This window comes from Micromonospora sp. MP36, assembly GCF_008119785.1.
GTDB lineage: Bacteria > Actinomycetota > Actinomycetes > Mycobacteriales > Micromonosporaceae > Micromonospora.
In genome coordinates this window covers 507,091-621,684 of sequence record NZ_VSFA01000001.1, presented here as the reverse complement: position 1 = coordinate 621,684, position 114,594 = coordinate 507,091, and the positions used below count along the sequence as shown (strand labels likewise).

General features: G+C 73.5%; 100 protein-coding genes and 2 pseudogenes (2 of these 102 cut by a window edge). 41 read left to right on the top strand and 61 right to left on the bottom strand.

The window, feature by feature from the left end; genetic code table 11:
- Positions 1-150, bottom strand: partial view of a VOC family protein gene (locus FXF52_RS02955; RefSeq protein ID WP_148793645.1) — the start only. Its footprint begins 249 nt before the window's first position; 150 of the gene's 399 nt are visible here — the first part of the coding sequence; the start codon lies at positions 148-150; the stop codon falls past the left edge of the window.
- Positions 151-233: 83 nt separating this feature from the next.
- On the opposite strand from FXF52_RS02955, the gene FXF52_RS02950 reads away from it, so the two are divergent.
- The gene (locus FXF52_RS02950; protein ID WP_148793644.1) at positions 234-995 is read left to right on the top strand and encodes a TetR/AcrR family transcriptional regulator; all 762 of its coding nucleotides are present in this window, start codon (positions 234-236) and stop codon (positions 993-995) included.
- A gap of 94 nt (positions 996-1,089) precedes the next feature.
- Here the strand turns inward: FXF52_RS02950 and mdh are convergent, their stop codons facing one another.
- On the bottom strand, positions 1,090-2,040 hold the full coding sequence (mdh, locus tag FXF52_RS02945; protein ID WP_148793643.1) for a malate dehydrogenase: 951 nt from the start codon (positions 2,038-2,040) through the stop codon (positions 1,090-1,092).
- A gap of 100 nt (positions 2,041-2,140) precedes the next feature.
- The gene (locus tag FXF52_RS02940; RefSeq protein WP_148793642.1) at positions 2,141-3,004 is read right to left on the bottom strand and encodes a bifunctional methylenetetrahydrofolate dehydrogenase/methenyltetrahydrofolate cyclohydrolase; all 864 of its coding nucleotides are present in this window, start codon (positions 3,002-3,004) and stop codon (positions 2,141-2,143) included.
- Between the two features lie 312 nt (positions 3,005-3,316).
- Here FXF52_RS02940 and FXF52_RS02935 point away from each other — a divergent pair.
- Positions 3,317-3,682: pseudogene (locus FXF52_RS02935) on the top strand (oligopeptide/dipeptide ABC transporter ATP-binding protein); the annotation flags it as partial.
- Between the two features lie 95 nt (positions 3,683-3,777).
- Here the strand turns inward: FXF52_RS02935 and FXF52_RS41430 are convergent.
- From FXF52_RS41430 to purN, 4 genes are all read right to left on the bottom strand, one after another.
- A complete protein-coding gene (locus FXF52_RS41430; protein WP_187413289.1) occupies positions 3,778-6,411 on the bottom strand; it encodes a glycosyl hydrolase in 2,634 nt (877 codons plus the stop codon).
- Positions 6,412-6,574: 163 nt separating this feature from the next.
- The gene (locus FXF52_RS02925) at positions 6,575-7,048 is read right to left on the bottom strand and encodes a hypothetical protein (protein WP_148793641.1); all 474 of its coding nucleotides are present in this window, start codon (positions 7,046-7,048) and stop codon (positions 6,575-6,577) included.
- Positions 7,049-7,306: 258 nt separating this feature from the next.
- Positions 7,307-8,878, bottom strand: a complete 1,572-nt coding sequence (gene purH, locus FXF52_RS02920; RefSeq protein ID WP_148793640.1) for a bifunctional phosphoribosylaminoimidazolecarboxamide formyltransferase/IMP cyclohydrolase — start codon at positions 8,876-8,878, stop codon at positions 7,307-7,309.
- Positions 8,875-9,495, bottom strand: coding sequence for a phosphoribosylglycinamide formyltransferase (purN, locus tag FXF52_RS02915; protein WP_148793639.1), 621 nt, complete (start codon positions 9,493-9,495; stop codon positions 8,875-8,877). Before purN ends, purH begins: the two co-directional genes overlap by 4 nt.
- 242 nt (positions 9,496-9,737) lie before the next feature.
- Between purN and FXF52_RS02910 the strand changes: the two genes are divergently transcribed.
- Complete coding sequence (locus FXF52_RS02910; RefSeq protein ID WP_148793638.1) at positions 9,738-10,325, top strand: DUF4190 domain-containing protein; 588 nt, start codon at positions 9,738-9,740, stop codon at positions 10,323-10,325.
- Between the two features lie 123 nt (positions 10,326-10,448).
- Here FXF52_RS02910 and FXF52_RS02905 read toward each other — a convergent pair whose 3' ends face one another.
- Positions 10,449-11,801, bottom strand: coding sequence for a DUF6350 family protein (locus tag FXF52_RS02905; protein ID WP_148793637.1), 1,353 nt, complete (start codon positions 11,799-11,801; stop codon positions 10,449-10,451).
- Positions 11,802-11,958: 157 nt separating this feature from the next.
- Between FXF52_RS02905 and FXF52_RS02900 the strand changes: the two genes are divergently transcribed.
- Positions 11,959-12,228 carry a DUF4190 domain-containing protein gene (locus FXF52_RS02900; protein ID WP_148793636.1) on the top strand — a complete coding sequence of 90 codons (270 nt, stop codon included), beginning with the start codon at positions 11,959-11,961 and terminating at the stop codon, positions 12,226-12,228.
- A gap of 58 nt (positions 12,229-12,286) precedes the next feature.
- Here FXF52_RS02900 and sucD read toward each other — a convergent pair whose 3' ends face one another.
- From sucD to FXF52_RS02880, 4 genes are all read right to left on the bottom strand, one after another.
- A complete protein-coding gene (gene sucD / locus FXF52_RS02895; protein WP_148793635.1) occupies positions 12,287-13,174 on the bottom strand; it encodes a succinate--CoA ligase subunit alpha in 888 nt (295 codons plus the stop codon).
- A 2-nt stretch (positions 13,175-13,176) separates the two neighbouring features.
- Positions 13,177-14,355, bottom strand: coding sequence for an ADP-forming succinate--CoA ligase subunit beta (gene sucC, locus FXF52_RS02890; RefSeq protein ID WP_148793634.1), 1,179 nt, complete (start codon positions 14,353-14,355; stop codon positions 13,177-13,179).
- A gap of 181 nt (positions 14,356-14,536) precedes the next feature.
- Positions 14,537-15,433: a hypothetical protein gene (locus FXF52_RS02885; protein ID WP_148793633.1), complete on the bottom strand. Its 897-nt coding sequence runs from the start codon at positions 15,431-15,433 to the stop codon at positions 14,537-14,539.
- Between the two features lie 458 nt (positions 15,434-15,891).
- On the bottom strand, positions 15,892-16,296 hold the full coding sequence (locus tag FXF52_RS02880) for a cobalamin B12-binding domain-containing protein (protein WP_148793632.1): 405 nt from the start codon (positions 16,294-16,296) through the stop codon (positions 15,892-15,894).
- 476 nt (positions 16,297-16,772) lie between these two features.
- Between FXF52_RS02880 and FXF52_RS02875 the strand changes: the two genes are divergently transcribed.
- Positions 16,773-17,486 carry a M23 family metallopeptidase gene (locus FXF52_RS02875; RefSeq protein WP_148793631.1) on the top strand — a complete coding sequence of 238 codons (714 nt, stop codon included), beginning with the start codon at positions 16,773-16,775 and terminating at the stop codon, positions 17,484-17,486.
- Between the two features lie 252 nt (positions 17,487-17,738).
- Positions 17,739-18,530 (top strand): M23 family metallopeptidase, encoded by a 792-nt coding sequence (locus FXF52_RS02870; RefSeq protein WP_148793630.1) that lies wholly within the window; start codon positions 17,739-17,741, stop codon positions 18,528-18,530.
- Positions 18,531-18,585: 55 nt separating this feature from the next.
- Here the strand turns inward: FXF52_RS02870 and pcrA are convergent, their stop codons facing one another.
- Positions 18,586-20,988, bottom strand: coding sequence for a DNA helicase PcrA (gene pcrA / locus FXF52_RS02865; protein ID WP_148793629.1), 2,403 nt, complete (start codon positions 20,986-20,988; stop codon positions 18,586-18,588).
- Positions 20,989-21,288: 300 nt separating this feature from the next.
- Between pcrA and FXF52_RS02860 the strand changes: the two genes are divergently transcribed.
- A complete protein-coding gene (locus FXF52_RS02860; protein WP_148793628.1) occupies positions 21,289-21,642 on the top strand; it encodes a chorismate mutase in 354 nt (117 codons plus the stop codon).
- A gap of 65 nt (positions 21,643-21,707) precedes the next feature.
- On the opposite strand, the gene FXF52_RS02855 is transcribed toward FXF52_RS02860, so the two are convergent.
- The 5 genes from FXF52_RS02855 to FXF52_RS02835 form a co-directional block, all read right to left on the bottom strand.
- The gene (locus tag FXF52_RS02855) at positions 21,708-22,724 is read right to left on the bottom strand and encodes an ABC transporter ATP-binding protein (RefSeq protein WP_148793627.1); all 1,017 of its coding nucleotides are present in this window, start codon (positions 22,722-22,724) and stop codon (positions 21,708-21,710) included.
- Complete coding sequence (locus FXF52_RS02850) at positions 22,717-23,745, bottom strand: ABC transporter ATP-binding protein (protein WP_148793721.1); 1,029 nt, start codon at positions 23,743-23,745, stop codon at positions 22,717-22,719. The genes FXF52_RS02855 and FXF52_RS02850 overlap by 8 nt, the downstream gene beginning before the upstream one ends.
- 26 nt (positions 23,746-23,771) lie before the next feature.
- Positions 23,772-24,746: an ABC transporter permease gene (locus FXF52_RS02845; protein ID WP_148793626.1), complete on the bottom strand. Its 975-nt coding sequence runs from the start codon at positions 24,744-24,746 to the stop codon at positions 23,772-23,774.
- Positions 24,739-25,665 (bottom strand): ABC transporter permease, encoded by a 927-nt coding sequence (locus FXF52_RS02840; RefSeq protein WP_148793625.1) that lies wholly within the window; start codon positions 25,663-25,665, stop codon positions 24,739-24,741. Before FXF52_RS02840 ends, FXF52_RS02845 begins: the two co-directional genes overlap by 8 nt.
- Positions 25,666-25,812: 147 nt before the next feature.
- The gene (locus FXF52_RS02835) at positions 25,813-27,453 is read right to left on the bottom strand and encodes an ABC transporter substrate-binding protein (protein WP_148793624.1); all 1,641 of its coding nucleotides are present in this window, start codon (positions 27,451-27,453) and stop codon (positions 25,813-25,815) included.
- 431 nt (positions 27,454-27,884) lie between these two features.
- Here FXF52_RS02835 and FXF52_RS02830 point away from each other — a divergent pair, with 431 nt between their 5' ends.
- Positions 27,885-28,619 carry a PIG-L deacetylase family protein gene (locus FXF52_RS02830; RefSeq protein ID WP_255471706.1) on the top strand — a complete coding sequence of 245 codons (735 nt, stop codon included), beginning with the start codon at positions 27,885-27,887 and terminating at the stop codon, positions 28,617-28,619.
- A 120-nt stretch (positions 28,620-28,739) separates the two neighbouring features.
- Here the strand turns inward: FXF52_RS02830 and FXF52_RS02825 are convergent, their stop codons facing one another.
- Both FXF52_RS02825 and FXF52_RS02820 read right to left on the bottom strand, forming a co-directional pair.
- Entirely contained in the window at positions 28,740-29,420 is a 681-nt protein-coding gene (locus tag FXF52_RS02825) for a response regulator transcription factor (protein WP_148793623.1), read from the bottom strand.
- Positions 29,421-29,422: 2 nt separating this feature from the next.
- Positions 29,423-30,676 carry an ATP-binding protein gene (locus tag FXF52_RS02820; RefSeq protein ID WP_148793622.1) on the bottom strand — a complete coding sequence of 418 codons (1,254 nt, stop codon included), beginning with the start codon at positions 30,674-30,676 and terminating at the stop codon, positions 29,423-29,425.
- A 165-nt stretch (positions 30,677-30,841) separates the two neighbouring features.
- Between FXF52_RS02820 and FXF52_RS02815 the strand changes: the two genes are divergently transcribed.
- From FXF52_RS02815 to FXF52_RS02805, 3 genes and pseudogenes are all read left to right on the top strand, one after another.
- Positions 30,842-32,662 carry a PspC domain-containing protein gene (locus tag FXF52_RS02815; protein ID WP_148793621.1) on the top strand — a complete coding sequence of 607 codons (1,821 nt, stop codon included), beginning with the start codon at positions 30,842-30,844 and terminating at the stop codon, positions 32,660-32,662.
- Positions 32,659-32,889 (top strand): annotated as a pseudogene (locus tag FXF52_RS02810) (hypothetical protein); the annotation flags it as partial. The gene FXF52_RS02815 and the pseudogene FXF52_RS02810, both read left to right, overlap by 4 nt.
- A gap of 598 nt (positions 32,890-33,487) precedes the next feature.
- Positions 33,488-34,732 carry a phosphatidylserine decarboxylase gene (locus tag FXF52_RS02805; protein WP_148793620.1) on the top strand — a complete coding sequence of 415 codons (1,245 nt, stop codon included), beginning with the start codon at positions 33,488-33,490 and terminating at the stop codon, positions 34,730-34,732.
- 58 nt (positions 34,733-34,790) lie between these two features.
- Here the strand turns inward: FXF52_RS02805 and FXF52_RS02800 are convergent, their stop codons facing one another.
- From FXF52_RS02800 to FXF52_RS02790, 3 genes are all read right to left on the bottom strand, one after another.
- Entirely contained in the window at positions 34,791-35,696 is a 906-nt protein-coding gene (locus tag FXF52_RS02800) for a phosphatidylcholine/phosphatidylserine synthase (RefSeq protein WP_148793619.1), read from the bottom strand.
- A 343-nt stretch (positions 35,697-36,039) separates the two neighbouring features.
- The gene (locus FXF52_RS02795) at positions 36,040-36,954 is read right to left on the bottom strand and encodes an NUDIX hydrolase (protein WP_148793618.1); all 915 of its coding nucleotides are present in this window, start codon (positions 36,952-36,954) and stop codon (positions 36,040-36,042) included.
- Positions 36,955-37,066: 112 nt separating this feature from the next.
- Positions 37,067-38,014, bottom strand: coding sequence for an NUDIX hydrolase (locus FXF52_RS02790; protein ID WP_148793617.1), 948 nt, complete (start codon positions 38,012-38,014; stop codon positions 37,067-37,069).
- Between the two features lie 144 nt (positions 38,015-38,158).
- Here FXF52_RS02790 and FXF52_RS02785 point away from each other — a divergent pair, with 144 nt between their 5' ends.
- The gene (locus FXF52_RS02785; RefSeq protein WP_148793615.1) at positions 38,159-38,596 is read left to right on the top strand and encodes a PspC domain-containing protein; all 438 of its coding nucleotides are present in this window, start codon (positions 38,159-38,161) and stop codon (positions 38,594-38,596) included.
- A 7-nt stretch (positions 38,597-38,603) separates the two neighbouring features.
- Here FXF52_RS02785 and guaA read toward each other — a convergent pair whose 3' ends face one another.
- The gene (gene guaA, locus FXF52_RS02780) at positions 38,604-40,157 is read right to left on the bottom strand and encodes a glutamine-hydrolyzing GMP synthase (RefSeq protein WP_148793614.1); all 1,554 of its coding nucleotides are present in this window, start codon (positions 40,155-40,157) and stop codon (positions 38,604-38,606) included.
- 52 nt (positions 40,158-40,209) lie between these two features.
- Complete coding sequence (locus tag FXF52_RS02775) at positions 40,210-41,943, bottom strand: FAD-dependent oxidoreductase (RefSeq protein WP_148793612.1); 1,734 nt, start codon at positions 41,941-41,943, stop codon at positions 40,210-40,212.
- A gap of 144 nt (positions 41,944-42,087) precedes the next feature.
- Between FXF52_RS02775 and FXF52_RS02770 the strand changes: the two genes are divergently transcribed.
- Positions 42,088-43,215 carry an LCP family protein gene (locus tag FXF52_RS02770; RefSeq protein WP_148793610.1) on the top strand — a complete coding sequence of 376 codons (1,128 nt, stop codon included), beginning with the start codon at positions 42,088-42,090 and terminating at the stop codon, positions 43,213-43,215.
- A 52-nt stretch (positions 43,216-43,267) separates the two neighbouring features.
- Here FXF52_RS02770 and FXF52_RS02765 read toward each other — a convergent pair whose 3' ends face one another.
- The 4 genes from FXF52_RS02765 to guaB all read right to left on the bottom strand — a co-directional run bounded on the left by FXF52_RS02765 (position 43,268) and on the right by guaB (position 48,999).
- Complete coding sequence (locus FXF52_RS02765) at positions 43,268-44,731, bottom strand: M1 family metallopeptidase (protein ID WP_148793608.1); 1,464 nt, start codon at positions 44,729-44,731, stop codon at positions 43,268-43,270.
- A gap of 84 nt (positions 44,732-44,815) precedes the next feature.
- Positions 44,816-46,213 (bottom strand): M1 family metallopeptidase, encoded by a 1,398-nt coding sequence (locus FXF52_RS02760; RefSeq protein WP_148793607.1) that lies wholly within the window; start codon positions 46,211-46,213, stop codon positions 44,816-44,818.
- Between the two features lie 76 nt (positions 46,214-46,289).
- Complete coding sequence (locus FXF52_RS02755; RefSeq protein ID WP_148793605.1) at positions 46,290-47,408, bottom strand: GuaB3 family IMP dehydrogenase-related protein; 1,119 nt, start codon at positions 47,406-47,408, stop codon at positions 46,290-46,292.
- Between the two features lie 28 nt (positions 47,409-47,436).
- Complete coding sequence (gene guaB / locus FXF52_RS02750; RefSeq protein ID WP_148793603.1) at positions 47,437-48,999, bottom strand: IMP dehydrogenase; 1,563 nt, start codon at positions 48,997-48,999, stop codon at positions 47,437-47,439.
- A gap of 197 nt (positions 49,000-49,196) precedes the next feature.
- On the opposite strand from guaB, the gene FXF52_RS02745 reads away from it, so the two are divergent.
- Positions 49,197-49,607 carry a DUF5319 domain-containing protein gene (locus tag FXF52_RS02745; protein WP_148793602.1) on the top strand — a complete coding sequence of 137 codons (411 nt, stop codon included), beginning with the start codon at positions 49,197-49,199 and terminating at the stop codon, positions 49,605-49,607.
- A 16-nt stretch (positions 49,608-49,623) separates the two neighbouring features.
- Here FXF52_RS02745 and FXF52_RS02740 read toward each other — a convergent pair whose 3' ends face one another.
- Entirely contained in the window at positions 49,624-50,439 is an 816-nt protein-coding gene (locus tag FXF52_RS02740; RefSeq protein ID WP_148793600.1) for a response regulator transcription factor, read from the bottom strand.
- Between the two features lie 251 nt (positions 50,440-50,690).
- Between FXF52_RS02740 and FXF52_RS02735 the strand changes: the two genes are divergently transcribed.
- Entirely contained in the window at positions 50,691-51,074 is a 384-nt protein-coding gene (locus FXF52_RS02735; protein ID WP_148793599.1) for a WhiB family transcriptional regulator, read from the top strand.
- 135 nt (positions 51,075-51,209) lie between these two features.
- Here FXF52_RS02735 and FXF52_RS02730 read toward each other — a convergent pair whose 3' ends face one another.
- From FXF52_RS02730 to groES, 3 genes are all read right to left on the bottom strand, one after another.
- Positions 51,210-52,823, bottom strand: coding sequence for a molybdopterin-dependent oxidoreductase (locus tag FXF52_RS02730; protein WP_370517872.1), 1,614 nt, complete (start codon positions 52,821-52,823; stop codon positions 51,210-51,212).
- A 130-nt stretch (positions 52,824-52,953) separates the two neighbouring features.
- Positions 52,954-54,600, bottom strand: a complete 1,647-nt coding sequence (gene groL / locus FXF52_RS02725) for a chaperonin GroEL (RefSeq protein WP_148793596.1) — start codon at positions 54,598-54,600, stop codon at positions 52,954-52,956.
- 70 nt (positions 54,601-54,670) lie between these two features.
- Complete coding sequence (gene groES / locus FXF52_RS02720) at positions 54,671-54,985, bottom strand: co-chaperone GroES (RefSeq protein ID WP_018222648.1); 315 nt, start codon at positions 54,983-54,985, stop codon at positions 54,671-54,673.
- 589 nt (positions 54,986-55,574) lie between these two features.
- Between groES and FXF52_RS02715 the strand changes: the two genes are divergently transcribed.
- The 6 genes from FXF52_RS02715 to FXF52_RS02690 all read left to right on the top strand — a co-directional run bounded on the left by FXF52_RS02715 (position 55,575) and on the right by FXF52_RS02690 (position 62,021).
- Positions 55,575-56,795: a methyltransferase domain-containing protein gene (locus FXF52_RS02715; protein WP_148793595.1), complete on the top strand. Its 1,221-nt coding sequence runs from the start codon at positions 55,575-55,577 to the stop codon at positions 56,793-56,795.
- A 50-nt stretch (positions 56,796-56,845) separates the two neighbouring features.
- Entirely contained in the window at positions 56,846-57,325 is a 480-nt protein-coding gene (ybaK, locus tag FXF52_RS02710) for a Cys-tRNA(Pro) deacylase (protein WP_148793593.1), read from the top strand.
- 215 nt (positions 57,326-57,540) lie between these two features.
- Positions 57,541-58,635 carry a sugar ABC transporter substrate-binding protein gene (locus FXF52_RS02705; RefSeq protein ID WP_148793591.1) on the top strand — a complete coding sequence of 365 codons (1,095 nt, stop codon included), beginning with the start codon at positions 57,541-57,543 and terminating at the stop codon, positions 58,633-58,635.
- A gap of 115 nt (positions 58,636-58,750) precedes the next feature.
- Positions 58,751-59,560 (top strand): ATP-binding cassette domain-containing protein, encoded by an 810-nt coding sequence (locus FXF52_RS02700; protein ID WP_148793590.1) that lies wholly within the window; start codon positions 58,751-58,753, stop codon positions 59,558-59,560.
- Positions 59,557-60,816, top strand: coding sequence for a sugar ABC transporter permease (locus FXF52_RS02695; RefSeq protein WP_148793587.1), 1,260 nt, complete (start codon positions 59,557-59,559; stop codon positions 60,814-60,816). The genes FXF52_RS02700 and FXF52_RS02695 overlap by 4 nt, the downstream gene beginning before the upstream one ends.
- Positions 60,817-60,839: 23 nt before the next feature.
- The gene (locus FXF52_RS02690) at positions 60,840-62,021 is read left to right on the top strand and encodes an ROK family protein (RefSeq protein WP_148793585.1); all 1,182 of its coding nucleotides are present in this window, start codon (positions 60,840-60,842) and stop codon (positions 62,019-62,021) included.
- Positions 62,022-62,026: 5 nt separating this feature from the next.
- Here the strand turns inward: FXF52_RS02690 and FXF52_RS02685 are convergent, their stop codons facing one another.
- The 13 genes from FXF52_RS02685 to FXF52_RS02625 all read right to left on the bottom strand — a co-directional run bounded on the left by FXF52_RS02685 (position 62,027) and on the right by FXF52_RS02625 (position 74,518).
- A complete protein-coding gene (locus FXF52_RS02685) occupies positions 62,027-63,799 on the bottom strand; it encodes an ABC transporter ATP-binding protein (RefSeq protein ID WP_148793583.1) in 1,773 nt (590 codons plus the stop codon).
- Positions 63,796-65,502, bottom strand: coding sequence for an ABC transporter ATP-binding protein (locus tag FXF52_RS02680; protein WP_148793581.1), 1,707 nt, complete (start codon positions 65,500-65,502; stop codon positions 63,796-63,798). The genes FXF52_RS02685 and FXF52_RS02680 overlap by 4 nt, the downstream gene beginning before the upstream one ends.
- A 66-nt stretch (positions 65,503-65,568) precedes the next feature.
- Positions 65,569-65,823, bottom strand: coding sequence for a hypothetical protein (locus tag FXF52_RS02675; RefSeq protein ID WP_148793579.1), 255 nt, complete (start codon positions 65,821-65,823; stop codon positions 65,569-65,571).
- Positions 65,824-65,838: 15 nt separating this feature from the next.
- Positions 65,839-66,885 carry a tRNA (adenosine(37)-N6)-threonylcarbamoyltransferase complex transferase subunit TsaD gene (gene tsaD / locus FXF52_RS02670; protein WP_148793577.1) on the bottom strand — a complete coding sequence of 349 codons (1,047 nt, stop codon included), beginning with the start codon at positions 66,883-66,885 and terminating at the stop codon, positions 65,839-65,841.
- Between the two features lie 6 nt (positions 66,886-66,891).
- Entirely contained in the window at positions 66,892-67,344 is a 453-nt protein-coding gene (rimI, locus tag FXF52_RS02665; RefSeq protein ID WP_148793575.1) for a ribosomal protein S18-alanine N-acetyltransferase, read from the bottom strand.
- A complete protein-coding gene (tsaB, locus tag FXF52_RS02660; RefSeq protein WP_148793573.1) occupies positions 67,341-68,018 on the bottom strand; it encodes a tRNA (adenosine(37)-N6)-threonylcarbamoyltransferase complex dimerization subunit type 1 TsaB in 678 nt (225 codons plus the stop codon). The genes rimI and tsaB overlap by 4 nt, the downstream gene beginning before the upstream one ends.
- An 85-nt stretch (positions 68,019-68,103) precedes the next feature.
- On the bottom strand, positions 68,104-68,955 hold the full coding sequence (locus FXF52_RS02655) for a maleylpyruvate isomerase N-terminal domain-containing protein (RefSeq protein WP_255471704.1): 852 nt from the start codon (positions 68,953-68,955) through the stop codon (positions 68,104-68,106).
- Between the two features lie 118 nt (positions 68,956-69,073).
- Positions 69,074-69,775: a uracil-DNA glycosylase gene (gene ung / locus FXF52_RS02650; protein ID WP_148793569.1), complete on the bottom strand. Its 702-nt coding sequence runs from the start codon at positions 69,773-69,775 to the stop codon at positions 69,074-69,076.
- A gap of 60 nt (positions 69,776-69,835) precedes the next feature.
- A complete protein-coding gene (gene tsaE / locus FXF52_RS02645; protein WP_148793567.1) occupies positions 69,836-70,318 on the bottom strand; it encodes a tRNA (adenosine(37)-N6)-threonylcarbamoyltransferase complex ATPase subunit type 1 TsaE in 483 nt (160 codons plus the stop codon).
- A complete protein-coding gene (locus FXF52_RS02640) occupies positions 70,315-71,406 on the bottom strand; it encodes an alpha/beta fold hydrolase (protein ID WP_148793565.1) in 1,092 nt (363 codons plus the stop codon). The genes tsaE and FXF52_RS02640 overlap by 4 nt, the downstream gene beginning before the upstream one ends.
- Positions 71,403-72,521: an alanine racemase gene (gene alr, locus FXF52_RS02635; protein ID WP_148793563.1), complete on the bottom strand. Its 1,119-nt coding sequence runs from the start codon at positions 72,519-72,521 to the stop codon at positions 71,403-71,405. Before alr ends, FXF52_RS02640 begins: the two co-directional genes overlap by 4 nt.
- 102 nt (positions 72,522-72,623) lie before the next feature.
- Entirely contained in the window at positions 72,624-74,093 is a 1,470-nt protein-coding gene (locus tag FXF52_RS02630; protein ID WP_148793561.1) for an NAD(P)H-hydrate dehydratase, read from the bottom strand.
- Between the two features lie 56 nt (positions 74,094-74,149).
- Positions 74,150-74,518, bottom strand: coding sequence for a holo-ACP synthase (locus FXF52_RS02625; RefSeq protein ID WP_148793559.1), 369 nt, complete (start codon positions 74,516-74,518; stop codon positions 74,150-74,152).
- 209 nt (positions 74,519-74,727) lie between these two features.
- On the opposite strand from FXF52_RS02625, the gene FXF52_RS02620 reads away from it, so the two are divergent.
- The gene (locus FXF52_RS02620; protein ID WP_148793557.1) at positions 74,728-75,024 is read left to right on the top strand and encodes a type VII secretion target; all 297 of its coding nucleotides are present in this window, start codon (positions 74,728-74,730) and stop codon (positions 75,022-75,024) included.
- Complete coding sequence (locus FXF52_RS02615) at positions 75,021-76,631, top strand: alpha/beta hydrolase (RefSeq protein ID WP_148793555.1); 1,611 nt, start codon at positions 75,021-75,023, stop codon at positions 76,629-76,631. The genes FXF52_RS02620 and FXF52_RS02615 overlap by 4 nt, the downstream gene beginning before the upstream one ends.
- A 64-nt stretch (positions 76,632-76,695) precedes the next feature.
- Here FXF52_RS02615 and glmS read toward each other — a convergent pair whose 3' ends face one another.
- Positions 76,696-78,609, bottom strand: coding sequence for a glutamine--fructose-6-phosphate transaminase (isomerizing) (gene glmS / locus FXF52_RS02610; protein WP_148793553.1), 1,914 nt, complete (start codon positions 78,607-78,609; stop codon positions 76,696-76,698).
- Positions 78,610-78,925: 316 nt separating this feature from the next.
- Here glmS and FXF52_RS02605 point away from each other — a divergent pair, with 316 nt between their 5' ends.
- Genes FXF52_RS02605 through FXF52_RS02595 form a run of 3 tightly spaced genes read left to right on the top strand, consistent with a single transcriptional unit; the run spans position 78,926 to position 82,236 of the window.
- A complete protein-coding gene (locus FXF52_RS02605) occupies positions 78,926-79,867 on the top strand; it encodes an MmpS family transport accessory protein (protein ID WP_148793552.1) in 942 nt (313 codons plus the stop codon).
- Between the two features lie 57 nt (positions 79,868-79,924).
- On the top strand, positions 79,925-81,130 hold the full coding sequence (locus tag FXF52_RS02600) for a pyridoxal phosphate-dependent aminotransferase (protein WP_148793550.1): 1,206 nt from the start codon (positions 79,925-79,927) through the stop codon (positions 81,128-81,130).
- On the top strand, positions 81,127-82,236 hold the full coding sequence (locus FXF52_RS02595; protein WP_148793548.1) for a low specificity L-threonine aldolase: 1,110 nt from the start codon (positions 81,127-81,129) through the stop codon (positions 82,234-82,236). The genes FXF52_RS02600 and FXF52_RS02595 overlap by 4 nt, the downstream gene beginning before the upstream one ends.
- Positions 82,237-82,493: 257 nt before the next feature.
- On the opposite strand, the gene glmM is transcribed toward FXF52_RS02595, so the two are convergent.
- The 6 genes from glmM to FXF52_RS02565 form a co-directional block, all read right to left on the bottom strand.
- Positions 82,494-83,849 (bottom strand): phosphoglucosamine mutase, encoded by a 1,356-nt coding sequence (gene glmM, locus FXF52_RS02590; protein ID WP_148793546.1) that lies wholly within the window; start codon positions 83,847-83,849, stop codon positions 82,494-82,496.
- 115 nt (positions 83,850-83,964) lie between these two features.
- The gene (gene rpsI / locus FXF52_RS02585; RefSeq protein ID WP_030501567.1) at positions 83,965-84,429 is read right to left on the bottom strand and encodes a 30S ribosomal protein S9; all 465 of its coding nucleotides are present in this window, start codon (positions 84,427-84,429) and stop codon (positions 83,965-83,967) included.
- A gap of 20 nt (positions 84,430-84,449) precedes the next feature.
- Positions 84,450-84,893, bottom strand: a complete 444-nt coding sequence (rplM, locus tag FXF52_RS02580; RefSeq protein ID WP_148793545.1) for a 50S ribosomal protein L13 — start codon at positions 84,891-84,893, stop codon at positions 84,450-84,452.
- Positions 84,894-85,084: 191 nt separating this feature from the next.
- On the bottom strand, positions 85,085-86,458 hold the full coding sequence (locus tag FXF52_RS02575; RefSeq protein ID WP_255471702.1) for an MFS transporter: 1,374 nt from the start codon (positions 86,456-86,458) through the stop codon (positions 85,085-85,087).
- A 123-nt stretch (positions 86,459-86,581) separates the two neighbouring features.
- Positions 86,582-86,875, bottom strand: coding sequence for a type II toxin-antitoxin system PemK/MazF family toxin (locus tag FXF52_RS02570; RefSeq protein WP_148793543.1), 294 nt, complete (start codon positions 86,873-86,875; stop codon positions 86,582-86,584).
- Positions 86,865-87,125: a DUF6364 family protein gene (locus tag FXF52_RS02565; RefSeq protein ID WP_187413288.1), complete on the bottom strand. Its 261-nt coding sequence runs from the start codon at positions 87,123-87,125 to the stop codon at positions 86,865-86,867. The genes FXF52_RS02570 and FXF52_RS02565 overlap by 11 nt, the downstream gene beginning before the upstream one ends.
- 221 nt (positions 87,126-87,346) lie before the next feature.
- On the opposite strand from FXF52_RS02565, the gene FXF52_RS02560 reads away from it, so the two are divergent.
- The 5 genes from FXF52_RS02560 to FXF52_RS02540 are packed head-to-tail and all read left to right on the top strand — an operon-like array spanning position 87,347 to position 90,552.
- Positions 87,347-87,691: a YbaB/EbfC family nucleoid-associated protein gene (locus FXF52_RS02560; protein ID WP_187413287.1), complete on the top strand. Its 345-nt coding sequence runs from the start codon at positions 87,347-87,349 to the stop codon at positions 87,689-87,691.
- Positions 87,688-88,092, top strand: coding sequence for a YbaB/EbfC family nucleoid-associated protein (locus tag FXF52_RS02555; protein WP_148793537.1), 405 nt, complete (start codon positions 87,688-87,690; stop codon positions 88,090-88,092). Before FXF52_RS02560 ends, FXF52_RS02555 begins: the two co-directional genes overlap by 4 nt.
- Before the next feature lie 21 nt (positions 88,093-88,113).
- The gene (locus FXF52_RS02550) at positions 88,114-88,455 is read left to right on the top strand and encodes a hypothetical protein (protein WP_148793535.1); all 342 of its coding nucleotides are present in this window, start codon (positions 88,114-88,116) and stop codon (positions 88,453-88,455) included.
- Positions 88,456-88,492: 37 nt separating this feature from the next.
- On the top strand, positions 88,493-89,497 hold the full coding sequence (locus FXF52_RS41425) for a hypothetical protein (RefSeq protein ID WP_187413286.1): 1,005 nt from the start codon (positions 88,493-88,495) through the stop codon (positions 89,495-89,497).
- Positions 89,494-90,552 (top strand): hypothetical protein, encoded by a 1,059-nt coding sequence (locus FXF52_RS02540; RefSeq protein WP_148793533.1) that lies wholly within the window; start codon positions 89,494-89,496, stop codon positions 90,550-90,552. The genes FXF52_RS41425 and FXF52_RS02540 overlap by 4 nt, the downstream gene beginning before the upstream one ends.
- A gap of 3 nt (positions 90,553-90,555) precedes the next feature.
- On the opposite strand, the gene FXF52_RS02535 is transcribed toward FXF52_RS02540, so the two are convergent.
- Complete coding sequence (locus FXF52_RS02535) at positions 90,556-91,251, bottom strand: class I SAM-dependent methyltransferase (protein WP_148793531.1); 696 nt, start codon at positions 91,249-91,251, stop codon at positions 90,556-90,558.
- Between the two features lie 146 nt (positions 91,252-91,397).
- Between FXF52_RS02535 and FXF52_RS02530 the strand changes: the two genes are divergently transcribed.
- The 5 genes from FXF52_RS02530 to FXF52_RS02510 all read left to right on the top strand — a co-directional run bounded on the left by FXF52_RS02530 (position 91,398) and on the right by FXF52_RS02510 (position 99,171).
- Positions 91,398-93,557, top strand: coding sequence for a molybdopterin oxidoreductase family protein (locus tag FXF52_RS02530; protein WP_148793529.1), 2,160 nt, complete (start codon positions 91,398-91,400; stop codon positions 93,555-93,557).
- Positions 93,554-95,005: an FAD-dependent oxidoreductase gene (locus tag FXF52_RS02525; RefSeq protein ID WP_148793527.1), complete on the top strand. Its 1,452-nt coding sequence runs from the start codon at positions 93,554-93,556 to the stop codon at positions 95,003-95,005. The genes FXF52_RS02530 and FXF52_RS02525 overlap by 4 nt, the downstream gene beginning before the upstream one ends.
- A 202-nt stretch (positions 95,006-95,207) precedes the next feature.
- Positions 95,208-97,739: a nitrite reductase large subunit NirB gene (nirB, locus tag FXF52_RS02520; protein WP_148793718.1), complete on the top strand. Its 2,532-nt coding sequence runs from the start codon at positions 95,208-95,210 to the stop codon at positions 97,737-97,739.
- A complete protein-coding gene (nirD, locus tag FXF52_RS02515; protein ID WP_148793524.1) occupies positions 97,736-98,083 on the top strand; it encodes a nitrite reductase small subunit NirD in 348 nt (115 codons plus the stop codon). The genes nirB and nirD overlap by 4 nt, the downstream gene beginning before the upstream one ends.
- Positions 98,083-99,171 (top strand): uroporphyrinogen-III synthase, encoded by a 1,089-nt coding sequence (locus FXF52_RS02510; protein WP_148793522.1) that lies wholly within the window; start codon positions 98,083-98,085, stop codon positions 99,169-99,171. The genes nirD and FXF52_RS02510 overlap by 1 nt, the downstream gene beginning before the upstream one ends.
- Positions 99,172-99,278: 107 nt before the next feature.
- Here the strand turns inward: FXF52_RS02510 and FXF52_RS02505 are convergent, their stop codons facing one another.
- The 4 genes from FXF52_RS02505 to FXF52_RS02490 form a co-directional block, all read right to left on the bottom strand.
- Positions 99,279-99,902: an ATP/GTP-binding protein gene (locus FXF52_RS02505; RefSeq protein WP_148793521.1), complete on the bottom strand. Its 624-nt coding sequence runs from the start codon at positions 99,900-99,902 to the stop codon at positions 99,279-99,281.
- A complete protein-coding gene (locus FXF52_RS02500) occupies positions 99,883-100,245 on the bottom strand; it encodes a DUF742 domain-containing protein (protein ID WP_073834894.1) in 363 nt (120 codons plus the stop codon). The genes FXF52_RS02505 and FXF52_RS02500 overlap by 20 nt, the downstream gene beginning before the upstream one ends.
- A gap of 66 nt (positions 100,246-100,311) precedes the next feature.
- Entirely contained in the window at positions 100,312-100,719 is a 408-nt protein-coding gene (locus FXF52_RS02495) for a roadblock/LC7 domain-containing protein (RefSeq protein WP_073834895.1), read from the bottom strand.
- Positions 100,716-103,754: a sensor histidine kinase gene (locus FXF52_RS02490; RefSeq protein WP_148793519.1), complete on the bottom strand. Its 3,039-nt coding sequence runs from the start codon at positions 103,752-103,754 to the stop codon at positions 100,716-100,718. The genes FXF52_RS02495 and FXF52_RS02490 overlap by 4 nt, the downstream gene beginning before the upstream one ends.
- 447 nt (positions 103,755-104,201) lie before the next feature.
- Here FXF52_RS02490 and FXF52_RS02485 point away from each other — a divergent pair, with 447 nt between their 5' ends.
- A complete protein-coding gene (locus tag FXF52_RS02485) occupies positions 104,202-105,380 on the top strand; it encodes an ABC transporter substrate-binding protein (RefSeq protein WP_148793517.1) in 1,179 nt (392 codons plus the stop codon).
- A 189-nt stretch (positions 105,381-105,569) separates the two neighbouring features.
- Here the strand turns inward: FXF52_RS02485 and FXF52_RS02480 are convergent, their stop codons facing one another.
- Both FXF52_RS02480 and FXF52_RS02475 read right to left on the bottom strand, forming a co-directional pair.
- Positions 105,570-106,409, bottom strand: a complete 840-nt coding sequence (locus tag FXF52_RS02480) for an ABC transporter permease (protein WP_370517871.1) — start codon at positions 106,407-106,409, stop codon at positions 105,570-105,572.
- Between the two features lie 109 nt (positions 106,410-106,518).
- On the bottom strand, positions 106,519-107,550 hold the full coding sequence (locus FXF52_RS02475; RefSeq protein ID WP_148793513.1) for an ABC transporter substrate-binding protein: 1,032 nt from the start codon (positions 107,548-107,550) through the stop codon (positions 106,519-106,521).
- A gap of 285 nt (positions 107,551-107,835) precedes the next feature.
- On the opposite strand from FXF52_RS02475, the gene FXF52_RS02470 reads away from it, so the two are divergent.
- From FXF52_RS02470 to FXF52_RS42825, 4 genes are all read left to right on the top strand, one after another.
- Complete coding sequence (locus FXF52_RS02470; RefSeq protein ID WP_148793511.1) at positions 107,836-108,639, top strand: ABC transporter ATP-binding protein; 804 nt, start codon at positions 107,836-107,838, stop codon at positions 108,637-108,639.
- Between the two features lie 2 nt (positions 108,640-108,641).
- A complete protein-coding gene (locus FXF52_RS02465) occupies positions 108,642-109,592 on the top strand; it encodes an LLM class F420-dependent oxidoreductase (RefSeq protein ID WP_148793509.1) in 951 nt (316 codons plus the stop codon).
- Positions 109,589-109,897, top strand: coding sequence for a cupin (locus tag FXF52_RS02460; protein ID WP_148793507.1), 309 nt, complete (start codon positions 109,589-109,591; stop codon positions 109,895-109,897). The genes FXF52_RS02465 and FXF52_RS02460 overlap by 4 nt, the downstream gene beginning before the upstream one ends.
- A 73-nt stretch (positions 109,898-109,970) precedes the next feature.
- Positions 109,971-113,648, top strand: a complete 3,678-nt coding sequence (locus FXF52_RS42825) for a hypothetical protein (RefSeq protein WP_255471700.1) — start codon at positions 109,971-109,973, stop codon at positions 113,646-113,648.
- 46 nt (positions 113,649-113,694) lie between these two features.
- Here the strand turns inward: FXF52_RS42825 and thiC are convergent, their stop codons facing one another.
- Positions 113,695-114,594: the 3' portion of a phosphomethylpyrimidine synthase ThiC gene (gene thiC / locus FXF52_RS02450; protein WP_148793505.1), read on the bottom strand. The gene runs 693 nt beyond the window's last position; 900 of the gene's 1,593 nt are visible here — the last part of the coding sequence; its start codon lies beyond the right edge, outside the window; it ends in the stop codon at positions 113,695-113,697.

Genomic DNA, 114,594 nt, shown 5'->3' with positions numbered 1-114,594 from the left:
GATCAGGTTGACGCCGACCCCCTCGCGGGCCAGCGAGACGAACCCGTCGGCCGCCATTTCCTGCCGGAAACCGAAGTGCTGCTGGACGAAGGCGGCCGAGGCCGCCACGTCGTCGACGTTGAGCGAGATGGCCGAGGCGGTGATCTGCACGTGGTCTCCCTGAAGTCGGGGGAATTACTCCGTACATTGTACAACGTACTGCGTACGGGGTTTTCGCCTGAGAGGATCGAGAGGTGCCCAACCACCGCAGCGGAGCCGGCGATCCGGCCCGCACCCTGCGACTGCTCTGGCGGCAACCCGACGAGACCCCGCGCCGGGGCCCCCGCCAGGGCTACTCGCTGGACGACATCGTCACGGCCGCGATCGAGCTGGCGGACACCGACGGGCTGGACGCGGTGACCATGCGGGCGGTCGCCCAGGCCGTCGGTGTCGCGCCGATGACCCTCTACACGTACGTGCCCGGCAAGGCCGAGTTGCTCGACCTGATGTTGGATGCGAGCTACGCCCGGATGCCCCGGCCGGACCGCTCCGGCGAACCGTGGCGGGCCCGGGTGGCGGCGCTCGCCGAGGACAACCGCAAGCTGTTCGCCGCCCACCCCTGGGCCGCCGAGGTCGGCACCGGGCGGCCGCCGCTGGGTCCGGGGCTGATGGCCAAGTACGAATACGAGCTGCGCGCCTTCGACGGCACCGGCCTGGACGACGTGCAGCGGGACGCGGCGTTGACGTACGTCCTCGACTTCGTCCGGGCCGCAGCCCGCGCGGCGGCCGAGGCACGGCTCGCCAGACGGGAGAGCGCGTGGAGCGATGAACAGTGGTGGGCGGCGAACGCCCCGCTGCTCGCCCGGGTGCTCGATGCGCAGCGGTACCCGACCGCCGTCCGGGTCGGCGCCGCCGCCGGGGCCGCGCAGAACGCCGCCTACAGCCCGGAGCAGGCGTACGAGTTCGGCCTGGCCCGGGTCCTCGACGGCCTGGGCGTCCTGGTCGACGGCGCCTGACCCGGTTCCGGCGCGGGCCGGGCCGACCGATCCCCGGACGGGACGCGAAAGCGCCCCGCGACCGGCGGTCGCGGGGCGCTTCGGGCAGCCAGGATCACATGTTGGCGACGTCGGACTGCTTGGCGCGGACCGCCTCGGCGGCCTCCTTCAGGCTGGCCAACTCGTCGGCGTCCAGCTTGGTCTCGACGACCCGCCGGACGCCGTCCCGGCCGATCTCGGCCTCGACGCCGAGGTAGACGCCGGAGATGCCGTACTGGCCGTCGACCCAGGCGCAGACCGGCATGACCTCGCCGGAGTCCTCCGCGACGGCCTTGGCCATCCGGGCGGCGGCGGCCGACGGGGCGTAGTAGGCGGAGCCGGTCTTCAGCAGCGCGACCACCTCGGCGCCGCCGTTGCGGGTCTTGACGACCAGGTCCTCGATCTGCTCGGCCGGCATGACGTCACGCAGCGGCTTGCCGTCCACCGTGCTCTGCGACGGGACCGGCACCATGGTGTCGCCGTGCGAGCCGAGGGTCAGCGTCTTCACCGACTTCACCGGTACGCTCAGCGCCTCGGCCACGAAGTTGGTGAACCGGGCGCTGTCCAGCATGCCGGCCTGGCCGAGCACGCGGTTCTTGGGGAACTGGGTGGCCTTCTGGGCCAGCGCGGTCATCTCGTCGAGCGGGTTGGAGACGACGATGACGACGGCGTTCGGGGCGTACTTGGCGACGTTCTCGGCCACCTGGCGGACGATCTTGGCGTTGGTCTCCAGCAGGTCCATCCGGCTCATGCCCGGCTTGCGGGGCAGGCCGGCGGTGATGACGACGACGTCCGAGCCCTCGATGGCCTCGTAGCCCTCGCCGTTCGGACCGGTGGTGACGCCGATGACCTTGGTCTCGAAGCCCTCGACCGGGCGCGACTGGTTCATGTCCAGCGCGATGCCCGCCGGCTTGCCCTCGATGATGTCCGTGATCACCACGGTGTCGAAGATGTCGTACTCGGCCAGGCGCTGCGCGGTGGTGGAGCCGTAGAAGCCGGCGCCGACGACAGTGACCTTCTTACCCATGGTCGTCCCACTCCCCTGATACCAGTCGGTTTTCCGGACCGTATCAGCCATCCTGTCACCGATCCGGCCAGGGGCGGACGGTTATGACGTGCTTGGGTGCTCAGGCGCCACCCTCGGCCCGTTCCACCACGTTGGTCAGCAGCATGGCTCGGGTCATCGGGCCGACGCCGCCCGGCATCGGGACCAGCTTGCCGGCGACCTCGGCCACCTCCGGGTCCACGTCGCCGGTGTAGCGCCCCTTGCCGTCCGAGCCGATCACCCGGGTGATGCCGACGTCGACGACGGTCGCGCCCGGCGTGATCATGTCGGTGGTGAGCAGGCCCGGCACGCCGGCCGCGACGATGACGATGTCGGCGGCCCGGGTCTGCTCGGCCAGGTCGAGGGTGCCGGTGTGGCAGAGGGTCACCGTGGCGTTCTCGCTGCGCCGGGTGAGCAGCAGGCCGAGCGGGCGGCCGACCGTGTTGCCCCGGCCGATAAGCGCCACCTTGGCGCCGCGCAGCGCGACGTCGTGCCGGCGGAGCAGTTCGACGATGCCGCGCGGGGTGCAGGGCAGCGGGGCGTCGTAGCCGAGCACCAGCCGGCCCAGGTTGATCGGGTGCAGGCCGTCGGCGTCCTTCTCGGGGTCGATCAGCTCCAGCGCCCGCTGCGTGTCCAGATGGGCCGGCAGCGGCAACTGGACGATGTAGCCGTGGCAGGCCGGGTCCGCGTTCAGCTCGGCGAGCACGGCGTCGAGCTGCCCCTGGGTGGCGTCGGCGGGCAGTTCCCGGCGGATCGACGCGATGCCGACCTCGGCGCAGTCGCGGTGCTTGCCGTTGACGTACGCCTGGGAGCCCGGATCGGTGCCGACCAGGACGGTGCCGAGCCCCGGGATGACCCCTCGATCCGCCAGCGCCTTTACCCGTGTCCGCAACTCGTCCTTGATCTCCGCCGCGGTCGCCTTGCCGTCCAGGATGATCGCCGTCACGTCTGGATCGTCTCACGTCGCACGCCCGGCCGGCCCGCGACGGTCAACGGGCCTCGGGCATCTGGACCTCGCTACCCAAAGTCATGGTCTGTGGGTTTCGCCACACGCGGAGGCGGACAGGCAGTGCGCGACCAGGGCGGAGCGGGACAGCCGGCAGACAAGCGCCCGAGAGCGCCCAGAGGTCGATTCCGGGGCCTGCCGGCCGCCTCACCGGTCGCTCTGACCGGCTCATTTCATCACCCTTCCCAGGGGCGGGCGGAAGCGACCGCCACCCGCTCCCGGCACCGCTCGCCGCACCGTCGGTGCCGAAGCATCTTCATCGCGCACGACCTGTCGGTGGTCCGGCACATCTCCGACCGGGTCGCGGTGATGTACCTGGGCAAGATCGTGGAGACCGGCACCGAGCAGGAAATCTACGAGCGGGCCACCCACCCGTACGCCCAGGCGCTGTTGTCGGCGGTGCCGGTGCCGGACCCGGAGGCTCGGAAGACCCGGAACATCATCCGGCTCGCCGGCGACGTGCCGAGTCCGGCCGACCCGCCGTCCGGCTGCCGGTTCCGTACCCGGTGCTGGAAGGCGCAGGACATCTGCGCCACCCGGGAGCCGCACGCGGTGCTCCGCGCCGCGGACCCGCACCCCTCGGCCTGCCACTTCGCCGAGCTACGCCCCGCCGCCTGACGCGGCAGGCCCCGCCCCCCGAGGAAGAGGGGCGGGGCCTGCGCTGTCGTGGCCGGCGGGCCGACCGGCCCCCAGAACCGGTCGGCCCGCCGGGGTCAGAGCTGGGCCAGGTTGAACGCCCAGATACCGCGGCCGTGGGTCGCGACGTAGACCGAGTTGTCGATCGCGTTGTACTCGACGTCCATGCCCACGGTCAGCGGCAGGCCGGAGCCGAGCCGCTGCCAGTTGGTGGCGCCGGGTGCGCGGTAGAAGGTGGCCAGGTCGGTGGCCAGCACCAGGGCGCCGTTGGACAGCTCCTTGAGCGAGCTGGCCGGCACGTCCGGCAGGTTCGCCGAGACGTCCTTCCAGGTCACGCCCGCGTCGCTGGTCTCGTAGACGTGGCCGTAGCCGGCGCCCGGTCCCTCGGTGAACCGGCGGGAGAACCCGTTGATCGCGAGGAAGGCGTGCGCGGCGTTCGCCGGGTCGATCCCGACGCCCTGCACGAACCGGTTCGGGAAGTCACCCGGCAGGGTGAGCTGGTGCCAGCTCGACGGGTCGTCGACCCGGCCGACCGCGACGCCCCGGGCGAACCCGGCGTTGTTGCACGGCCCGCACCAGCCGACGTATGCCATGCCGCCGGAGACGGCGACCGAGGTGGCGGTGTGGCCCGCGCCCAGGTCGAAGACGTTCGTCCAGCCCTTGCCGTTCTGGATGGCGTAGCCCTTGGTGTTCACCCAGACGTGCTGGCCGCCGGCCACCCAGACGTTCGCGTCGTGGTCGTCCGGCGCGAACGGCGCGATGAACCTGGCCAGTTCGTCGCCCGGCCGCGAGGTGTACGGCTGGATGTCCCGCGAGGTGGAGTCCGCCTGGGTGCCCGAGCCGGTGTTGGCGTTGCAGTTCTCGGTCACTCGCATGGCCAGGTTGGTGTACTCCTGGACCTGCCGGCAGCCGTTCGCCGGGTCGGCCTGCGAGTCGCCGCCGTCACCGCCGAAGTGCGACCCCATCACGGTGTCGCCGGGGCGCAGGATCGAGGTGCCGTTGTCCTGCAGACCACCGGAGACGATGGTGCCGGCCTTCGCCGGGTCCTTGCCCAGCGCCACCGAGTAGTACTGGAGCGCGTCGATGGTGCCGTCGTTCAGGCTCTGCCAGTCGGTCGCGTGCCCGTCCTTGTCGGTCTTGCCGTTGATCGGTCGGCGGTACACACCACCGTCGTTGCCGACGTAGACGAACCCGTTGCCGACCGCCACCGAGTGCTGGTCGGAGTGGGTGGTCTTGTTGCACTTGTTCTGCGCGTCGTAGATGCTCCAGCAGGAGAAGTTGAAGTTCCAGTACGGACCGACGGTCTTCCAGGTGGCCCCGGCGTCGGTCGACTCGTAGACCTCCTCCAGGCCTGCCCACAGGTGGTTCGGGTTGGCTGGGTCGACCGCGAGGAACTGGTTGTACCAGGCCTGGATGCCCGGGCCGTAGCCCTTGCCCATCACCGTCTGCTTCAGCGCCGAGCCGGAGTTGCCCAGCTTCGACGAGTCGGCGATCTTGTTCCACGGGCCGGCCGGGTTGCCGGTGTTGGAGACGTAGATGCCGTCCAGGTAGCTGTTCACGTTGCCGGTCGGTTTGTTGAGCAGCCGCGGCGACTGGTTGATCGCGTACAGCTTGCCGCCGTCGGCGGAGAAGGCGAACGTCACGTAGCCGATGTCGTCGGCCGGCATCGCGCCGGTCGGGTTGACCTTCGTCCAGCCGCCGGCGGTGTAGTCGGCGGTCTCGTAGAAGCCGTTGTAGGTGTCGCCGGAGCGCCAGGCCGAGGCGACCACCACGTGCCTCGGGTTACGCGGGTCCTGGGCCACGTCGTTGACGATGTTCTTGTACGCGGCGTTCGCGTCACCCGCGTTCGCCCCGCCGGGCAGGTAGCTCGGGTTCGGGGTGAACTCCAGCTTCCAGGCGCCGGAGGTGCTGCTCATCGCGTGCGAGAACAGGCCCCGGTTGGTGGCGACCCAGACCTTGCCGTCGAAGAACCGCAGCTTGTTGATGACCGTGCTCTCCAGCTCGGTCCCGCCGACCCGGTCGGTCGCCTTGAACGTGCCGGACTTCGGGTTGGCCAGCCGATAGACGCCGGCGCCGACGTACGAGGTGCCGCCGGTGTTCGCCTCGCCCGTGGCGTACCAGAGCGAACCGTCCCCGGCGAGCACGATGTCGCCGCTGGACAGCGTGGGCAGCGCGTCCGTGATCGGCGTCCAGCTCCCGCCGCCGGTCGAGGAGCGCCACACGCCGCCGTCCGCGCCGGCCGCGTACACGTAACCACCGTTGTCCGCGGCCAGGCCCGTGATCCGGCCGGTGACCAGGCCGGCACCCCCAGAGGAGTTGGACGCGTAGTCGCGGTAGCGCGGGTCGTCGCCGTCGTACTTGATGTTGGTGACCTCGCGCCAGCTGCCCTTGGTGGTGGGCAGCGCGTTGAGCTGGCTCAACGCGTTCGAGTACGCGCCCGGCGCGACGATGCCCGGGGCGTAGCGGGCCTGGGCGAACTGCTCGGCGATGGTGCGGGCCTCGAAGGCCTCCTCGCCGGCTTCCTCGGACGACTCGCCGGCCGCCATCTCCATGAACTCCCTGGGGTGCCAGGGCATGTTGGCGCCGGGCTCGTCCGCCAGGCCGAGCTTCTCCTGTACCTCGTGGTTGGTGGCGACGACGCCACCGAGCGCGGCGGCCAGCACCACGGCGCCCGCGATGGTCGCCGGCTTGCGCCAGCGGGATGTGGACATGTGAATCCTCCGGGATTCAGGGGATTCCGGGCTGGTTGGCCCGGGGTGGAAACCATGGCGACGGTTGGCAGCCATGGCGGTTAAGAGTTGGATGGTCCAAATTGGACCCGCTCCAAAGGTCGCGGCGACGGGCGGCTCACCCGTGGCGGCGGCGCGGGGAGGGTCAGGCGACGGTCGGCGGGGCCCGGGTGGGCAGGGTGCCGCGCGGCGGCAGCGGCACGGCCGGCTGCCGGTAGCGGGTCGGGGCGGCGGCCGGGTCGGGCGTGCCTCCGACGCGTACCAGCGCGGCCGGGAGGAGATCGTCCGGTCCGTCGTTCGAAACGACGCCGGCGCGGTGGTCACCACGGTTCCCGTCAGGAAGGGCCGTCCACACGTCCGACGGAGCGTCGAGGTGCGCCAGGCGCGCCACGACGGCTCGGGGGTCGCCGGAGGGCGGGGCCGGACGGTCCGACGTGGTGACGTCAACGGGCCGTCCGTGCGGTGGAAGCGCGGACGGCGCGTCGTGGACGATCGACCGGTGCGCGGCGGTGACCACCGCGCCGGGCTCAGGGGTCTCCCCGCGGCCGGGCACACCCAGTCCGGCCAGGACGAACGCCAACGCGACGACGACGGCGGTCAACCGGTCGAACACGCGCATGGGTAAACCTGCCGGGACGAGGGGACGCCGCCCGGGAGAGCGGCACGGTGGCCGCCGGCGGCGCAGTTGGCGAGGAGAGCGGTAAGGGTCGATCGCTTGCTGCGGGACAACGCTAGCAACAACTTTCCCAGCCGGGCAACGGGAGGGCGCTCGTACTTTCGGCTGGTCAGCGCTCGACTCGTGACATCGCTCCGGTCAGGAGTGCCAACGAATGAAACAGGGGCGCGGCCGGTCGGCCGCGCCCCTGTCGCTGTGCCCTCAGTGGAAGAAGTGGCGGGTGCCGGTCAGGTACATGGTCACCCCGGCCTCCTTGCAGGCGGCGATCGTCTCCTCGTCGCGGATCGACCCGCCGGGCTGGACGATCGCCCGGACGCCGGCCTCGATGAGGATCTTCGGGCCGTCGGCGAAGGGGAAGAAGGCGTCCGAGGCGCAGACCGCACCACGAGCCCGGTCGGCGCCGGCCCGGCGGACCGCGAGCTGCGCCGAGTCGACCCGGTTCACCTGGCCCATCCCGACGCCGACGGTGGCGCCGTCCTTGGCCAGCAGGATCGCGTTGCTCTTCACCGCGCGGACCGCCCGCCAGGCGAACACCAGGTCGCGCAGGGTCGCCTCGTCGGCCGCCTCGCCGGTGGCCAGCCGCCAGTTGGCCGGGTCGTCGCCCTCGGCGTCGATCCGGTCCCGCAACTGCACCAGCACCCCGCCGGTGACCTGCCGCCACTCGGCGGGCAGCGGGTTGAACTCGGGGGCGCGCAGCAACCGGATGTTCTTCTTCCCCTGGAGGATCGCCACGGCGCCGGGCGCGAACCCGGGCGCCACCAGGACCTCGGTGAAGATGTCCGCCACCTGCCGGGCCAGCTCGACCGAGACCTCGCCGTTCACCGCGATCACCCCGCCGTACGCGGAGACCGGGTCGCAGGCGTGCGCCTTGCGGTGCGCCTCGGCCACGTCCGCGCCGACCGCGATGCCGCACGGGTTGGCGTGCTTGATGATCGCCACCGCCGGCTGACCCGGGAAGTCGTTCGCCGCCCGCCAGGCGGCGTCGGCGTCGACGTAGTTGTTGTACGACATCTCCTTGCCGTGCAACTGCTCCGCCTGCGCCAGCCCGGCCGGGCTCGCCGGGTCGGCGTAGAGGGCGGCCGCCTGGTGCGGGTTCTCGCCGTACCGCAGCACCGCCTGCCGCCGCAGCGCCAGGCCGGCGAACTCGGGCCAACCGTCGGCGGCCGGGGCCAGGGTGGCCGCGAACCACTCGGCGACGGCCACGTCGTAGTCGGCGATGTCGGCGAAGGCCCGGGCAGCGAGCGCCCGGCGCTGGGCCAGCGTGAAGCCGCCCTCGGCGAGCGCGGCCAGCAGGGCCGGGTACGCCGCCGGGTCGGTCACCACGGCGACCGAGGCGTGGTTCTTGGCGGCGGCCCGCACCATCGCCGGCCCGCCGATGTCGATCTGCTCGACGCACTCGTCCTGGTCGGCTCCGGAGGCGACCGTGGCCTGGAACGGATAGAGGTTGGAGACCAGCAGGTCGATGCCGGCGATGCCGTGCTCGTCGAGCTGGGCGACGTGCGCGTCCTTACGCAGGTCGGCGAGGAGGCCGCCGTGGATCTTCGGGTGCAGGGTCTTCACCCGGCCGTCGAGGATCTCCGGGAAACCGGTCACCTGCTCGACCGGGGTCACCGGTACGCCCGCGCCGGCGATCGTCGATGCGGTGCTGCCGGTCGAGACGATCTCCACGCCGGCCTCGTGCAGGGCCCGGGCCAGCTCGACCAGGCCGGTCTTGTCGTAGACGCTGACCAGGGCCCGCCGGATCGGGCGGCGGGCCTCCTCAGTGGTGCTCACGGAACACTGACCTTTCTGCCGGTGATCGTCCAACCTTCACGGACCAGCCGACCGACCTGCTCGACGAGCTGGCGCCGCTCGGCCTCCTTGATGCGCTCGGTGAGCGTCTCCTCGTCGTCGTCGTCCCGCACCGGCACGGCGACCTGGGCGACGATCGGCCCGGTGTCCATCCCGGCATCGACGAAGAACAGCGTGGCCCCGGTGAGCTTCACCCCGTAGGCGAGGGCGTCCCGAGGGCCGTGGATGCCGGGGAACGCCGGCAGCAGGGTGTTGTGGGTGTTGAGGTAGCGGTCGCCGAACGCGGCCAGGAACTGCGGGCCGACCAGCTTGAGGAAACCGGCGCTGATCACCAGGTCGGGCCGGTGCTCGGCGACCCGGGCGGTGAGCGCGGCGTCCCAGTCGGCCCGGGTCGGGTGGTCCTTCAGCCGCTCCACGAAGGTCGGCACCCCGGCCGCGACGGCCCGGTCCAGGCCGGCGATCCCGTCCCGGTCGGCGCCCACGGCGACCACCCGGGCGCCGTATCCGGGGTCGGCCGTGGCGTCCAGCAGCGCCTGGAGGTTGCTGCCGGAGCCGGAGACGAGGACGACGAGGCGGGCGACGGACGCGGGCTCGGTCACCCGGCCACCCTATCGGGCAGGTCGGGCCGTCCAACGTGCGGGCGGCGACGTCGCGGGTGATCTCCGGGTGGCGCGGGCACGATACGCTGCCGTCGCCCGGTGCCTGGCGTACGCCCGGCCCGGCGTCGGCATCGTGACCTTGGTTCCGGGCCCGTCCGCCGCGGGGCCCCGGTGCTGGGCGGAATGATGAGCGGCAGCAACGGACCATGGACCGTCGACCCCAGTTTGAGGAGCACCCCGCAATGCAGCCCGGTTACCCCGGTCAGGACCCGCACGGCCAGCAGCCCAACCAGGACCCGACCTCCCCGCAGTACCAGGACCCGTACGCCCAGCCGCCCGCGGCGCCCTACGGGCAGCAGCCCGCCTCCGGCCAGCCGCACGACCCGTACGCCCAGCCGCAGGCGCCGCAGTACGGGCAGCAGCCCACCTCGGGCCAGCCGTACGGCCAGCCGACCTCGGGGCAGCCCTACGGGCAGCAGCAGCCGTACCAGGACCCGTACGCGCAGCAGCAGCCGTACGGCGCCGCGCCGGCGTACCCGGCCGCGGGCTACCCCCAGCCGAAGGCGCAGAGCAACACCCTCGGCCTGATCAGCATGATCACCGGTATCGCCTCGATCGTGCTCGCCCTCTGCTGCACGCCGCTGGGCATCGCCTCCGGCATCGCCGGCGTGGTGCTCGGCATCATGGGCCAGAAGAAGGTCCAGCAGGGTGAGGCGACCAACGCCGGCCAGGCCAAGGCGGGCCTGATCTGCGGCGGCATCGGCATCGTCCTCTGCATCATCAGCGCCATCGCCGGCGCCGCCATCAACCTGAGCAACCTCAACTCCTGACCGGAGCGGAAAGGGGGCGTCCGGCACCGCCCGGGCGCCCCCTTTCCATGCCCGCCCCCACCCCACCGGGTGAGCAAGAGGTTTGCGCCGGGATCTCGTCGTCTCCCGACGCGAACTCCTTGATCAGCGCGGCGGGGCGGGTGGACGAGGAGTGGCCGCGGGGCGGGAGGAGGCGGCGGGGCGGCTGGGGGTCTGCGCGCGGGCCAGCGTCTTGGTGGCGGCGGCGCCGAGCAGGGTGCCGGCGGCGACCACCAGGGTCGCCACCCCGGCCACCTGCCACCAGACCGGGCCGATCTCGACCAGCCGGCCGCCGCCGAGCGGGCCGCCGGAGAGCGCGGCGGCCAGGCCGAGCAGCGCCCCGGCAACCGGGCCGGCGAGCGCCGCCGGGACGAGCAGCGCGGGCCAGCCGAGCGTCGCCCGCTCGTCGGCGGCGATCCGCAGCAGCCGCCGGGCCAGCAGCCAGCCGGCCGCCATACCGGCCAGCACCGGCACCGCGAGCAGCCCCGCGCCGGCCCCGTCCATCGGGCCGCGCGGCAGCCCGGCCAGCAGCGGTACGGCCGGCAGCGCGCCGAGCGAGACCTCCCTGACCTGGACGGCGGTGCCCGTGCCGACGGCGAACCCGGGCCCGAGCAGGTAACTGGCCGACCAGACGGTGGCGTTCGGCGCGTACGCGAGGCTGACCAGGGTGATCCCGGCCTGACCGGCCACCCCGGTCCGGTAGGCGCCGATCATGTCGGCCGCGTCGCCGCCCCCGGTCGCCACCGAGAGGCCGGCCGCCCCGGCACCCGCCCCGAGCAGCAGCAGCCCGGCGACCAGCCCGGTCCGCACCCCGTCCCGCAGCGACGGCGGCGAGCGCCGGGCCAGCAGCACCGACACGGCGGTGGTACGCGCCGCGCCGACCAGGGCGCAGGCCGTACCGAAGATCGCGAAGGTCACCCCGGCCCGGACCGGGGACACCCGCGGGCCGCCGGCGCCGACCGCGATCGCGGCGACGGCGCCGAGCAGCGCGTACCCGATCCCGACGGCGACCGCGGCGGTGAGCGCCTGCCGGGGCGAGCGGCCACCACGCGCGCCGATGGCCCGGCTGACGTGCACGCCGGCCCTGGTGAGCCGCCAGACGGCGAGCGCGGTGAGGGCGAGCGGCGCCAGGCCGAGCGGCCCGGCGGAGGTCTCCAGCGGCACCCCGTGGCCGAGCAGCCAGCCGGCGGCGCCGGCGCGCAACGCGCCGGGCAGCGACCCGGCGTCCGCGCTGAGCTGGGCCAGGCCGAGCACCAGGGTGACCGGCAGCCAGGACGTCACGGCGGCCCAGCCGGCCGCCACCCCGGCGGCGACGGGCAGCGGGGCCCGACCGCGCGACGGCTTCCCGGAGCGGGGCGCGGGCACCCGGGGCGCCGGTCCGGCGCGGCCGGTCGGCCGGGCGCCGTCGGCGACACCGGCGGCGGGGCGGCGGGGCTGGTCAGGGGTGACGGGTGGCATCGGGCTCTACTCTGGCATGTCACGCGGGCGGCGGCAGTCCGATACCGCTCCGGCAGCGCGGCGAGTTCCCTGATCCACCGGTCCGACCGCGGTGATCCGGTTAGCCTCGGCCCAGGACGCGACCGCTCGTCGCGGCCCGGCCCGCTCGGAGGAAGCCGTGAACGCTCCATATCCGCCGCCGCCACCGCCGCCGGCCACCGGCCGGGACCGGACCACTCTCTGGGGCGTCCTGGGGATCGTCCTCGGCCTGCTCTGCTGCGGCATCCTGGGCATCGTCCTCGGCTACCTGTCGATCCGGGACGCGCGGCGCTTCGGGCGGTCCCAGCTGCTCGGCTGGCTGGCCATCGCGCTGGGCGTCATCAACCTCATCGCCAGCGCGATCGTCCGGGCGCGGGGCGCCTACTACCACCCCTACTGGTACCGCTGAGACGGCGAGGGGGCCGACCGGACCCGGTCGACCCCCTCGGCCGTGATGACAGGACCGCTCAGCGGCCGGACATGATCTCCCGCATCAGCTTGGCGGTCTCGGTCGGCGTCTTGCCGACCTTCACGCCGACCGCCTCCAGCGCCGCCTTCTTCGCGTCGGCGGTGCCCGCCGAGCCGGAGATGATGGCGCCGGCGTGGCCCATGGTCTTGCCGGGCGGGGCGGTGAAGCCGGCGATGTAGCCGACCACCGGCTTGGTCACGTTGGCCTTGATGAACTCGGCCGCCCGCTCCTCGGCGTCGCCGCCGATCTCACCGATCATCACGATGGCGTCGGTCTCCGGGTCCGCCTCGAACGCGGCCAGCGCGTCGATGTGCGTGGTGCCGATGATCGGGTCGCCACCGATGCCGACGCAGGTCGAGAAGCCGATGTCGCGCAGCTCGTACATCATCTGGTAGGTCAGCGTGCCGCTCTTGCTGACCAGGCCGATCCGGCCGCTGCCGGTGATGTCGGCCGGGATGATGCCGGCGTTGGAGGCGCCCGGCGAGGCGATGCCCGGGCAGTTCGGGCCGATGATCCGGGTCCGCTCGCCCTTCGCCACGTTGTACGCCCAGAACGCGGCGGTGTCGTGCACCGGCACGCCCTCGGTGATCACCACGGCCAGGTCGATGCCGGCGTCGATCGCCTCGATGACCGCGGCCTTGGTGAACTGCGGCGGCACGAAGATGACCGTGACGTCCGCCCCGGTCTCCTTCATGGCGTCGGCGACGGTCGCGAAGACCGGCAGCGCGGTGCCGTCGAAGTCGACGGTCTGGCCCGCCTTGCGCGGGTTGGTGCCGCCGACCACGTTGGTGCCGGCGGCGAGCATCCGCCGGGTGTGCTTGGAACCCTCGGAACCGGTCATCCCCTGCACGATGACCTTGGAGTCCTTGGTCAGCCAGATAGCCATGATCAGACCCCCGCAGCTGCCAGCTCGGCGGCCCGGTCGGCCGCGCCATCCATGGTGTCGACCCGCTCGATCAGCGGGTTGTTCGCGCCGTCGAGGATCGCCCGGCCGGCCTCGGCGTTGTTGCCGTCGAGGCGGACGACGAGCGGCTTGGTGACCTGCTCGCCCCGCTGCTCGAGCAGCGACAGCGCCTGCACGATGCCGTTGGCGACCGCGTCGCAGGCGGTGATGCCGCCGAAGACGTTGACGAAGACGCTCTTGACCGAGGGGTCGGAGAGCACGATCTCCAGGCCGTTCGCCATCACCGCGGCGCTCGCGCCGCCGCCGATGTCGAGGAAGTTGGCCGGCTTGACGCCGCCGTGCCGCTCGCCCGCGTACGCAACGACGTCGAGGGTGGACATGACCAGGCCCGCGCCGTTGCCGATGATGCCGACCTCGCCGTCGAGCTTGACGTAGTTGAGGTCCTTCTCCTTGGCGGCCTGCTCCAGCGGGTCCACCGACGCCTGGTCGACCAGCGCCTCGTGGTCCGGGTGCCGGAACGCGGCGTTCTCGTCCAGGCTGACCTTGGCGTCCAGCAGCAGCAGCTTGCCGTCCTTGGTCGTGGCCAGCGGGTTCACCTCGACCAGCGTGGCGTCCTCGGCGACGAACGCCTGCCACAGCTTCACCGCGACCTCGACGACCTGGTCGGCCACCTCGGCCGGGAAGCCCGCGGCGGACACGATCTCGCGCGCCTTCGCCTCGTCCACGCCGGTGTTGGCGTCGATGGGGGCCTTGACCACCTTCTCCGGGGTCTCCGCGGCGACCTGCTCGATGTCCATGCCGCCGGCGACGCTGGCGATGCAGAGGAAGGTGCGGTTCGCCCGGTCGAGCAGGTAGGAGAAGTAGTACTCCTCGGCCACGTCCGCGGTCACGGTGATCATGACCTTGTGGACCGTGTGACCCTTGATGTCCATCCCGAGGATGTCGGTGGCCCGGGCCACCGTCTCCTCCGGGCCCTCGGCCAGCTTCACACCGCCGGCCTTGCCGCGGCCGCCGACCTTCACCTGCGCCTTGACGACCACCCGGCCGCCGAGGCGTTCGGCGATCGCGCGGGCCTCCTCCGGGGTAGTGGCGACGCCGCCGGCGAGCACGGGCAAGCCGTGCCGCTCGAACAGGTCCCGCCCCTGGTACTCGTACAGGTCCACGATTGCGCGTCCCGTCCCGTCTCCGCGGCGCGCCCTCGCGCCGCCACCAGCGTTGGAAAATCAGTTTGACGCCTGTCATCAGAAGAGACAGGCCATTTGCCGCAGCCTAACGAGATGGGAACCAGGGGCAACCGAGCGGGTGCGTGGTGTGCGGTAATGCACAGCCGCCGGGCGCCTCGGGTCAGCCCACCCGGCAGCGGCCGGCCGCGTACCCGATCACCGCCCGCATGATCTCCTCCTCGGAGCGGTCGGCGTACCGGACGGTGGCGGTGAAGCCGGTGCCGAAGAACGCCTGCTGCATCCCGGAGTCCAGCGCGGTGAACGCCCCCAGGCCGGTCCCGGCGCGCGGGTCGCGCGGCTTCACGCAGAGCATCTTCTCCAGCGCCCAGCGCCGCAGGTAGATCCGGTCGATCGCCTCCCAGGGCAGCCAGATCGCCTGCCCCCGGGTCGGCCGAGTCTTGATCCACAGCCCGGCAGGACCCACCGCGAGCAACGGACCGCCGGAGGAGACGAGCCAGAGCTGCAGGCCCAGCGGCAGCGCGGCGAACAACAGGAACACCGGGATGACGAACAGCAGTACGGGGCCGCCGTCGCCGGACGCCGCGATGCCGATCGGGCAGGCCAGTACCAGACCGATGAAGAGCATCAGGCCCCCGAAGAGCAGCGCCCGCCGGCCCAGGCTCGGCCGAGCCACGAACGGCAGGTCCTCCGGGATCCGTTTCGCCGTCCGCGTCGGCGGCGGCGGCCACTGCCCCGGCCCGAACCCACCCGGGTACGCCGGCCCGGCGGGGTGCCCCGGCCCGCCCGGGTACGCGTGCTGCGGCGGCCCGGACCAGGCCGCGCCGGACTGCTGCCCCGGCGCGCCGGGGTGAGGTGGCGTGGACCAGCCCGGAGCCGGGTACGTGTGCTGCGGCGGCCCGGACCAGCCCGGCGTCGGCGGCTGGTGCGGCGGCGCGGGCCAGCCGGGAACGGCCTGGTGCGGCGCGGGCCAGCCGGGACCCGGGGGTGTGGGCGCGCCTGGCCCGGCGGGCGGCCATTCGCCACCGGCGTCACGCTGCGGGTACGGCGGCTGGGTCACGGCGGGCTCCCGGCGGGATCGTCGACCGCGGAACACGGTACGGGGAGCCACACGATACGACTCCCGGCGGGACGGCTCGGAGAGCCGGGCTCCTCGGGTGCCGCCCCAGGGCACCGGACCGGCGCGACGTCAGATGATTGAGCGCGGGTCAGCCGTCCGGGGGATTTGCGGATGGGGCGTAACCGCCCGGTGGGGGCGTCGTTGAGTCTGATGTCGGAGCGCTGGTACAGCGCGACGACGGGAGCGGCCGATGCCCTGTCGGTCGAGGGGTGGCGGCGGGGCATCGCGCATAGAGGGGCCGGACGTGTGAGGGGTGCGTCCGGCCCCTCCCCCTGTCCGGGTTCCGGTCCCGGTCGCTCCAGGTCGGCGACACCCCGGGTATCCCGCCGCTCCGGCACTCCGGCGTGGCTCAGCGGTCCGACCCGGTCGGGACGCGACCGTGCCGGACCGGACGCCGGTCAGGCGACCGGCTGGGCGACGTTCTGTCGGACCCAGTCGACGATGGACTGCGTGGTGGCGCCCGGGGTGAAGATCTTCGCGACGCCGAGCCGCTCCAGCTCGGGGATGTCGGCGTCCGGGATGATGCCGCCACCGAAGACCACGATGTCGGCCGCGTCCCGCTCGGCGAGCAACTCCAGGACCCGCTTGAAGAGCGTCATGTGCGCCCCGGAGAGCACGGAGAGGCCGACCGCGTCCGCGTCCTCCTGGATCGCGGTCTCCACGATCTGCTCCGGGGTCTGGTGCAGGCCGGTGTAGATGACCTCCATGCCGGCGTCCCGCAGGGCACGCGCGACGACCTTCGCGCCCCGGTCGTGGCCGTCCAGGCCGGGCTTCGCGACGACGACCCGGATACGAGAGCTCATCAGCGCACACCTTTCACCGGCTACGGCACTGTCACCTGAACGAACGGTAACCCGCCCGGCCGGCTGCCGGAAACCCGGGCCGGCGCCCTTGGGGCCTGTCTCATACGGGCCCTTCCCGGCCGACCGCGCGCGACGGCGCGGCACCCGGCCGGCGGCCACCCGGAGCGCCGGGGCCATTACCGTGCGGCGCCGTACGCGGAAAGCCGGACGCCTCCGCCGAACGGTCACTGTGCGCGACGAACGGACGGTTACCGGGCCACCCGACCGGCGGCACGAGACATGACAAGAGCGGATGTAAAGGGACAGAAAGAAACACCATTTCGGCGCTTTGGCTTGTGACCAGAGTGGCGGTTGGCTAACGTGTCCACGGTTGTCATCAGGTCCACGGACGGGTGACGACGCGGCCACCGGACGTTCGACGGAGCTTCACCGAACGGCTCGAGGTCGCATCGGATCCCCGACAACGGAGGGTGTGCGTGCGCCAGCGCCTGTCGTCTGAGCCCGATAGATATCGCGGTCGACGCCGCGTACCCACCCCCCCGCGGAGCCGCTACGCCGCGGTCGTGACCACCGCCTTCGTGGGAGCCGGCATCGTCGCCCTCGGCGCGAACGCCCTCCCCGACGCCAAGAGCGTCAGCCCTTCGGTCCTCGACGAGCTCAAGCAGGCGTCGGTCACCAGCCAGGACGCGGCGAGCCGGGCCGACAGCGCCGACCGCGCGACCCGCGACAACCGCGCCCAGAGCAAGGCCTCCACCGAGCAGGACGCCTGGCTGCTGCCCCTGCACGGCTACGACTTCAACTCGCCCTACGGCATGCGCTGGGGCAAGCTGCACACCGGCATCGACCTGGTCGCCCCGGAGGGCACCCCGTACGTCGCCATCCACGGCGGCACGGTCACCAAGGCAGGCTGGTTCGGCGGCTACGGCTACGCGGTGATCGTCCAGCACTCGGACGGCAGCGAGGCCATCTACGGCCAGTCCTCGGCGATCAGCGTCAAGGAGGGCCAGCAGGTCAAGGCCGGCGACCAGCTCGGCCTGGTGGGCAGCACCGGCCACGCCTACGGCTCCCACCTGCACCTGGAGATCCATGTCAACGGGCAGCCGCTGGACCCGGTGCCGTGGCTCAAGGACCGCGGAGTGGACATCCAGCTGCAAATCGAGGCAATCTACAGCGAGGTAGCCGCGTCCTGACGCTGCGTACCGCCCGCTCGCCGCCCGGATCGCTCGATCCGGGCGGTTTTTCGTTGGCGCAAAGTTGGCTGGGTCACAGCGGGAAGTGTGAGCAGCGCCACGACCGCACATGATCCTTTTTTCGAATAAATCAGACTGGAATGGGGTGAACCCGGACACGACCGATCACCGGTCCGGCCCGTCCTCCCGGACCCGGTACCCACCACGACCGGAGCCGACACCAGTATTTCGAGGTCACGTGCCCCTCGACTGATGAAGGTCCCCGTGCAGGAAGACAGCTCCATCCAGAACGAGAACACCCCCGACGCCCCCGGCCGGCACCGGCGGCGCGCCAGCACGGGCCGGCGGGCCACCTACCTCGTCCTCGGCGCCGTCGCCCTGGTCGCCCTCGGCCTCGGCGGCGTCTCCGTGGCCACCGCCGACCGCGGCACCCCGGCCCCGGCCGCCGTCGACTTCGACGCCCGGGCCCGCGCCGAGGACGCCGCCCGGGCCGACCGGTCCGTCCGTGAGTCGATCGCCCCGGTCACCCCGTCGGCAACCCCGGTCAGCCCGTCACCGAGCCCGACCGCGGCCAGCCCCACGCCGACGAGGACCGCCACCGCCAAGCCGAAGCCGCAGCCGAAGAAGACCGTCAAGCCGAAGCCCAGCTGGGTGATCCCGATGAAGGGCGCCACGATCACCTCCTGCTACGGGCCGCGCTGGGGCACCCTGCACGCCGGCATCGACTTCGCCATGCCCGCCGGCACCCCGATCCACGCCGCCGCGGCCGGAACCGTCGTCAAGGCCGGCGACGCCGGCGACGGGTACGGCAACTCGGTCTTCATCGACCACCACAACGGCTACCTAACCCACTACGCGCACCAGAGCCGGCTGATCGTCAGCGTCGGCGACAAGGTGAGCGCCGGCCAGGTCATCGGCTACGAGGGCGCCACCGGCGACGCGACCGGCCCGCACCTGCACTTCGAGGTGCATCAGGGGCAGATGTGGAACCAGATCGACCCGGCGCCGTTCCTGCGCGCCCGGGGCATCAACGTGGCCTGCTGACGGCCACGGCACGAGGAGAGACCCGGTCCGGCACCCGCCGGGCCGGGTCTCGCCGTCAGAGCTTGTCGATCGGGGCGTGCCGGAGCACCAGCCACATGGTCTGGTCACCGAAGTCGATCTGCGCCCGGGCGCCCGGGCCGTGCCCCTCCACGGCCAGCACCCGGCCCAGCCCGTAGCGCTGGTGGTTGACCCGGTCCCCCACCGACACCTTCGGCACCTGCCGCAGCTCGCTGGCGGTGGACAGCCGGCTGCCGTCCACCCCGAGCCGCTTGGCGAGCTGGGTCGCCTTCGGCGTACCCCCGGTGAAGCCGCCACGCCCGCCGGGCGCGCGGTCCGCGCGGCCGCCGACGCCACCGCCCCCGCCGGCCCAGGAGGTGTACGAGGCCTCGACGCGCTCCCAGCGGACCAGCTCCGGCGGCAACTCCTCAAGGAAGCGCGACGCCGGGTTGTACGCCGGCGCGCCCCAGGCCGAGCGGGTGACCGCCCGGGACAGGTAGAGCCGCTGCCGGGCCCGGGTGATGCCCACGTACGCCAGCCGCCGCTCCTCCTCCAGCTCGCGGTTGTCCCCCAGCGAGCGCAGGTGCGGGAAGACGCCGTCCTCCAGGCCGGTCAGGAAGACCACCGGGAACTCCAGGCCCTTCGCCGTGTGCAGCGTCATCAGGGTGACCACGCCCTGGTGCTCGGGGTCATCGGCGGGGACCTGGTCGGCGTCGGCGACCAGCGCCACCTGCTCCAGGAAGCCGGCCACGGTGGCCCGCTCGCCCTCCTCGCCCAGCGCCTCGATCCGTTCGGTGTACTCCCGGGCGACGCTCACCAGCTCCTGGAGGTTGTCCACCCGGCCGGCGTCCTGCGGGTCCAGGCTCTCCTCCAGCTCGGTGAGGTAGCCCGAGCGGGTCAGCAGAGCCTCCAGCACATCCTCCGGGGTGCCCGTCTCGGCCAGCTCGCGGGCGGAGTCGAGGAGTGCGACGAACTCCGCGATCCCGTTGGCGGCCCGGGTGGAGATTCCGGGCGCGTCCTTGGCCCGGCGCAGGGCCGCGCCGAAGGAGATCCGGTCCCGGCTGGCCAGCGCCTCCACGCACGCCTCGGCCCGCTCGCCGATGCCCCGGCGCGGGGTGTTGAGGATCCGGCGCAGGCTGACCGTGTCGTCGTCGTTGACCACCGCGCGCAGGTAGGCCAGCGCGTCGCGGACCTCCTTGCGCTCGTAGAACCGCACCCCGCCGACCACCTTGTAGGGCAGGCCGACCCGGATGAACACCTCCTCGAAGACCCGGGACATGGCGTTGGTGCGGTAGAAGACGGCCACATCGCCGGGGCGGGTGTCGCCCTGGTCGACCAGGCGATCGATCTCCCGGGCCACCCAGTCCGCCTCGGCGTGCTCGGTATCGGCCACGTACCCGACGATCCGCTCGCCGGCCCCGGCGTCGCTCCACAGCCGCTTGGGCTTGCGGGAGGTGTTCCGGTCGATCACCGCGTTGGCGGCGTTGAGGATGGTCTGGGTGGAGCGGTAGTTCTGCTCCAGCAGGATCGTCCGGGCGTCGGTGAAGTCGCGCTCGAACTCCAGGATGTTGCGGATGGTCGCGCCCCGGAACGCGTAGATCGACTGATCGGCGTCACCCACCACGCACAGCTCGGCCGGCGGGATCCCCTCGGTGCCGGAGACCAGCTCCTTGATCAGCACGTACTGGGCATGGTTGGTGTCCTGGTACTCGTCCACCAGCACGTGCCGGAACCGGCGCCGGTAGCTCTCCGCGACGTGCGGATGCGACTGGAGCAGGTGCACCGTCGTCATGATCAGGTCGTCGAAGTCCAGCGCGTGCGCCTCGCGCAGCCGCCGCTGGTAGAGCGTGTAAGCCTCGGCCAGTGCCCGTTCGTTGGGCCCCTTGGCCCGGGCGGCGAACGCCTCCGGGTCGACCAGCTCGTTCTTCAGGTTGGAGACCTGGGCGGCCAGGCCGCGTGCCGGGTAGCGCTTCGGGTCCAGGTCCAGCTCACGGGCGACGAGTTGCATCAGCCGGCGGGAGTCGTCCGCGTCGTAGATCGAGAAGGTGGACTTGAGCCCGGCGTGCTCGTGCTCGGCGCGCAGGATCCGGACGCAGGCCGAGTGGAAGGTCGACACCCACATCAACCGGGCGCGCGGACCGACCAGGGCGGCCACCCGGTCCTTCATCTCACCGGCGGCCTTGTTGGTGAAGGTGATCGCGATGATCTCGCCCGGGTGCACGTCCCGCGCGGCCAGCAGGTAGGCGATCCGGTTGGTCAGCACCCGGGTCTTGCCGGAGCCGGCACCGGCCACGATCAGCAGCGGGGAACCGGCGTGGGTGACCGCGTCCCGCTGGGGACCGTTCAACCCGTCGAGGAGAGCCTGCGGATCCGGCCGGGGGGCCGCCCCGGGCCGGCGCGACGGGGTCGGCCGGGACTCCGGCGCGGGCGGGGACGCGGGGATGTCGAAGAGAGGATGCATCGCACGGCGAGTCTATGCCGACGGGCGGACACTTCCCGCCCATGCCGGCCCGGACGAGACGAAGCCGTCACCGCCGTGCCCCGTCCCACCTGTTGGCCGGTTTCCTTGCGCGACGCGCCCGCCGGTCGGCATACTCGACGACGTGTTCGGTCAGCGCTTCTACTTTTACTACGGCACCGGGAGTCCGGCAGCCGTAGGTCGCGCCTGATCACAGACCTGCGAAAGCCCCGGGCTCCTGGAGCCCGGGGCATTTTCGTCCCGGGATCCGGGCACCGGGCCCGAGACCCGGAAGGTACGACGATGATGACTGACGTGGTGGAGTCCAGCGGCAGCCTGGCACGGAACGAGCGGCCCGATGGCGCCGACCCGACCGGGGCCGCGGCGGCGCGGACCGGCACCGGCGACTCGGCGGCCGCCGAGCGGATCGTGGCCATCCGCGAGCGGATCGACGAGATCGACCGCACGATCATCGCCCTCTGGCAGGAGCGGGCCGCGCTGTCCCAGGAGGTCGGAGCCACCCGGATGGCCTCCGGCGGCACCCGCCTGGTGCTGTCCCGGGAGCGGGAGATCCTGGAGCGGTTCCGGCAGGCGCTCGGGGCCGACGGCACCCAGCTCGCGCTGCTGCTGCTCCGCGCCGGTCGTGGCCCGCTGTGAGGGGCCCCGACATGACGAACCGCCTGCCGGCGTCGAGCTGACGCCAGCAGGCGGTTCGTGGTCGGTCAGGCCGCCTCGTGGGTGGGGACGATCTCCCGCCGCTCCGCGAAGTGGCAGGCGCTCGGGTGGTCCGAGCCCGGCCGGATCTGGAGCAGCGGCACCTCCTGAGCGCAGACGTCCTGCGCCTTCCAGCACCGGGTGCGGAACCGGCAGCCCGAGGGCGGGCTCACCGGGGAGGGGACGTCACCGGTGAGCCGGATGATCGCCTTGTTGTCCCGCAGCGTCGGGTCCGGCACCGGCACCGCCGAGAGCAGCGCCTGGGTGTACGGGTGGGTCGGCCGCTCGTAGATCTCGTCCTCGGTGCCGATCTCCACCATCTTGCCCAGGTACATCACGGCGACCCGGTCGGAGAGGTGACGCACGACCGACAGGTCGTGGGCGATGAAGACGTACGACAGACCGAACTCGGCCTGGAGCTTCTCCAGCAGGTTCATCACCTGCGCCTGGATCGACACGTCCAGGGCCGACACCGGCTCGTCGCAGACGATGACCTCGGGCCGCAGGGCGAGCGCCCGGGCGATGCCGATGCGCTGCCGCTGGCCGCCGGAGAACTGGTGCGGGTACCGGTTGATGTGCTCCGGGTTCAGACCGACCAGGTCGAGCAGCTCCTTGACCTTGCTCCGGCGGCTGCCGCGCGGGGCCACCTCGGGGTGGATCTCGAACGGCTCGCCGATCAGGTCACCGACCGTCATCCGCGGGTTCAGCGAGGTGTACGGGTCCTGCATCACCAGCTGGATCTGCCGGCGCAGGCGCCGCAGGGCCGAGCCGGAGAGCCGGGAGATGTCCTGCCCCTTGTAGAGCACGTGACCGCTGGTCGGCCGCTCCAGGTTCATCAGGACCCGGGCGAGCGTCGACTTGCCGCAGCCGGACTCGCCCACCACGCCCAGCGTCTCGCCGGCCTTCAACTCGAAGGAGACGCCGTCGACCGCCTTGACGTGCCCAATGGTCTTCTTGAACACGACACCCCGGGTCACGGGGTAGTGCTTGACCAGGTCACGAACCTCGATGATGTTCTCAGTCACGGTTCACGAGCTCCTCGGCGAAGTGGCACGCGCTGGCCCGGCCGCTGCGGATCTGCAGCAGCGGGGGCAGCTTCTCCCGGCACACCGGCTGCGCCATGGGGCAGCGCGGGTTGAACGGGCAGCCCGACGGGATGTTCATCAGGTTCGGCGGGAGGCCCTTGATGGTGCGGAGCTCCTGCCCCTTCTCGTCCAGCCGCGGGATCGAGTTCAGCAGGCCGAGCGTGTACGGGTGCGCCGGCTTGGCGTACAGGTCGTACACGTCGGCTTCCTCGACGATCCGGCCGGCGTACATCACCGCGATCCGGTCCGCGACGTCGGCGACCACGCCGAGGTCGTGGGTGATCAGGATCATGCCCATCTGCCGCTCCCGCTGGAGCTCGCCGAGCAGGTCCATGATCTGGGCCTGCACGGTCACGTCCAGCGCGGTGGTCGGCTCGTCGGCGATCAGCACCTCCGGGTCCAGCGCCAGCGACATCGCGATCATGGCGCGCTGCCGCATACCGCCGGAGAACTGGTGCGGGTAGTTGCTGAACCGACCCTTGGCGTTCGGGATCTTCACCTGGTCGAGCATCTCGATCGCGCGCTTCTTGGCGTCCGAGCGGCTCATGCCGCGCCGGATGCGGAACTGCTCGGCGATCTGGAAGCCGACGGTGAAAACCGGGTTGAGGGCGGAGAGCGAATCCTGGAAGATCATCGCAATGCCCTCGCCGCGGATGCGGCGCCGCTGCTCGGCGGACATCTTGAGCATGTCCTTGCCGTGGAAGCGGACCTGGCCACCGGTGACGAAGCCGGGCGGAGTGTCGAGGATGCCCATGATCGTCTGCGCGGTGACGCTCTTGCCGGAGCCGGACTCGCCGAGCACGGCGAGGGTCTCCCCCGCGTCGACGTGGTACGTCACCCCGTTGATGACCTTGGCGACGCCGTCCCGGGTGCGGAACTCGACCCGCAGGTCGTCAACCTCGAGCAAGCGGCCGGAGGGGCGGCCGGATCCGTCGGCGCCCGGCGCGGACTGCTCGGACACGAGAATGTCGGACAACTGAGTCTCCCCTATCGGAGCTTCGGGTCGAGGGCCTCGCGGACCGCCTCGCCGAGCATCACGAAGCTCAGCACTGCGGTGACGAGGAACGCGGCGGGGAAGAAGAGCAGGAAGGGCGAGACCCGGATGTAGTTCTGCGCCTCACTGATCATGATGCCCCAGGACACGACCGGGCTCTTCAGACCGATGCCCAGGAAGGACAGCGTAGCCTCGGCGCCGATGAAGCTGCCAACCATGATGGTCCCGTAGACCAGCAGCGGCGCGAGGCAGTTCGGCAGCAGGTGCTTGAGGATGATCCGGCCGGTGCCGGCGCCCAACGCCCGGGCCGCGACGATGTAGTCGGCCTCCTTGGTGGCCAGCACCGAGGAGCGCATCAGCCGCATCACGACCGGCCAGCTCAGCACGCTCAGCGACAGGATGACCAGGCCCATGATCGTCCACTCGCCGTTGTCCGTGCCCGAGCCGTTGAAGGTGGTCAGGATGACGATCGAGCCGAGCACGAACGGCAGGCCGAAGAAGATGTCCGCGATCCGGGAGAGCAGCGCGTCCACCCAGCCGCCGCGGTAGCCGGCGATGATGCCCATCGTGCCGCCGATCAGCAGCGTGCAGATCACCGAGAGCAGCGCCACCACGATCGAGGCGCGGGCACCGTAGATCACCCGGGAGTAGACATCCCGGCCCTGCACGTCGTAGCCGAACCAGGCGTGGGCCGACGGCTCCACCCGGCTGCGGGACAGCGCGCCGTTGACCGCGTCGCCGGAGGTGAACAGCGACGGGAAGGCCGCCATCAGCACGAACAGCACGATGAACGCGGCAGAGATCCAGAACAGCGGCTTGCGGCGCAGGTCGCGCCACGCGTCGCCGAGCAGGCCGCGCGGCTTCTCCTGCTTCTGCGCCGGCAGGCCGGCGTTGGCCGGAGCGCCGATCTCGGTCGGCTGCTCGGGGCGGGGGGTGCTGACAAGCGATGCGGCGCTCGGGTCACTCATAGCGAATCCTCGGGTCCAGGGCGGCGTAGAGCAGGTCCACCAGCAGGTTCATCACCAGATACACGACCACCAGCACCACCACGATGCCGACAACGGTAGCGCTCTCCTTGGTGACGATGGCGCGCAGCACCTGGCGGCCGATGCCGTTGATGCCGAAGATGCCCTCGGTGATGATGGCGCCACCCATCAGGGCGCCGAGATCGGTGCCGAGCAGGGTGACGACGGGGATGAGCGAGTTACGCAGCAGGTGCACGCCCACCACCCGGCGCATGGGCAGGCCCTTGGCGATGGCGGTACGGACGTAGTCCGCGCGGCGGTTCTCCGCGATGCTGGTGCGCGCCACCCGGGCGATGTACGCCGACGAGGCGCTGCCCAGCACGAAGCCCGGCAGGATCAACTCGGTGATCCGCATCTCGCTGGAGACGGTAGGCGTGATGATGCCCCACTTGACGCCGAAGAACCACTGGAGCACGAAGCCGATGACGAAGACCGGCAGGGCGATCAGGAAGAGGCTGGAGACCAGGACCAGGTTGTCCAGGAAGCCGTTGCGCCGGAGACCGGTCAGCACGCCCGCGCCGAGACCGATGACGGCCTCGATGACCAGCGCGACCACCGCCAGCTTCAGGGTGTTGGGGTACGACGTGGTGATGATGTCGCTGATCGGCCGATTACCGAAGGTAATGCCGAAGTCACCCTGGAACAGGTTCTTCATGTAGCTGGCGTACTGCACCCAGATCGAGTCGTCGAGGTGGTACTTCGCGGTCATGACCGCGCGGTAGTTCTCCGGGCAACCCCGGTCACCGCACTTGCCGGCGAACGGGTCGCCGGGCACCGACCAGACGAGCCAATAGATCAGGAATGTCGTGCCGATGAACACCGGCACGAGTTGCAGCAGCCGTCTCAAGAGATAACGGCCCATGGGGTGGTCCTCCAGACAAGGGGCGCGTCGGATCAGCCGACACGGGTGGCGACAACGTGCGAGGGGTTTGTTGTACACCCCCTCGCGGAACGGCCCCGGGTCGGGCTCACCGGTAGGCGAGCCCGACCCGGGGTCAGACCGTTCGGATCAGAGCTCGACCGAGGTGATGTCGAGCTCGCCGACGTTGGTCAGCTCGATCTTCTTGATCTTCTCCGAGTGGCCGGACTGCTCACCACTGAAGTAGATCGGCATGGACGGAACGTCCTGGTCGATCAGCTTGACAGCCTCAGCGAACTTCTTGTGCGCCTCCTCCAGGCTGGGGGCCGCGGAGGCCTCCTTGGCGAGGGCGTCGACCTGCGGGTTGCTGTACAGGCCGTCGTTCGAGGAGCCACCGGTCACGTAGAGCGGGTTGATCCAGTTCTCCACGTCCGGGTAGTCCTGCTGCCAGCCGGCCCGGTAGGCGCCGGTCATCTTGTGGGCGTTGATGTTGGCCCGGAAGACCGCGAAGGTCGGCACGCCCACGGCGACGGCGTCGATGCCCAGGTTGGTCTTGATCTGCTGGGCGACCGCCTCCATCCACTCCTTGTGGCTGGCGTCGGCGTTGTACGACAGGGTCAGCTTGCCCTGGAAGCCACCGGCCTCCTGGAGGAGCTGCTTGGCCTGGGTCGGGTCGAACTTGCAGGCGGTGCAGTTGCCCGGCTCGGCGCCCGGGGTCAGCGGGTTGGCCCAGCTGTCGGCCGGCTTGCGGTTACCAAAGAAGATCTTGTCGGTGACCTCCTGCCGGTTGATCGACAGCGAGATCGCCTTGCGCAGCTTCGGGTTCTGGAAGCGCTTGTCGTAGATCGGGAAGGCGATGATGCCGGACGACGGGATCGTCGTCTGGATCGCCCGCTCGCCCAGGTCGGTCTTCCACTTGTCGCCAGCCAGCGACGAGACCGGAACCTGCTGCATGAAGTCCAGGTTGCCGGCGAGCAGGTCGTTGTACGCCGCCGTGTCGTCCTGGTAGATCTTGACGGTGACGTCCTTGATCTTCATCTTGTCGCGCAGGGTGTAGTCGTCGAAGCGGGTCAGCTTGACCTCGACGTCGTCCTGCCACGAGACGAACTTCACCGGGCCGTTACCGACCGGCTTCTTGCCGAACTCTTCCGGCTTCTGGGTGAAGAAGACGTCCGGCAGCGGCATGAAGGCGCTGTAGCCCAGCTTGGTCGGGAACACCGCGGTCGGCGCGGAGAGGGTGACCTCGAAGTTCCAGTCGTCGACGACCTTGAGGCCGGACATCTCCTTGACCGACGGGGTCGGGGCCTTCTTCGGGCCGTCGCCGTCCGGGTCAGCCGGGTTCAGGTCGGAGTAGCCCTGGATGTCGGCGAAGAAGCTGGCGTTCTGCGCGCCGTTCGGGGCGTACGCCGCCCAGTTCCAGGCCTTGACGAAGTTCTCGGCCTTGACGGTGGTGCCGTCGTGGAACTTGGTGTTCTGCTTGATCTTGATCTTGAAGACCTTGGAGTCGCTCGTGTCGATCGACTCGGCAAGGGCGTTCTGCGGGGCGCCACCGTTGTTCGGGTACTCCACCAGACCGGTCCACAGCCAGTCGATGATCTTGCCGCCGCCGGTCTCGGTGGTGTTCGCCGGAACCAGGGGGTTCTCCGGCTGGGTGCCGTCGATGACGATGGCGCCGTCCTTGCTGGCGCTGGCGTCGCCACCGTCGTTGTTCCCGCTCGAGCAGCCGGACGCGACGAGCGCGAACGCCGCGCCCACCGCGAGCGCGCCGCTCGCCCGCTTCGAGACTCTCATTCCGAGGGGCCTCCTCTTTCTAACCTGGTTCCGTCGTGAGTTTCACGCACGTCTGGGGGGTGACACCAACCGCCAGCCCGAACCACAGGCCGCCGGTTTACCGCAGAGGAAATCGGGACACCCCAGGGGTACCGATCCGCCGGGCACCGCGCCCCCGACCAAGACGCCGCACAGGGCCGGCGGCCACGCAGCGTCACGCGAAGGTGGCGTCACGTGGTCGGCAGGCCCGACGAGGCGCCTCAGACCGGGGGGTGAGGTGCTGCAACTGTGACACTCACCGGCCGGTTCCGTGAAGGTGCCGTTATCAAGACGTTAGTTGGCCGCCACGTTGCCGATACTTGAGAAAAGATCATGAAATCGGCGAGTCGTACCAGTCCGAACAGGCAAAACACGGTCACATCGGGCGAAGACCCGCGCGTAGGCTCACGGCTGTGAGCTTTCCTGCCTCCGCTCCGGTGCTTCCCGACGTCCGCCGGGCGCTGGCGGTTTTTGCCCATCCGGACGATGTCGACTTCGGCTGTGCGGGCACCATCGCTGGCTGGGTGGATGAGGGTATCGAAGTGGCGTACCTCATCGCCACCCGGGGGGACTCCGGCGGCTTCGACGACACCCCGCGCGCGGAGCTGCCCGCCCTGCGCGAGGCGGAGCAGCGGGCCGCGGCGGCCGCCGTCGGCGTGCACCGGGTCGACTTCCTCGACGGCCACCCCGACGGCATCCTCACCCCCGGCCCGGAGCTGCGGCGCGACATCGCCGCCGGGATCCGCCGGTTCCGCCCGGACCGGGTGCTGACCAGCTCCCCGCTGCGCCGCTGGGAGCACCTCACCGGCCCGAGCCACCCCGACCACCTGGCCGTCGGCGAGGCCACCACCTGCGCCGTCTACCCCGACGCGCGTAACCGCTTCGCCTTCCCGGAGCTGCTCGACGCGGGCCTGGAGCCGTGGGTGGTCCGGGAGCTCTGGTACGCGGGCGGCCCGGGGCCGGACCACGTCGTCGACGTGACCGACCGGGTCGACCGCAAGATCGCCGCGATGCGGGCGCACCGCTCGCAGACCGCGCACCTGGACGTGGTGACGTGGGTGCACGACCTGCTCGGCTCGATCGCCGGCACCGCCGGACTGCCCGCCGGCCGGCTGGCCGAGGCGTTCACCGTGCTGCGCACCGACTGATCGGAACCGGTCGCGGACACCGGACGGGCCAGCAGGCGCCGCAGCCGCGAGGACGGCCCCTCCCGACCCGAACAGCACGCAGCCCCGACGCCACCCGGACGCCGGAGACTCCCGGGACGGTCAGACCAACCGGCGGTCGGCCGCCCAGCGGGACAGCTCGTACCGGTTGGACATCTGGAGCTTGCGCAGCACGTTGGAGACGTGCGTCTCGACCGTCTTGATCGAGATGAACAGCTCCCGGGCGATCTCCTTGTACGCGTACCCCCGGGCCAGCAGCCGCAGCACCTCGCGCTCGCGGTTGGTGAGCTGGTCCAGCTCCGGATCGGCGACCGGCGCGTCCGGCCGGGCCGCGAACGCGTCCAGCACGAACCCGGCCAGCCGCGGGCTGAACACCGCGTCCCCGTCGGCCACCCGGCGGATCGCGTCGGTCAGCTCCTCCGGCGAGATGGTCTTCGTGACGTAGCCCCGGGCACCGGCCCGGATCAGCCCGATCACGTCCTCCGCCGCGTCGGACACGCTCAACGCCAGGAACCGCACCTGCGGGTGGGTACGCCGCATCGCGTCCAGCACCGCCCGGCCACCGCCGTCGGGCATGTGCACGTCGAGCAGCACCACGTCGGGCTGGGTCGCCGCGATCCGGCTGACCGCCTCGGCCACCGTGCTGGCCTCACCGACCACCTCGACGCGCGCGCCGAGCTCGGCGCGTACGCCCGCCCGGAACATGGCGTGGTCGTCGACGAGGAACACCCGCAGCCGCCCGTCCCGGGGCTGCGCCTCCTCGACCGGTTCGTGCTCGGCCATGGTCACCTGTCCTTTTCCGTCGTGCCGCCCGAGCCGCTGATCGGCAGGATCAGCCGGACCTCGGTGCCCTCCCCCGGCGCGGAGCGGATCTCCGCCCGGCCCCCGTGCCGCTTCATCCGCCCGATGATCGAACCCCGGACGCCGTGCCGGTGATCCTCCACCGTATCCGGGTCGAAGCCCTTGCCGCGGTCCCGGACGAAGGCGCTGACCTGGTCCGGCTCCACCTCGGCGTAGAGGGACACCGTCTGCACCCCGGCGTGCCGGGCCGCGTTGACCAGCGCCTCCCGGGCGGCCGCGACCAGCGCGCCCACCCGCTCGTCGGTCTCCCGGTCGCCCACCACCACGGTCTCGACCGTGATGGCGAAGGTGTCCTCCACCTCCGCGGCGGCCTGCTCCAGGGCTGCGGCGAAGCGCTCCGTCGGTGAGGCGGTCGGCTTGTAGAGCCAGTTCCGCAGCGACCGCTCCTGACCCCGGGCCAACCGCTGCACCGTCTTGACGTCGCTGGCGTTGCGCTGGATGAGGGCCAGGGTGTGCAGCACCTGGTCGTGCACCATTGCGGCCAGCTCGGCCCGTTCCTGCTCGCGGATGCGCCCCTCCCGCTCCGAGCGGAGCTGGTTCCAGGTGCGCCAGAGCACCGGGCCGGCCACCACGCCCACGCCGGCCAGCCCGACCAGCGCGAAGATCACACCGTTGAGCACGGCGTCGAAGTTCTGCACCGGGGAGTAGACCGCCGCCACGCCGATGATGCCGACCGCGACGAGGACGCCGCCGCCGACGAAGCGGAGCACGAACGCGCGCCGGTCGCTCTCCTCCACCACCGCGCCCAGCCAGGGCACCGGCATCGACCCGCCCCACTGCTGGCGGCGCTCCGGCGCGGACTGGTGCCAGATCACGCCGGCGCCCACCGCGATGATCGCGACCAGCCAGCCGGCGGTGCCGGCCGCGCCGACCGAGTGGAAGGCCATCATCTGGACCAGCAGCACGCCGAGCCCGATCGCCACGAACGGCAGGAGCTGGGCGAGGTCGCGGCGGGGCGGGACGCCGGTGTCGCCGGGGCGCGGTGGCACGACCGCCCAGAAGGCGGCGTAGAGGAGCAGTCCGAGGCCGTTCAGCCCGAGCAGCACCATGAAGGCGATCCGGACGCGGAGCACGGAGACGCCGAGGTGCTCGGCGATGCCGGCAGCCACCCCCGCGGCCAACCGGTGCTCGGTGGCCCGGTAGAGCCGCGGCGGGGGTGGGGTCGTGGTGGTGCTGATCGGAGGCTCCCAGGTCGGGGACGGAGTGGTGCGTCCCGATCGTCACACGCCCGGACCGCCCCCGACCACGGGGACGCCCCCGACATTCGGGGCCGCGGATCTCAGGGTGGGGTCAGGGTCGGGTCCGGAGGACGCTCGGGCGAGCGGGGCAGCAGGATCGAAGGCATGACCGACGACCCTGCCCGTCCGCCCCAGCCCGGGGCGGCACCACAGGACGGGCCACCGCCACCCCCGCCGGGGCCGGCGGCCACCCCCACCGACGCCCCGACGCCGCCGCCGGCCGGATCCGCCGGCCCGCCACCGGGCGCGTCGACCGCGGGGTCCGCACCGTTCGCCGACGCGCCACCGCCCGGGTACGCCCCACCGCCCGGCACCGCTGGCTTCACCTCCCGGTACGGGCTGGTCCGCCCGCGGGACGGCCGCTACCTGGCCGGCGTCTGCGCCGCCATCGGCCGCGCCACCAACACCGACCCGGTGCTGTGGCGGGTGCTGCTCGCCGTGCTGGGCTTCTTCGGCGGCATCGGCATCCTGGTCTACGTCACCGCCTGGCTGATCATCCCCGGCGAGGGGGACACCGCCTCGCCGGTCGAGTCGATGCTGGGCCGGGGCCGGTCGAGCATGTCCCCGATCACGGTGATCGTGCTCAGCATCGCGGTCGCGGTCGGCTTCGGCTACGTCGTCACCAACGCGTTCCGGGCGATCCTGCTCGGTGCGGTGATCCTCATCGGCGGTGCGCTGCTGCTCAACCGGGACCAGCGCGGCCCGCTGGGCCGGCGGCCGGCCGCGGCCGGGCCTGGCACGCCGCCCGGTCCGGCCGCCTGGCCCGGTTCCGGCGCCACTCCGCCCGCCGGCACGCCCGCCACCGGCCCGGCCTGGTCCGGCTCCGCCACCGCCGGCCCGGCCGCCACGCCGACGACCGGCGCGCCGGGCTGGCCGACGAGCGCCCCGGCGACCCCGGCCTGGCCGGAGGCCCCGACCGCCGCGACCCCGACCTGGGCGGCGATGTCCGCCGAGACCGTCGACCAGCCGGTCGGCGGCACCCGGCCGGCTTCCGACGCCGGGCCCGCCCCGCAGGTCGCGGCCGGCTGGTCCGACCCCGAGCGCACCGCCGCGCAGCCGGCCTGGCCGGCGACGGGTCACCCCGCGGAGCCGGCTCCGGGCTCCGGCGCGGCGTGGCCGGGCGACGCGACACCGGCCTGGTCCGGCGCGCCGACGACGGGCACCCCGCCCGGCCAGCCGGTCTCCGTGCCGCCGCCCGCGCCGGTGGCACCGGGCGGCTACCGGCTGCCGTTCGCGCCGCACGGCCCGTACGCCCAGGCGTACCCGCCGGCGCCACCGGCCCCCGCCCGGCCGGCACGGCCACCGAAGCGGCCGAAGGAGCGTTCCGCGCTCGGCGCGGTCACCTTCTCGCTGATCTTCCTGGCGCTGGGCGTGGTGACCCTGCTCGACCTGCTCGACGTCTTCACGGTCGGCGCGGCCGGATACTTCGCCGCGGCGCTGGCCACCATCGGCCTCGGGCTGCTGGTGGGCACCTGGTTCGGGCGAGCCCGCTGGCTCATCGCGCTCGGCCTGGTCACCGCGGCGGCGCTTGGCATCGCCACCGTCGCCGATTCCTACGACCGGATACGCGGCATCGACGGCAACGTCACCTGGGCCCCGGCCGACTACCGTGACCTGGCGGTCCGCTACCAGAACAACTTCGGCGACGCGGTGCTCGACCTGCGGGCGGTGGACTTCGACAAGAAGGACACCCAGATCACCGTGGACATCAACTTCGGCAAGGCGACGGTGGTCGTACCGCCGAACGTGGATGTCACCACGGTGACCGACGTGAACGCCGGTGACGCCACGGTCTTCGGCCGGCGGACCAGCGCGGTCAACGGCCGCCAGGGGGAGACCACCGACCTCGGGCCGGACGGCCGCGGCGGGGGCACCCTGCGCCTGCTCATCCACGTGAACGCCGGAGACCTGGAGGTGACCCGGTGAAGGCCCACCGCACCGACCCCGTGTCGTTCGCCTTCGGGCTGGTCTTCCTGGCCCTCGCCGTCTGGTGGCTGCTCGCCCGGATCCTCGGGCTGACCCTGCCGCCGGTGGGCTGGTTCCTGGCGGGCGGGCTGATCGTGATCGGGCTGCTCGGCCTGGTCGGCGCGCTGCGCTCCGGGCGCCACGCCGACAGCGAAGCGGTCCACCCGCGACCCGAGGCGACGGTCGCGGCACCCTATGTGGACGCCGCCCCGACCGGCGGCCCAGCCACCGCCCCGGTGGCTGACGAGTGGGCCACCGACGCGGTGGCCGAGGCGGCCGTCCCGGCGTGGGAGGACCGGCCCGCCGGCGGGGAGCCGCGCTGGTCGCCTACCACGCCGCCGAGCGACCGTGGGGACGGCGACCCCGCCACCCGCGAGTTGCCCGTCGAACCGGCGGGGGCAGTCCTCGGCGGGAGCGAGCCGGTGACCCGCGAGCTGCCCGCGATGGACGGTCCGGAGCAGCCGGCCGACCGGGGCGCATCGGACGGTCCGGGCACCGGCGGGGGTGCGGCCGGTCGGGCGGAGCCGCCGCCGGGCTGACCGCGGCGGTGCGATGCCGGGACGCCGCCGCCTATGCTGGCTGGTGGAGATCTCGCCTCCGCCGGCCGGCCCACCGGTTGGCGCCCGGCTGTCCGGGGTCGCGGCGCGGCGTCAGACGCGCCGAGCCCGGATGGCCGTAGCCGCGGCCGGTACCCCCGGTCGTCGGGCCCCGTCCCGCCCCGACCGGCCAGGTCACCGTGGTGGTCCCGCCGCCGTCCGTCTCTACGTCGTCAGGAGCCCGTCCGACATGACCCAGTCCCCCGCCGTGCGCGCCCCCGGTCCGTCCGGTCCGGTCCGCGTCGGCGAGCGTGCCGCCCGTACCCTCGTCAGCGAGTTCGCCCGGCGCAACGACCCGAAGGCCGGCCTGCTGGTCGGCGCGACCCCGGAGTCCCCGGTGCTGGCCGCGGCGATCGAGGCACTGCTCCCCGGCGACCGGCTCACCGTCGTGCCGGCGGAGGGCTCCGCCGCCGCACTCCGCGAGCACGTGTCGGCCCAGGGTCGCTGGGTCGCCGAGCGGGTACGGGTGGTCGACACCCTCGCCGAGGCGGACGCCGCCGAGGTGGTCATCGCCGCCGAACCGTTCACCGGCACCGCCGACGAGGCCCGGGTGGCCGTCGACGGGCTGTCGAAGTACCTGACCGAGGGCGCGGTGCTGAGCGTGGCCGCGCCGGTCTTCCGCAGCGCGGGCGCCGGGGCCGAGCTGGACCGGCAGGGTGTGCTGCACGGCGCTCGCGCCGATCTGGTGCTGCGCAACTCCCCGCCGGTACGCGTGCACCACCTCCGCTTCACCCCGGCGAGCGCCACGCTGGCCGCCCAACTGTCGCCGGCGTACCGGCCGTCGAGCGTGCCGCTGACCCGGACCATGCACATCGACTCCAACGGCGTCGCGGCGGCCGGCATCAGCCTCGGCCTCGCCGCGCTGGCCAGGGTGACCCGGCCGAAGTCGAAGCTCTGGCTGCTGCCGGCGCTGGCCGCCGCGCCGGTGGCCGCGTTCTTCCGCGACCCGGAGCGGGACGTCCCGGAGGACCCGTCGGCCGTCGTCGCCGCGGCGGACGGCCAGGTGCTCTCGGTGCAGCGGCTGCACGACGAGCGCTTCGGCGACGGCGAGTGGCTGCGCGTCGCGGTCTTCCTGTCGGTGCTGGACGTGCACGTCAACCGGTCGCCGGTGGCCGGCAAGGTGGTCGACTACTTCGTCGCGGACGGCGGGTTCGTCAACGCGATGAAGCCGGAGGCCGAGCACAACGTGGCGGCCTACACGGTGCTGGACACCGCGCACGGCACCGTGGTGGTGGCGCAACGGACCGGCCTGATCGCCCGGCGGATCGTGCAGCGGGCGCCGGTCGGCGCGCTGCTCGCGAAGGGTGAGCGCTTCGGCCTGATCCGGTTCGGCTCGCGGACCGACGTCTACCTGCCGGCGGGCGCGGCCGAGCCGCTGGTCGGCCCGGGCGACAAGGTGGTCGGCGGCGCGACGGTGATCGCCCGCTGGGTCTGATCCCCCGACACGAAGAAGGGGCGCCGCTCGTCGCGGCGCCCCTTTCTTGTCGTACGGGTCAGGCGGTGCGGCGCTGGTGCAGCCAGAGCACCGGGCCGCTGATCAGGTAGCCCACCACCACGACGGCGAAGGTTAGCCGGATGTCGACCAGCGCACCGACCACCGGGGCCAGCCAGAGCCACGGCGGCAGCTTCACCAGCCGGGCGAGCTTCGCGTACGGGAAGCTGGAGACCATGGCGAAGGCGAGCAGGGCCACCCCGCCGACCATCACCAGGCCGGAGACCGGCACCCCGATCGCCACGGTCAGGGCCAGCACGGCCGCCGCCATGGTGGTCGGCACGCCGCAGAAGAACCGGCCGTCCTTCGGCGAGACGTTGAACCGGGCGAGCCGGATCGCGGCGCACCCCGCGACCAGGGCGCAGGCCACCGCGGCGGCCGCGGCCGGCACCGAGCCGGCCAGCGAGGCGTAGACCACCACCGGGGCGGCGAGGCCGAACGAGCACATGTCGGCCAGCGAGTCCATCTGGGCGCCGAACGGGCTGGCCACGCCGAGCTTGCGGGCCAGCGCGCCGTCCAGGCCGTCGAACGCGACGCAGGCGATCAGGCAGAGCGCCGCCACACGGACCTCGCCCCGCATGGCCAGGAAGATCGCCAGCATGCCGAGCATCAGGCTGCTCAGGGTGCAGGCGTTGACCAGGGTGAACTTGGCCCGGCGGGCGGCGGTGCGCTCGCCCGGCAGGAGTGGGATCGACATCGCCGACGGCTCGTCGACCGGCGCGGGGGCGAGCGCCGGGCTGACCGGGGCCACCGCCTCGACCTCCGGGTCGAACCGGCCGTAGCGGCGGCGCTGGCGGTCCGCCCAGCGGTGGTCGGGGGTGACCAGGTCGCTCGCGGAAGCGGCGCCGCCCCGACGGCCCACCCGGACCAGCAGCACCTGGCGGGCGAACGTGCTGCTGCGGCGCAACCGGCCCGCCCAGCGACGCCCTGCGGGGCGCGGACTGTCACTCGTACGACGCCGGCGCCATGGGGCTCTCGGCACGTTTCCTCCATCACCGGATCGGCTGACCGCCGTGGGGCGGGTGTCCGGCTGTCTCGTGCCGGACCCTTTCTGGTCCGGCAGCCCGTTTGCGGAGTACACCATTGCACAGGGATGTGGGGCTTGGCGATAGCTGCCGGCGGTACTTATAACTCCCTTAACCGCGCGAACCGCTCACATATCCCGATCCCGGGCGTCATCGCCCGTTTTCGTCCGCCCAATCCCTCCCGACTGTACCGGAGGTCCCCCACCCCGGCCCGGCCGGCGGGCGTCACCTACCTCGATGTCCGGTTGCCCGGGCAGCCACCTCCGTCATCCGCAGGCCACGGAGCTGGTCCGGAGCGAACCAGGCGGCCCGCGCGGTGGACCCACCGGCCAGCTCCGTCACCACCGCCTCGGTCGGGGCGTCGACCCTCACCCGGTAGATCACCCGGACGCTGTGCCAGTCCATCGGCCGCCCCTCCGGGCCGAGCGCGGCGGGATTGTGCAGGTTGTCCACCGCGAGCAGCTCGACCACCCGGCCGAGCTGGCCGGCCTCCTCGACCAGCTCGCGGAGCAGCCCGGCCGTCGGCTGCTCGCCATGGTCGGTGCCGCCGCCGGGCAGGTGCCACTTTCCGGCCCCCGGGTACCCGTCGGCGATCATGGTGAGCAGCACCCGCCCGGCCGGATCGGTGACCAGCCCGTACGCGGCGAAGCGCTGCCCGCGGTCGGTGGGCAGCGGCCCGAACGGCGGCTGGGGCGTCTCCCGGGCGGCGTGCGCCGGCAGCGGGTCGACCGGCAGGCCGAGCAGCTCGGCGGTGAACGGCAGCAGGGCATGTTCCCGCGCCTCGTCGAGGGTGCACCAGCGGGCCCGGTCCGTGGTGTTGTCGGGCTCGTCCCGGAGTGTCCCGCCGACGGCGGTGACGTCGAAGATGATCCGGTCGGTGTGCAGGGCGACGCCGAGGTCGGCGAAGCGGGTCACGTCGGCGACCGCGTCCCGCAGCCCGGTCACCCGGACCGTCAGCCCGGTCTCCTCGGCGAACTCCCGGACCGCGGCGGTCTCCGGGTGCTCGGCGTGGTCGACGCCACCCCCGGGCAGCTGCCACACGCCGGGGAAGTCGGCGCGGGCGGACCCCCGGACGAGCAGCACCCGCCCGGCCTCGTCCCGCAGGACCCCGTACGCCCCGATCCGCCGCCGCTGCTCCACCCCGCACCACTCCCGTCGCCGCCGCTACGCACGTCGATCATGAGGTTAGCGGCCCGGCACCGGGGCACCGCACCGTCAACCTCATGATCAACCAGGAATGGGGCGGCGGGGGTCAGATGAGTTGAGCGGCGTGGACGGCCTCGGCGGTGACCTCGGTGAGACGGTCGGCGGGGAGGGCGCCCAGCTCCTCCCGCCGGAACCAGCGGGCCTCGCAGGTGGAGCCGCCGACGTCGGCCACGGTGGGCGGGGCCGGCTGGTCGACGACCACCCGGTAGAAGGCGCGTACGCCGTGCCAGTCGATCGGGTAGCCCTCCGGGCCGAGCGAGGCCGCGTCGCGGTGGCTGGCGACGCCGAGCAGCTCGACCAGGCGGCCGGTCTGCCCGGTCTCCTCGACCAGCTCACGGATCAGCGCCGCGCCCGGCTGCTCCCCGTAGTCGGTGCCGCCGCCGGGCAGGTGCCAGCAGCCGGCGCCCGGGTAGCCGTCGGAGACCCGGGTGAGCAGCACCCGCTCCTCCGGGTCGGTCACCACCGCGTACGCGGCGAAGCGCTGCGCCCGGTGCAGCCCGTCCGGCCCGGGGACCGCGTAGAACGAGGGGAACTCGGGGACCTCCTCCGGGACGACGTCGTCCGTGCGGGAGGGCAGGCCCAGGGCGCGCGCGGTGAACGACCGGAGCGGCAACTCCCGGGCCTCGTCGAGGGTGACCCAGCGGGCCAGGTCCGTCGGCCGGCCCTCCCGGTCGGTCAGCGTCCCGCCGCGCACCGAGACGGTGTAGAGCAGCCGGTCGGTGTGGATGGTGATGCCGCGTTCGGGCAGCGCCCGCATGTCGGCGATCACGTCCCGGAGACCCGAGACGGCGACCGAGAGCCCGGTCTCGGCCGCGGTCTCCCGGACGACGGTGTGGTGGGGGTCCTCACCGTGGTCGACCGCCCCACCGGGCAGCGACCAGGTGCCGGGGGTGCCGGAGCGCTCCGATGCGCGGACCAGCAGCACCCGGTCGTCTGAATCGGCACAAACTGCGTATGCCGCGATCCTGCGGAGCGGCTCCAGCGAGGTAGTCACGGGACAAAATTCTCCCCCGCTGTCGTTACCCCGATCGAAAAGAGTCAGATTCCTGACTCTTGGCTGGCGCCTCAGGGATCGGTCAGGGTAGAGGTCCGGGCGCTCACCGAGGTCGGCCGGCGCGCCGCGCGGCACCGTGGACGCATGACCTCTCCGAGCACCCCTCAGGCCCCGTACAAGCAGCTCCGTCGTCCCACCACGGACCGGATGGTCGCCGGCGTCGCCAGCGGCCTCGGCCGCTACTTCGCCGTCGACCCCACCCTGGTCCGGGTCGTCTTCGCCGTCGCCACCCTGCTCACCGGCGGGGTCGCCGCGCTGGCGTACCCGATCATGTGGTTCCTGATGCCCGAGGAGCCGGCGGGCGCCCCCGCCTGGCCGCATCCGGCGGGCACCGCGCCGGGCTGGCCGCCGGTCCCGCCGCAGCCGACCGCCCCCACCCACGCGGGGGCGACGCCGCAGACCGCGCCCGCTCCGACCGCCGCACCGGCCCCGCCCCAGCCTGGGCCGACGCCGCCGGCCGGACCCACGCCGGAGCCGGCGCCCGGGATCGCGCCTCAGCCGCCGACGCCGCCGGCGGCCTGAGCCGGGCTCACTCCCACTCGATGGTGCCCGGCGGCTTGCTGGTCACGTCCAGGACCACCCGGTTCACCTCGGCGACCTCGTTGGTGATCCGGGTGGAGATCCGGGCGATCACGTCGTAGGGCAGCCGGGACCAGTCGGCGGTCATCGCGTCCTCGCTGGAGACCGGACGCAGCACCACCGGGTGGCCATACGTGCGGCCGTCGCCCTGCACGCCGACGCTGCGCACGTCGGCCAGGAGCACCACCGGGAACTGCCAGACGCCCCGGTCCAGCCCGGCGGCGGACAACTCCTGCCGGGCGATCAGGTCGGCCTTGCGGAGCACGGCGAGCCGCTCCTCGTCGACCGCGCCGATGATCCGGATGGCCAGGCCCGGGCCGGGGAACGGGTGCCGCCAGACCATCGCCTCGGGCAGCCCCAACTGCAGGCCGAGCGCGCGGACCTCGTCCTTGAACAGCGTGCGCAGCGGCTCGACGAGCGCGAACTTCAGGTCCTCGGGCAGGCCGCCGACGTTGTGGTGGCTCTTGATGTTGGCGGTGCCGGTGCCGCCACCGGACTCCACCACGTCCGGGTAGAGGGTGCCCTGCACCAGGAACTCGACGTCGCCGTGCGCGGCGACCTCGCGGGCAGCCGCCTCGAAGACCCGGATGAACTCCCGGCCGATGATCTTGCGCTTCTGCTCGGGGTCGGTCACCCCGGCCAGCGCGCCCAGGAACCGCTCCCGGGCGTCGACCACCTTGAGCTTGATCCCGGTGGCCGCGACGTAGTCCTTCTCCACCTGCTCGGCCTCGCCGGCCCGCAGCAGGCCGTGGTCGACGAAGACGCAGGTGAGCTGGTCGCCGATGGCCTTGTGCACCAGCGCGGCGGCGACCGCGGAGTCGACGCCGCCGCTCAGGGCGCAGATGACCTCCTTGTCGCCGACCTGCTCCCGGATCCGGGCCACCTGCTCGTCGATGATGTTCTCCGGGGTCCAGGTGGGCTCGATCCCGGCGATGTCGTACAGGAAGCGGGTGAGCATCTCCTGGCCGTGGGCGGTGTGCCCGACCTCCGGGTGGAACTGCACCCCTGCCCGCCGGCCGACCAGGTCCTCGAACGCGGCGACCGGCGCGCCGGCCGACTCGGCGGTGACCGTGAAGCCGGTCGGCGCCTCCGTGACGCAGTCGCCGTGGCTCATCCAGACCGGCAGGTCGTCCGGAAGGTCGCGGAGCAGCACGCCGGCCTCCGGGCGGGCGTGCAGCGGGGTGCCGCCGTACTCCCGGTTGCCGGTCCGCGCGACGGTGCCGCCCAGCGCCTGGGCCATCGCCTGGAAGCCGTAGCAGATGCCGAAGACCGGGACCCCGGACTGGAACATGTCGGCGTCGACCTGCGGGGCGTCCGGCGCGTAGACGCTGGCCGGACCGCCGGACAGGATGATCGCGGCCGGGTTCTTCGCCAGCATGTCGGCGACCGGCATGGAGTGCGGGACGATCTCCGAGTAGACCCTCGCCTCGCGTACGCGGCGCGCGATGAGCTGGGCGTACTGGGCTCCGAAGTCCACCACAAGGACGGGGCGAGGCGTGCTCATGTGCAGCAAGCCTACCGACAGTCACCGCCGGGCCGGGCGCGCCCCGGCCGCGTCACGCCGTGAAGTCGATGACACCCCGGCCGGGTGAGCCGTCGCGCAGCGCGGCGGGAGCGTGCTCGGGGACCGCGGGGTGGCGCGGGGCGACCGGGTCCAGCCGCCGGTACGCCGCCCCGAGCGGCGGCCGCGGGTCCTCCTCACCCATGTTCGGCCAGAACGACATGGCCCGCTCGGCCTGTGCGGTGATGGTCAGCGACGGGTTGACCCCGAGGTTCGCCGACACCGCCGCGCCGTCCACCACGTGCAGCCCCGGGTGGCCGTGGACCCGGTGGTACGGGTCGATCACCCCGCGCTCGGGGGTGACCCCGATCACCGCCCCACCGAGGAGGTGCGCGGTCATCGGGATGTTGAACGGCTCGGTGACCGCGCCGCCGGGCGTGCCGTCGATCTCCTCGGCGAGCAGCCGGACCGCCTGGTTGCCGGCCGGGATCCAGGCCGGGTTGGGCGCCCCGTGCCCGGGGCCGGAGACCAGCCGCCGGCCGAAGAGCCCGAGCCGGGAGCGGGTGGTGAGGGAGTTGTCGACCGACTGCATGACCAGGGCGATCACGGTCCGCTCGGACCAGGCGCGCACCGACAGCATCCGGGCCGCCAGCCGGGGCTGCCGCAGGATGCTGCCCAGCCAGCGCCGTACCCGGTGCGGGCCGCCGTCGACCAGCAACGACTGGAGCAGGCCCATGGCGTTCGAGCCCTTGCCGTAGCGGACCGGCTCGATGTGGGTCTGCGGGTCGGGGTGGAACGAACTGGTGATCGCCACCCCCTCGGTGAAGTCGAGCCCGCGCCGCCGGGCCTGACCGTGGGCGACCGAGGCGCCGAGGATCGCCTCCGAGTTGGTCCGGGTCAGCTCGCCGAGGCGGGGCGAGAGCCCGGGCAGCGCCCCGGTGGCCCGCATCTCGTGCAGCAGCCGCTGGGTGCCCAGCGCGCCGGCCGCGAAGACGACCTGGTCGGCGTGGATCACCTGCCGGCGCCGGCGCACCCAGGCCCCGGTGCGCACGGCGTGCACGTCGTACCCACCGCCGGCGGCCGGTCGGACCGCGGTCACCGTGGTCAGCGGGTGGACCTGCACGCCGAGCCGCTCGGCCAGCCAGAGGTAGTTCTTGACCAGGGTGTTCTTCGCGCCGTGCCGGCAGCCGGTCATGCAGGAGCCGCAGTGGCGGCAGCCGGTCCGGTCCGGCCCGGCCCCGCCGAAGTACGGGTCGGACACCCGCTCGCCGGGCCGGCCGATGTGCACGCCCACGGGGGTGGCGTGGAAGGTGTGTCCCACCCCCATCCGCTCGGCCACCGCCCGCATCGCCCGGTCCGCGCCGGTGACCACGGGGTACGTGGTGACGCCGAGCATCCGCTTCGCCTGGTCGTAGTGGCGGGCCAGCTCGTCCCGCCAGTCGGTGATGTCCCGCCACTGCGGGTCGGCGTAGAACGCGTCGAGGGGTTCGTAGAGGGTGTTCGCGTAGACCAGGGAGCCGCCGCCCACCCCGGCGCCGGAGAGCACCAGGACGCCGCCGCCGGCCTTCCGGTCGGCCGAGCGCAGCAGGTCGATCCGCTGCAGGCCGTAGCAGCCGAGCTTCGGGGCCCACAGGAAGCGCCGGACCCGCCAGGAGGTCTCCGGGAACTCCTCGTCCGCGAACCGCCGGCCGGCCTCCAGGACGCCGACGCGGTAGCCCTTCTCGGCGAGGCGGAGCGCGGTGACGCTGCCACCGAAGCCGGACCCGACGACCACCACGTCGTACCGCATGAACGCATCATTACCGACGAGTAGCCATCGCGCCAGGGCCAGTTCTTCGGAGATCATGCAGAGCGCCGACGAGCCGGGACCGGGGCCACGCAACCTGTGGGGCCCCCTGGCGCGTTGAGTGAACACCGGGGGAAGGGGACCACCATGCCGGGCGCGACACCGAGCCGACGCTGGCCGTTGGGGTTGGCCGCACTGGTGGCCGTGCTGCTGGTCGCCGCCGGTGCGGTGGTGGCCGCCCGGCTCGTCTCCCGCCCGACCCCGGACGCCTCGCCCGGGGCGACCGCCGGCGCGGCCACGCCCACGCCGTCCGCCGACACTCCGAGCCCGACCCCGACCAGCCCGACCCCGCCGCCGGGCGCGGACCTGAAGGGGCCGCTGAGCTTCCTCGTCGTAGGGGTGGACACCCGGGTCACCGTGCCGGGCTGGGAGCCGCACGCCGACGCGGTGCTGGTCCTGCACGTGCCGGCCGGCCTGGACCGGGCGTACCTCTTCTCCCTCCCCCGCGACCTGGTGGTGGACATCCCGGCCTTCCCGGCGTCCGGCTACCCCGGCGGCCGGACCAAGCTGACCCACGCGATGAGCTACGGCAGCCGGGTCCCCGGAGACAAGGCCCACCCCAGCACCGCCCAGGGGTACGAGTTGCTGCGCACGACGGTCAGCCGGTACACCGGGCTGCGCATCGACGCCGGGGCGGTGCTCACCTTCGGCGGGTTCGACAAGCTGGTCGACACCCTCGGCGGGGTGGACCTCTACGTGGACCAGCGGGTCGCGTCGATCCACCGCCGGCCCGACGGACGGCTGCGGGACCGGGCCGGCAGCACCTACACCGGCCCGCAGATGGTCTACGAGAAGGGCGACCGCCACCTGACCGGCTGGCAGGCACTGGACTACGCCCGGCAGCGCTACACCGCCGGCGGCGACTACACCCGGCAGCGCCACCAGCAGCAGCTGATCCGGGCGCTGGCCCGGAAGATCCTCGACCAGGGGCTGGCCCGGGACCCGGCGCGGGTCGACCAGGTGGCCGCCGCCCTCGGCGACACCCTGGTGTACGTCGGCGGCGGGCGCCGGCTGGTGGAGTTCGCGTACGCCCTCGGTGGGCTGCCCGCGGCCGGCTTCGTCCTGGTCGGGCTCCCCGGCGACGCGGTGGGCAAGGGCGGGTCCTACCGGGGCGAGCAGCTCGAGCCCGTGGGCCGACAGTTCCTCGCCGCGCTGCGCGGCGGCACCGCGGACGCGTTCCTGGCCGCGCACCCGGCACTGCGCGTCAAAACCTGACCGCGGTCAGCAGGGGCCCCTGCCGCGCGGGAGGCGTTGACGGGGCCCGGCCTTACCGCGGCTTCGGCGCGGCCGGCCGCTCGGTGCCGTAGAGCCAGGCGTCGAAGAGCTTGCCGAGCTTCTTGTGCGAGATCCGCTCGGCGAGGGCCACGAAGTCGTCCGTGGTGGCATTGCCGTTCTTCTTCTCCTCGGCCCAGGTCCGCAGGATGGTGAAGAAGGCGGAGTCCCCGACGGCCACCCGCAGCGCGTGCACGGTCATGCCGCCCCGCTCGTACACCGACTGGCTGAACAGGTTCGCCACCCCCGGCTTGCCCGGCGGGGTCCGCCAGACCTGCCCCGACGCGCCCGCGTACTTCTGATCGAAGGTCCCCTGGACGGTGGACTCGCCGGTGTGCTCGGCCCAGAGCCACTCGGCGTACGTGGCCAGGCCCTCGTTCAGCCAGATGTCCTGCCACTTCTGCAGCGCCACGCTGTTGCCGAACCACTGGTGGGCCAGCTCGTGCGCGACCACCCCGGTGTTGTCGCCCTGCCGGAAGAAGCTGGCCGAGTAGACCGGCCGGCTCTGCGTCTCCAGCGCGTACCGGATCCGGTCGTCGGCCACCACCACCCCGCCGTACGCGTCGAACGGGTACGGCCCGAAGACGCTCTCCAGGTAGTCGGCGACCTCGGTGGTCCGGGCGATCGACCGGTCCGGGGCACCCGCCGCCACCTTCGTGGAGACCGCGCTGTACACCGGCCGTCCCTTGTGCTCCCCGGTGGTCACCCGGAACTTCCCGATCGCCACCGTGGCCAGGTAGCTGGCCATCGGCGACCCCTCGGACCAGCGCCAGGTGGTCCAGTCACCCCGAGTGGTCCGTCCCTTCGGGACGCCGTTGCTGACCGCGGTGAGCCCCTTGGGCACGGTGATCTCGAAGTCGTAGGTGGCCTTGTCGGAGGGGTGGTCGTTGACCGGGAACCAGGTGCTCGCCGACTCCGGCTGGCCCAGCGCGATCGCCCCGTCGGAGGTGTGCAGCCAGCCGCCCTCGCCGAGCACGTCGTTGGCCAGGGCGGCCGGCTCGCCGTCGTACCGGATCTCGACGAGGAAGCCGTTGCCGGAGGTCAGGCCGGTGGTCGGGGTGATGACCAGCTCGTCGTCGGTGCGGGCGTGGGCGGCCTCGACCCCGTCCACGGTCACCGACCGCACGGTCAGCCCGGCCAGGTCCAGGTTGAACGCGGACAGGTCCGCCGTGGCGGTGGCCCGCACCACGGTGGTGCCGGTGAGCTGGTCCTTTGCCGGGTCGTAGCGCACCTGCACGGTGTAGTGGGCGACGTCGTAGCCGCCGTTGCCGTAGCTCGGGAAGTAGGCGTCGCCGGCCCCGGCCGCCCCCGGTCCGAAGGTCCGCGCGGCCGTCGCGGTGGGCGGCCCGACCGTCGGCGCGCCCTGGTCCGCGTCGGCCGAGCCGCAGCCGGCGAGCAGCAGCGTGCCGCAGACCAGCAGCCCGAGCCGTCGTCGTCCGCCCCGCAGCGCCCGCGTCATCGCCCGATCCCTCCTCGGCCCGGCGCGACCCGTGCCGGGGCCGCTCCGCCCGCGGCAGCCTACCGAGCGACGATCACGTGCGCGTCACGGCAGGGCGGGCGCGGTGGCACCGACCAGCCAGGCGTCGAACAGCGGGCGCAGCGACCGGCCGGCGACCCGCTCGGCGTACCCGACGAAGTCGGCGGTGGTGGCGGTGCCGTTGCGCCGCTCGGCCAGCCAGCCGCGCAGCACGCGGAAGAAGGTCTCGTCGCCGACCGCGCGGCGCAACGCGTGCACGGCCAGCGCGCCCCGCTGGTAGACCGCGTCGCCGAACATCGCCGCCCGGCCCGGATCCACCGACGGCTTCGTCCAGTCGGTCGCCGCGTACCGGTCGGCGAAGGCCTGGGTCACGGGACGGACGCCGTCGTGCTCGTTCCAGAGCCACTCCGCGTACGTGGCGAAGCCCTCGTTGAGCCAGATGTCTTTCCACCGGGACAGCGAGACGCTGTCGCCGAACCACTGGTGGGCCAGTTCGTGCGCGACCACCTCGGTGTTCGCCCGGCCGCCCCGGAAGAAGCCCGGCCCGTAGACCGGCCGGGTCTGGGTCTCCAGCGCGTACCCGATGCGCTCGTCGGCGACCGCGATGCCGCCGTACGCGTCGAACGGATAGGGCCCGAAGCGCTCGGCCAGGAAGTCGGCGACCTCGCCGGTCCGGGCCAGCGCGGTCGCGGCCGGCCCGTCCGCCGGCAGCCCGGCGGCGACCGCGGTGACCAGCGGCTTCCCGGCGTGCGTGCCGGTCGACACCCGGTAGTTCCCGATCACCAGGGTGGTCAGGTAGCTGGCCATCGGCGCCCCCTCGGACCAGCGCCAGGTGGTCCAGCCGTCCTGGCTGGACTGTCCCTTCGGCACCCCGTTGCTCAGCGCGGCGAGCCCGGCCGGGACGGTCACCTCGACGTCGTAGGTGGCCTTGTCGGAGGGGTGGTCGTTGACCGGGAACCAGGTGCTCGCCGACTCCGGCTGGCCGAGCGCGATCGCCCCGTCGCCGGTGGCGTGGAAGCCGCCGTCGCCCAGTTCGCCGCTGGGCAGCGGCTGCGGCACCCCGCCGTACCCGACCTCGACGGTGAACCGCTTCCCCGCCGGCAGGCCGTGCGCCGGGGTGACCACCAGCTCGTTGCCATCCCGGCGATGGGTGGCCGGGGCGCCGTCGACGCGTACCTGGTCGACGGTGAGGCCGGCGAGGTCGAGGTGGAACCGGGACAGCCCGGTGGTCGCGGTGGCGGTGACGGTGGCCTGGCCGGTGAGCCGGTCGCTGGCCGGGTCGTAGCGAACCCGCAGCGCGTAGTGGGCGACGTCGTAGCCGCCGTTGCCGGCGCCCGGCACGTACGGGTCGCCGAGGTCGGCCGCCCCCGGCCGGAAGCGTGCGTCGTCGTCCTCGTCGGTGCAGCCGCCGGCCAGCACCGCGACGGCCAGCACCGCCGCGGACCACCGCCGCCCCCGTGTCATCCGCCGAGCCTAGACGCGCGACGGCGCGGGTGGGACGGAATCCCCACCCGCGCCGTCGGTCGTCGGTCGCCTTCGGTCAGCGATCCAGGACCAGGCCGACCTTCTGGAACTCCTTGAGGTCGCGGTAGCCGCACTTGGCCATCGCCCGGCGCAGGCCGCCGAAGAGGTTGAGCTGACCGTCCGGCTCGTCGGCCGGGCCGAACAGCAGCTTCTCCATCCCGCCGAGCGGCTCGCCGGCCACCTCGAACGCGCCGCGCGGCAGCGACGGGTGGCTGGCCGCCGAGTGCCACCAGGCGCCGCCGGCCGGGGCCTCCTCGCACCGGGAGAGCGGCTCGCCCAGCATCACCGCGTCCGCGCCGCAGCCCAGCGCCTTGGCGATGTCGCCGGAGGTCTGGATGTCGCCGTCGGCGATCAGGTGCACGTACCGGCCGCCGGTCTCGTCCAGGTAGTCGCGGCGGGCCGCGGCGGCGTCGGCGATGGCGGTGGCCATCGGCACCCGGATGCCGAGCACCGACTCGGTGGTCGACCAGTCGTCGCCGCCGATGCCGACGATCACGCCGGCCGCGCCGGTGCGCATCAGGTGCAGCGCGGTCTTGTAGTCGGTGCAGCCGCCGACGATGACCGGCAGGTCGAGGTCGGCGATGAACTCCTTGAGGTTGAGCGGCTCGTCGGTGGTGGAGACGTGCTCGGCGGAGACGATGGTGCCCTGGATGACCAGGATGTCCACGCCGGCGTCGAGGATCACCGGAGCGAGCGCCAGGGTGTGCTGCGGGGAGACCCGGACGGCCACCGTGCCGCCGCCGGCCCGCAGCTCGCGGACCCGCTCGGCGATCAGGTCGGGGCGGATCGGCTCGGCGTACACCTCCTGGAGCCGCTTGGTCGCCCGGGCCTCCTCGTCCAGGCCGGCCAGCTCCTCCAGCACCTTGGTCGGGTTCTCGTAGCGGGTCCACAGGCCCTCGACGTTGAGCACGCCGAGGCCGCCGAGCTGGCCGAGCTGCACCGCCGAGGCGGGGCTCATGGTCGCGTCGGACGGGTGCCCGACGCAGGGGATGCCGAACGGGTACGCGTCGAGCTGCCACGCGGTGGAGACGTCGTCGACGTCCCGGGTGCGGCGGCTCGGCACGATGGCGATCTCGTCCAGGTGGTAGCCGCGCTGCGCGGTCTTGCCCAGCCCGATCTCGACCACGTCACGCATGGGGACTCCAGGTGGTTGGGGGTGATGGTCAGCGGGAGTGGTAGTTGGGCGCCTCGACCGTCATCTGGATGTCGTGCGGGTGGCTCTCCTTGAGGCCGGCCGCGGTGATCCGGATGAGCTGGCCGCGGCGGTGCAGCTCGGGGATGCTCTCGGCGCCGACGTATCCCATGGCGGCGCGCAGGCCGCCGGTGAGCTGGTGGGCGACCTGGGCGAGCGGGCCCCGGTAGGGCACCTGGCCCTCGACGCCCTCGGGGACCAGCTTGTCCTCGGCGAGCACGTCCTGCTGGAAGTACCGGTCCTTGGAGTAGGACTTGCCCTGGCCGCGGGACTGCATCGCGCCGAGCGAGCCCATCCCCCGGTACGCCTTGTACTGCTTGCCGTTGATGAAGATCAGCTCGCCCGGGCTCTCCTCGCAGCCGGCGAGCAGGCTGCCGAGCATCACCGTGTCGGCGCCGGCCACCAGGGCCTTGGCGATGTCGCCCGAGTATTGGATGCCGCCGTCGCCGATCACCGGCACGCCGGCCGGGCGGGCTGCCCGCGCCGCCTCCATGATCGCCGTGATCTGCGGTACGCCCACCCCCGCGACGATCCGCGTGGTGCAGATGGCGCCCGGGCCGACGCCCACCTTGACGCCGTCCGCACCCGCGTCCACCAGCGCCTTCGCCCCGGCGTACGTGGCCACGTTGCCGCCGACGATGTCGATCGCGACGTCCTTCTTGAGCCGGGCGACCATCTCCAGCACAGCCCGCTGGTGGCCGTGCGCGGTGTCCACGATCAGCACGTCGACACCCGCGTCGACCAGGGTCCGGGCCCGCTTGTACGCGTCCTCGCCCACGCCGACGGCGGCGGCGACCCGGAGCCGGCCGGCGGAGTCCTTGGTGGCGTTCGGGTACTGCTCGCTCTTGGTGAAGTCCTTGACGGTGATCAGCCCGCGCAGCTTGCCCGACTCGTCGACGATCGGCAGCTTCTCCACCTTGTGCCGGCGCAGCAGGTCGAGCGCGTCGTCCTTGCTCACCCCGACCGGGGCGGTGACCAGCGGGGTCCGGGTCATGATCTCGCGGACCGGGGTGGCCGGGTCGGAGACGAAGCGCATGTCGCGGTTGGTGACGATGCCGACCAGCTGGCCCTGGCCGTCGACCACCGGCACGCCGGAGATCCGGTACCGGCCGCAGAGCGCGTCGACCTCGCGGAGGGTGTCGTCCGGGCTGGCGGTCACCGGGTTGGTGATCATGCCGGACTCGGAGCGCTTGACCAGATCGACCTGGAGGGCCTGGTCCTCCACGGAGAGGTTGCGGTGCAGCACGCCGATGCCGCCCTGGCGGGCCATGGCGATCGCCATCCGCGCCTCGGTGACGGTGTCCATCGCGCTGGACAGCAGCGGCACGTTCAGCTCGATGGTCCGGGTGAGCTTGGTGCGGGTGTTGACCCGGCTGGGCACCACGTCCGACTCACCGGGCTGGAGAAGCACGTCGTCGAAGGTCAGCCCGAGCGGCACCACCCGCGCCGAGCCGGCCGGCAGCTCGGGCAGGTGACCGCCCAGCTCGCCGCCGTCGGCGCCGGCAGGAAGGTTGGTGCTGGGCGAATTCTCCACGATTGCTCCCCTGAGCTGTTTCGGACGGGCTTCAGCGAGGCGGCGCGCGCCTGGACCGGCGCACGCCGGGTGACGGCGCGTCGCTTCATCGTACCCACTGGGCAGCGCCGGGCCCGGCAGCGGCGGGCCAGGGTAGGCGGCGCCACAGGGAGTCCCGGGGGCGGGCTTTTCGGGGTGGCGGGGACTACGGTGAGGGGGTGCACGACGAGCCCATCGACCCGTTCAACGGCGACCCGGCCGATCCGGCTGCCGGCCTGCACGACCCGCGCGAGGACGACCCGCTCGACCCGCTGACCGAGGTCGAGCGGCAGGACGTCCTGGAGGACCTCGCCGACCTGGAGATCTACCAGGCCCTGCTGCAGCCGATCGGGGTGCGTGGCCTGGTCATCGAGTGTGAGGACTGCCGCGAGCCACACTACTTCGACTGGGACCTGCTCCGGGGGAACCTGCGCCACCTGCTCAACTCCGGGCGGCCGCGGGTGCACGAGCCGGCCTACGACCCGGACCCGGACCACTACGTCAGCTGGGACTACGCCCGGGGCTACGCGGACGGCGTGCACGACACGCTGACCGAGGGCACCGAGGACGACACGCCCGCCGAGGATTGACCGCCCGCCGCGCCGCTCAGGCCACCAGGCCGGCGCGGAAGCCCGCCGCCACGGCGTGCGCCCGGTCCCGGGCGCCCAGCTTGCGGAACAGCCGCCGGGCGTGCGTCTTGACGGTGTCCTCCGAGACGAACAGTTCCCGCCCGATCTCCGCGTTGCTCTTCCCCTCGGCCATGCCGAGCAGCACCTGAAGCTCCCGCTCGGTCAGCCCGACGGCAGCGCGGGCGTTCGGCGCGGCGCGCTGCGGTCCGCCGGCCGGCGCGGCCTCGGTGCCGGCCGGGTCGGGCGCGTCCTCGCCCCGCTGCACCGGCACCATGGTGGGGGCGCCGCCCGGGCCCTCCGCCGGGCTCGCCGACCAAGCCGGCGTCGACCCAGCGGGAGTACGCCCCGGCGCGGCCGACCGGGCCGTCCCGCCGACCGCCGCGGCGTTCCGGGCCGGGTCGGTCACCCGGTGCTTGGCGGCCCGGCCGGGGGCGGCGAGCAGCAGCAGGGCCTTCGCCACCGCGCTGGTCAGATCGTGGTCGGTGCCCTGGATGAGCCCGCGCGCTCCGGCGCTGATGGTGGCGGCGGCCGCCTCCGACTCCTCGGCCCCGAGCAGCAGCACCGCGGCCTGGGGCGCCCGGGCTAGCACCCGCCGGACGAAGCCCGCGCTGTCCGGCCGGGTGAGGGCGGTGTCGGCCAGCACCACGTCGACCGGACGTTCGGCGAGCCGCAACATCACCTCGGGATCGGAGACCGCCGTCCGGACGACGCCGGACAGCCCGAGCCGCGCCGCCGCGGAGGCCAGGTGCTGGGCCGCGATTGGTGTCCGAACGCACACGAGAACGCTACGCACAGTCGTCTCCTCTCCGCCTCAGAGCAGACCACGACGGGGTCCGGTCAGGAGGAGGTTCCGGGCAATCATCGGAACTTTTCCGGCAGATGGGGCATATGCCGCCTACTGTCCGAGGTTTTCGATCAAAGATGTGTGAGCGCGGGACAGCCCGGGTATCGAGGGGCCAGCCGGAGAGGTGTCCCGCGCGGACCGCCGACCGGTAGCTGGCCACGAAGGATTCTCCGCGGTGCCGCGCGGGAGGAGGGGTGCTGATGTCGAACGTACGCAGACTGCCTGGACCCATCATCGACCTGTGGGACTGGCAGCGGCTCGGTGCCTGCCGGGGGAGGGACAGCGCGCAGTTCTTCCACCCCGACGGGGAACGCGGCTCCTCGCGGTTGCGCCGCGAGTCCGGCGCCAAGGCCGTCTGCCGGGCGTGCCCGGTGCGGGCCGAGTGCGCCGCCCATGCCCTGTCGGTCCGCGAGCCGTACGGCGTGTGGGGCGGGTTCAGCGAGTCGGAGCGGCTCCGGCTGCTCGCCCTCGGCTGGGAGGACCTCGCCGACCGTCGGCACTCCAGGGTCGACGTGGCCCGGTTGGAGGCCCGGCTCGGCCAGCCACACAAGTCCACCGTGCCGGCACAGCGCAAGGTCGCCTGACCGGCCGCACCGACATCCCGACGCCGCGTCCCCACCGGGGCGTGGCGTCGTTTCTTGATCGACACTGTCTCGCCGATGTTGCGGTATCCGAGCGACCGGGACACCGCAACGTCGCGTATGTGGAGTGGATCAAGCTCAGCCGACGGTGACCCGGACGGTGTGCCAGCCGGTGGCTCCGTCCGGCGCGACCGGCCGCCGCTCCCCCGGCTGCGTCTCGCCGTCGGCGTTCGTGGCGCGTACCTGCAGGGTGTGCTCGCCCTGGGTGGCGGCCCAGCGCCAGGACCACTGCACCCAGGTGTCCACCGAGACCGTCGGGGCGAGCGCCGCTCGCTGCCAGGGGCCGTCGTCGACGCGTACCTCGACGGCCCGGACGCCCCGGTGCTGGGCCCACGCCACCCCGGCGACCATGACCGGGCCGGCGGTGAGCCGAGTGCGCGGGCGCGGCGTGTCGATCCGCGACTGGGTCCGCACCGGCCCCTGCGCCGACCACCCACGCGGCACCCAGTACGCGTCGAAGTCGGCGAAGCTGGTCAGCTCCAGCTCGGTCACCCACTTGCACGCCGAGACGTACCCGTAGAGCCCGGGCACCACCATGCGCACCGGGAAACCGTGCTCGACCGGCAGCGGCTCGCCGTTCATGCCGACCGCCAGCAGCGCGTCGCGGCCGTCCCGCAGCACCGCCGTCGGGGTGCCGCAGGTCCAGCCGTCGACCGAGCGCCCGACCACCTGGTCCGCGCCCTCCTCCGGCTCGGCCTCGTCCAGCAACTCCCTGATCGGTACGCCAAGCCACCGGGCGTTGCCGATCAGGTCCCCGCCCACCTCGTTGGAGACGCAGGCCAGCGTGACGTAGCGCTCGACCATCGGCCGGGCGAGCAGCTCGGCGAAGCTCAACTCGATGGGATTGCGCACCCGGCCGTGGATGCGCAGCCGCCAGGTCGCCGGGTCCACCTGCGGCACCACCAGAGCGGTGTCGATCCGGTAGAACGCCCGGTTCGGCGTGACGTAGGGCGCGAGCTGGCCCACCGACAGGTCCGCGCCGGCCGGCACCAGCGGGGCGGGCGCCACCGGGGCGGGCAGGGCCACCGCCTGCCGGGCCGCCGAGACGCCCCGCCGGCCGGCCAACCAGTGCCCGCCGAGCCCGGCCACCGCCGCCGTCCCGGCCAACAGGCCGACACCGCGCAGGAACCGACGCCGCGACCCCGGATCGCCGCGCTCCAGTGGCTCCCACCCGGCGAGGGGCTGCTCCGGAGCGAACGCGGCGACGGCCGGCGGTGGCGTGGGCCCGGCCCGGTGTGCCGTGCCCGGGGCCGCCGGCCCGGAATCCACCCGCAGCGGGCCGGCGACGAAGGCCCAGAGCGTCAGCGCCCCCAGCCCGCCGCCGACCAGCGCGGGCAGCGCGTCGGCGGCGTCCGCGCCGGCCCGGGTCAGCGCGGCGGCCACCCCGAGGGCGGCGAACCCGGCGATGCCGGCCAGGCCGATCCACCAGCGCCGGGCCGCCAGCACGCCGAGCAACGCGGCGAACGCGGCCAGCAGCACCGCCGCCCCGACCAGCAAGGCGATCTTGTCGGACGTGCCGAAGACCGCGATGGCGAACTGCTTGAGCGGCTCGGGCACCACGTCGACGACCAGCCCGCCGACCGCGATCAGCGGCGCGGAGCGGGGTCCGGTGAGGACGGCCACCGGCTCGGCGGCGCCGATCGCCACGGCCGCGGCGGTCACCCCGGCCAGCGCGGCCTGGGGGCGGGACATGCTGCTCACGCCGACCAGTGTGGGCGCGACCACCGGCCGACCACCAGCCACGTCAGCGTTCCGTAAGCAGATGCGAGTCAGGGCACACCGCGTCCGCGGTGTGCCCTGACTCAGGCCGTACGGGCCGGGATCAGAAGCCCGGGCCGTGCTGGTGGCCGTGACCGTGGCCGTGGCCGTGCCCACCGGCGGCGGCCGGCTCGGCCTTCTCCGGCTTCTCCACCACCAGGCTCTCGGTGGTGAGCAGCAGGCCGGCGATCGAGGCGGCGTTGGTGACCGCGTTGCGGGTCACCTTCACCGGGTCGATGATGCCGGACTTGACCAGGTCGACGTACTCGCCGCGGGCGGCGTCGAGGCCGTGGCCCCACTCCTTGCCGGCGACCTTCTGCACCACCACGTAGCCGTCGTGGCCGGCGTTCTGGGCGATCCAGCGCAGCGGCTCGACCAGCGCCTTGCGCACGATCGAGACGCCGACCTTCTCGTCACCGGTGAAGCCCAGGTCGTCGTCGAGCGCCGGCAGGATCTGGGCCAGGGCGGCGCCGCCACCCGGGACCGTACCCTCCTCCACCGCGGCCTTGGTCGCCGCGATGGCGTCCTCGATGCGGTGCTTGCGCTCCTTCATCTCGACCTCGGTGGCCGCGCCGGCCTTGATGACCGCGATGCCGCCGGAGAGCTTCGCCAGCCGCTCGGCCAGCTTCTCCCGGTCCCACTCGGAGTCCGAGGCCTCGATCTCCTTGCGGATCTGGGCGACCCGGTCGGCGACCTCGGCGGCCCGGCCGCCACCGTCGACGACGGTGGTGGTCTCCTTGTCGACCACGACCCGGCGGGCGGTGCCGAGCACCTCCACGCCGACCTGGTCGAGCTTGTAGCCCAGCTCCGGGGCGACCAGCTCGGCGCCGGTCAGGATCGCCATGTCCTGGAGCATCGCCTTGCGGCGGTCGCCGAAGCCGGGGGCCTTGACCGCGCAGACCCTCAGGGTCTTGCGGATCGCGTTGACCACCAGGGTGGACAGCGCCTGGCCCTCGACGTCCTCGGCGATGATCAGCAGCGGCTTGTTCTGCTGGAGGACCTTCTCCAGCAGCGGCAGCAGCTCCTCGATCGCCGAGATCTTCTGGGTGGTGATCAGGACGTACGGGTCCTCCAGGACCGACTCCTGCGCCTCCGCGTCGGTGACGAAGTTGGGCGAGATGAAGCCCTTGTCGAACTGCAGGCCCTCGGTCACCTCCAGCTCGGTGGTGAGCGCGGAGCCCTCCTCGACGGTGATGACACCGTCGCGGCCGACCTTCTCCATCGCCTCGGCAATCAGCTCGCCGATGGTGGCGTCCTGCGCGGAGATCGTCGCGACGTGCGCGATCGACTCCTTGCCGGCCACCTCGACGGCCCGGCCGAGCAGGGCCTCGGAGACCTTGTTCGCCGCCGCGTCGATGCCCCGCTTGAGGCCGGCCGGGTTGGCGCCGGCCGCGACGTTGCGCAGGCCCTCGCGGACCATCGCCTGGGCCAGCACGGTCGCGGTGGTGGTCCCGTCGCCGGCGACGTCGTTGGTCTTCGTCGCCACCTCCTTGACCAGCTGCGCGCCGAGGTTCTCGTACGGGTTGGTGAGCTCGATCTCCTTGGCGATGGTCACGCCGTCGTTGGTGATCGTCGGTGCACCGAACTTCTTGTCCAGGACGACGTTGCGCCCACGCGGGCCGAGAGTGACCTTGACCGCGTCCGCGAGGGTGTTGACACCGTGCTCGAGCAGGTGCCGGGCGTCGTCCGAGAAGCTGAGGATCTTCGCCATCGGTATCCCTTCGAAGCGACGCTGCCCCGGCCCGGCGAGCCGGACCGGGGCAACGACACTGATCGGTTGCTTACTTCTCGATGACCGCGAGGACGTCGCGGGCGGAGAGCACCAGGTACTCCTCGCCGGCGTACTTGACCTCGGTGCCGCCGTACTTCGAGTAGAGGACGGTGTCGCCGACCTTCACGTCGATCGGCACACGGTTGCCCTTGTCGTCGATCCGGCCCGGGCCGACAGCGAGGACGGTACCCTCCTGCGGCTTCTCCTTGGCGGTGTCGGGGATCACGATGCCCGACGCCGTGGTGGTCTCAGCCTCGTTCGCCTGGACCACGATCCGGTCCTCGAGCGGCTTGATCGCAACCTTGGTCGCGGTAGTCACGGGCATACCCTCCTGGGGTACTGGTTTCGTTGCCGGTCGGCATGCCGACCAGCGTCAATCTGCCACATGCCACCGGGCGGGGCCGTCGTCGCGGGTGCCGGTCCGCCTGGCGTTCAACCCCCGGACACCAGGGCCCGGGCGTTGGCACCCTCAGGGTGAGAGTGCTAATCGCAGGTTATTCCTCGGCTAGCACTCCGTCAAGGAGAGTGCCAACGCCGACCCTCGTGTCGCCACCCCCCAGGCAACCCGGCTCGCCGCCCTCGCCAGATCGGCGACCTCGCGGTGTCCCCGGCCGCCGGACCCCGCCAGGTCGGCGATGTCGCGATGTCCGCCGCGCTGGACCCGCCACATCGGCGACCTCGCGGCGTCCGCCCCGCCGGCACCACCACATCGGCGACGTCGCGATGTCCCGGGCTGCCGGACCCCACCACATCGGCGACCGCGCGACGTCCGCCCCGCCGACACCACCACATCGGCGACCTCGCAGTGTCCGCCCCGCCGACACCCGCCACGTCGGCGACGTCGCGGTGTCCCGGGCCGTCGGAGCCCGCCACCTCGGCGACCGGCCGGAGGGCAGGGCCGGGAGAATGGGTGGGTGGATCTCGACCAGTTCGCCGCGCTGCGTACCCCTGAGGGGTCGGCCGCGCTCGCGGCGGCCGCCGAGGTGGCCGGCGGCGACCCGCTGAGCGCGGCGGCCCGGCTCCGCGCGGCGGGGATCCCGGCCGGACTGGCCGCCGCCGCGCTCACCCAGGCCGAGCTGCGGCGCCGGGCGGTCGGCAAGTTCGGGCCGGAGGGCGCCGGCATGTTCCTCACCCGCCCCGGGCTGGAGCAGGCCACCCGCCGGGTGGTCGCCGACCGGCGGGCCGCGCGGCTGCGCGCCGCCGGCGTGCGCAGCCTCGCCGACCTGGGGTGCGGCCTCGGCGCCGACGCGCTCGCCGCCGCCCGCGCGGGCATCCGGGTGTACGGAGTGGAGGCCGACCCGGTGACCGCCGCGATGGCCGCCGCGAACGCCGAGGCGGCCGGGCTGGCCGAGCTGGTGACCGTCGAGTGCGGGGACGCGACGGCGTTCGACGTGACCCGGGTGGACGCGGTCTTCTGCGACCCGGCGCGGCGGACGACCGGCACCGGGCGGCGGATCTTCGACCCGAACGCCTACTCGCCGCCCTGGGACTTCGTCACGGGGCTGGCCGAGCGGGTGCCGCGGACCGTGGTCAAGGTGGCCCCGGGGCTGGACCACGCGCTGATCCCGGCGGGCGCCGAGGCGGAGTGGGTCAGCGTGGCCGGCGACCTGGTCGAGGCCGCCCTCTGGTGCGGCGAGTTGGCCGAGGTCCCCCGCCGCGCGACCCTGCTGAAGGAGGGGGCCCCTCCTGACGCCGCCGCTGGCGGAGGGGCCCGCTGCTGGCAGCTGACCGGCTCCGGGGAGAACGAGGCGCCGGTGGGACCGGTCCGGCGGTACGTGTCCGACCCGGATCCGGCGGTGGTCCGGGCCCACCTGCTCGCCGAACTGGCCGCGGACCTGGACGGGACGCTGGCCGACCCCAGCATCGCCTACCTCTACACGGACGGCCCGGCCGCCACCGCGTTCGCCCGCCGCTTGGAGGTCATCGACATGCTGCCGTTCTCGCTGAAGCGGCTGCGCGCCCTGCTCCGGGAGCGCCGGGTGGGCCGGGTGGAGATCCTCAAGCGCGGCTCGGCGCTGGAACCGGAGAAGCTGCGCCGGGACCTGAAGCTCGCCGGCGACGGGGCGGCCAGTCTGGTGCTGACCCGGGTGGACGGCGCGCCGACCGTGCTGGTGTGCCGGCCGGTGCCCGGCTGAACGCGGATTCGGCTCGCCCCGCCGGGCCGGCCGGGACTAGTTTGTCGGGCATGGCGGGACAGGGCACTCCGGCGACGGCGCTGCTGGCGAAGCGGAGGATCACGCACAGCACCCACCCGTACCAGGTCTCGCCGGACGCGCCGAACTACGGCGCGCTGGTCGCGGCGGCCCTTGGGGTGCCGCCGGAGCGGGTGTTCAAGTCCCTGGTCACCGAGGTCGACGGCGCGCTGACCGTGGCGGTCGTGCCGGTCACCGGGGAGCTGGACCTCAAGGCCCTCGCGGCCGCGGTCGGCGGCAAGCGGGCCACCATGGCGGACCGGGCCGTGGCCGAGCGGGCCACCGGCTACGTGCGCGGCGGGATCAGCCCGCTGGGTCAGCGCAAGCGGCTGCCCACCGTGGTCGACGCGTCCGCCCTGGACCACCCGACCGTCTACGTCTCGGCGGGCCGCCGCGGCCTGCAACTGCAACTCGCGCCGGCGGATCTGGTCGCGCTGACCGGCGCCGTCACCGCACCGATCGCCGCCGCCTGAGTCTCCTCGGCACCACAGCGGGGGGCGTTCCCGCACCTCGCGGGGAGAGCGCTCTCAGTCGAGTGACAGCGAGGCGACAATCGCGTTGCTGAATTGTTACCGCCGCCAACAAACTACTGACCTCGGCAGTCTTGCGCTCTCCGCGCGCCCGGGAATACGTTGCCGGACACAACAAACACCGACCACTCCCCCACCCCCGGAAAGGACCCGAGCACATGCGCAAGGGCTTCCTCACCTTCGCCGCCGTCGGCCTGCTGGCCACCGGCAGCATGGCCGCCTGTGGCGACAACGGCGGTTCCGACCAGGCCGGCAGCGCCAAGAAGCCGAAGATCGGCGTGATCCTCCCGGACAGCAAGTCCTCCGCCCGCTGGGAGGGCGCGGACCGCAAGTTCCTGGAGGAGGCCTTCAAGGCCGCCGGCGTCGACTACACCATCCAGAACGCCCAGGGCGACAAGTCCGCCTTCTCCACGATCGCGGACGGCATGCTGACCAGCGGCGTGACCGCCCTGATGATCGTCAACCTGGACTCCGGGACCGGCAAGGCGGTGCTGGAGAAGGCGAAGTCGCAGGGCGTCGCCACCATCGACTACGACCGGCTGACGCTGGGCGGCTCCGCCCAGTACTACGTCAGCTTCGACAACGAGGCCGTCGGCAAGCTCCAGGGCGAGGGCCTGAGCAAGTGCCTGACCGACAAGGGCGCCAAGAACCCGGTCGTCGCGTACCTGAACGGCTCGCCGACCGACAACAACGCCACCCTGTTCAAGAACGGCTACGACTCGGTGCTCAAGCCGAAGTTCGACGCGAAGGAGTACGTCAAGGGCCCGGACCAGTCCGTCCCGGACTGGGACAACGCGCAGGCCGGCGTCATCTTCGAGCAGATGCTCACCCAGACCAAGGGCAAGATCGACGGTGTGCTCGCGGCCAACGACGGCCTCGGCAACGCGGCCATCTCGGTGCTGAAGAAGAACCAGCTCAACGGCAAGGTCCCGGTGACCGGCCAGGACGCCACGCCGCAGGGCCTGCAGAACATCCTCGCCGGTGACCAGTGCATGACGGTCTACAAGGCGATCAAGAAGGAGGCGGACGCGGCCGCCGATCTCGCCATCTCGCTCGCCAAGGGTCAGCGGAAGGACACCGGCCAGTCGGTGAAGGACCCGGAGAGCGGTCGGGACGTCGCCGCCGTGCTGCTCGAGCCGAAGGCCATCTACAAGGACAACGTCAAGGACGTCGTGGCCGACGGCTTCGTGACCAAGGACGAGCTCTGCACCGGGGCATACGCCAAGCTCTGCGCCGACGCCGGCATCAGCTGACCCGTACGCACGCCATCCCGCTCCGGCGACGCCGCCCGGCACGGTGACCACCGTGCCGGGCGGGCGCGCCACCGGACGGGCTCCGAGATCTCCCCTCCGCGCAAAGGAGACCCCCGTGTCCGCAACCCCCCTGCTGGAACTGCGCGGGATCGACAAGAGCTTCGGTCCCGTCCAGGTGCTGCGCGACGTCGCCCTCTCCGCCCACCCGGGCGAGGTGACGGCGCTGGTCGGCGACAACGGCGCCGGCAAGTCCACGCTGGTCAAGTGCATCAGCGGCATCTACCCCACCGACGCCGGCGAGTTCCTCTTCGAGGGCCGGCCGGTGCACATCAACAACCCCCGGGACGCCGCCGCGCTCGGCATCGAGGTCGTCTACCAGGACCTCGCGCTCTGCGACAACCTCGACATCGTGCAGAACATGTTCCTCGGGCGGGAGAAGCGCAGCGGGATCGTGCTCGACGAGCCGACCATGGAGCAGATGGCCGCCGAGACCCTGGCCGGGCTCAGCGTCCGCACCGTCAAGTCGCTGCGCCAGCACGTCTCCAGCCTCTCCGGCGGCCAGCGCCAGACCGTGGCGATCGCCAAGGCGGTGCTCTGGAACAGCAAGCTGGTCATTCTGGACGAGCCGACCGCCGCGCTCGGCGTCGCGCAGACCGCGCAGGTGCTGGAGCTGGTCCGCCGGCTGGCCGACAAGGGGCTGGCCGTGGTGCTCATCTCGCACAACATGAACGACGTCTTCGCCGTCTCCGACCGGATCGCCGCGCTCTACCTCGGCCAGATGGTCGCCCAGGTCAAGACCACCGACATCACCCACTCGCAGGTGGTCGAGCTGATCACCGCCGGCCGCTCCGGCAACCTCGGCCTGCGCGCCGAGTCGGGCAACGGCAGCGAGCCCGCCGACGCGACCCCAGGAGCCCTCCGATGACCACCACCGTCGTGCAGCAGGAAGGGCCGGCGGCCGTCACGCCGGCGCCCACCGTCGGCGACCACGTCCGCAGCTACGTGGCCCGGGTACGGGGTGGCGACCTCGGTTCCCTGCCCGCCGTCATCGGCCTCGTCGTGCTCTGCCTGGTCTTCGCGATCGTCCGCCCGGTCTTCTTCTCCGCGGCGAACTTCGCGAACCTGTTCACCCAGGGCGCCGCGGTCACGGTGATCGCGATGGGCCTGATCTTTGTGCTGCTGCTCGGCGAGATCGACCTCTCCGCCGGCTTCGCCAGCGGCGTCTGCGCCGCGATCCTGGCCAACGTGGTCACCGTGCTGGGCTACCCGTGGTACGTGGCGGTCCTCGCCGCGCTGGCCACCGGCGTGGTGATCGGCCTGACCCTGGGCTTCCTGGTGGCCAAGGTGGGCATCCCGTCCTTCGTGGTCACGCTGGCCGGCTTCCTCGCCTTCCAGGGCGTGGTGCTGCTGCTGATGAAGGAGGGCACCAACATCTCGATCAGCGACGGGGTCATCGTCGGCATCGAGAACGACCGGATCCCGCCGGCCATCGGCTGGCTGCTGGCCGCCGTCGCGGTCCTCGGGTACGCCGCCGCACAGCTGCTGCGGCACCGGAACCGGGTCACCCGCGGCCTGATCACCGACCCGGTCGTGGTGGTGCTCGCCCGGATCGCCGGGCTCGCCGTGCTGATCGGCCTCGCCGTCCTCGTGCTCAACCAGGAACGCAGCATCAACCCGCTGATCACCTCGAACAAGGGCATGCCGGTGGTCGTGCCGATCATCGGGGTGCTGCTGGTCTTCTGGACGTTCGTGCTCAACCGCACCGCGTACGGCCGGCACCTCTACGCGGTCGGCGGGAACCAGGAGGCCGCCCGGCGGGCCGGCATCAACGTCGACCGCATCAAGATCTCCGCGTTCGTGATCTGCTCCGCCATGGCGGCGATCGGCGGCATCATCGCGGCCAGCAAGGACCGGTCCGTCGACCCGAACACCGGCGGCAGCAACGTCCTGCTGTACGCCGTCGGCGCGGCGGTCATCGGCGGCACCAGCCTGTTCGGCGGCAAGGGCCGGATGATCAACGCGGTGCTCGGTGGCGCCGTGGTGGCTGTCATCATCAACGGCATGGGACTGCTGGACCTGAGCTCCGGCCTGAAGTACATCTTCACCGGTCTGGTGCTGCTGCTCGCCGCCGGTGTCGACGCACTGTCCCGGCGGCGCTCCGCCGCCACCGGTACCCGCTGAACTCTCCCGAGATGGTCGTAGCAATGCGTACAGGTCCCAGCCAGGACGACATCCGTCGGCAGAACCTGGGCGCGTTGCTGCGCTACGTGCACGTGCACGGCGCCACCACCCGCGCCGAACTGACCACCGCCCTCGGGCTCAACCGCAGCACCATCGGCGCGCTGACCGCCGACCTGGCCGGCGCCGGTCTGGTCAGCGAGGGGACGCCGCGGGAGACCGGCCGGGCCGGACGACCGTCGCTGGTCGTCCGGCCCGAGTCGGCCCGGGTCTACGCGTACGCGTACAGCGTGGAGGTGGACCGGCTGCGGGCCGCGCGGATCGGTCTGGGCGGTGTGGTGCTCGACCGTCGGGAGCTGGACCGGCCGCGGAACCTGGTGGCCGGGGAGGCCGCGCCGCTGCTGGCCGGCGCGGTCAAGGAGATGCACCAGTCGGTGCCGGCGGACTCCATCTGCATCGGGGCCGGCGTCGCCGTCTGCGGCATGGTCCGGCGGGAGGACGGGCTGGTCCGGCTGAGCCCGACCACGGGCTGGGTGGACGAGCCGATCGGCGCGGCGCTCGCCGCCGAACTGGGCATCGACGTGCCGATCACGGTGGGCAACGTGGCCGACGTGGCCGCCTTCGCCGAGCACGCCCGCGGCGTCGCGGCCGGCTGCGACAACGTCATCTACCTGTACGGGGACGTGGGCGTCGGGGCCGGCATCATCGCCGGCGGCCGGCGGCTCACCGGGCACGGCGGCTACAGCGGCGAGGTCGGCCACATGGTGGTGGTCCGCGACGGCGTGCTCTGCGACTGCGGGCACCGGGGCTGCTGGGAGACCGAGATCGGCGAGCACGGCCTGCTCCGGGCCGCCGGCCGGTCCGACGCCCGGGGCCGGGAGGCGTTGCTGGCCGTCTTCGACGCGGCCGACCGGGGTGACGCGCGCGCCCAGACCGCCGTCCGGCAGGCCGGTGACTGGCTCGGCTTCGGGGTGGCCAACCTCGTCAACATCTTCAACCCGGAGATGGTCATCTTCGGCGGCACCATGCGCGACCTCTACCTGGCCGCCGCCGCCCAGGTGCGCAGCCGGCTCAACTCCAACGGGCTGCCCGCCTGCCTGGAGCACGTGCGGCTGCGTACGCCCAAGCTCGGCGAGGACGCGGCGCTGATCGGGGCCGCCGAACTGGCCTTCGACCGCCTCCTCGCCGACCCCCTCGACGTCGGCTGACGACCTCAGCCGTGCCAGGAGCGCCAGAGCGCGGCGTACGAGCCGCCGGCGGCGACCAGCTCGTCGTGGGAGCCCAGCTCGGTGATCCGGCCGTCCTCCACCACCGCCACCCGGTCGGCGTCGTGGGCGGAGAAGAGCCGGTGCGCGATGGCGATGACCGTCCGCCCCGCCAACACGGCGGCCAGGGAACGTTCCAGCGCCCGGGCGGCGCGCGGATCGATCAGCGAGGTGGCCTCGTCCAGCACCAGCGTGTGCGGGTCGGCGAGCACCAGCCGGGCCAGCGCGAGCTGCTGCGCCTGGGCGGGCGAGAGCGGGTGTCCGCCCGCCCCGACCCGGGTGTCCAGCCCGTCCGGCAACGCCTCCGCCCAGCCCAGCGCGTCGACGGCGGCCAGCGCGGCGCGTACCCGGGCCGGCTCCGCGTCCGGACGGACCATCGCCACGTTCTCGGCCAGCGTGCCGATGAAGACGTGGTGCTCCTGGCTGACCAGCGCGACGTGGCTCCGCAGCTCGGCCAGGGGCAGTCCGGTGAGCGGCCGGCCGTCCACGGTGACCGAGCCGGAGCGGGGCGGATGCACGCCGGCCAGCAGCCGCCCCAGCGTGGACTTCCCCGCACCGGACGGGCCCACCATGGCCAGCTTCTCCCCCGGCCGGGGCACCAGGGTCACCCCGTGCAGCACGTCGTGCCCTGCCCGGTACGCGTACCGGACGTCGTGCGCGGCCAGCCGGCCGGCACCCGGCACCGGCCCTCGGGCGGCGGGCGCCGCCGGGGCGTCGGCCGGATCGGCGGCCCGGTCAGCGGCGGGATCGGCGGCCACCCCGAGCAGCCGGGCCAGCGAGGCGCCGCCGACCTGAAGCTCGTCCAGCCAGGCGAGGAGCCGGTCGACCGGGTCCACCAGCTGCTGGGCGTAGAGGGTGGCCGCGGTGACCTGCCCGAGGCTCACCCAGCCCTTGAGGTGGAACCAACCACCGATGAGCAGGGTGGCCACCACCGGTACGACGTACCCGAACTCTGCCACCGGCCAGAAGACCGTACGCAGGTACAGGGTGTAGCGCTCGGCCGCGTACGACCGGCGGATGTCGGCGTCGGTGCGGGCCCGGCGGCGGGCCTGCTGCCGCAGCGCCTCCGTGGTCCGGGACCCCTCCACCACCTCGCTGATCCCGTCGGTGATGTCCGAGTACGCCGCGTTCTCCCGCAGGTAGCCCTCTGGCGCGCGGCGCAGGTACCAGCGGGTGCCGGCGACCAGCACCGGGACCGCCAGCAGCGCGGGCAGCACCAGCAGCGGGCCGGTCAGCAGCAGCGCGCCGAGGATCAGCAGCACGGTGACCGCCGAGATCAGCGTCTCCGGCACGGCGAACCGCACCGTCCGGGAGAGCGCGGAGACGTCCCGGGAGGTGCGGGTGAGCAGGTCGCCGGTGCCGGCGCGCTCCACCGTGGCCAGCGGCAGGGCGAGCACCCGCTCGACGAACTCCTCGCGCAGCTCGGCGAGGACCCGCTCGCCGAGCCGGGCCGAGGCCAGGTGGGCGAAGCGGACCAGCACCGACTGGGCGACCACGAAACCGGCGATGGCCAGCGCGATCCGGTCGACGGTGACGCTGCCGACACCCCGCGAGATCCCCTCCACCAGGTCGCCGAGGAGGCGGGGCGCGACCAGGCCGGCGGCCGCGGCGAGCGCGTGCAGGCCGAGCGCGGCGTCCAGCCCGCGCGGGTGCCGGCGGACCAGGGTCCGCGCATACCCGCGGACCTGGCCGGCGTCGGCGACGGGCAGGGCGGCGCTCACCGATCCTCCTCCCGGCTCACCGTGGCCGCGTAACGTGGCTCGGCGGCGAGCAACTCCTCGTGGCGGCCCTCCGCGACCACCTTGCCGTCCTCCACGAACACCACGTGCTCGGCGCGGCCGAGCACCAGCGGACTGGTGGTGCAGACGAGCGTCGTCCGGCCGGGACGCGCGGCGGACAACCGGTCGGCGATCCGCGCCTCGGTGTGCGCGTCCACGGCGCTGGTCGGCTCGACCAGGATCAGCGTCTCCGGGTCCGCGACCAGCGCCCGGGCCAGCCGGAGCCGCTGCCGCTGCCCGCCGGAGAACTCCCGGCCCCGTTCGGCCACCGCGCTGTCCAGCCCGTCGGGCAGCGCCTCGACGATGTCGGTCGCGCCGGCCGTGGCCAGCGCCGCCTCGACCACGGCCCGGTCGCCCCGGTCGTGCGGGTCCAGCTCCGTCCGCAGCGGGCCGCTGAAGAGCTGCGCGTCGTTGTCGACCACCAGGATCCGCTCGCGCACCGTCGCCAGTGCCACGTCCCGCAGCGGTACGCCGTGCAGCGTCACGTCCGCGTCGACGTACCGGCCGAGCCGGTCGGCGATCTCGGCCGCGTCCTCCGGGGCGCTGGCCGCCAGCGCGGTGAGCCGGTCCGGCCGCAGCACCAGCCCCGACCGGACGTCCACCAGTTCGCCCGGCCCGGCGGGCAGCGGCACCGGTCGGGCCGGGTCGGTGAACTCCGGGGCGAGGCGGAGCAGCCGGACCACCCGACGGGCGGCGACGTGCCCCCGGGTCAGCTTGTCCGCCGCCTCGGTGAGGTTGCGCAGCGGGCTGACCAGGAAGGCGGTGTATCCGTAGAACGCGACGAGCTGACCGGCGCTGATCTCGCCGGCCAGCGCGAACCGGGCCCCCAGCCAGGTGACCAGCACCACGAAGACGCCGGGCAGCAGAATCTGCGCCGCCTGGAGCAGCGACTCCACCCGGGCCACCCGCAGGCCGTCGGCGCGCAGCGCCTGGGACTGCTCCCGGTACCGGGCGCCCAGCACCGGCTCCCCGCCCACGCCGCGCAGCACCCGCAACCCGGAGACGATGTCGGCGGCGCGGGCGGTGAGCCGGCCGGTCGAGTCCCGGTACGCCCCCTGCTGCCGGTGCAGCGGCCGGATCAGCAGCGCCACCAGCCCCATCAGCAGCGGCACGCCGAGCACCACGACCAGCCCGAGCGGCCGGGACGCGGTGAGCAGGATCATCGCCACGGTGACGATCGCCACCACCGACCCGGCGCCCCGGGCGGTGATGTCGATGGCGCTGCCGATGTGCTCGATGTCGGCCGTGCCGATGCTGACCACCTCGCCCGCGGCGACCCGACGGGGCAGCGCGGCACCGAGCCGGTTGGTGGCGTCCACGGCGACCTGCACGGTCCGGTACGCGGCGCCGAGCCAGTTGTGCACCGCACAGCGGTGCCGGAGGATGCCCGCGGTGGCCTGGAGGAGGCCCAGCCCCAGCAGCACGAGCCCCCAGCGCAGCAGGGCGTCCGGGTCGCCGTGGGCGAGACCGGCGTCGATGGCCCGGCCGACGGCGGCCGGCATCAGCGCCTGCGCCACCATCCAGACGACGCCGAGCGCGAGGCCGGTGCCGAAGATCAGCGGGTGCCGACCGGCCAGCCAGACCAGGTAACGGGTGGCAGACCGGGCGTCGGGGGTGCCGGGATCGCCGGCCGGGGAGAAACGCATGACGCCTCGACGTGGCCGACGGCCGGCCACGCCAACCAATTCCCGCCGCCGGCCGGCCCTGCCGGGTCAGCGGTCGACCTGCGTGAAGTCCCAGGCGTGCGGCGGCCGCGCCACCAGCCGCATCGGCGGCTCGGGCAGCTCCCGCGGGTTGCTCCGCCACTTGGAGATCACCACCAGCCGGTGGTCGGTGGAGGAGAACACCTCGCTGGACAGGTGCAGCGGGTCGTGCTCGAACTCGGGCAGCACGGTCTCGCAGACCCAGGTGATCAGGTCGGCGAAGCCGTACGGCTCGGCCTTCGCCTCCCACATCCGCACGATCACGTCGTTCCCTCCGGCTCAGACGCTGACCACGGTCAGCGGCATCGCGGAGTCGGCGGGCAGGTCGAGGCGGCTCGGGGCGACGCCCGAGGCGACCAGGTGCGAGCCCAGCGCGGCCACCATCGCACCGTTGTCGGTGCAGAGATTCGGGCGGGGCGTACGCACCCGGATGCCGTGCTTGGCCGCCCGCTCCTCGGCCATCGCCCGCAGCCGCGAGTTGGCCGCCACCCCGCCGCCGATCACCAGCGTCTCGATCCCGCTGCTCCGGCAGGCATCCAGCGCCTTGCCGACCAGCACGTCGCAGACCGCCTCCTGGAAGGACGCGGCCACGTCGGCGACCGGGACCGGCTCACCGGCCCGCTGCCGCGCCTCCACCCAGCGGGCCACCGCCGTCTTCAGGCCCGAGAAGGAGAAGTCGTAGCGGTGGGCGGCCAGGTCCTTGGGCGCGGTCAGGCCGCGCGGGAAGGCGATGGCCGCCCGGTCACCGGCCCGCGCCTCCCGGTCGATCCACGGGCCGCCCGGGAACGGCAGCCCGAGCAGCCGGGCCACCTTGTCGAACGCCTCACCGGCGGCGTCGTCGATGGTGGCGCCGAGCGGGGTGACCCCCCGGGCCAGGTCGTCGACGCGCAGCAGCGAGGAGTGTCCGCCGGAGACCAGCAGGGCGATCGCCGGCTCGGGCAGCGGGCCGTGCTCCAGGGTGTCCACCGCGACGTGCGCGGCGAGGTGGTTCACCCCGTACACCGGCTTCTCGGCGGCGACCGCGTACCCCTTGGCCGCGGCGACCCCGACGAGCAGCGCGCCCGCCAGGCCCGGCCCGGAGGTGACCGCGATCGCGTCGATGTCCGCGATCGTCACCCCGGCCTGCTTCAATGCCCGGTCCATGGTGGGCACGATGGCCTCCAGGTGGGCGCGGCTGGCCACCTCGGGCACCACGCCGCCGAACCGGGCGTGCTGCTCGACGCTGGAGGCCAACGCGTCGGCGAGCAGGGTGTGCCCGCGCACGATGCCGACCCCGGTCTCGTCGCAGGAGGTCTCGATGCCGAGGATCAGGGGTTCGTCAGCCATCGCTCGTCAGTCCTCGTTGCGCTGCATGACCAGCGCGTCGGTGTTGCTCGGTTGGTAGTAGCCGCGGCGCACGCCGATCGGCTCGAAGCCGTACGTCGCGTAGAGCCGCTGCGCCGGGGCATTGTCCGCGGCGACCTCCAGCAGCGTGCTGCGGACCCCGCGCCGGGCCGCCTCGGCGAGCAGCGCCTCCAGCAGCGCGCGGCCGATCCCGCGGCGCTGCGCGTCGCGCCGGACCGCGATGTTCTGCACCCACGCCTCGTCGGGCGGCGCCACCAGCAGCCCCGCGTAGCCGAGCACGGCCCCGTCGGGGGCGGTGGCGACCAGGTAGAAGTGCCCGTTGGCCAGCTCGTTCCAGAACATCGCCGGGGACCACTGCTCGACGCCGAAGAGGTCCGCCTCGAGCGGCAGCACCTGGTCGATGTGCCACCAGCGGAACCGGCCGAGCCGTACCTCCGTCATGGCAGGACCGGCTTGTGGCCGGTCGCCGCGACGGCGTCCGGGCGGCGCAGGTAGAGCGGGGTGAGCGGCTCGCCGGGGGCGCCCGCGCGGATCCGCTCGGCGGCGAGCCGGGCCAGCGCCGTCGCGTCCGGGTAACGCGGCTCGGCGCGCACCGGCAGGCCCAGGACGTCCGCGTACCGGTGGGCGCCGTCGCCGACCGCGACGGTGACGGCCAGGTCCCGGGCGCGCTCCGCGGCGACCGCGGGGGTGTCCACGTTCGGCCCGGCGATCCGCTGGCCGGCGCCGTCGTAGACGGCCCAGTAGACCTCCCGGCGCCGGGCGTCGCTGGCCGCCAGGACCGGCTCGCCGGCGGCCGCCGGCTGGCCCATCCCGTCCAGCGAGCAGACCCCGTACGTGGGGATATTGAGCACCTGGCCCATGGTGGCGGCGGTGACCAGGCCGACCCGCAGCCCGGTGAACGGCCCCGGCCCGAGCCCGGCGACGATCGCGGCCAGGTCGGCGGCGCGGGCGTCGGCGTCGGCCAGCACCGCGTCGACCTGCGGGGCGAGCAGCTCCCCGTGGGCCCGGGCGTCGACCGTGCACCGCTGCGCGCGGGTCGCGACCGCGTCCGCCGAGACCTCGACCAGGGCCGCGGTCACCGCGGGCGTCGAGGAGTCCACCACGAGTACGAGCACAATGTGCCAGCCTAGTCGCCACTCCGGTTACCGGCGGTGACGCCCCTCCCCGCCCGGGACGGCACCGGGCCGGTGGCCGGCGGGCTCAGCTCGGCGTGCGGAACACCCGGAGGAACGACGGCAGCAGCCACGGCCGCGGGCCGCCGATCCGGACCCGGCCGGTGAGCACCGCGCGGGCCCGGCTGACCCGGCCGAACATCATCAGGTTGAGCGTCGGCGGGTGGAACCGGATGGTGACGTCCGGCCGCTCCGCCGGCTCGGCGAACCGCACCCGCCCGTGGTCCATGGTGAGCGTCAGGGGCGCCGACCAGGCGGAGGTGAACCGCACGACGATCCGGGGCCGCCGGGGCGGGTTGACCCCGTCGAGCAGCCGACCGTAGCCGTGCCGGACCACCCCGGCCATGAACAGCTCCAGGAACAGCGCGGCGTCCCGCGGCGGGAGGGTCCACGGCCGGCGGGCCGCGCGGGCGATGTCGTGGCCGTGCACGAGCAGCTCGTTGACCAGGTGGGCGAGCAGGCCAGCGAGTGGCACCCGGGCGTCGCCGAGCCACGGCACCACCTCGTCCGGCCCGCGGTCCGCGCAGCGCGCCAGCAGGCGGTCGACGTCCCCGCGCAGCCGGTCGAGCAGGCGCGCGGGGTCACGGTCGGTCAGGTGACGGAGCACCAGGTCGTTGGCGTCGGCCACGGTGTCGACGGTGACCAGCGGGAGCTGCTCGTCGAGGCCGGGGATCGGCAGCGGTTCGCTGGCCGGGTCGACCAGCCGGACGTAGTACCAGGCCAGCGACACCAGGTGGGCCAGGGTGTCGGTGACCGTCCAGTCGGCGGTCGCCATGGTGTCGGGCCGGACGGAGCCGGCCAGCGCGAGGAACCGGTCGGCGTTCGCCGCCAGCGCGGCCGGCGCCGTCGACCAGCCGTCCGAGGTGATGGTCGCGGACACGCTTCCTCCCCGTCTGCCGTAGCCGGGGCAGAGCCTACTACCGTGCGCCACGAAGCGATAGCCCTGAGTCAATAGGGTGTCCCGCCACCCGCCCGGGCGGCTGGGCGTCCCCGAGCGGTCAGCCGGCGAAGCGTTCCCAGTCGACGGTGGGCAGGCCGGCGTCGGCGAGCGCCTTGTTCGCCGCGCTGAACGGCCGGCTGCCGAGGAAGCCGCGCGGGTTCATCGGGCTCGGGTGGCCGGCCTCCAGCACCACGTGCCGCGGGTTGGTGACCAGGGCCGCCTTCTTGCGCGCGTATCCGCCCCAGAGCAGGAAGACCACCCGCTGGTCGAGGGCGTCCAGGGCGCGGATGGTGGCGTCGGTGAACTCCTCCCAGCCCTTGTTGGCGTGCGAGCCCGGGGTGGCCTGCCGGACCGTGAGCACCGAGTTGAGCAGCAGCACGCCCTGCGCCGCCCAGCCGCTCAGGTTGCCGCTGCGCGGCTTCGGCACGCCCAGGTCCTCGCCGAGCTCCTTGAAGACGTTGCGCAGCGACGGCGGCACCGCCACCCCCTCGCGCACGCTGAAGCTCAGCCCGTGCGCCTGCCCCGCCTTGTGGTAGGGGTCCTGCCCGAGGATCAGCACCCGGCACTCCGCCGGCCCGCACAGCCGGTAGGCGGAGAACAGGTCCTCGACCGGCGGGAAGACCGTCTGGGTCGCGTACTCCCCGGCGACGAACTCGGCCAACGCCGTGGTGCTGGCCGGGTCGAGGTGCGGGGTGAGCGCCGCGCGCCACGCGTCGGGGAGGAGCGCCAGCAGGTCGAGGGTGGGGGCGTCGTGGGGCATCGGCAACCTTCCGCCGGTCTGATCGGTCCCGGGCACTGTAGGCAGCGGGTACGACAGCCGTCAGTCCAGGGTGGCCAGCCGGGCCGCCCAGTCGCCGCCGACCGGCTCCAGCGTGACCACCCGGGTGTCGTCCTCCCGCCGGTCGATGCGGACCCGCAGATGGGCGTCGACCAGCTGCTCGACCATGCCCTCGCCCCACTCGACCACGGTGACCGACTCCTCCACCGAGGCGTCCAGGTCCAGGTCGTCGATCTCGGCGCGCGGGTCGGCGGACTCCCCCAGCCGGTACGCGTCGGCGTGCACCAGGGCCACCCGCCCGCCCCGGGCCGGGTCCGGTCGGTGCACCCGGGCGATCACGAAGGTCGGCGAGGTGACGTCGCCGCGCACCCCGAGGCCGGCCCCGATGCCCTGGGTCAGCGCGGTCTTCCCGGCGCCCAACGGGCCGCTGAGCAGCAGCAGGTCACCGACGTGCAGCACCCCGGCCAGCCGGCGGCCGAACTCGCGGGTGTCGTCGACCGTCTTCAGCTCCACCACGACGGTCACAACCCCTCCAGGAACCGCTCCAGCGCCGCGTTCACCTCGTCGGCGTGCTCCAGCATCACCACGTGCCCACTGTCGTGGATCTTCACGAACTCGGCGTGCGGCAGTCGCCGGACGATCTCCTCGGAGTGGGTCACCGGGGTGATCATGTCCTTGTCCCCCACGATCACCAGCACCGGCGTACCGGCCAGCGCGGCCAGCGCCGGGAAGCGCGAGTGGGTGGCCAGCGTGCGCAGGTAGCGGGTGACCGTGTCGGCCGAGGTACGCGAGTTCATCGTCTCGACGTACGACACCAGCGCCGGGCTGGGCTTCGCGGCGCCGAAGCCGTAGCGACGGGTCAGCAGCCAGGCGACGTTGGACGTCGACTTCCGGGCCTTGTCGATCACCGTGCCGCCGTACCGGGTGGCGTTGCTCATCATGTAGAGCACCGGCGCGCCGACCCGGCCGAGCAGCGCGGGCGCCACCAGCTTGGTCTCCGCGAGCAGGCCGCCCGAGGTGGCCATCAGCACCGTGCCGACCACCCGTTCGCCGAACAGCTCCGGGTAGAGCTCGGCCAGCGCCATGATCGTCATGCCGCCCATCGAGTGCCCGACCAGCACCAGCGGCCCCTCCGGGGCCACCTCGTCGAGCACCCGGCGCAGCGTCCGGCCCAGCCTGGCCAGGTCGTACTCGCCGGTCTCCAGCTTTCCCGAGCGCCCGTGCCCCGGCTGGTCGTACGCCACGATCCGGTAGTCGCCCCGGTCGGCGAGCAGCTGGCGCTGGAAGTGGAAGGTCCCCATGTCCAGGCAGAAGCCGTGCACCAGCACCACGGTCGGGTGCCCCGCGACCGGCCGGGTCGGCTCGACCACCTCCACGTGGATGTCCGTGCCGTCCGGCATCTCCAGCAGGTACGCCTCGTCGTACCGCAGCCGGCCGAAGTCCTCGTGGGCGTACCGGTCGGTGGGGTCAATCTTGAGGCGGCGGACCAGGACCCGCTCGCTCACCACCCCCGCGGCGAGCCCCGCGGCGGCGACACCGACGGCGGCGCCGACCACTCCGGCCACCCGCCCCGCGGCGGTACGCGGCCGGGGAACACGGAACCGTGGACTCACGGGTGTTCGCCGTCGTAGACGCGGGGCACCCGGACCCCGCCGAACCGGGTCACGATCTCGTAGTTGATGGTGCCGACCGCGTCGGCCCAGTCGTCGGCGGTGGGCTCGCCGTCCGCGCCGCTGCCGAAGAGGGTCGCCACGTCCCCGGCCGCCACCTCGTCGTCGCCGCAGTCCAGCACGAACTGGTCCATGCAGACCCGGCCCGAGATGGTCCGCCGCTTGCCGCCGAGCTGCACCGGACCGGTGTTCGAGGCGTGCCGGGGCACCCCGTCGGCGTACCCGAGCGGGACGACGGCCAGGTTGGCCTCCCGCTCGGTCAGGTAGGTGTGGCCGTAGGAGACGCCGGTGCCGGCCGGGACCCGCTTGGTCAGCATCACCCGGGCCCGGGCGGTCATCGCCGGGCGCAGGCCGAACTGCTCGCCGGCCACCGGGGAGAGGCCGTAGATCGCCAGACCGGGACGAACCAGGTCGAAGTGGGCGTCCGGGCGGGTCAGCGTGGCGGCCGAGTTCGCCAGGTGCCGGTAGCGGGGCCGCAGCCCCGCCGTCTCCGCCATCTCCAGCCCCTCGTGGAAGACGGCGAGCTGGCGGTCGATGGTGGGGTGGCCGGGCGAGTCCGCGTACACGAAGTGGCTCCACACCCCGACCACCTCGACCAGGCCGTCGGCCTGGGCCTTCGCGGCGGCCTCCAGCAGGGCGGGCCAGTCGGCGACGGTGGCGCCGCCCCGCGACAGGCCGGTGTCGATCTTCAGGTGCAGCCGGGCCGGGCGGCACGCCCGGCGGCCCGCCTCGATCATCTCGTCGAGCTGGGTGAGGCTGGCGCAGCCCAGGTCGACGCCGACCGCGACGCCGTCGTGCAGCGGCAGCCCCGGGTCGAGCAGCCAGGCCAGCACCGGCGCGGTGATCCCCTGCTGGCGCAGGGTCAGCGCCTCGTCCAGGGTGCAGACCCCGAGCCAGTCCGCGCCGGCGTCGAGCGCCGCGCGGGCGGCCGGCACCATGCCGTGGCCGTACCCGTCGGCCTTCACCACCGCCATCAACTCGGCGCTGGTGCCCGACTTGAGGCGGGCCACATTCTCCCGGATCGCGTCCAGGTCGACGCGCACCTCCGACTGCCACATGCCCCCAGCCTACTTCCGCCGGTGATCACCGTGGCCCGGAGCCGCGTGGTCCGCCCGCCGGCCGCGCCCACCGCCGGCCCAGCGGCGGGCGGCGGTTCGCCGTCAGCCCAGGCGGGCGATCACCGGGCGGAGCGCGGCCGCCACGTCGGGTGCGGTCACCGGCCCGGTCCGGGCCGCCTCCCGGCCGGCGAGCCCGTGCAGGTACGCCGCCGCGGCGGCCGCCCGCTCGGCCGGCAGCCCGGCGGTGAGCAGCGAGCCGAGGAGCCCGGCCAGCACGTCGCCGGTGCCCCCGGTGGCCAGCACCGCGGTGCCGGTCGGGTTGACGTACGCCCGGCCGTCCGGGGTGCCGATGATCGTGCGGTCGCCCTTGAGCAGCACCACCGCCTTCATCCAGGCGGCCAGCCGCAGCGCGGCTCCCACCCGGTCCGCGCCCGGGGTCTCCCCGCAGAGCCGGGCGTACTCCCGGTCGTGCGGGGTCACCACGATCGGCGCGTCCCGCTTGCGCAGCAGGTCCGCCATCGCGCCGTCGACCAGCAGGGTGAGCGCGTCGGCGTCGAGCACGGCCGGCACCGGCGCGCTGAGCACGGCGCGCAGCTCGGTGGCGGCCGGCTCGCCGGTGCCCAGCCCGGAGCCGCAGACCCAGGCCTGCACCCGGCCGGCGTCGGCGACCCGGCCGGTGGCGATCACCGACGGATGGTGGTGCAGCACCTCCGCGCGGGCACCGCCCGCGTAGCGGACCATGCCGGTCGGACCGGCCAACGCGCCGCCCACCGAGAGCACCGCCGCGCCGGGGTACGTGGCCGAGCCGGTCGCCACCCCGACCACGCCCCGGCTGTACTTCTCCGAGGACGGGCCGAGCCGGGGCCACCAGTCGACCACGTCCGACCACTCGGTGACCCGCAGCGCCGGGGTCCCGCGCAGCCACGGCCCCAGCCCGATGTCGACCAGCTCCACGTGCCCGGCGAGCGCGGCGGCCGGGCCGACCACCAGGGCCGGCTTCAGCGCCCCGAAGGCGACCGTCACGTCGGCGCGGACCGCGCAGGGGCGGCCGGCGGCGGTGAGCGGCACGTGCCCGGTGTCCACCGCGACGCCGCTCGGCACGTCCACCGCCACCACGGTGGCCCGAGTGCCGTCCCGCCCGGAGCGCTCCGCCAGGCTCGCGGCGAGCTGCTCGGCGGTCTCCCGCAGCCCGCCGGTGCCGCCGATCCCGACGATGCCGTCGAGCACCAGGTCCACCACCGCCGGGGGCCGGTCCACCAGCCGTCCGCCGGCGGCCCGCAGCGCGGCCAGCCCCGCGGCGTGCGCGCGGCCGGGGGTGAGCAGCAGGGTGGAGACTGCGGCACCACGGCGGGCCAGGTGCGCGCCCGCGTACAGGGCGTCGCCGCCGTTGTCGCCGGAGCCGACCAGCAGCAGCACCTGGGCGCCGTAGACGCCGCCCCGCTCGGCGAGCAGCAGCGCGCAGCGGCGGGCCAGCCCGGCGGCGGCCCGCTGCATCAGCGCCCCGGGCGGGAGGGTGGCCATCAGGCCGGCCTCCGCCGCGCGTACGTCCGCGACCCGCCACACCGGTCTCATGCCACCCCGTCCCGTTCGTCGTTCCGCCCAACGGGCCTGCCGGCCCGCCGGTCGCCTCACCGTTCCGCGACCACCATGGCCGACGCGATCCCGCCGTCGTGTGACAACGACAGATGCCAGCGGTTGATCCCGCGTTCGGCCGCGGCGGCGGCCACCGTGCCGGAGACGGTCAGCCAGGGCCGACCGTCCGGATCCGACACGATCTCGCAGTCGTGCCAGCGCAGCCCGCCCGGCGCGCCGAGCGCCTTGGCGACCGCCTCCTTGGCGGCGAACCGGGCGGCCATCGACTCGGGCGAGCGCGGGTTGCCGGCGCGGGTGAACCGCTCGGCCTCGGTGAACAGGCGGTCGGCGAGCAGCGGTGTCCGCGCCAGGGCCCGGGCGAACCGGTCCACCAGCACGACGTCGATGCCGACAGCCACGATCACGGGCCTCACCCTACCGGCGGTCGCGGCCGCAGATTAGCCACCGGCTGCGCGGTGGACAACGCCTGTGGACAACCCGGGGGTACGCCCACCGCCGGTTGTCCACAGGGCCGGTGCGGGCCGGCGGGCGCCGCTTAGCGTCCCGGTTGCCCGATCGTTCGTGTCGCCGCCGGTGGGTCCCGCCGACGGCCTGTTCCCCGGGGAGTCCACCGATGACCGAGGAGCCGTTCACCGTCGAGCCGGAGCTGCTGCGCGGGGTCGCCCGCCAGCTGGGCGACGACGCCTACCGGCTGGCGCACGGGCTGGCCGGGACGCCGGGGCTGGTGGTGCCGGCCGACGGCTGGCGGGCCGGGGCCGCGCTGGCCGAGCTGGAGGCGGCGGTGCACCGCTGGTGCGGGACGCTCGCCGCCCGGGTGGCGGACACCGCCGAGGCGGTCCGCAGCGCCGCCGACGGCTACCAGGCGACCGACGAGCGGGCCGCCCGACGGCTGGCCGGGATCCCCCGGTGAGCGGCCCCGCCCTGGTCGAGTACGCCCAGCTCTGGCGGGCCGACCCGGGTGCCTGGAGCCGGGCCGGGGCGGCCTGGCGGGGGCTGGTCGGCCCGGTCCGGCAGCGGGCCGACGGGCTGGCCGCCCGGCTGACCGCCCTGCGTACCGGCTGGTCCGGCGGGGCCGCCGCCGCGGCGCAGGGGCGGATCGGGGCACTGCGCGGCGAGCTGACCGAGGTGCTGCCCGCGCTGGTCGAGGTCGACCAGGTGCTCGCCGAGTTCGCCGTCCGGCTCGGCACGGCGAAGGCCCGACTCGCCGCCGCCGTGGCGCACGCCGACGCGGGCGGCCTGCTGGTGGACCGGGTGGGGGCGGTCCGGCCCGATCCGGACCGCCCGCGTCCCGCCGCCCCGGTGGGCGCCGAGGTGGCCCAGGTGGCGGCCGAGCTGCGCGACGCGCTGGCGCTGGCCGACGGGGCGGACCGGGAAGCCGCCGCCCGGCTGGGCGAGTTGGCCACGGCGGCGGTCACCGGCTGGGTGAGCGTCCCGCCGGGCCGGCGACCGGCACCCGGCGCCGGTCCGGCCGAGGTGAGCCGCTGGTGGGCCGGGCTCACCCCGGCCGAGCGCCGTTGGCTGGTCGGCCACGAGCCGGCCCGGGTCGGTGGCCTCGACGGGGTGCCGGTGGCGGCTCGGGACCAGGCCAACCGGTTGCTGCTGGCCGAGCGGCGGGCGGGGCTGGCCGCCGCCCGCGCGGCCCTGTTGCGCCCGCTGCCGCCGGGGCTGCCCGAGCTGGCCCGGCTGGCCCGGCTCGCCCGGGTGGAGGCGGCCCTGCGCGGCCTCGACGCGCTCACCGAACGGCTGGCCGCGCCGGGGGCGCCCCGGGCGTACCTGCTCGGGCTCGACCCGACCGGGGACGGGCGGGCCGTGGTGGCGCTGGGCAACCCGGACCGGGCCACGGCGGTGCTGACGTACGTCCCGGGCATGACCGCGGACCTCGCCGACGCCCCCGGCGAGCTGGGCCGGGCCGCCCGGGTGCTGGACCGGTGCGCCGCGCTCGGGCCGGGCGAGGAGACGGCGGCGGTGCTCTGGCTGGACTACGACGCACCGGACTTCCTGCCCGAGGCGGCCCGGGCCGGGCAGGCCGAGGACGCCGGGCCGGCGCTGCACCGGTTCCAGGAGGGGCTGCGCGCCTCGCACGAGGGTCCGCCGGCCCGGCAGACCGTGCTCGGCCACAGCTACGGCTCGCTGGTGGTCGGCACCGCCGCCCGCGACCACGGGCTGAGCGCGGACGCACTGGTCTTCGTCGGCTCCCCCGGCACCGGGGTCGACCACGCGCGCGAGCTGCGGATGCCTCCCGGCCAGGTCTGGGCCAGCACGGCGCCGGACGACGTGATCCGGCTGGCCCGGCCACCGGACGAGCTGGCCCGCCGGGCGGTGCTGGCGGGGACACCGCTCGGCCCGGTGGCGGCGGTGCTGGACCGGCGCGACCCCGAGCTGTGGTTCGGGCGTGACCCGAGCGACCCCGGCTTCGGCGGCCGACGCTTCCCCAGCGGCCGCTACGGCCACGCCGGCTACTGGGAGCCCGGCAACCCGGCGCTGGACGGGATGGCCCGGATCGTGCTGGGCCGATGAGCGCGGCGGGTGCGGACATGACGAGGCCCCTCCACCGTGGGCGGAGGGGCCCGGTCAGGGTGGACTACTCGACGGTGACCGACTTGGCCAGGTTGCGCGGCTGGTCGACGTCGTGCCCGCGAGCGGCGGCGATCTCGGCGGCGAGCACCTGGAGCGGCACCGTGGTCACCAGCGGCGCCAGCAGGGTGGGCACCCGGGGCACGTAGATCAGGTGGTCGGCGTAGCGGACGACCGCCTGGTCGCCCTCCTCGGCGATCACGATGGTGCGGGCGCCGCGGGCCCGCACCTCCTGGATGTTGGAGACGACCTTGTCGTGCAGCATGCCCCGACCGATCGGCGACGGCACGATGCAGATGACCGGGGTGCCCTTGTCGATCAGCGCGATCGGGCCGTGCTTCAGCTCGCCGGCGGCGAAGCCCTCGGCGTGCATGTACGCCAGCTCCTTGAGCTTCAGCGCACCCTCCAGCGCCACCGGGTAGCCGACGTGCCGGCCGATGAAGAGCACGGTCGGTTCGGACTTCAGGTCGCGGGCGAGCTCCCGGACCGGCTCGATCCGGTCGAGCAGTTCGCGCAGCCTGCCCGGCACCTCCTGGAGCTGGGCGACGACCGCGCCCACCTCGTCGGCGAACTTGATCCCGCGCACCTGGGCCAGGTGCAGGCCGATCAGATAGCAGGCGACCAGCTGGGTGAGGAACGCCTTGGTCGAGGCGACCGCGATCTCCGGGCCGCCGTGGGTGTAGAGGACGGCGTCGGACTCGCGCGGGATGGTGGAGCCGTTGGTGTTGCAGATGGCCAGCACCCGGGCCTTCTGCTCCTTGGCGTGGCGCAGGGCCATCAGGGTGTCCATGGTCTCGCCGGACTGCGAGATCACCACGATCAGCGTGGAGCGGTCGAGCACCGGGTCGCGGTAACGGAACTCGCTGGCCAGCTCCACCTCGCAGGGGATCCGGGTCCAGTGCTCGATGGCGTACTTGGCGACCAGGCCGGAGTGGTAGGCGGTGCCGCAGGCGACGATGAAGATCTTGTCGACGTCGCGCAGGTCCTGCTCGCTGAGGCGGACCTCGTCGAGGGCGATCTCACCGGTCTCGGTGAGCCGGCCGAGCAGCGTGTCGGCGATCGCCTGCGGCTGCTCCTCGATCTCCTTGAGCATGAACCAGTCGTAGCCACCCTTCTCGGCGGCGGAGGAGTCCCAGTCGATGTGGAAGTCCTTGCCGGTGGCGGGCTGGCCGGCGAAGTCGGTGATCTGGATGTCGTCCGGGGTGATCAGGACGATCTGGTCCTGACCCAGCTCGACCGCGTCGCGGGTGTGCTCGATGAACGCGGCCACGTCGCTGGCCAGGTAGTTCTCCCCGTCACCGCGGCCGACGACCAGGGGCGAGTTGCGCCGGGCGCCGACCACCGCGCCGGGGATCCCGGCGTCGACGGCGAGCAGGGTGAAGGCGCCCTCGAGCCGCTGGCAGACCAGCCGCATGGCGGAGGCGAGCAGCTGCGGGCTGTCGACCTCGCCGGCCGCGCGCAGTTCGGCCAGCGACCGGGCCAGCAGGTGGGCGGCGCACTCGGTGTCGGTGTCGCTGGCGAACTCGACGCCGTCGGCCTCCAGCTCGGCGCGGAGCCGGGCGAAGTTCTCGATGATGCCGTTGTGGATCACGGCGACCCGGCCGTCCGGGGACAGGTGTGGGTGGGCGTTGCGGTCGGTCGGCCCGCCGTGGGTGGCCCACCGGGTGTGGCCGATGCTGGTGGTGCCGTCGCCGATGCCGATCGGGCTGGCCGCGCAGGACTCCGGATCGCTGGCCGCGCGCTCGGCGAGGACCTTCTCCAGGTTGGCCAGCTTGCCGGCCTTCTTCTCGACCAGCAGCTCGTCGTCGCAGACGACGGCCACGCCGGCCGAGTCGTAGCCGCGGTATTCCAGCCGCCGCAGTCCGTCCAGCACGATGCCGAGCGCCGGGCGCGCGCCGGCGTAACCCACGATTCCACACATGGTCCGCAGCCTAACCCAGTTTCGCTCACGATGCGTGCTCGGAAAGCGGGTAAACAATCATTGAATCTGAGCGAACGGGTGGCCGGAGGGCAAGGATCGGACGAATCACCCGGGCGAGCGGCCTCCGGGCACGCGCTCACCCGGACGGCATCCACCTCCGATCCGGACGTCGAGGCAGGGCGGAATGCACGGGTCCGCCCCGACGGGTGGGGCGCGGGGCCGCCCGGAATTGCCCCCGGGCCGTACATTGAGGGCCCTGGTCGGGGTCCCCCACCACCGCACCGGCCGTCCCACGCGTCCCCTGCGAGCTGACCTGATGTCCGAACCAACGCCGACCCCCGAGCCGCCGGCCGACGGGGGCCACCCCGATCCCACCACCCCACCGGCACCCGGGTCCTGGACTCCGCCGGACCCGCTCGCCGCCCCGCAGCCGTGGGCGCCGCCAGCGGCCTGGTCGCCGACGCCGTGGTCGCCTCGCCCCTGGTCGCCGGACCCGACCGGCACGGCGGGCACCACGGGATGGCCTGGCACGACGGACACGCCTGGCACCACCGCCACCCCAGCCACCGCCGGCACCCCAGCCACCACCGGCCCTTCGAGCGCCACCGGCGCCCCGGCCCCCGCCGGATCGTCCGGCCAGGTCGGCGCGCCGCGGCCGGCCGTCCCGCCCGTCCCGTCGCCGGCTCAACTCTGGCCCGGGTACCCCACACCGGGCTGGCCGCCGCCGGGCTACCCGCCGCCGTACGCGTACCCCGGTGCGCCACCGGCCCGAACGAACGGCGGCCGGGTCGCGGCGATCGTGGTCGCGGTGACCACCGTCCTCGTGCTGGTCTTCTGCGGCTGTGTCGGCCTGGGCGTGCTGAGCAGCTGGTACGAGGATCCGGGGACGTCCGCGGAGCCGTACGGCGACCCGGGCTACGGCGACCCGGAGGAGGACGTCACCGCCGGCGCCGGGCAGTCGAGCCCCGCCACCACGCCGTCGGGCGGGCCCGGGCAGCTGACCGTCGTCTACGAGGCGACCGGCGCCGTCCTGGTGGACGTGCAGTTCTACGACGCGAACGGCGACTTCCACCAGTACGAGGGACTGCGGTCGCCGTGGCGGCTGGCGATCACCGCCAACGACCGCGAGCGGGTGCAGGTCATCGCCTCGCCCGCCGGCCTGGCGAGCGACGACAAGGTGACCTGCTCGATCACCATCGACGGGAAGGTCGTCTCCCGGGATTCGGGCGTCTACGGGGCGACCTGCTTCGGCTGGTGACGCCGCCGGCCGAACGGCGGGCTTGCGGCGCTGGCGGCGGGCCGTAGGCTGGCCCGCGTGACGACGACCGATCCGCTGGTGGCCCGGATGCGGCCGTTCGGCACCACCATCTTCGCCGAGATGTCCGCGCTGGCCGTGCGTACCGGGGCGGTCAACCTCGGCCAGGGCTTCCCGGACACCAACGGCCCGCCGGAGATGCTCGCGGCGGCCGCCGAGGCGCTGCGTTCCGGCCACAACCAGTACCCGCCGGGCCCGGGGATCCCGGCGCTGCGCGCGGCCGTCTCGGCCCACCAGCGCCGCTTCTGGGATCTGGCGTACGACCCGGACGGCGAGATCGTGGTGACCGCGGGCGCCACCGAGGCGATCGCCGCCAGCATCCTCGCCCTGTGCGAGCCGGGTGACGAGGTGATCTGCTTCGAGCCGTACTACGACTCGTACGCGGCGTCGATCGCACTGGCCGGCGCCGTCCGCCGCCCGGTCACGCTGCGTCCCGCCGGCGACGGCCGGTACGGCTTCGACCCGGCGGAGCTGCGCGCCGCGTTCGGGCCGCGCACCCGGCTGGTGCTGCTGAACTCCCCGCACAACCCGACCGGCAAGGTGTTCACCCGCGACGAGCTGGCCCTGGTCGCCGAGCTGTGCCAGGCGCACGACGCGTACGCGGTCACCGACGAGGTGTACGAGCACCTGGTGTTCACCGACGCCGCCGCCCCGCACGTGCCGCTGGCGACGCTCCCCGGAATGCGGGAGCGGACGTTGCGGATCTCCTCGGCCGGCAAGACCTTCTCCTGCACCGGATGGAAGGTCGGCTGGGTGAGCGGACCCGCGCCGCTGGTCTCCGCGGTGCTGCGGGTGAAGCAGTTCCTCACCTTCGTCAACGCCGGGCCGCTGCAACCGGCCGTCGCGCTGGCGCTCGGCCTGCCCGACGCGTACTTCACCGGCTTCCGGGACGATCTGCAGCGACGGCGGGACCAGCTCGTCGCCGGGCTCGCCGACGCCGGGTTCGACGTGCTCGCCCCCGAGGGCACATACTTCGTCACCGCCGACGTCACCCCGCTCGGCGGCCGGGACGGGGTGGAGTTCTGCCGGTCGCTGCCGCAGCGCTGCGGCGTGGTGGCGGTGCCGACACAGGTCTTCTACGACGACGTCGAGGCCGGGCGGCGGCTGGTCCGGTTCGCCTTCTGCAAGCGCCCGGAGGTGCTGACCGAGGCGGTGGACCGGCTGCGCGGGCTGACGAAGGAGGACGGCAGCGAGGTGTCGGCATGAGCGACGGGTACGCCGACCGGGTCCGCCGGCTCACCGCGCTGCGCGGCTGCGGCACGGTGCTCTCCGGCGTCCGGCCGACCTCCGTGGTGGAACAGCTGGCAACGCTCCGGGCGGTCGCGGCCGACGACCTGCTGCCCGACTTCTACGGTGCGGGCGGGGCGGTCGAGGAGCTGGAACGCCGCGTCGGTGAACTGCTCGGCACCGAGGCGGTCGCCTTCTTCCCCACCGGCACCATGGCCCAGCAGGTCGCCATGCGCTACGGCGCCGAGCTGACCGGCCGGGACGGGGTCGGTCTGCACCCGCTCAGCCACCCGCTGCTGCACGAGCGGGACGCGTACGCCGTCCTCGGCGGCCTGCGCGCGGTGCTGACCACGAGCGCCCCGCGCAATCCGACCGCCGACGAGGTGACCGCGCTCGACGAGCCGATCGGCACGCTGCTGCTGGAGCTGCCGCTGCGGGACGCCGGGTTCGTCCTGCCGACCTGGGACGAGCTGGTCGCCGTGGTGGGGGCGGCCCGGCAGCGGGGCGCCCGGGTGCACCTGGACGGCGCCCGGCTCTGGGAGTCCAGCGTCCACCTGGGTCGTTCGCCGGCCGAGATCGCTGCGCTGGCCGACAGCACGTACGTCTCGTTCTACAAGTCCCTCGGCGGCCACTCCGGTGCGGCGCTGGCCGGCTCGGCGGAGCTGGTCGCGTACGCCCGGGCCTGGCGGCACCGCTACGGCGGGAACCTCTTCCAGCAGTGGCCGGCCGCCCTCGCCGGGCTCGCCGGCCTGGCGGACGAGCTGCCCCGGCTCGCCGGCTACGTGGCGCACGCGCAGGTGGTGGCCGGGGCCCTGGCCACCCTTCCCGGGGCGCGCGTCCATCCGGAGCCCCCGCACACGCACCAGTTCCGGCTGTGGCTGCCGCACCCGGCAGACGCCCTCAACGCCGCCAACCTCGTCCTCGCCGAGGAGGAGAAGGCGTGGTTCGTCGGCGGCTGGCGGGACAGCGAGGTGCCCGGCACTGCGCTGGCCGAGGTGACGGTGGCCGCCCCGGCACTGGAACTGGACGCCGACCACGTGGTCGATCTGGCCGACCGCTTCCTGCGCCGGCTGTCGCCGCGCTGAGCCCGGCCCCGCCCGACCAGGCGGTCGACGGGTAGCCCGGGCGACCCAGCCGGTGGCGGAAGGCCGCGACCAGGCGGGCAACCTGGCTGATCCGTTCACGTCATTAAGTTCGTAGCGTGCGACCACCCAGAACCGCGGCGGACCGGGCGTTGATGTGCAGGTGACCTACGGCCGGCGGGGGCGGGCGGAGTCGAATCGGAAACGGCACCGGGCGCGACGGGAGGATCCCGCCGCGCCCGGATGAGCCGGAATGGTGGTCAGCCGGCCGGGCTGGCGGTGCGTACCTGCTCGGCGATCCGCTCCGCCACCGAACGGGCGGTTGCCTCGGTGGCCGCCTCGACCATGACCCGGACCAGCGGCTCGGTGCCGGAGGGGCGCAGCAGCACCCGGCCGGTCTCGCCCAGCTCGGCCTCGGCCCGCTCCACCTCCGCCCGGACGGCCGGCGCGGCGGAGCCCACGGTCCGGTCGCCCACCGGCACGTTGATCAGCACCTGGGGCAGCTTGGTGACCACGGCGGCCAGCTCGGCGAGCGACTTGCCGGTGGCGGCCATCCGGGACATCAGGTGCAGGCCGGTGAGCACGCCGTCGCCGGTGGTGGCGTATGCGGGCATGACGATGTGGCCGCTCTGCTCGCCGCCCAGGGCCAGCCCGGACGCGCGCAGCTCCTCCAGCACGTACCGGTCGCCGACCTTGGTCTCGAGCAGCCGGATGCCCTCGGCGGACATGGCGAGCTTCAGGCCAAGGTTGCTCATCACGGTGGCGACGAGGGTGTCCTCGGTCAGCGCGCCGGCCTCGCGCATGGCCAGGGCCAGGATCGCCATCACCTGGTCGCCGTCGACCTCGTCGCCGTCGGCGGTGACCGCCACGCAGCGGTCGGCGTCGCCGTCGTGGGCGATGCCCAGGTGGGCGCCGTGCTCCACCACGGCGGCCCGCAGGGCGTCCAGGTGGTTGGAGCCGCAGTCGTCGTTGATGTTGAGCCCGTCCGGCTCGGCGCAGATCGCGATCACCTCGGCGCCGGCCTCCCGGTAGGCCACCGGGGCGACCTCGGCGGCCGCGCCGTTGGCGCAGTCCACCACGACCTTGATCCCGTCCAGCCGGTGCGGCACGGTGCCGACCAGGTGCTGGACGTAGTGGTCGGCGCCGTCCAGCAGGTCGTGCACCCGGCCCACACCGGCACCGGTCGGACGCTCCCAGGCGGTGGCGGCGTTCGCCTCGACCGCCGCCTCGATCCGCATCTCGATCTCGTCGGGCAACTTGTGCCCGCCGGCGGCGAAGAGCTTGATCCCGTTGTCCGGCATTGGGTTGTGCGAGGCGGAGAGCATGACGCCCAGGTCGGCCTTGGCCTCGGCGGTGAGGAACGCCACCGCGGGGGTGGGCAGCACGCCGACGCGTACCACGTTGGCGCCGGCGCTGGTGAGCCCGGCCACCACGGCGGCCTCCAGCATCTCGCCGCTGGCCCGGGTGTCCCGGCCGACCACGGCGAGCGGCGGATGGCTCTTGTCCGACTCGGCGAGCGTGTGCGCGGCGGCGACCGCCACCGCCAGCGCCAACTCCGGGGTGAGATCCGCGTTCGCCCGCCCGCGTACGCCGTCCGTGCCGAACAACCGGCCCATACGCCAACCTCCGATGAATCGCCGTTGCGAGGAGAGGAAAGCGAACGGCCGGGCCACCTCCCCGTAGAGGAGGCGGACCCGGCCGTCCGTCAGAAGTACAAGGCGCTGCTGGTGATCAGCGCTTCGAGTACTGAGGAGCCTTACGGGCCTTCTTGAGACCGTACTTCTTGCTCTCCTTGACCCGGGCGTCACGGGTCAGGAAGCCGGCCTTCTTCAGGGCCGGACGGTCGTCCGGCTCGCTGACGATCAGCGCCCGGGCGATGGCGAGGCGCAGCGCGCCGGCCTGGCCGGTGGTGCCGCCACCACGGAGGTTGGCGATCACGTCGAACGCCTCGGCCTTCTCGGCGGTCACCAGCGGGTCCTTGATGAGCTGCTGGTGCACCTTGCTCGGGAAGTAGGCCTCGAGGTCACGGCCGTTGCAGGTGATCTTGCCGCTGCCGGGGACGATGCGGACCCGGACGATGGCCTCCTTGCGCCGGCCCACGGTCTGGATCGGCCGGTCGCCACGAGGCGCGCGGGCGACGGGCGCCGGCGCCTCGGTGGCCTCGGGGGCAACCTCGGTGGCGGTGATGTCGGTCATGCTGCTTCCTTCGCCCGCGCTCACTGCGCGATCTGCTTGATCTCGAACGGCACCGGCTGCTGCGCGCCGTGCGGGTGCTCGGCACCGGCGTAGACCTTCAGCTTCTTGATCAGCTGACGGCCGAGCTTGTTGTGCGGGAGCATCCCCTTCACGGCCAGCTCGATGGCCCGCTCGGGACGCTTGCTGAGCAGCTCCTCGTAGCCGACCTGCTTCAGACCACCCGGGTAACCCGAGTGCCGGTAAGCGATCTTCTGCTGGCGCTTGTTGCCGGTCAGCGCGACCTTGCCCGCGTTCACGATGACGACGAAGTCGCCCGTGTCGACGTGCGGCGCGAAAGTCGGCTTGTGCTTGCCACGCAGCAGCGTGGCGGCGTGGGTCGCGAGGCGGCCCAGCACGACATCAGAGGCGTCGATGACGTGCCACTGACGCTCGATCTCACCCGGCTTCGGGCTGTACGTACGCACAGGTCTACCTTGTCTCGTCGTCGGTCTGGGGTCGCGCGCCGAGGTGACCAGGCGCGCACGAACGACCAAGCGTACCTGATGCGGCACGCCTCTGAATGTCGTACAACAGCAGGCAACGATACCCGGCCGCCCGGCGGCAGGTCAAAACGGGGTGTCACCCCGCGCGGCCTGCGCTTCCACCATGGCGCAGGTCACACCCCGGAAAGCTTAGCCGGCCCCGGTCGCAGGTACACCACCCAGGTCACCGCGAAGCAGAGCGCGTACCAGCCGATGAAGGCCAGGTAGGCCGAGTCCGCGTTCCCGGCGACGAGGAAGGACTGCCGGAAGGCGACGTTCACCAGCACCCCGCCCGAGGCGCCGACCGCCCCGGCGACGCCGATCAGCGCCCCGGAGAGCCGCCGCGCCCGGCGCTCGGCCGCCTCCCGGTCCCCGGTCCGCTCCGCCTCGGTGGCGGCCCGGGCCCGGAAGATCGCCGGGATCATCTTGTACGTCGACCCGTTGCCGATCCCGGAGAACACGAAGAGCCCCAGGAACCCGACCAGGTAGAGCGGGAACGACCGCTCGCGCGCGGCGTACAGCACCAGCCCGGCACCCGCGGCCATCGCCACGAAGTTCCAGAAGGTGACCCGGGCCCCGCCGAGCCGGTCGGCGAGCTGGCCGCCGACCGGCCGGATCAGCGAGCCGATCAGCGGCCCGAGGAAGGTCAGCCAGGCGGCGTCGACCGGGGTCGGGAACCGGTCGTGGAACTGGAGTTGGAGCACCTGGCCGAAGGCGAAGCCGAAGCCGATGAACGAGCCGAAGGTGCCGACGTAGAGCAGGGACATGACCCAGGTGTGCGGGTCCCGGGCGGCCGCCCGCAGCGCCCCCGGCTCGTTGCGCGCCCCGGGAACGTTGTCCAGCCAGCGCGCCGCCGCCAGCGCGGCGAGCACGATCAGCGGCAGGTAGACCGCCGGCACCAGCCGGGGGTACGCGGCCCCGGCGGTGGCCAGCACCGCCAGCCCGACGAGCTGCACCGCCGGCACGCCGAGGTTCCCGCCACCGGCGTTGAGGCCGAGCGCCCGGCCCTTGAGCCGGTCCGGGAAGAACAGGTTGATGTTCGCCATCGAGGAGGCGAAGTTGCCCCCGCCGATCCCGGTCAGGCAGGCCAGCAGCATCAAGGTCGAGTACGCCACCCCCGGCTCGATCAGCAGCGCCATCGGCACCGCCGGCACCAGCAGCAGCAGCGCGCTGACGATCGTCCAGTTCCGCCCGCCGAACCGGGCCACCGCCAGGGTGTACGGCAGCCGCAGCACCGCGCCCAGCGCGGCCGGCACGGCGGTGAGCAGAAACTTCCCGGCCGGGTCGACGCCGTACTCCGGGCCGAGGAAGAGCACCATCACCGACCAGAGGCTCCACACGGAGAAGCCGACGTGCTCGGCGAAGATCGAGACGTACAGGTTGCGGCGGGCGACCGGGGCGCCGGTGGTGTCCCAGAACTCGGGGTCCTCGGGGCGCCAGTCGGTGATTCGCCGCCGGCCCCCCACGGTGTCCGGGGCCAGGGTCGTGGGGGAAGCGAGCGTGCGCACGGCGACTCCTCCTCGTCGATGACGAGGGGGACGCTAGGAACGGGCGGTTTCCCGGCGGTGCCCGTCGCGGGTCGGGCCGGAAACGGAGACCGCACGTCCGGCCGGAGCCGGCGGTGAGCGGGCTCAGATCTCCTGGAGGATGCGCAGCGCCCGGCCCACCCGCTGCATGGTCTCGGTGTCGGCGACGTCCACGCACTCGGTGAACCACTTCTTCATGGGCGAGGAGAGCCGGTCGGGCATCACCACGTACCCGCCCATGGGTACGGCGAGGGGCGAGTCTCGCAGCAGCGACTCCTCGACCACCTCGGCCACGATCACGATCGGCACGTCGGTGGAGTTGTAGACATCGGAGCTGATCACCAGTCCGAGCCGTTCCCGGGCGCCGGAGATGCGCCAGACCTCACCCCTACGCAGCACGCGGGCGTCCGCCGCCGAAGAGGGCGTCGTCGACCATCGCCGCCTCCTGGGCGTCGGCCAGGGCGGCGGACTCCAGGTCGAAGCCGGCGCGGCCGACGGCGGCGGCGTGCGCGGTGAAGACCTCGCGCAGCGCCTTCTCCCGGGCGGCCTGGTCCATCCAGGCGGAGAGGGAGAGCCCTTCCCGCTTGGCGAACCGGCGCGCCTCCTCGATCGTGTCGTCCGAGAACGACAGCGTCACCTTCGCGGTCATGCCGGACAGATTACCCATTGGTATTACCAGCAGTCATCCCCGCTCGCACCGATCGGCGAACCGGACACCGCGGGACAGGGCAGCCGGCATCGGACCGATCGCCCGGGTGGGCCGTTCAGCCGTTCAGCCGACCGTCCGGGGCGGACAGGGCATACCACCCACCTCTAGGGTTCTCCATGATCCGGATCGGCCCACCACCGGATCGGGAGGGAGCACCACCCGTGGAGCCGCAGGCCATCGCCGAACGAGCGAGACGGATACGGGAGGCGGTCGCCGCGGCGTCGACAGAGCTGACCAGCGAGGACCACGCGGTCACCGTCGTCGTCGGTCCGGGCGGCGCGGTCCGCGAGCTGCACCTCAGCTCGCGCGCCTTCCGGTATCCCGGGGCCGAACTGGGCGAGCTGGTGGTCCGCACGATCCGCGAGGCGAACCTGGTGCTCCAGCGCGACCTGGCGGAGACGCTCAGCGAGCTGACCGGCGGGCGTACCCGGGATCCGTTCGCGCCGCTGCCGACCGCCGCGCAGCTCCGGGCGGAGCTGGACAAGGACGAGGACGCGGGCGCATGACCGGGCAGCCACGCGAGTTCGGGCACCCGGACGAGGTGCTGGCGTTCCTGGACGGGATCCGGCAGCGCAACCAGGCGATGGTGGAGCGCTACGAGCGGTTCGCCGAGCAGGCCGGCGGGCTGTCCGGCGAGGCGTTCTCCTCGGACGGCGGCGTACGGGTCGTGGTCGATGAGAACGGCCAGGTGGCCACGGTGGACATCGCGGACGCGGCGCTGCGGCACGGCGGCCTGCTCGCCGGGATGATCCTCGGCGCGATCCGGGAGGCCCAGGCGGCCCGTGCGCTCAAGCTCGCGGAGCTCGGCACCGAGCTGGGTGGCGTCCCCACCGTCGACCTGGTCCGCGAGGCGATCCCCGAGCACGTCCGCGACATCGTCGACCAGCGCCCGGGGCGGCTCTGGTGACCGGGCCGAGAGGAGACCGACGTGGGTGACGGCATCGTCGTCCCGACCGACAAGCTGACCAGCACCGCCGAGGTGCTGAAGGCGCTCGCCACGAGCGCCGACCAGATCGCCGACGGCCTGGCGAAGGCCGATCCGCCGGACGTGCTCTGGGGCGCCCTCGGGGCGGCGTTCATGAAGGGCACGTACGACGGGACGGCGGAACAGGCGCGGGACCACATCCGGACGATCTCGAAGGCGCTGCACTCGCAGGGCGGCGCCATCAAGGCGAGCGCCGACCGCTACCAGGAGTTGGACGCGGCGTTGCAGCAGGCGTTGGAGCAGGCGTTCGAGCGGTTCCAGGACAAACTCTCCGGCGGCAAGTGACCGGCGCCGCGGCCACCGACAACGGGAGCGACCCCTCGTGACGACCACCGACGACAACGACGCCTACCTGAGCAACAACAGCGACGACGGCGGCCAGTACGCCGGCAACCTCGGCATCACCGACGCGATCGACTACAAGTGGGACTCCGTCCTCCCCATGGCCGAGGCGGCCAAGAACCTCTACACCGGCATCTCCGAGGGGGAGTGGACGGACATCAAGGCGGGCGTCCTGGACTTCGCCGCGAACGGGGTGGCGGTCTGGATCGACCCGCTGAACTGGCTCATCTCCGCCGGCCTGACCTTCCTCATCGACTTCGTGCAGCCATTGGAGGACCTGCTCAGCCTGGTCACCGGCAACGCCGAGCGGATGGAGCCGTACGCCGAGCAGTGGGAGCAGCTCGGCAAGGCGCTGGTGCCGCTGGCCGCGGCCGTCCGGCAGGCCGCCACCGACGAGCTGATCGAGTGGGCCGGCCGGGACGCGGCCGCCGCCAAGACCCGCCTGCTGGAGTTCGCCGACGCGATCGAGGCGACCGGTGGGGAAGCGGCCTCCATCTCGGGGCTGCTCATCCTCTTCTCGAAGCTCATGGCTGCCGCCCAGCAGATCATCATCGGCATCCTGGCGACCCTGATCGAGTGGATGATCGTCGAGTGGGCGATAGCCATGGCCGCGGCGGCGCCGACCATGGGTGGCTCGGTGGCGGCCGCCGGGGCGGCGACCGGGGTGCAGGCGACGGTGGCCACCACCCGGGCCGTGCGGGTCATGGACCGGGTCGTCCAGTTGCTGCTGCGGATCCGGGACCTGATGGCCCGGGTCCTCCCCGCGGGCCTCATGGCCAACGTCGGCAAGAGCGTGGTGCAGTTCCGGGGTTCCAGCGCCACCCTGTCGACGGCGTTCCGGATCACCGGGAGCGTCCTGCGGGATCCCGGCGGCTACGTCGGCCCCGGGGTGAACGCCGAGACGGGGCTCACGAAGTACCTGACGGCCGGCGACTCCTCGATGTCCGACCAGCAGATCGACGACGCCCTGGACGTGACGAAGTGAACCGCTGGGAGAAGATGACGCCCCCGGGGGGCTACCCGGAGGCGCCCGTGGTGCCGTGGCCGGTGGGCGGGCCGGCCCCCGCACTGCCACCGGGCATGGCCGGCGTGTCGGTCCGGGTGCGGACCCGGGGGTCCGACCCGGCCACCTGGCTGCAACTGAAGGCGGTCGGGGTGGATGACCGCCCGATGTGGCGCGGCTATGGCCGCATGGTCACCGTCGTCGAGCCGGGCGAGCACCTGGTCGAGGTACGCGGGCCGGGTTCCGCCGAGTCGGTCCGCCGGGTCAGCGTCCGTCCCGGTGAGGTCGCCGAGCTCGAGTACTTCATGCCCGCGTCGTACGGCACCGTCGAGGGGATGCTGGCCCGCCCTCCGGTGCGCCGGCGGCCGGGGCCCGGCGCCTGGGTCTTCGTGCTGCCGCTGCTCGCCACGTCCTCGTTCCCGCTGCTCCCCGGCAAGCTGAGCCCGCCGGTGGCCGCCGCCGCGGCGGCCGGCCTGATCGCCGGGCTCGTCGGCCTGACCCTGCTGGTGAGCCGGGGCAAGCGCGCGATCGATCGGCGCCGCCGGGTGGCGGCGTCGTACGAGTCCACCGGCGACGTGCGGGACGCCGACCGGGGGATGTTCCTCGGCGACGGCGAACCGCCGGCCGGGCTGACCGACGCCGGGCGGGGGGCCCTCGTGGTCACCGGCGTCTCGGCGCAGGAGTACCGGTGGAACGGGCTGGGCGTGGTGTCCGAGCCGGCGGAGGACCCGAATTCCTGGATCCCCTGGCCGGTGCTGTCGATCGACGGCGAGCGGCGCCCGTTCTCGTGGCGGACCTGGGCCTACCGTCTCCCGCCCGGTGAGCACGAGGTGACGGTCGAGATGCGGGCGCCGGGCGGTGCGGAGGTGGCCGCGCCCGAGCCGGTACGGGTGCCCGTCCGGATCGTCGCGGGCCAGGTCACCCGCCTGGACCTGCGGGTGAACACCCGGACCGAGGTCCACTCGACGAAACGGGGCGCCCGGGTCCCTACCCAGGTCACCCGGTTCACCGCGACGGTCGAACCGAAGGTGCGCTGAGCGTCACGGGCGACGACCGCCGAAGACGGCGAACCGCCACTCCTTGAAGAAGCAGTCCACGTCGGTCAGGCCGGCGTCGGTGAGCCAGCCGCACTGGTCGGCCACCGGCGCCGGCCGATCGTGCCGCATCCGTTCCCGGGCCGCCGCGATCTCCTCGGCGTCCGAGCCCAGTTCGGTGATCCGGGCCGTCCAGACCTCGTCGTAGCGCCGGTCCAGCGCCGGGGTCGGCCCGGCGACCTGCTCGGCGTTCACGAACACCCCGCCGGGCACCAGCGCCTCGGCCGCCCGCCGGTAGAGCGCCCGCTTGCCATCGTCGTCCAAGTGGTGGATGGCCAGGGCGGAGACCACCGCGTCGTACCGGCCGGCGGGCAGCGGGTCGGTCAGGTCGGCGAGCACCGTCCGGTGCGGCACCCCACGGGCGGCCAGGTGGCCGGTGGCCACCGCCAGCATGCCCGGCGCGGCGTCGACCAGGGTCAGCCGGACGCCGGGGACCGCCGCCGCGATCAGCAGGGAGAGCAGGCCGGTGCCCGCGCCCAGGTCCAGCACCTCCGGGGTACGCCCCGAGGCGAGCGCCGCCCGCAGCGGCGGCGCGGCGACCTCGACCGCGGCGCCGTAGAAGGCGTCGAAGCAGGGCACCAGCCGGCGCCGGGCCTCGTCGTAGACCCCCGCCACCGCGTCGAACGCGTCCGCCACACTCATCGCGCCTCCCACTATCCAAGACTGTTGTCTCACATTCTAAACCTGGCCGTCCGGTCCGTCACTCCCGTGCGGTGTGAGGCGCTCTTGACAGGACCGAAACAGACGGGACCCGGACCGGAAACCGCCCGGCGGCACGCTTTCCCGACATGACAGACGGTGCACGCGTGACAACGCGGCGAGGGACCCGGGAGGTCGCCACGCACTGCCCGTACTGCGCGCTCCAGTGCGGCATGGTGCTGCGGGAGGGCGGGCCGCGGATCGAGGTTGCCCCTCGGCCGTTCCCCACCAACCGCGGCGGCCTGTGCCAGAAGGGCTGGACCGCCGCCGACCTGCTCGACCATCCCGACCGGCTGACCAGCCCGCTGCTGCGGGACCGGCCCGGCGCACCGCTGCGCCGGGCGACCTGGGACGAGGCCCTCGACCGGGTGGTCGCCGCGATCCGCGCCGTCCAGGACCGGCACGGGCCGGACGCGGTCGCGGTCTTCGGCGGCGGCGGGCTGACCAACGAGAAGGCGTACGCGCTCGGCAAGTTCGCCCGGGTGGCGCTGCGTACCCGGCACATCGACTACAACGGCCGGTGGTGCATGTCCTCGGCCGCCGCGGCCGGGCTGCGCGCCTTCGGCGTCGACCGGGGGCTGCCCTTCCCCCTCGCCGACCTCGGTCGGGCGGACACCCTGCTGCTGGTCGGCGCGAACCCGGCCGAGACCATGCCGCCGCTGCTGCGCCACCTCGCCGACCAGCGCGCCCGGGGCGGCCGGCTGATCGTGGTCGACCCCCGGCTCACCGCAACCGCCCGGCAGGCCGACCGGCACCTGCAACCGCTGCCCGGCACCGACCTGGCGGTGGCCAACGCACTGCTGCACATCGCGCTCACCGAGGGTTGGCTCGACCGGACGTACGTGGCCGACCGGACCAGCGGCTTCGACGAGGTCCGGCGGACCGTGGCCGGGTACTGGCCGGCCGAGGTGGAACGCCTCTCCGGAGTGCCGGTGGCCGACCTGGAGGCCACCGCCCGCGCACTGGCCACCGTGGACCGGGCGATCATCCTCACCGCCCGGGGCGCGGAACAGCACGCCAAGGGCGTCGACACCGTCACCGCCTTCATCAACCTCGCCCTCGCCCTCGGCCTGCCCGGCCGCCCCGGCTCCGGGTACGGCTGCCTGACCGGGCAGGGCAACGGCCAGGGCGGGCGGGAGCACGGGCAGAAGGCCGACCAGCTCCCCGGGTACCGGCGGATCGACGACCCGGCGGCCCGCGAGCACGTGGCGCGGGTCTGGGGCATACCCGTGAGCGACCTGCCCGGACCCGGCGTGCCCGCGTACGCCCTGCTGGACTCCCTCGGCACCGCGACCGGCCCCCGGGCGCTGCTGGTCTTCGGTTCCAACCCGGTGGTGTCCGCGCCCCGGGCGGCCCGGGTCGAGTCCCGGCTGCGCGACCTCGACCTGCTGGTGGTGGCGGACTTCCTGCGCTCCGAGACGGCCGAGCTGGCCGACGTGGTGCTGCCCGTCGCGCAGTGGGCCGAGGAGGACGGCACGATGACCAACCTGGAGGGCCGGGTGCTGCGCCGCCGCGCGCTGCGCGAGCCCCCACCGGGCGTCCACACCGACCTGGAGGTGCTCGCCGCCCTGGCCGCCCGCCTGGCAGGAGGGGCTCCTTCCTATCGCCGAACGCATAACCGGGGGCCCCGGCCAACACCCGAGGCGGCGGAGCGGTTTCCGGCTGATCCGCAGGTGGTGTTCGAGGAGCTGCGGCGGGCCTCGGCCGGCGGGCCGGCGGACTACGCCGGGGTCACCTGGGAGCGGGTCGAACGGGACGAGGGCGTCTTCTGGCCCTGCCCGGACCCGGAGGGGCCGGACACGCCCCGGCTCTTCACCGAGTCCTTCCCGACGCCGGACGGGCGGGCCCGCTTCCACCCGGTGACGCACCGGCCGGCCGCCGAGGAGGTGTGCGCCGACTACCCGCTGCACTTCACCACCGGCCGGGTGCTCGCCCAATACCAGTCCGGCACCCAGACCCGCCGGATCGACGCGCTGCGCCGGGCCGCCCCGGAGGGCTTCGTCGAGCTGCACCCGGACCTGGCCGACCGGCTCGGCGTCGCGGAGGGCGACGCGGTACGGGTGGTCTCGCGCCGGGGTGAGCTGCGCGCGCCGGCCCGGCTCAGCCCGGCGATCCGGCCGGACACCGTCTTCGCCCCGTTCCACTGGCCGGGCGCCGCCCGGGCCAACTCGGTCACCAACGACGCCGTCGACCCGGTCTCCGGGATGCCCGAGTTCAAGATCTGTGCGGTCCGGGTGGAGAAGGCATGAGGATCGTCATCGTCGACTACGGGATGGCGGGCGCGCGGATCGCCGCCGAACTGCACGCCCGGGGCGGGGACCGGAAGATCACCGTGCTCGGGGCGGAGCCGCACCGGGCGTACAACCGGATCATGCTGTCCACCCTGCTGGCCGGGAAGATCGGCGAGCCGGACGTGGAGCTGACCGAGGCCGCCGGGCAGGGCGTGGACGTCCGGACCGGGGTGGCGGTCACCGCGATCGACCGGGTCGCCCGGGAGGTGTGCACCGCCGACGGGGACCGGCACGGCTACGACCACCTGGTCCTCGCCACCGGCAGCCGGGCCCTGGTGCCGCCGCTGCCCGGGCTCCACCCGCTGCCCGACCGGGTGATCCCGTTCCGCACGCTGGACGACTGCCGACGGATCCTCGCCGCCGCCCGGGGCGCCCGCCGCGCCCTGGTGCTCGGCGGCGGGCTGCTCGGGCTGGAGGCGGCCCGGGGACTCGCCGCCCGGGGGCTGGACGTGACCGTGGTGCACCCGACCGGGTGGCTGATGGAACGGCAGCTCGACCCGGCCGCCGGGGCGGTGCTCGCCGACACCCTCGCCGGGCTCGGCGTACGGACCGCGCTGGCCGTTCCGGCGACCGGGGTGGCCGCCGACGCCGACGGGGTCCGCCTCGACCTCGCCGACGGCCGGTCGCTCCACGCCGACCTGCTGGTCCTCTCCTGCGGCGTACGCCCCGACACCGCGCTGGCCGGCGCGGCCGGGCTGGCGGTGGACCGGGGCGTGGTGGTGGACGACCGGCTGCGGACCAGTGACCGGCGCATCTCGGCGATCGGCGACTGCGCCCAGCACGACGGGGAGCTGACCGGGCTGGTCGCCCCGGCCTGGGCGCAGGCCCGGGTGGTGGCGCAGGTGCTGGCCGGGGAGGACCCGCTCGCCCGGTACCGGCCCCGGCCGGTTGTGACCCGGCTCAAGGCGGCCGGCATCGACCTGGCCGCGATGGGCGACGCCACCGGCGCCACGCCGGCCGACGGCACCGTCCACGGTGGCCCGGCCGAGGAGCTCACCTTCGCCGACCCGGCCCGGGGCACGTACGCCCGGCTGCGGATCCGCGACGACCGGTTGACCGGGGCCATCCTGCTCGGCGACAACCCGGCCGTCGGCACGGTGGTGCAGCTCTTCGACCGGGGCGCCCCGGTGCCGGCGGACCGGCGGTCGCTGCTGCTCGGGCGGGCGTTCGGCCCCGCCCCGGCCGCTCCCGCCGCGTCTCCGGCCCTGATGCCGGACGCGGCCACGGTGTGTCAGTGCAACGACGTCCGCAAGGGCGCGCTGGTGGCGTGCTGGCGCGCCGGCGCCCGGACGGTCGAGGAGCTGTCGGCGGCCACCCGGGCCGCGACCGGCTGCGGCGGCTGCCGGGACGCGGTCGCCGGCATCGCCGACTGGCTCGCCGGGGCCGAGCCGGTGGTGTCGCGATGACCGGGCTCGGGGTGGGGCGACGACCCGGGCGACGGAGCCCGGCGCCCGGCGGGACGGCGACGACGGCCCGGGAACCGGGCGCCGCGGCAACGACGCCACGGCGGCCGGCCGGAGGATCCGGTGCCGGTCAGGAAAGAGATCGCGACGCGGTGGAGGTGACGCGATGAGCGATTCGGACCGCTCGGCGAAGCGGAGTGCCGGCATGAGCGGCGGCAGGTTGATCGTGGTCGGCAACGGCATGGTGGGGCAGCGCTTCGTCGAGGCGTTGCGCGCCCGGGACCACGACCGGCGCTGGCGGGTGACGGTGCTCGCCGAGGAGCGGCGGCCGGCGTACGACCGGGTGCGGCTCTCGGCCTTCTTCGACGGGGTCGGCGCGGAGGAGCTGAACCTGCACACCCCCGACGACGGGGTGGAGCTGCGGCTGGGCGAGCCGGCCCTCGGCATCGACCGGGAGCGGCGGGTGGTGCTCACCGCGGCCGGGGAGCACCCGTACGACGCGTTGGTGCTGGCCACCGGGTCGTCCGCCTTCGTCCCGCCGGTGGCGGGCACCGACCTGCCAGGAGTGTTCGTCTACCGGACGCTGGACGACCTGGCGGCGATCCGGGAGCACGCCCGGGGCCGGCGGGCCGGGGCGGTGATCGGCGGCGGCCTGCTCGGCCTGGAGGCGGCGAACGCGCTGCGCCTGCTCGGCCTCGCCACCAGCGTGGTGGAGTTCGCGCCCCGGCTGATGCCGGTGCAGGTGGACGAGGCGGGCGGGGCGATGCTCCGCCGTTACGTCGAGGAGCTGGGCGTCACCCCGTACCTCGGGGTGGCCACCACCGCACTGCGCCCCGGCCCCGACGGGGCGGTCGCCGCTCTGGAACTCACCGACGGCCGGACGGTCGACGCGGAGCTGGTCGTGGTGGCCGCCGGCATCCGGCCGCGGGACGAGCTGGCCCGGGCGGCGGGCCTGCCGCTCGGGCCGCGCGGCGGGGTGCTGGTCGACGCCACCTGCCGGACGGCGGACGAGCGGATCTGGGCGGTCGGCGAGTGCGCGGCGGTGGACGGCACCTGCCACGGCCTGGTGGCCCCCGGGTACGCGACCGCCGAGGTGGTCGCCGACCGGCTGCTCGGCGGGGCGGCCACCTTCCCCGGCGCGGACACCGCGACCAAGCTCAAGCTGCTCGGCGTGGACGTGGCCTCGTTCGGCGACGCGCACGGCAGCACCCCGGGCTGCCTCGACGTCACCTTCACCGACCCGGCCACCCACACGTACGCGAAGCTGGTCCTCTCCGACGACGCGAAGACGCTGCTCGGCGGGGTGCTGGTCGGCGATGCGAGCGCGTACCCGACGCTGCGGGCGAGTGTCGGCGGGCCGCTGCCCGCTCCCCCGCTGGCCCTGCTGGCGCCGGCCGGCGGCGCGGCCGCCGGGGTCGGCGCGCTGCCGGCCGCGACGCAGGTCTGCTCGTGCAACGCGGTGACCCGCGCGGAGATCGACGCGGCGATCGCCGGCGGGGCGACCGACGTGCCGGCGCTGAAGGCGTGCACCCGGGCCGGTACGAGCTGCGGCTCCTGTGTGCCGATGTTGAAGCAGCTCCTCGACGCGGCCGGGGTGCGACAGTCCACCGCGCTCTGCGAGCACTTCGACGCCAGCCGACAGGAGCTGTTCGACCTCGTCCGGGTCCGCGGCATCCGCACGTTCTCGCAGCTCATCGCCGAGCACGGGCGGGGACGCGGCTGCGACATCTGCAAGCCGGTGGTGGCCTCGATCCTCGCCTCCCTCGGCACCGGGCACGTGCTCGACGGCGAGCAGGCGTCGCTGCAGGACACCAACGACCACTTCCTGGCCAACCTGCAACGGGACGGCAGCTATTCGGTGGTGCCCCGGATCCCGGGCGGGGAGATCACCCCGGAGAAGCTGATCGTGATCGGTGAGGTGGCCCGGGACTTCGGCCTCTACACCAAGATCACCGGCGGGCAGCGGATCGACCTGTTCGGGGCGCGGGTCGAGCAGCTCCCGCAGATCTGGCGCCGGCTGGTCGACGCCGGTTTCGAGTCCGGTCACGCGTACGGCAAGGCGCTGCGGACGGTGAAGTCTTGCGTCGGCGAGACCTGGTGCCGGTACGGGGTGCAGGACTCGGTCGGGCTGGCCGTGGCGCTGGAGCTGCGCTACCGGGGGCTACGCGCCCCGCACAAGCTCAAGGCGGCGGTCTCCGGCTGCGCCCGGGAGTGCGCCGAGGCGCGCGGCAAGGACTTCGGCATCATCGCCACCGAGACCGGCTGGAACCTCTACCTCGGCGGCAACGGCGGCTTCCGGCCGCAGCACGCCGACCTGTTCGCCACCGATCTGCGCACCGACGAGCTGGTCACGCTGATCGACAGATTCCTGATGTACTACATCCGCACCGCCGACCGGTTGCAGCGCACCGCCGCCTGGCTCGAGGCGATGGAGGGCGGCCTCGACCACCTGCGGTCGGTGATCGTGGACGACTCGCTCGGGCTCTGCGCCGACCTGGACGCGGCGATGGCCCGGCACGTCGCCGCGTACTCGGACGAGTGGCGGGACGTGCTAGAGGACCCGGAGCGGTTGCGCCGCTTCACCTCCTTCGTCAACGCCCCGGACGTGCCCGACCCGTCCATCGCGTTCACGGTCGAACGCGGCCAGCCGGTGCCCCCGCGTGGGACGCCACCGGGGGCCGGCGCCGACCGTCGCCGCCAGCCGGTCGCGCTCGGCCTCCCGGAGGTACGCCGATGAGCACGCTGACCATGGTGGACTGGACCGTGATCTGCCCACTGGACCGGCTGGACCCCGATCGCGGGGTGGCCGCGCTGGTCGACGGCGTGCAGGTGGCGCTCTTCCGCACCGGCGGCGAGCTGTACGCGGTCGACAACCTCGACCCGGTCGGCGGTGCGTACGTGATGTCGCGGGGGATCGTGGGCTGCCGCGGTGGCAGGCCGACGCTGGCCTCCCCGCTGCACAAGCAGGTCTACGAGCTGGGGACCGGGCGGTGCCTGGACCTCCCGGACGTGGTGCTGCGGCGGCACGAGGTGCGCTGCCGGGACGGGGTGGTCGAGGTGCGGCTGCGACAGGAGGAGTGATGCGGGAGGAACTGGCCGGCTTCACCATCGGGGTCACCGCCGACCGGCGACGCGACGAGTTGGCCGCGCTGCTCCAGCGGCGCGGCGCGCGGGTGGTGCTCGCCCCCGCCCTGCGGATCGTGCCGCTGGCCGACGACACCGACCTGCGCGAGGCCACCCGGGCCTGCCTCGACCGCCCACCGGACGTGCTGATGGCCAACACCGGCATCGGGATGCGCGGCTGGCTGGAGGCGGCCGAGGGGTGGGGGCTCGCCGAGCCGCTGCACGGTGTGCTCTCCCGGTCGTACGTGGTGGCCCGGGGCCCCAAGGCGACCGGCGCGATCCGGGCCGCCGGGCTGCGCGAGCACTGGTCCCCGGCCTCGGAGAGCTGCGACGAGGTGGTCGACCATCTGGTCCGGCGCGGGGTGGCCGGCCAGGTGATCGCCCTCCAGCTGCACGGCGAGCGGCAGCCGGAGTGCACCGAGGCGCTGGAGGCGGCCGGTGCCACCGTGATCGAGGTGCCGGTCTACCGGTGGGCGCCACCGACCGACCCGGCGCCGCTGCACCGGCTGATCGACCTGGTGGCGGGGCGGATGGTCGACGCGGTCACGTTCACCTCCGCCCCGGCCGCCGAGGCGCTGCTGCGGGCGGCCGGAGACCGTACCGAGACGGTGCTCGCGGCGCTGCGGGGCGACGTGCTGGCCAGCTGCGTCGGCGCGGTCACCGCCGAGCCGCTGGTGCGGCGGGGGGTGCCGGTGAGCGCCCCGAGCCGGGCCCGGCTGGGCGCCCTGGTCCGGACGATCGTGGACGAGCTGCCGCGCCGGACGGTGACCGTACGGGCCGGCGGGCACCAGCTGACGCTGCGCGGGCACGCCGCCGTGGTGGACGGGGAACTGCGTCCGCTCGCGCCGGCCCCGATGGCCGTGCTGCGGGCGCTCGCCGCGTCGCCCGGCAGGGTGCTGTCCCGCACCGCCCTGCTGCGTACCCTGCCCCGGGGCGCGGACGAGCACGCCGTGGAGATGGCGGTCGCCCGGCTGCGGGTCGGCCTGAAGGCCCCCCGGGTGGTGCAGACCGTGGTCAAGCGCGGCTACCGCCTCCGCGTGGACTGACCGGCGCGGCGGCCGCCGACCGGAGCGGCCGTCCGCTGACCCGCGCGGCGGCCGCTAATCGGAGCGGCCGTCCGCGCCGGTGGCCGGATCGCGGGACGGGCCGCCGGTCAGCCGACCGACGCGGGGTAGCCCCGGTCGTGCTCGGCCTGCAGCCGGAGCATGGCGTGCTCGACCACGGTCACCAGCACCTGCTTGACCGACTCGCGCTGCCGGGCGTCGCACATCACCAACGGCACGTCAGGCGAGATCGACAGCGACTCGCGGACCTCCTCCAGGTCGTACACCGGGGCGCCGTCGAACCGGTTCAGCGCCACCACGTACGGCAGATTGCGGTTCTCGAAGTAGTCCAGCGGGGCGAAGGCGTCGCTGATCCGGCGGGTGTCCACCAGCACCGCGGCACCCACCGCACCCCGGATGATCTCGTCCCACATGAACCAGAAGCGGGTCTGGCCCGGCGTGCCGAAGAGGTAGAGGATCAGGTCCTGGGCCATGGTGATGCGGCCGAAGTCCATGGCGACCGTGGTGGTCTCCTTGCCCGGCACCTTCGACGGGTCGTCGATGCCCACCCCGGCCGCGGTCATCAGCGCCTCGGTGGTCAGCGGGGTGATCTCGGAGATGGCGCCGACCAGAGTGGTCTTGCCCACCCCGAAGCCACCCGCGATCACGATCTTCGCGGAGATGATCTCCCGGCTGCGGCTCGCCCCGGCGGGGTCATAGTTCGCGAAGTCCACTTAGCACCCTTCCCAGCAGGTTCATTCGCTCCTGGAACCCGGTCGCCGGAGCGGCAGTGTGTAGCGTCAGCAGGCCCTCGGCCACCAGGTCGGCGACCAGCACCCGGGTGACGCCCAGCGGCATCCGGGTGTACGCGGCGATCTCCGCGAGCGACTGCGCGCGGCCCTCGCAGACCAGGGCGATGCGGTACTTGTCGTGCCCGGCGAACCGCGCCTCGGCCGACTGTGTGGGCGTGCACGAGAGCACCGCCTCCAGCGCGATGTTCTGCAACGGCTCGGTGCGGCCACGGGTGACCGCGTACGGTCGCACCAGCGCCCCACGCGGATCCCGTCGTGGTTCCATCTCGCGATCACCTCCCTCCGTACGGAGCCGGTCGGCTCCCGGTCACCAGGTCACACCGATTGCCGGTCAGGACCGGACGGCATCCCGCGGCAGCGGGACCAGCGCCTGGCCGACCCGCTCCACCAGCAGCGCCATCTCGTAGCCCACCTGGCCCACGTCGCAGCTGCGGGCGGCCAGCACCGCCATCGACGAACCGTCGCTGATGGACATGAGGAACAGGTATCCGCTGTCCATCTCGATGACCGTCTGGAGCACCCCGCCGGCGCTGAACATCCGCGCGGCGCCTTCGGTCAGGCTCACCACGCCGGAGGTGATCGCGGCGAGCTGGTCGGCTCGATCCGCCGGCAGGTCGCGGGAGGAGGCGAGCAGCAGCCCGTCCGCGGACACCGCCACCACGTGGGCGATGCCCGCCACGCTGTCGGCGAAGTTGGTGAGCAGCCAACCCATGTCCTGCATGGCCGCTGGCCTGTTCATCGGTTCGTCTCCTTGGTCGAGGTGCTGTTCAGGTCTGCGCCGGCCGTCCGACCCCGCTGCACACCGCGGTGGTAGGCCGACAGCAGACCGCGTACTTCATCCGGCGTGCGCCGGGCACGGGACCGGCCGCCCTTCGGCTCGACTCCGCCGGGGACGAGCTGGGCCTGCGGCACGCGCTTCGGCAGGCCGGAGCGGGTGGTCCCGCCGGTGTTGGGCTCCGCGGCCTGGCTGGCCCGCGCCCAACCCTCGTCGGCCGCCGTCCGCCAGGCGCCCGGGTCGGTCGTCGGCGGCGCCGGCGGGGGTGCGGCGGCGGCCGGCGGGGTGTACGGCGGCGGCGAGGTCATCGCCGACGCCTGGGCGCCCGGGGTACGGGTAGGCAGCGGCGGCGCGGCGGCGGGCTGCGCCGGGGTGACGGGCTGCGCCGGGGCGGGTGCCGGACCGTCGTCGAACCGGGGCCGGGCGAAGATCGTGGTCTCGTCCTCGCCGTGCGAGCGGAACCAGACCGCCTCCATCTCCCGGAAGATCGGCGCCTCGGCCGGGTGGGCCACCACCGGGGCGGCGGGCGCCGGCGGGGCGGCCTCGACCGGCGGGGCCGACGCGAGCGGCTGGTAAGCCGACAGGGGCGGGTACGCCGGCGGCGGCGCCGGGGCGGGGTCGATCGGCGTGGCCGGAGCGCTGGTCGCGGCCACCTCACCACCCGGGATCCGCTTCGGCAGCGGGTCCAGCGCGCGGTACCCGGCGGTCGGTCCGCTCACCGCGTAGCCGGCACCGGAGACCGGGGCCGCCGGGGCGGGGGGCGGCACGGGCGGCAGCGCACCCGCCGCGCCGCCGACCTGAACGGCGGGGCCGGTGTCCCGCGCCTCGGCCATCGACTGCCAGCGGGCCGGCGGGGCGGGGGTCCGCCACTGGTCGGTCAGCGTCGCGGTGGTGGTCCGCCCCGCGCCGGCCAACGGGTCGGCGGCGTGCCCCACCGGGTTCAGCGGGGCCTGCTCGACGGCGAGCGGCTGGCGCGGCCGGCTCAGCGGGACCTGGCCCCGGTTCGCCGGCAGCACCACGGCGGAGTTCGGCAGGGTCACCTGGGCGACGGTGCCCCCCTCGACGTTGCGACGCAGCTCGACCCGGATGCCGTAGCGGGCGGCGAGCCGGCTGACCACCGCCAGACCCATCAGCCGGAACGCGGCCACGTCGACCGTGGGCGGGGCGGCCAGCCGGCGGTTCAGCGAGTCCAGCTGATCGTCACTGAGGCCGAGGCCGCGGTCCTCGACCTGGATCAGCACGTAGTCCCGGATCCGCCGGCCGTCCGCGACCACGGTGGTGTTCGGCGGCGAGAACCGGGTGGCGTTGTCGAGCAGCTCGGCGACCAGGCGGACCACGTCGTTGACCGCGTGCGCGGCGACCGAGATGTCGGTGTCGACGGTGCCGAACTCGATCCGGTTGTAGAGCTCCACCTCGGACTGGGCGGCCCGCAGCACGTCGACCAGGAGCGCGTCGTCCCGGCGCGGCACGGCCGAGTCGGCGCCCGCGAGCACCAGCAGGTTCTCGTCGTTGCGGCGCATCCGGGTGGCCAGGTGGTCCAGCTCGAAGAGCTGGGCGAGCCGCTTCGGGTCCTCCTCGCTCCGCTCGATCGCGTCCAGCTCGCCGATCATCCGGTCGACCAGGTTCTGCGAACGCCGGGCCAGGTTGAGGAACATCGCCGAGACGCTGGTCCGCAGCGCGGCCTGCTCGGCCGCCACCCGGACCGCTTCCCGGTGGACCACGTTGAATGCCGCCGCCACCTGGCCGACCTCGTCGCGGTTGGACAGCTGGATCGGGTCCCGGACCTGCTGGACGATCTCGTCCACACCACCGTCGCCGATGGCGTTGACGTTCTGCAGGCGATTGACCGCGTCCGGCAGGTCGTGGTTCGCCACCGCCAGGGCGCCCTCGCGCAGCCGGCGCAGCGACTCGTTGAGCGAGCGGGCGAGGACCACGGCCAGCGTCACGGCGATGACCAGGGTGAACAGGACGATCAGGCTCTCCACGACGGCCTGCCGGATGACCGCCGACAGGACCCCGTCGGCGTCGGCGAGCAGCCGGTTCTGGAGTCGGATCTCGGCCCACCGCATCAGGTCGTTGACCGCGCCGATGGCGGCGGAGGCGTCCACCCGGCCGACCAGCGGGTTCTTGTTGTTGACCGAGCGGGACACGTCGGTCGCGACCCGGTCGGCGAGCTGCACGGCGTCACCGGAGACCGTGCTGTCCACCAGGGCGCGCTGGGCCGGCTCGGCGGCCTGGGAGAAGGAGAGCAACGCCTCCTGCTGGGCGGTCAGGGTGCCGACGAAGGAGGAGAACTGCTCCTCGTCGATGTGGCCGGTGGAGAGCGCGGTGAAGACCACCGCCTGCTCCTCGGCGACCTCCGCCTTGGCGTGCGCGAACGCGGCCACGGCCCGGCGGGCGTCGGCGGTGCTCTCCGCACCGGGCTGCTGGGCGAGGGTGTCGCCGTACGCGACGAGATCGCCCAGGATGATGCCGTAGCGCAGGCTCGCCTCGGCCACCGGCATCTGCTGCCGGTCGAGTACCTCCTGGCGGGTGCCGTTCAGGGTGGCCAGGTGATCGTCGATGACCTTGAGTCGGCTGCGGACCGAGGCCGGCACCTCGCCGAGCGCGTCCCGCTCCTCCCGGTACGCCGCGATCCGCTCGTCGGTACGCCGCACCGCGAGGTTGTAGGCGTCCGGCTTCTCATCCACCGTTGCCTTGTCATCCGCTGCGGCCAGGTACGCGGCCGCCGCCATCCGCTCCTTGTGCAGGTCCTGGCTCAGCGCGGAGACGTCGATCGACAGTGCGGTCAGCGCCCGGATCCGGGTGGCGTCGTACGCTCCCTCGCCGATCGAGACGAGTCGGATAGTTGCCAGTGCGATGACGGCGGCCACCGGAACAACCAGGATGAGCGCGAGCTTGGAACGGATCCGTGCGTCACGCAGCCGAGGCAGCCACCGTCGCCGCTTCCGCTCACCGGCGTCGGTGCTCTCGGGCAGGGTCGTAGGTCCGGTGCTCACGACATCGCCTCCGTCGTTTCTTCCACGCCTGACCCGCTGACCCGTGCCTGGTGCAGCGGCCAGCGCCACGCGCGGCACGGCCGGAATTTCATCAGAAGAGATCCGCGTTGGGAAGCGGCAGTGAGGCAGGAAACGGCCGGAGGTGACCCAACCCCTGATCCGGTCAACTATTACCTTCATTTCCTCAGGCCCCTGAACAGGGCATGTAACTCCAAGGTGGTCATTCGTATCTGCGCAGTAATTGCCGGTTATCGGCCCGTGTCCCCAGCATGTGAGACGGCCGTCCCAAACAACTCCCGGCAGCCGCGCTTGACCACGGGGCTCGGCATTGGCAAGGTTTTGCAGGCTTCGCGCACACCGTACGGCAGACCAATCCCGTTTTTCCACTGAGGACGGACAAGCGGCGGTGATCGGGCCTGCGCCCACCGCCGCACCTGGAGGACTGAGTTGAGCCCCATCCGCTCCGCGAGCATCGCGGCGCTCGCATCGGCCGTGCTGGCCACCACGCTCACCGGCTGCCAGTTCGGCGGGGAGCAGCAGGACACCAGCCCCATCGTGGTCGCGGCGGACCTCGAGCTTTCCGGCGCCTCCGCGCCGCTCGGCAAGGTCTACCAACGGGCGCTGGAACTGAAGGTGGAGCAGTTGAACTCCTCCGGCGCGCTCGGCGGTCGAAAGATCGAGCTCAAGGTGAAGGACAACCGCTCGGACGCCGCCGAATCGTTGCGCAACATCAACGATTTCGCCAATGACTCACGGGTGACCGCCGTCATCATGGGCGGTTGCAACGAATGTGCGGTCGGCGCCGCCCGGACCATCGGTGACAAGCGCATTCCGACCATCGCGCTGGCGTCCGCCGGGGCCGTCACCCAGCCGGTTGCCGAACGCAAGTACGTCTTCAAGCTGGCCCCGAACGCCGCCGACAGCGCCGCCGCGCTCACCACCGAGCTGGCCCGGAAGGGCATCCGTAAGGTGGGGGTGCTGCACGGCGCCGACGAGTACGGCCAGGAGGGGCTGGCCGCGCTGAAGGGCGAGTTCGGCAAGGCCGGCATCCGGCTGCTCCGCGCCGAGGCGGTACGCCCCACCGACACCGACGTCAGCGGCCAGGTGTCGCAGCTGGTGGCGAAGAAACCGCAGGCGCTGATCATCTGGACCCCGCCCGAGCAGGCCTCGCTCGCGGCCAGCGCCGCCCGGGAGAACCGCTTCGGCGGGCCGCTCTTCCTCGACGCGGCGGCGGCGGGCGACCTGTTCCTCGGCACCTCGGCCGCGACGGAGCAGGCGACGCTGATCTTCACCCAGACCATGGTGATCGACGACGTCATCGCCACCACTCCGGCCAAGGCGGCCCGGCGGCAGTGGTTCCAGGACTACACCGCCCACTTCGGCGGCTACCACGGCTTCTCCTCGTTCGCCGCCGACGCCGTGCAGCTCATCGCGGACGCCGAGCTGCGCTCCGGCGGCGAGCCCGGGAAGGTGAACCGGGACGCCCTGCGCGACGTCCTGGAGACCTCGCAGCTCGACGGCCTCTCCGGCCCGATCCGGATGACCCCCGACAACCACTCCGGGCTGATGCCGCAGGCGTTGACGACGCTGGTGGCGCGGGGTGGGCGCTGGCGTCTCGCCGGCTGACTCACTTGCGCTTGGGGTGTTGCCCCCTCGCGCGTGGGGTGTGGCCCCAGCACAACCGGCTCCGGGCGGTCAGGAGGCGGGGGTGGTGGGGCCCACCATGCCCGGCTCCGGGCGGTCAGGCTTGATCCCTCCGCCGGTCATGGTGGGCCCCACCTTGGTCAATCTCGCGTGTCTACAGTCGACGTCGGGTCACCTGGCGGAGGTGGTGGCCTTGACCCAGGGGAGGGCCAGGCGTTCGACGAGGGTGAGGGCGGAGTAGAGCAGGATGCTCATCAGCGCCACCAGCACGATCGCCGCCCACGCCGTCGCGTAGTCCCCGATGCCGTTGTACTGGATGATCTGCTGGCCCAGCCCGGGTTGGTCCGAGTAGAACTCGCCGATCACCGCGCCGATCGCGGCGAGCGGCATGGCCACCTTCAACCCGACGAAGATCTGCGGCAGCGCGGCCGGGAAGCGCACCTTGCGGAACGCCTGCCACCACGACGCGTTCAGCGAGCGGGCCAGGTCGGCCATATCAGTCGGGGTGGTGGTCAGGCCGGTCGCAGTGGACAGCACGATCGGGAAGAAGCAGAGCAGGAACACCATGGTCAGGATGGGTTTCTCCCCCCAGCCCACGGCGACCACGAGCAGCGGCCCGAAGGCGATCTTCGGCACCGCGTTGACCGCCACCAGCAGCGGCGCGAACATCCGCTCCACCCGGCGGGAGGCGGCCAGGGTCATCCCGATCAGCACGCCGGCGAGCGACGAGAGCAGGAAGCCGAGCAGGGTCAACCAGATGGTGATCCCCAGCGCCGGCAGCAGCACGTCCGCCGACCCGGTCAGCGAGCGCCACACCGACTGCGGCGAGGGCAGCACCGCCGGGTGGACCAGGTGCAGGCCCGAGGTGACCAGCCACCAGGCCGCCACCGTGATCACCAGCCCGAGCGTCGGCAGCAGCACCGCAGCCGGGCGTACGGCCGCCCGGCGCGGGACGGCCGGGGCCTGCGCCGGCGGCTGCGGCGCCGGTGTCCCGCGATTGCTCTCGGTCAACTGCGTCAAGGTGTGCTCCTCTCTCGGCCGGCCAGACGACCGGCACGCGAAGGGGGTGCGCCCCGCCGGAACCCCGGCGGGCCGCACCCCCGTAGTCCGAGCCGGCCGGTCAGGCCTTCGGCGCGAGGTTGAAGTCGATGATCTGGTCGGGGGTCAGGTTCTGCTTGAGCGCGCCCGCGCCTTGGAGCAGCGCGATGGACTTGGCCACCCGGCCGCTGTCCAGGGTGCCGATCGCGGTGCCGGAGTTGCTGGACCGGACGTACGCGGCCATCAGCTCCAGCTCGGCGGCGGCCGCGGCCGGGTTGGTCGCCGGCACGTTCTTCTTCAGGAGGTCCGCCGCCTCCTTCGGGTTCGCCAGGCTGTACTCGAGGCCCTTGAGCAGCGCCGCGACGAAGCGCTTGACCATCTCCGGCTTCTCCTTGGCGATCTTGCTAGAGGTGATCAGCGCGTTGCCGTAGAGGTCCTGCATGACGTTGCTGTAGGGCAGCACGACCGGCGTCTTCTTGGTCACCGCCGCGACGGTCGGCTGGCCGACGACGAACTGGCCGATGCCGTCGACCTTGCCGGCGGCGAGATCGCCGATCAGCGCCTGCGCGTCATTGTTAACCCAGGTCACCTTGCTGGCGTCGATGCCGGCCAGCTTGGCGTACGTCCCGAAGAGGTTGTAAACGACGGAGAACTTGGTGTCGGCGAGCCGTTTGCCCTCCAGGTCCTTCGGCGTGGCGATGTTCTTGCCCTCGACCGAGACGATGGCGGCCATGGTGCGCTGCTGGATCGCCGCGACCGCGACGAAGTCCTTGGCCTCGCCGTTGCCCATCTGGAGGATGCCGCCGGTCAGGTCGATCGGGCCGAAGTCGGCCTGGCCACCGGTAATGGTCTGGATGACCTGGCCGGTGCCCTGGCCCGGCTTGATCTCCACGTCGAAGCCGGCCTCCTTGAAGAAGCCCTTCTCCTTCGCCACCCAGGCGTACGAGTCACGGCCGAAGTTGCCGAACGAGGTGAGGTAGGTCACCTTCTCCAGGGCGCCGCCAGCCGCGTTCTTGCTGCCCTCGGACTTGTCCGAGTCGCCGCTGCAACCGGCGACGAGGGCGAGGGCGGTGGCCAGCGCGGCGGCGGCGACCGTACGGGTCAGCCTTCTCATCTATGCACCATGTCCTTTCCGACCAGGCCATATCCGCCCGGACGGGTCGTGGTTCGACGGTGCCGGCAGGAGGGGACAACCAACCGGTCCGTCGGGAGGGGACTATTCGCGGGCAACAGCGTACGAGAAGGTGGTTGAGCAGCGGCGGGCGTCCGGGTTGCGGAACGGAAAAGAAGTTGCCTGACGGAAAGCGGACTGACGTCCACCCCGGACGGTGCTATGTCACGCCGATCCCGCTACGCTAGCCCGGCTCGTGTTCGCGACGTGGAAGGGAGCCGGCGGGCGATGATCCGACTGTCCGGGGTGTCCCGCACCTTCGACGGCCGCTCGGGGCGGGTCGAGGCGCTGCGCGGCATCGACCTCGACGTCGCCGAGGGCGAGTTCGTCGCCATCCTCGGCCGCTCCGGTTGCGGCAAGTCGACGCTGCTCCGCATGATCGCCGGTCTGCTCCCGCTCACCGCGGGCGAGCTCACCGTGGCCGGTACGCTGATCACGAAACCCCGCCGAGACATCGCCATGCTCTTCCAGCGGCCCGCGCTGCTGCCCTGGCGCACGGTGCTGGACAACGTCCTGCTGCCGGTGGAGATCTTCGGCTGGAGCCGGGCCAAGCACCGCGACCGGGCCCGCGAACTGCTGGAGATGGCCGGGCTCGGCGGCTTCGAGAAGCGCCTGCCCCACGAGCTCTCCGGCGGCATGCAGCAGCGGGTCTCGCTGTGCCGGTCGCTGATCGGCGAACCGCGCGTGATGCTCATGGACGAGCCCTTCTCGGCGCTCGACGCGCTCACCCGGGAGGAGCTCTCCGGCGAGCTCCAGCGGGTGCACATGGAGACGAAGGCCACCATCGTCTTCGTCACCCACTCGATCGACGAGGCGGTGCTGCTCGCCGACCGGGTGGTCGTGCTCAGCCCGCGCCCCGGCCGGATCCGCAAGGTGGTCGAGGTGGACGTCCCCCGGCCGCGTACCCTCGGCCGGCACGCGCACCTGGCCGACGTGGCCCGGATCAGCGCCGACCTGCACGAGCTGCTGATGGAGCGGGACGCGCCCGACGTGCCCGCGCAGCCGGAGCCGGTCGGGACGGCACGGCAGTGACCATGCGCGTGTCGGTGTTCACCGAGCCACACCGCGGGGCCAGCTACGACGACCAGCTCCGGTTCGCCCGGCGGGTGGAGGAGACCGGCTTCGAGGGCTTCCTCCGGGCCGACCACTACCGGTCCATGGGCGACGACCCGGGGCTGCCCGGCCCCACGGACGCCTGGCTGACGCTGGCCGCGCTGGCCCGGGAGACCTCCCGGATCCGGCTCGGCACGCTGGTCACCTCGGCGACCTTCCGGCTGCCCGGGCCGCTGGCCGTGATGGTCGCCCAGGTCGACCAGATGAGCGGCGGCCGGGTCGAGCTGGGCATCGGCGCCGGCTGGTACGAGCGGGAGCACACCGCCTACGGCATTCCGTTCCCCGCCGTCACCGAGCGGTTCGACCGGCTGGCCGAGCAGCTGGAGATCATCACCGGGCTGTGGCGCACCCCGGCGGGCGAGACCTTCAGCTTCGCCGGCGAGCACTACCAGCTCCTCGACGCACCCGCGCTGCCCAAGCCGGTGCAGCGGCCCGGCCCGCCGGTGATCGTCGGTGGGCGAGGCCCCAAGCGCACCCCCGAGCTGGCCGCCCGGTACGCCGACGAGTTCAACCTGCCGTTCAAGACCGTCGCCGAGACAGCCGCCGCGTACGACCGGGTACGCGAGGCGTGCGACCGGACCGGGCGCGCCGAGTCGGGGCGGCCGCCGCTGGTGCTCTCCGCCGGGGTGGTGGTGGCCATCGGCCGTACCGACGCGGAGGCGCAGCGCCGGGCCGCGCCGCTGCACGTGAAGAGCGCCCTCCCCCCGGAGGACCCGGTGATCGGCTCCCCCGCCCAGCTCGTCGACCGGCTCGGCGAGTTCGCCGCCGTCGGCGCCACCCGGGTGCACCTGCGCCTGATCGACTTCGACGACCTCGACCACCTGGAGCTCATCGCCGCCGAGGTGCTCCCCCAACTGGACGGAACCCGATGACCGACCTCTCCGCCGACCTCGAACTCGGCCCGGTGGGCCAGGAGATCGTCTTCGAGAACGACAAGGTGCGCGTCTGGCACATCCGCCTGGAGCCGGGTGAGCGGCAGCCGCTGCACCGGCACGACCACCCGTACCTGGTGGTCGCGATCCAGGGCGCGAAGAACGTGGTGCAGACGATCGACGGCACCACGATCGACGCCGACGAACCGACCGGCGGGGTGGTCTACCGCGACCCCGGCGCCGTGCACATGCTGACCAACGTCGGCGACACCACCTACCTGGCCCGGCTGGTCGAGCTGAAGTAACCACGCCGACACCGGCTCGCCGCCACAGAGTGGTAAGTGGCGATCGACCCCACCTGGCCGTAACGTGCCGGACATGGCCTTTCGGACGTGGGGCAGGCTGCTGCTCACGGCGCTCGTGGTGAGCCTGCTGGCCGGGGCCGGCCAGCTTGGCGTCGCGTACGGGTTCGGCGTCGTACGCCTCAACGGCGCGTTCATCGACGGCTCGGTCAACCGGTGGCCCGCCCAGCTTGCCTGGGTCGCCTGGTTCGCGGCGATCGCCGCGGTGACCGGTGCCGTCCTCACCCAACGGTTCGCCCGGCGGGACGGGCTGCCCGGCGGCACCAGCGAACAGCTCGCCGTCGCCGGCGCCGCCGCGCTGGGCGCGACCGTCGTCGCACCGCTGTGCATGCAGCCGGCCCGCGCGGCCGAGCTCGGCGGCACCATCGAGCCGGTGTGGGCGGTCGGCGTCTGCGCGATCCTCGGCGCGGTGGTCGGGGCCGGCGCCGCGATCGCCGTCCTGCTCAAGCCGCCGCTGGGCTGGAACATCGCGCTGAGCGCGGTGATCGTCTGGCTGCTCGCGCTGGTATCCGCCGCACCGTCGGTGGCCTCGGCGGGGCCACTGCTGAGCGTACGCCTCGGGGTCCTCGAACCGTCCTGGCTGGACCCCGCGCCGGCGCAACGCCTGGCCGCGCTGATCATGCCCACGGTGGCCCTGCTAGCCGGCGCGGCGGTCGGGGCGGTAGCCCGCCAGCGCGGCCACTCCCCGCTCATCGGCGGGGCGGCGGGCGCGGCGGGGCCGGTCCTGCTGGCCTTCGCGTACCTGACCGCCGGCCCCGGCGACGCGACCGACCGGTACCAGCTCGCCCCCTACTACGGGGCGCTGGTCGCGGTCGCCGCCGGCGCGCTCGGCTCGACCGCCACCACGGTGCTACGCCGGACGGTCGCCGCGGCCGAGACCGCCGCGATCGAGCCCACCGACATCCTCCAGCCCCTGCCGTCGTCGCCCGCCACCCCCGGCGACCCGGACCCCGCCGCCGACCCGGCCACCGGTCCCCTCACGGCCACCGGTTCCCTGACGGCCACCGGTTCCCTGACGGCCACCGGTTCCCTGACGGCCACCGGTTCCCTGACGGCCACTGGTTCCCTGACGGCCGCCGGTCCCCTCACGGCCACCGGCCCTCTGGGGGCTGAAGAGGGCACTTCTAGCGAACCGGACCGTCCCGAAGTTGGGCCCGAGGCGAGCCCTCGGGGTGCCGGTGCCGCCAGGCCCGCCCACTGGGACTGGCCGGTGCCCGCCGGCCTCACGCCGGCCCCCCGGGCGGCCCTTCCGCCCCGGACGGTCTCCGACCGCAGCCGCTCCGCGGACCGTCCCGCCATCGAGCCCACCGGCGGCGACGACCACGGAACCCGTAAGCACGCCGCTCTCGCTGACCGCACACCGTCCGCCCTGCCCAACACCTCCGCCGACCGCAGCGGTTCCGGCACGGACACCGCCTCCGCCGATCACACCGACTCCCTTGAGCACACCGCCGCCACCAAGCGTGGCTCCGCCGACGAACGCAGCTCCGTCGGCGAGCGCACTTCCGCCGACGAGCGCAGCTCCGCCGACGAGCCGACCTCGGCGGCCGAGCCCCCCGGCGGCAGTTCCGCCGACCAGCCGGCCTCCGCGGCCGAGGCCGACCCCGGCGGATCGGAGCAGGATGGCCACCAGGTCGGCGACGCCGGCGGCGAGGAGCCCGTCGTCGCGCGCGACGCCGAGGACGTGATGCGGAACCTGCGGGCCCCGGGACTGCTGCCCCCGACGCGGCGCACCTCCGCCATCGACGTGCTCGCCGCCGGGCACCCGGCCCCGCAAGCACCCGCCGAGCCGCAGGTAGCGACCGCCGGCGCACCGGCTTCGGCTTCAGCTCCGGCTCCTGCTTCAGACATGCTTCCGGAGCTGGTGCCATCGCCAGCACCGGACGTCGCGGCGTCGGCGGTCGCGGACGCGGCACCGCGCGCCGAGGCGCCGGTCACGGCAGAGCCTCACGCCGGCACGGCGCTCGGGAGGCCGGCCACGACGTCGGCCACCGTTCCGCCGGCCGAGCCGAACGGCGAGACCCCGGCGCGGGCGGACCGACCCGACTCGGCGACGCCGGCCCCCGTCGCGCGGCCGGCCGCCGGCCGCCGGTCCCGCCGGCAACCGCCGCCCGCGCCAGAGCCGATCCCGGCCGAGGCGGACAACGCCCGGCAGGACGAAGCCGAGACGAGCACCAGGCGACCGGCGGTGGACGCGACCGAGCCGGCCCAGGTTCGGCGCGACCGGACCGACGCAGCCGCATCGGCGAGCGCGCCGACGAACCCTGCGGCGAAGGCGGCGGCCGGTGCGGGCGAGCCGGGCTCGACCAGCACCCGCCCGGGCAGCCGATCCAGGCGCGGACGCAAGACTCGCACCAGCCCGGCCACCGCGACGACTCCGGCCGAGCCGACCGACACGGCGAACCCGGTCGCGGCGACCCCCACCGGGGCGACCCCGACCGAAGCGACGCCGGTCCCGGCGGCCCCGGCCAAAACGACGCCGCCCCAGACAAAGTCCGCCCAGACAAGCCCGGCTCAGGCGACCCGGGGCCAGGCGACCCGGGGTCAGGCGACGCAGCCCACCGCTCAACCGAGCGCGGACAGGCTGCCGCCGTCCCAGGGAACGCCAGCCCACGCGACCCTGGCCCGGCCGGCCGGGGACCAGGTCGCCCCCGACCGGGCGACGTCGGATCAGGCGACGTCGGACCAGGCGGCCCCGGCCCGGACCACCCGGATCGAAGCGATCCCGGCCGAGGCAGTCCCGGCCCCGGCGGCCCCGATCGAGGCGTCCCGGCCCCCGGTTGCTCCGACCGGGGCGCCTCAGGTCCCGGCCGCGCCGGTGGAGGCGACCCCGGCAGACGCCGCCGCGCCCACGGTCGACGTACCGGAACGCTCGGGGCCCCCGGCTACTCCGCCGGCCCCCCGGACGGCCGGCGATTTCGACCGCAGGACCAGCGGCCGGACCTCGCCGTTCGACGCTGGGCCGGCCGACGCCACGGCGAACCCCGCGACCGGCGACGGTGGACGGCGGACTCCCAGCTACTACTTCTCCGACGACGAGCCCGCCGCCCTGCCCAGCTCGGTCAACCCGCCAGCCTCGCCGCGCCCGCGCTTCCCGATCTTCGGGGACGTGACGGACCAGCTGGGCGGCGATCGGCCGACCGGGCCGGTGGCACCCCCGCCCAGCCCGCCGGCCGCAGCCGCGCCCGCACCGAGCCAACCGGTCGCGTCCGTGCCGAGCCAACCGCTCGCCCCACGGGACACCACCGGACCTGGCCCGGACAGCGAAGCGACCAGCGGCACGACGGATACTCCGGACCGGGCGGCGGCCGAGCCGACCCGGGCCGAGCCGATGCCGCGTCCCCGTCACCGAGCCCTGCCGGACCTGGGTCGGGACACCCGGTGGGACGCCTTCGCCAACGCCCGGCGGGCGAACCCCGTCCTCCCGAACGCCCCGCAGGCCGGCGGCCGGCACGCCGAGGCCGCAGGCCGGTCCGCGGCGGAGCTGGCCGAGGACCCAGGGGACGCGAAGTCGAAGCTCCGGGGCCTGTTCCGGCGCAACCGGGCCAAGAGCGGACCGGCTGACACCGCCCGCGAGCCCGAGTCGCTGGCGGCGCAGGACGAGGAGTACGTCGACTGGGTCGCCGGACTCGCCTCGGACTCCGACGGGCAGGACATCGCATCGCTGCGCGGCGGCCGCCACCACCGCGACTGACCCCGGGCCGGGCCGACCAGGCCTGGTCGGCCCGGTCCGGGGATGTTCAGGCCAACGGCAGATAGACCCGGGAACCGGACGACTGGAACTCGGCGGACTTGTCCCGCATGCCCCGCGCCGCGTAGTCCGCCAGCTCCTGAGTGATCTTCATGGAGCAGAACTTCGGCCCGCACATGGAGCAGAAGTGCGCCGTCTTCGCCGGCTGGGCGGGGAGCGTCGCGTCGTGGTACGACCGCGCGGTCTCCGGGTCGAGCGCGAGGTTGAACTGGTCCTCCCAGCGGAACTCGAACCGGGCCTTCGACAGCGCGTCGTCCCAGGCCTGCGCCCCGGGGTGCCCCTTGGCCAGGTCCGCCGCGTGCGCCGCGATCTTGTACGCGATCACGCCCGCCTTCACGTCGTCCCGGTCCGGCAGCCCGAGGTGCTCCTTCGGCGTGACGTAGCAGAGCATCGCCGTGCCGAACATGCCGATCATCGCGGCGCCGATGGCCGAGGTGATGTGGTCGTACGCGGGCGCGATGTCGGTGGTCAGCGGGCCGAGGGTGTAGAACGGCGCCTCGTGGCACCACTCCTGCTGGAGATCCACATTCTCCTTGATCTTGTGCATCGGCACGTGCCCCGGGCCCTCGATCATCACCTGGACGTCGTGCTCCCAGGCGATCTTCGTCAGCTCGCCGAGGGTCCGCAGCTCGGCGAACTGCGCCTCGTCGTTGGCGTCCGCGATGGAGCCGGGGCGCAGCCCGTCGCCGAGGGAGAACGTCACGTCGTAGCGGGCGAGGATCTCGCACAGCTCGCCGAAGTTGGTGTAGAGGAAGTTCTCCTCGTGGTGCGCCAGGCACCACGCGGCCATGATCGAACCACCCCGGGAGACGATGCCGGTCACCCGGTCCACGGCCAGCGGCACGTACGGCAGCAGCACCCCGGCGTGCACCGTCATGTAGTCGACGCC

What these genes read in the sequence shown, in the direction of transcription:
- mdh (WP_148793643.1), bottom strand. Translation starts at nt 2,040, where the DNA reads ATGGGTAAGAAGGTCACTGTCGTCGGCGCCGGCTTCTACGGCTCCACC.
- FXF52_RS41430 (WP_187413289.1), bottom strand. Translation starts at nt 6,411, where the DNA reads ATGTCCACATCCCGCTGGCGCAAGCCGGCGACCATCGCGGGCGCCGTG.
- FXF52_RS02925 (WP_148793641.1), bottom strand. Translation starts at nt 7,048, where the DNA reads ATGCGCGTGTTCGACCGGTTGACCGCCGTCGTCGTCGCGTTGGCGTTC.
- FXF52_RS02910 (WP_148793638.1), top strand. Translation starts at nt 9,738, where the DNA reads ATGCAGCCCGGTTACCCCGGTCAGGACCCGCACGGCCAGCAGCCCAAC.
- FXF52_RS02905 (WP_148793637.1), bottom strand. Translation starts at nt 11,801, where the DNA reads ATGCCACCCGTCACCCCTGACCAGCCCCGCCGCCCCGCCGCCGGTGTC.
- sucD (WP_148793635.1), bottom strand. Translation starts at nt 13,174, where the DNA reads ATGGCTATCTGGCTGACCAAGGACTCCAAGGTCATCGTGCAGGGGATG.
- FXF52_RS02880 (WP_148793632.1), bottom strand. Translation starts at nt 16,296, where the DNA reads ATGAGCTCTCGTATCCGGGTCGTCGTCGCGAAGCCCGGCCTGGACGGC.
- FXF52_RS02870 (WP_148793630.1), top strand. Translation starts at nt 17,739, where the DNA reads ATGAAGGTCCCCGTGCAGGAAGACAGCTCCATCCAGAACGAGAACACC.
- pcrA (WP_148793629.1), bottom strand. Translation starts at nt 20,988, where the DNA reads ATGCATCCTCTCTTCGACATCCCCGCGTCCCCGCCCGCGCCGGAGTCC.
- FXF52_RS02860 (WP_148793628.1), top strand. Translation starts at nt 21,289, where the DNA reads ATGATGACTGACGTGGTGGAGTCCAGCGGCAGCCTGGCACGGAACGAG.
- FXF52_RS02845 (WP_148793626.1), bottom strand. Translation starts at nt 24,746, where the DNA reads ATGAGTGACCCGAGCGCCGCATCGCTTGTCAGCACCCCCCGCCCCGAG.
- FXF52_RS02840 (WP_148793625.1), bottom strand. Translation starts at nt 25,665, where the DNA reads ATGGGCCGTTATCTCTTGAGACGGCTGCTGCAACTCGTGCCGGTGTTC.
- FXF52_RS02835 (WP_148793624.1), bottom strand. Translation starts at nt 27,453, where the DNA reads ATGAGAGTCTCGAAGCGGGCGAGCGGCGCGCTCGCGGTGGGCGCGGCG.
- FXF52_RS02825 (WP_148793623.1), bottom strand. Translation starts at nt 29,420, where the DNA reads ATGGCCGAGCACGAACCGGTCGAGGAGGCGCAGCCCCGGGACGGGCGG.
- FXF52_RS02815 (WP_148793621.1), top strand. Translation starts at nt 30,842, where the DNA reads ATGACCGACGACCCTGCCCGTCCGCCCCAGCCCGGGGCGGCACCACAG.
- FXF52_RS02805 (WP_148793620.1), top strand. Translation starts at nt 33,488, where the DNA reads ATGACCCAGTCCCCCGCCGTGCGCGCCCCCGGTCCGTCCGGTCCGGTC.
- FXF52_RS02785 (WP_148793615.1), top strand. Translation starts at nt 38,159, where the DNA reads ATGACCTCTCCGAGCACCCCTCAGGCCCCGTACAAGCAGCTCCGTCGT.
- guaA (WP_148793614.1), bottom strand. Translation starts at nt 40,157, where the DNA reads ATGAGCACGCCTCGCCCCGTCCTTGTGGTGGACTTCGGAGCCCAGTAC.
- FXF52_RS02775 (WP_148793612.1), bottom strand. Translation starts at nt 41,943, where the DNA reads ATGCGGTACGACGTGGTGGTCGTCGGGTCCGGCTTCGGTGGCAGCGTC.
- FXF52_RS02770 (WP_148793610.1), top strand. Translation starts at nt 42,088, where the DNA reads ATGCCGGGCGCGACACCGAGCCGACGCTGGCCGTTGGGGTTGGCCGCA.
- FXF52_RS02765 (WP_148793608.1), bottom strand. Translation starts at nt 44,731, where the DNA reads ATGACGCGGGCGCTGCGGGGCGGACGACGACGGCTCGGGCTGCTGGTC.
- FXF52_RS02760 (WP_148793607.1), bottom strand. Translation starts at nt 46,213, where the DNA reads ATGACACGGGGGCGGCGGTGGTCCGCGGCGGTGCTGGCCGTCGCGGTG.
- FXF52_RS02755 (WP_148793605.1), bottom strand. Translation starts at nt 47,408, where the DNA reads ATGCGTGACGTGGTCGAGATCGGGCTGGGCAAGACCGCGCAGCGCGGC.
- FXF52_RS02735 (WP_148793599.1), top strand. Translation starts at nt 50,691, where the DNA reads ATGTCGAACGTACGCAGACTGCCTGGACCCATCATCGACCTGTGGGAC.
- FXF52_RS02730 (WP_370517872.1), bottom strand. Translation starts at nt 52,823, where the DNA reads ATGTCCCGCCCCCAGGCCGCGCTGGCCGGGGTGACCGCCGCGGCCGTG.
- groL (WP_148793596.1), bottom strand. Translation starts at nt 54,600, where the DNA reads ATGGCGAAGATCCTCAGCTTCTCGGACGACGCCCGGCACCTGCTCGAG.
- groES (WP_018222648.1), bottom strand. Translation starts at nt 54,985, where the DNA reads ATGCCCGTGACTACCGCGACCAAGGTTGCGATCAAGCCGCTCGAGGAC.
- ybaK (WP_148793593.1), top strand. Translation starts at nt 56,846, where the DNA reads ATGGCGGGACAGGGCACTCCGGCGACGGCGCTGCTGGCGAAGCGGAGG.
- FXF52_RS02705 (WP_148793591.1), top strand. Translation starts at nt 57,541, where the DNA reads ATGCGCAAGGGCTTCCTCACCTTCGCCGCCGTCGGCCTGCTGGCCACC.
- FXF52_RS02695 (WP_148793587.1), top strand. Translation starts at nt 59,557, where the DNA reads ATGACCACCACCGTCGTGCAGCAGGAAGGGCCGGCGGCCGTCACGCCG.
- FXF52_RS02690 (WP_148793585.1), top strand. Translation starts at nt 60,840, where the DNA reads ATGCGTACAGGTCCCAGCCAGGACGACATCCGTCGGCAGAACCTGGGC.
- FXF52_RS02680 (WP_148793581.1), bottom strand. Translation starts at nt 65,502, where the DNA reads ATGCGTTTCTCCCCGGCCGGCGATCCCGGCACCCCCGACGCCCGGTCT.
- tsaD (WP_148793577.1), bottom strand. Translation starts at nt 66,885, where the DNA reads ATGGCTGACGAACCCCTGATCCTCGGCATCGAGACCTCCTGCGACGAG.
- rimI (WP_148793575.1), bottom strand. Translation starts at nt 67,344, where the DNA reads ATGACGGAGGTACGGCTCGGCCGGTTCCGCTGGTGGCACATCGACCAG.
- ung (WP_148793569.1), bottom strand. Translation starts at nt 69,775, where the DNA reads ATGCCCCACGACGCCCCCACCCTCGACCTGCTGGCGCTCCTCCCCGAC.
- alr (WP_148793563.1), bottom strand. Translation starts at nt 72,521, where the DNA reads ATGTGGCAGTCGGAGGTGCGCGTCGACCTGGACGCGATCCGGGAGAAT.
- FXF52_RS02630 (WP_148793561.1), bottom strand. Translation starts at nt 74,093, where the DNA reads ATGAGACCGGTGTGGCGGGTCGCGGACGTACGCGCGGCGGAGGCCGGC.
- FXF52_RS02620 (WP_148793557.1), top strand. Translation starts at nt 74,728, where the DNA reads ATGACCGAGGAGCCGTTCACCGTCGAGCCGGAGCTGCTGCGCGGGGTC.
- glmS (WP_148793553.1), bottom strand. Translation starts at nt 78,609, where the DNA reads ATGTGTGGAATCGTGGGTTACGCCGGCGCGCGCCCGGCGCTCGGCATC.
- FXF52_RS02605 (WP_148793552.1), top strand. Translation starts at nt 78,926, where the DNA reads ATGTCCGAACCAACGCCGACCCCCGAGCCGCCGGCCGACGGGGGCCAC.
- FXF52_RS02595 (WP_148793548.1), top strand. Translation starts at nt 81,127, where the DNA reads ATGAGCGACGGGTACGCCGACCGGGTCCGCCGGCTCACCGCGCTGCGC.
- glmM (WP_148793546.1), bottom strand. Translation starts at nt 83,849, where the DNA reads ATGGGCCGGTTGTTCGGCACGGACGGCGTACGCGGGCGGGCGAACGCG.
- rpsI (WP_030501567.1), bottom strand. Translation starts at nt 84,429, where the DNA reads ATGACCGACATCACCGCCACCGAGGTTGCCCCCGAGGCCACCGAGGCG.
- FXF52_RS02565 (WP_187413288.1), bottom strand. Translation starts at nt 87,125, where the DNA reads ATGACCGCGAAGGTGACGCTGTCGTTCTCGGACGACACGATCGAGGAG.
- FXF52_RS02555 (WP_148793537.1), top strand. Translation starts at nt 87,688, where the DNA reads ATGACCGGGCAGCCACGCGAGTTCGGGCACCCGGACGAGGTGCTGGCG.
- FXF52_RS02535 (WP_148793531.1), bottom strand. Translation starts at nt 91,251, where the DNA reads ATGAGTGTGGCGGACGCGTTCGACGCGGTGGCGGGGGTCTACGACGAG.
- FXF52_RS02530 (WP_148793529.1), top strand. Translation starts at nt 91,398, where the DNA reads ATGACAGACGGTGCACGCGTGACAACGCGGCGAGGGACCCGGGAGGTC.
- FXF52_RS02525 (WP_148793527.1), top strand. Translation starts at nt 93,554, where the DNA reads ATGAGGATCGTCATCGTCGACTACGGGATGGCGGGCGCGCGGATCGCC.
- nirB (WP_148793718.1), top strand. Translation starts at nt 95,208, where the DNA reads ATGAGCGGCGGCAGGTTGATCGTGGTCGGCAACGGCATGGTGGGGCAG.
- nirD (WP_148793524.1), top strand. Translation starts at nt 97,736, where the DNA reads ATGAGCACGCTGACCATGGTGGACTGGACCGTGATCTGCCCACTGGAC.
- FXF52_RS02510 (WP_148793522.1), top strand. Translation starts at nt 98,083, where the DNA reads ATGCGGGAGGAACTGGCCGGCTTCACCATCGGGGTCACCGCCGACCGG.
- FXF52_RS02500 (WP_073834894.1), bottom strand. Translation starts at nt 100,245, where the DNA reads ATGGAACCACGACGGGATCCGCGTGGGGCGCTGGTGCGACCGTACGCG.
- FXF52_RS02495 (WP_073834895.1), bottom strand. Translation starts at nt 100,719, where the DNA reads ATGAACAGGCCAGCGGCCATGCAGGACATGGGTTGGCTGCTCACCAAC.
- FXF52_RS02475 (WP_148793513.1), bottom strand. Translation starts at nt 107,550, where the DNA reads ATGAGAAGGCTGACCCGTACGGTCGCCGCCGCCGCGCTGGCCACCGCC.
- FXF52_RS02470 (WP_148793511.1), top strand. Translation starts at nt 107,836, where the DNA reads ATGATCCGACTGTCCGGGGTGTCCCGCACCTTCGACGGCCGCTCGGGG.
- FXF52_RS02465 (WP_148793509.1), top strand. Translation starts at nt 108,642, where the DNA reads ATGCGCGTGTCGGTGTTCACCGAGCCACACCGCGGGGCCAGCTACGAC.
- FXF52_RS02460 (WP_148793507.1), top strand. Translation starts at nt 109,589, where the DNA reads ATGACCGACCTCTCCGCCGACCTCGAACTCGGCCCGGTGGGCCAGGAG.
- FXF52_RS42825 (WP_255471700.1), top strand. Translation starts at nt 109,971, where the DNA reads ATGGCCTTTCGGACGTGGGGCAGGCTGCTGCTCACGGCGCTCGTGGTG.